113 protein-coding genes, 1 other RNA gene, 2 pseudogenes and 1 riboswitch (2 of these 117 only partly in view) are annotated in these 115,343 nt (G+C 32.1%); of the genes and pseudogenes, 16 read left to right on the top strand and 100 right to left on the bottom strand.

The features are described 5' to 3' along the window. From brnQ3 to ACM6UH_RS08005, 5 genes are all read right to left on the bottom strand, one after another. On the bottom strand, positions 1 to 1,012 hold the 5' portion of the coding sequence (brnQ3, locus tag ACM6UH_RS08025; protein WP_061050602.1) for a branched-chain amino acid-like transporter carrier protein BrnQ3. 332 nt of this gene lie to the left of the window's left edge; the window shows 1,012 of its 1,344 coding nt (coding positions 1-1,012); it begins with the start codon at positions 1,010 to 1,012; its stop codon lies beyond the left edge, outside the window. Between the two features lie 122 nt (positions 1,013 to 1,134). Further along, positions 1,135 to 3,027, bottom strand: coding sequence for a vWA domain-containing protein (locus tag ACM6UH_RS08020; RefSeq protein WP_048787358.1), 1,893 nt, complete (start codon positions 3,025 to 3,027; stop codon positions 1,135 to 1,137). A gap of 12 nt (positions 3,028 to 3,039) precedes the next feature. Further along, a complete protein-coding gene (locus tag ACM6UH_RS08015; RefSeq protein WP_002483311.1) occupies positions 3,040 to 3,831 on the bottom strand; it encodes an ATP-binding protein in 792 nt (263 codons plus the stop codon). A gap of 153 nt (positions 3,832 to 3,984) precedes the next feature. Then, the gene (locus ACM6UH_RS08010) at positions 3,985 to 4,188 is read right to left on the bottom strand and encodes a DUF6501 family protein (protein ID WP_047503768.1); all 204 of its coding nucleotides are present in this window, start codon (positions 4,186 to 4,188) and stop codon (positions 3,985 to 3,987) included. 14 nt (positions 4,189 to 4,202) lie between these two features. Further along, entirely contained in the window at positions 4,203 to 5,015 is an 813-nt protein-coding gene (locus ACM6UH_RS08005) for a lactoylglutathione lyase (RefSeq protein ID WP_048787359.1), read from the bottom strand. A 217-nt stretch (positions 5,016 to 5,232) separates the two neighbouring features. Here ACM6UH_RS08005 and ACM6UH_RS08000 point away from each other — a divergent pair, with 217 nt between their 5' ends. After that, positions 5,233 to 5,433: a hypothetical protein gene (locus tag ACM6UH_RS08000; RefSeq protein WP_047503774.1), complete on the top strand. Its 201-nt coding sequence runs from the start codon at positions 5,233 to 5,235 to the stop codon at positions 5,431 to 5,433. Positions 5,434 to 6,247: 814 nt separating this feature from the next. On the opposite strand, the gene ACM6UH_RS07995 is transcribed toward ACM6UH_RS08000, so the two are convergent. From ACM6UH_RS07995 to ACM6UH_RS07965, 7 genes and pseudogenes are all read right to left on the bottom strand, one after another. Beyond that, positions 6,248 to 7,063, bottom strand: a complete 816-nt coding sequence (locus tag ACM6UH_RS07995) for an ATP-binding cassette domain-containing protein (protein ID WP_048787360.1) — start codon at positions 7,061 to 7,063, stop codon at positions 6,248 to 6,250. An 11-nt stretch (positions 7,064 to 7,074) separates the two neighbouring features. Then, entirely contained in the window at positions 7,075 to 7,632 is a 558-nt protein-coding gene (locus ACM6UH_RS07990) for a dihydrofolate reductase family protein (RefSeq protein ID WP_047503777.1), read from the bottom strand. 176 nt (positions 7,633 to 7,808) lie between these two features. Continuing rightward, positions 7,809 to 8,816 carry a Gfo/Idh/MocA family protein gene (locus ACM6UH_RS07985; protein WP_048787361.1) on the bottom strand — a complete coding sequence of 336 codons (1,008 nt, stop codon included), beginning with the start codon at positions 8,814 to 8,816 and terminating at the stop codon, positions 7,809 to 7,811. Between the two features lie 147 nt (positions 8,817 to 8,963). Further along, positions 8,964 to 9,992 carry a Gfo/Idh/MocA family protein gene (locus ACM6UH_RS07980; protein WP_225791757.1) on the bottom strand — a complete coding sequence of 343 codons (1,029 nt, stop codon included), beginning with the start codon at positions 9,990 to 9,992 and terminating at the stop codon, positions 8,964 to 8,966. A 131-nt stretch (positions 9,993 to 10,123) separates the two neighbouring features. Next, positions 10,124 to 10,651: a sugar phosphate isomerase/epimerase family protein gene (locus tag ACM6UH_RS07975; RefSeq protein WP_231097712.1), complete on the bottom strand. Its 528-nt coding sequence runs from the start codon at positions 10,649 to 10,651 to the stop codon at positions 10,124 to 10,126. A 23-nt stretch (positions 10,652 to 10,674) separates the two neighbouring features. Beyond that, positions 10,675 to 10,881, bottom strand: coding sequence for a hypothetical protein (locus ACM6UH_RS07970; protein ID WP_225791756.1), 207 nt, complete (start codon positions 10,879 to 10,881; stop codon positions 10,675 to 10,677). A gap of 89 nt (positions 10,882 to 10,970) precedes the next feature. Next, positions 10,971 to 11,741 (bottom strand): annotated as a pseudogene (locus tag ACM6UH_RS07965) (sugar phosphate isomerase/epimerase family protein); the annotation flags it as partial. Positions 11,742 to 12,021: 280 nt separating this feature from the next. Between ACM6UH_RS07965 and ACM6UH_RS07960 the strand changes: the two are divergent. After that, on the top strand, positions 12,022 to 12,834 hold the full coding sequence (locus ACM6UH_RS07960; RefSeq protein WP_225791755.1) for an AraC family transcriptional regulator: 813 nt from the start codon (positions 12,022 to 12,024) through the stop codon (positions 12,832 to 12,834). A 159-nt stretch (positions 12,835 to 12,993) separates the two neighbouring features. On the opposite strand, the gene ACM6UH_RS07955 is transcribed toward ACM6UH_RS07960, so the two are convergent. Next, entirely contained in the window at positions 12,994 to 13,581 is a 588-nt protein-coding gene (locus ACM6UH_RS07955; RefSeq protein WP_225791754.1) for a LysE family translocator, read from the bottom strand. Positions 13,582 to 13,693: 112 nt separating this feature from the next. Between ACM6UH_RS07955 and ACM6UH_RS07950 the strand changes: the two genes are divergently transcribed. Further along, on the top strand, positions 13,694 to 14,242 hold the full coding sequence (locus tag ACM6UH_RS07950; RefSeq protein WP_011303108.1) for a helix-turn-helix domain-containing protein: 549 nt from the start codon (positions 13,694 to 13,696) through the stop codon (positions 14,240 to 14,242). Between the two features lie 149 nt (positions 14,243 to 14,391). Here ACM6UH_RS07950 and ACM6UH_RS07945 read toward each other — a convergent pair whose 3' ends face one another. The 20 genes from ACM6UH_RS07945 to ACM6UH_RS07850 form a co-directional block, all read right to left on the bottom strand. Then, entirely contained in the window at positions 14,392 to 14,583 is a 192-nt protein-coding gene (locus ACM6UH_RS07945) for a hypothetical protein (protein ID WP_047503783.1), read from the bottom strand. Positions 14,584 to 14,847: 264 nt separating this feature from the next. Next, positions 14,848 to 16,122, bottom strand: coding sequence for a dihydrolipoyllysine-residue succinyltransferase (sucB, locus tag ACM6UH_RS07940; protein WP_011303107.1), 1,275 nt, complete (start codon positions 16,120 to 16,122; stop codon positions 14,848 to 14,850). 13 nt (positions 16,123 to 16,135) lie between these two features. Continuing rightward, a complete protein-coding gene (locus tag ACM6UH_RS07935; protein WP_048787362.1) occupies positions 16,136 to 18,937 on the bottom strand; it encodes a 2-oxoglutarate dehydrogenase E1 component in 2,802 nt (933 codons plus the stop codon). Positions 18,938 to 19,137: 200 nt separating this feature from the next. After that, on the bottom strand, positions 19,138 to 20,463 hold the full coding sequence (locus ACM6UH_RS07930) for a HAMP domain-containing sensor histidine kinase (RefSeq protein ID WP_371806930.1): 1,326 nt from the start codon (positions 20,461 to 20,463) through the stop codon (positions 19,138 to 19,140). A 26-nt stretch (positions 20,464 to 20,489) separates the two neighbouring features. Then, positions 20,490 to 21,152 carry a response regulator transcription factor gene (locus ACM6UH_RS07925; RefSeq protein ID WP_002483297.1) on the bottom strand — a complete coding sequence of 221 codons (663 nt, stop codon included), beginning with the start codon at positions 21,150 to 21,152 and terminating at the stop codon, positions 20,490 to 20,492. 485 nt (positions 21,153 to 21,637) lie between these two features. Then, entirely contained in the window at positions 21,638 to 22,252 is a 615-nt protein-coding gene (locus tag ACM6UH_RS07920; RefSeq protein WP_048787364.1) for a phosphatase PAP2 family protein, read from the bottom strand. A 12-nt stretch (positions 22,253 to 22,264) separates the two neighbouring features. Next, complete coding sequence (locus tag ACM6UH_RS07915; RefSeq protein ID WP_011303102.1) at positions 22,265 to 23,341, bottom strand: undecaprenyldiphospho-muramoylpentapeptide beta-N-acetylglucosaminyltransferase; 1,077 nt, start codon at positions 23,339 to 23,341, stop codon at positions 22,265 to 22,267. Positions 23,342 to 23,351: 10 nt separating this feature from the next. After that, on the bottom strand, positions 23,352 to 23,861 hold the full coding sequence (locus ACM6UH_RS07910; RefSeq protein ID WP_002483294.1) for a GNAT family N-acetyltransferase: 510 nt from the start codon (positions 23,859 to 23,861) through the stop codon (positions 23,352 to 23,354). Positions 23,862 to 23,882: 21 nt separating this feature from the next. Continuing rightward, positions 23,883 to 25,358 (bottom strand): S41 family peptidase, encoded by a 1,476-nt coding sequence (locus tag ACM6UH_RS07905; RefSeq protein ID WP_048787365.1) that lies wholly within the window; start codon positions 25,356 to 25,358, stop codon positions 23,883 to 23,885. 139 nt (positions 25,359 to 25,497) lie between these two features. Next, positions 25,498 to 25,719 carry a YozE family protein gene (locus ACM6UH_RS07900; protein ID WP_002483292.1) on the bottom strand — a complete coding sequence of 74 codons (222 nt, stop codon included), beginning with the start codon at positions 25,717 to 25,719 and terminating at the stop codon, positions 25,498 to 25,500. Then, entirely contained in the window at positions 25,719 to 26,219 is a 501-nt protein-coding gene (locus tag ACM6UH_RS07895) for a PTS sugar transporter subunit IIA (RefSeq protein ID WP_047503798.1), read from the bottom strand. The genes ACM6UH_RS07900 and ACM6UH_RS07895 overlap by 1 nt, the downstream gene beginning before the upstream one ends. Before the next feature lie 14 nt (positions 26,220 to 26,233). Further along, the gene (msrB, locus tag ACM6UH_RS07890; RefSeq protein ID WP_002483290.1) at positions 26,234 to 26,662 is read right to left on the bottom strand and encodes a peptide-methionine (R)-S-oxide reductase MsrB; all 429 of its coding nucleotides are present in this window, start codon (positions 26,660 to 26,662) and stop codon (positions 26,234 to 26,236) included. Beyond that, the gene (msrA, locus tag ACM6UH_RS07885; protein ID WP_002483289.1) at positions 26,655 to 27,182 is read right to left on the bottom strand and encodes a peptide-methionine (S)-S-oxide reductase MsrA; all 528 of its coding nucleotides are present in this window, start codon (positions 27,180 to 27,182) and stop codon (positions 26,655 to 26,657) included. The genes msrB and msrA overlap by 8 nt, the downstream gene beginning before the upstream one ends. A 130-nt stretch (positions 27,183 to 27,312) precedes the next feature. Next, the gene (locus ACM6UH_RS07880) at positions 27,313 to 28,152 is read right to left on the bottom strand and encodes a DegV family protein (protein WP_048787366.1); all 840 of its coding nucleotides are present in this window, start codon (positions 28,150 to 28,152) and stop codon (positions 27,313 to 27,315) included. A 10-nt stretch (positions 28,153 to 28,162) separates the two neighbouring features. Then, on the bottom strand, positions 28,163 to 28,648 hold the full coding sequence (locus tag ACM6UH_RS07875; RefSeq protein ID WP_011303097.1) for a dihydrofolate reductase: 486 nt from the start codon (positions 28,646 to 28,648) through the stop codon (positions 28,163 to 28,165). Between the two features lie 94 nt (positions 28,649 to 28,742). Further along, complete coding sequence (locus ACM6UH_RS07870; RefSeq protein ID WP_011303096.1) at positions 28,743 to 29,699, bottom strand: thymidylate synthase; 957 nt, start codon at positions 29,697 to 29,699, stop codon at positions 28,743 to 28,745. A 291-nt stretch (positions 29,700 to 29,990) separates the two neighbouring features. Continuing rightward, on the bottom strand, positions 29,991 to 30,425 hold the full coding sequence (brxA, locus tag ACM6UH_RS07865) for a bacilliredoxin BrxA (protein WP_002483285.1): 435 nt from the start codon (positions 30,423 to 30,425) through the stop codon (positions 29,991 to 29,993). Between the two features lie 37 nt (positions 30,426 to 30,462). After that, positions 30,463 to 31,581 (bottom strand): conserved virulence factor C family protein, encoded by a 1,119-nt coding sequence (locus tag ACM6UH_RS07860; protein WP_047503804.1) that lies wholly within the window; start codon positions 31,579 to 31,581, stop codon positions 30,463 to 30,465. Between the two features lie 15 nt (positions 31,582 to 31,596). Further along, entirely contained in the window at positions 31,597 to 31,854 is a 258-nt protein-coding gene (locus ACM6UH_RS07855) for a NifU N-terminal domain-containing protein (protein ID WP_047503807.1), read from the bottom strand. A gap of 17 nt (positions 31,855 to 31,871) precedes the next feature. After that, a complete protein-coding gene (locus ACM6UH_RS07850; RefSeq protein ID WP_011303093.1) occupies positions 31,872 to 32,066 on the bottom strand; it encodes a zinc-finger domain-containing protein in 195 nt (64 codons plus the stop codon). 251 nt (positions 32,067 to 32,317) lie between these two features. Here ACM6UH_RS07850 and ACM6UH_RS07845 point away from each other — a divergent pair, with 251 nt between their 5' ends. Then, positions 32,318 to 33,022, top strand: coding sequence for a queuosine precursor transporter (locus ACM6UH_RS07845; protein WP_002483282.1), 705 nt, complete (start codon positions 32,318 to 32,320; stop codon positions 33,020 to 33,022). 16 nt (positions 33,023 to 33,038) lie between these two features. On the opposite strand, the gene ACM6UH_RS07840 is transcribed toward ACM6UH_RS07845, so the two are convergent. Beyond that, positions 33,039 to 33,620 (bottom strand): RBBP9/YdeN family alpha/beta hydrolase, encoded by a 582-nt coding sequence (locus tag ACM6UH_RS07840; RefSeq protein WP_433911949.1) that lies wholly within the window; start codon positions 33,618 to 33,620, stop codon positions 33,039 to 33,041. 162 nt (positions 33,621 to 33,782) lie between these two features. Between ACM6UH_RS07840 and ACM6UH_RS07835 the strand changes: the two genes are divergently transcribed. Beyond that, positions 33,783 to 34,190, top strand: a complete 408-nt coding sequence (locus ACM6UH_RS07835; RefSeq protein ID WP_002483280.1) for a ribonuclease HI family protein — start codon at positions 33,783 to 33,785, stop codon at positions 34,188 to 34,190. A 275-nt stretch (positions 34,191 to 34,465) separates the two neighbouring features. Here the strand turns inward: ACM6UH_RS07835 and ACM6UH_RS07830 are convergent, their stop codons facing one another. The 10 genes from ACM6UH_RS07830 to ACM6UH_RS07785 form a co-directional block, all read right to left on the bottom strand. Next, positions 34,466 to 35,347, bottom strand: a complete 882-nt coding sequence (locus ACM6UH_RS07830) for a 5'-3' exonuclease (protein WP_048787369.1) — start codon at positions 35,345 to 35,347, stop codon at positions 34,466 to 34,468. Positions 35,348 to 35,367: 20 nt separating this feature from the next. After that, on the bottom strand, positions 35,368 to 38,808 hold the full coding sequence (locus ACM6UH_RS07825; protein WP_048787370.1) for a dynamin family protein: 3,441 nt from the start codon (positions 38,806 to 38,808) through the stop codon (positions 35,368 to 35,370). A gap of 448 nt (positions 38,809 to 39,256) precedes the next feature. Then, complete coding sequence (locus ACM6UH_RS07820; protein WP_048787371.1) at positions 39,257 to 40,024, bottom strand: autolysin; 768 nt, start codon at positions 40,022 to 40,024, stop codon at positions 39,257 to 39,259. Positions 40,025 to 40,415: 391 nt separating this feature from the next. Beyond that, a complete protein-coding gene (locus tag ACM6UH_RS07815; RefSeq protein ID WP_011303088.1) occupies positions 40,416 to 41,051 on the bottom strand; it encodes an SDR family oxidoreductase in 636 nt (211 codons plus the stop codon). Positions 41,052 to 41,316: 265 nt separating this feature from the next. After that, positions 41,317 to 42,222 (bottom strand): EamA family transporter RarD, encoded by a 906-nt coding sequence (rarD, locus tag ACM6UH_RS07810; protein WP_048787387.1) that lies wholly within the window; start codon positions 42,220 to 42,222, stop codon positions 41,317 to 41,319. A gap of 39 nt (positions 42,223 to 42,261) precedes the next feature. Then, positions 42,262 to 43,395 carry a THUMP domain-containing class I SAM-dependent RNA methyltransferase gene (locus ACM6UH_RS07805; RefSeq protein WP_048787372.1) on the bottom strand — a complete coding sequence of 378 codons (1,134 nt, stop codon included), beginning with the start codon at positions 43,393 to 43,395 and terminating at the stop codon, positions 42,262 to 42,264. A 162-nt stretch (positions 43,396 to 43,557) separates the two neighbouring features. Then, positions 43,558 to 43,932: RNase P RNA component class B (gene rnpB, locus ACM6UH_RS07800), an RNA gene on the bottom strand. A gap of 141 nt (positions 43,933 to 44,073) precedes the next feature. Further along, positions 44,074 to 44,427: a cell division regulator GpsB gene (gene gpsB, locus ACM6UH_RS07795; protein ID WP_002483273.1), complete on the bottom strand. Its 354-nt coding sequence runs from the start codon at positions 44,425 to 44,427 to the stop codon at positions 44,074 to 44,076. Between the two features lie 11 nt (positions 44,428 to 44,438). After that, positions 44,439 to 45,005: a DUF1273 domain-containing protein gene (locus ACM6UH_RS07790; RefSeq protein WP_048787373.1), complete on the bottom strand. Its 567-nt coding sequence runs from the start codon at positions 45,003 to 45,005 to the stop codon at positions 44,439 to 44,441. Beyond that, positions 45,002 to 45,340, bottom strand: a complete 339-nt coding sequence (locus tag ACM6UH_RS07785; RefSeq protein ID WP_047503830.1) for a DUF1798 family protein — start codon at positions 45,338 to 45,340, stop codon at positions 45,002 to 45,004. Before ACM6UH_RS07785 ends, ACM6UH_RS07790 begins: the two co-directional genes overlap by 4 nt. A 248-nt stretch (positions 45,341 to 45,588) precedes the next feature. On the opposite strand from ACM6UH_RS07785, the gene recU reads away from it, so the two are divergent. Continuing rightward, positions 45,589 to 46,215: a Holliday junction resolvase RecU gene (gene recU, locus ACM6UH_RS07780; protein WP_011303083.1), complete on the top strand. Its 627-nt coding sequence runs from the start codon at positions 45,589 to 45,591 to the stop codon at positions 46,213 to 46,215. After that, complete coding sequence (locus tag ACM6UH_RS07775) at positions 46,212 to 48,386, top strand: transglycosylase domain-containing protein (protein WP_011303082.1); 2,175 nt, start codon at positions 46,212 to 46,214, stop codon at positions 48,384 to 48,386. The genes recU and ACM6UH_RS07775 overlap by 4 nt, the downstream gene beginning before the upstream one ends. A gap of 446 nt (positions 48,387 to 48,832) precedes the next feature. Here the strand turns inward: ACM6UH_RS07775 and ACM6UH_RS07770 are convergent, their stop codons facing one another. The 25 genes from ACM6UH_RS07770 to cmk form a co-directional block, all read right to left on the bottom strand. Beyond that, complete coding sequence (locus tag ACM6UH_RS07770; RefSeq protein ID WP_002483268.1) at positions 48,833 to 49,165, bottom strand: YpoC family protein; 333 nt, start codon at positions 49,163 to 49,165, stop codon at positions 48,833 to 48,835. A gap of 4 nt (positions 49,166 to 49,169) precedes the next feature. Beyond that, positions 49,170 to 49,829, bottom strand: a complete 660-nt coding sequence (gene nth / locus ACM6UH_RS07765) for an endonuclease III (RefSeq protein WP_011303081.1) — start codon at positions 49,827 to 49,829, stop codon at positions 49,170 to 49,172. Then, positions 49,819 to 50,505 (bottom strand): DnaD domain-containing protein, encoded by a 687-nt coding sequence (locus ACM6UH_RS07760; protein ID WP_002483266.1) that lies wholly within the window; start codon positions 50,503 to 50,505, stop codon positions 49,819 to 49,821. Before ACM6UH_RS07760 ends, nth begins: the two co-directional genes overlap by 11 nt. Before the next feature lie 92 nt (positions 50,506 to 50,597). Continuing rightward, positions 50,598 to 51,890, bottom strand: coding sequence for an asparagine--tRNA ligase (gene asnS, locus ACM6UH_RS07755; RefSeq protein ID WP_011303080.1), 1,293 nt, complete (start codon positions 51,888 to 51,890; stop codon positions 50,598 to 50,600). A 91-nt stretch (positions 51,891 to 51,981) separates the two neighbouring features. Next, positions 51,982 to 54,684 carry a helicase C-terminal domain-containing protein gene (locus ACM6UH_RS07750; protein ID WP_061050601.1) on the bottom strand — a complete coding sequence of 901 codons (2,703 nt, stop codon included), beginning with the start codon at positions 54,682 to 54,684 and terminating at the stop codon, positions 51,982 to 51,984. Positions 54,685 to 54,710: 26 nt separating this feature from the next. Beyond that, complete coding sequence (locus ACM6UH_RS07745; protein ID WP_011303078.1) at positions 54,711 to 55,682, bottom strand: biotin--[acetyl-CoA-carboxylase] ligase; 972 nt, start codon at positions 55,680 to 55,682, stop codon at positions 54,711 to 54,713. Next, positions 55,675 to 56,874, bottom strand: a complete 1,200-nt coding sequence (locus ACM6UH_RS07740) for a CCA tRNA nucleotidyltransferase (protein ID WP_048787375.1) — start codon at positions 56,872 to 56,874, stop codon at positions 55,675 to 55,677. Before ACM6UH_RS07740 ends, ACM6UH_RS07745 begins: the two co-directional genes overlap by 8 nt. After that, positions 56,867 to 58,015, bottom strand: a complete 1,149-nt coding sequence (gene bshA / locus ACM6UH_RS07735) for an N-acetyl-alpha-D-glucosaminyl L-malate synthase BshA (protein ID WP_011303076.1) — start codon at positions 58,013 to 58,015, stop codon at positions 56,867 to 56,869. The genes ACM6UH_RS07740 and bshA overlap by 8 nt, the downstream gene beginning before the upstream one ends. Before the next feature lie 32 nt (positions 58,016 to 58,047). Then, complete coding sequence (locus ACM6UH_RS07730; RefSeq protein ID WP_037538413.1) at positions 58,048 to 58,365, bottom strand: nucleotide pyrophosphohydrolase; 318 nt, start codon at positions 58,363 to 58,365, stop codon at positions 58,048 to 58,050. 273 nt (positions 58,366 to 58,638) lie between these two features. Continuing rightward, positions 58,639 to 59,334 (bottom strand): zinc metallopeptidase, encoded by a 696-nt coding sequence (locus ACM6UH_RS07725; RefSeq protein WP_011303074.1) that lies wholly within the window; start codon positions 59,332 to 59,334, stop codon positions 58,639 to 58,641. A gap of 39 nt (positions 59,335 to 59,373) precedes the next feature. After that, positions 59,374 to 59,973, bottom strand: coding sequence for a DUF1405 domain-containing protein (locus ACM6UH_RS07720; protein ID WP_011303073.1), 600 nt, complete (start codon positions 59,971 to 59,973; stop codon positions 59,374 to 59,376). Positions 59,974 to 59,977: 4 nt separating this feature from the next. Next, the gene (locus tag ACM6UH_RS07715) at positions 59,978 to 60,538 is read right to left on the bottom strand and encodes a YpiB family protein (protein WP_011303072.1); all 561 of its coding nucleotides are present in this window, start codon (positions 60,536 to 60,538) and stop codon (positions 59,978 to 59,980) included. Between the two features lie 20 nt (positions 60,539 to 60,558). After that, positions 60,559 to 61,806: a tetratricopeptide repeat protein gene (locus tag ACM6UH_RS07710; protein WP_011303071.1), complete on the bottom strand. Its 1,248-nt coding sequence runs from the start codon at positions 61,804 to 61,806 to the stop codon at positions 60,559 to 60,561. A 4-nt stretch (positions 61,807 to 61,810) separates the two neighbouring features. Continuing rightward, positions 61,811 to 63,109, bottom strand: coding sequence for a 3-phosphoshikimate 1-carboxyvinyltransferase (aroA, locus tag ACM6UH_RS07705; RefSeq protein ID WP_047503848.1), 1,299 nt, complete (start codon positions 63,107 to 63,109; stop codon positions 61,811 to 61,813). A gap of 11 nt (positions 63,110 to 63,120) precedes the next feature. Further along, on the bottom strand, positions 63,121 to 64,188 hold the full coding sequence (aroB, locus tag ACM6UH_RS07700; protein ID WP_002483254.1) for a 3-dehydroquinate synthase: 1,068 nt from the start codon (positions 64,186 to 64,188) through the stop codon (positions 63,121 to 63,123). A 39-nt stretch (positions 64,189 to 64,227) separates the two neighbouring features. Beyond that, positions 64,228 to 65,394, bottom strand: a complete 1,167-nt coding sequence (gene aroC, locus ACM6UH_RS07695; protein WP_047503850.1) for a chorismate synthase — start codon at positions 65,392 to 65,394, stop codon at positions 64,228 to 64,230. A 292-nt stretch (positions 65,395 to 65,686) separates the two neighbouring features. Next, positions 65,687 to 66,136: a nucleoside-diphosphate kinase gene (ndk, locus tag ACM6UH_RS07690; RefSeq protein WP_002483252.1), complete on the bottom strand. Its 450-nt coding sequence runs from the start codon at positions 66,134 to 66,136 to the stop codon at positions 65,687 to 65,689. A gap of 146 nt (positions 66,137 to 66,282) precedes the next feature. Further along, positions 66,283 to 67,236, bottom strand: coding sequence for a polyprenyl synthetase family protein (locus ACM6UH_RS07685; RefSeq protein ID WP_172439365.1), 954 nt, complete (start codon positions 67,234 to 67,236; stop codon positions 66,283 to 66,285). 26 nt (positions 67,237 to 67,262) lie between these two features. Beyond that, positions 67,263 to 67,964, bottom strand: a complete 702-nt coding sequence (locus ACM6UH_RS07680) for a demethylmenaquinone methyltransferase (protein WP_011303067.1) — start codon at positions 67,962 to 67,964, stop codon at positions 67,263 to 67,265. 1 nt (position 67,965) lies between these two features. Further along, complete coding sequence (locus ACM6UH_RS07675; protein WP_047503856.1) at positions 67,966 to 68,538, bottom strand: heptaprenyl pyrophosphate synthase subunit A; 573 nt, start codon at positions 68,536 to 68,538, stop codon at positions 67,966 to 67,968. Between the two features lie 453 nt (positions 68,539 to 68,991). Next, complete coding sequence (locus tag ACM6UH_RS07670) at positions 68,992 to 69,264, bottom strand: HU family DNA-binding protein (RefSeq protein ID WP_002483248.1); 273 nt, start codon at positions 69,262 to 69,264, stop codon at positions 68,992 to 68,994. Positions 69,265 to 69,432: 168 nt separating this feature from the next. Then, positions 69,433 to 70,431: an NAD(P)H-dependent glycerol-3-phosphate dehydrogenase gene (locus tag ACM6UH_RS07665; RefSeq protein WP_011303066.1), complete on the bottom strand. Its 999-nt coding sequence runs from the start codon at positions 70,429 to 70,431 to the stop codon at positions 69,433 to 69,435. A gap of 17 nt (positions 70,432 to 70,448) precedes the next feature. Beyond that, on the bottom strand, positions 70,449 to 71,759 hold the full coding sequence (gene der / locus ACM6UH_RS07660) for a ribosome biogenesis GTPase Der (RefSeq protein WP_002483246.1): 1,311 nt from the start codon (positions 71,757 to 71,759) through the stop codon (positions 70,449 to 70,451). Between the two features lie 177 nt (positions 71,760 to 71,936). After that, positions 71,937 to 73,118, bottom strand: coding sequence for a 30S ribosomal protein S1 (gene rpsA, locus ACM6UH_RS07655; RefSeq protein WP_433911948.1), 1,182 nt, complete (start codon positions 73,116 to 73,118; stop codon positions 71,937 to 71,939). A 295-nt stretch (positions 73,119 to 73,413) separates the two neighbouring features. Continuing rightward, the gene (gene cmk / locus ACM6UH_RS07650; protein WP_002483244.1) at positions 73,414 to 74,073 is read right to left on the bottom strand and encodes a (d)CMP kinase; all 660 of its coding nucleotides are present in this window, start codon (positions 74,071 to 74,073) and stop codon (positions 73,414 to 73,416) included. Between the two features lie 78 nt (positions 74,074 to 74,151). Here cmk and ACM6UH_RS07645 point away from each other — a divergent pair, with 78 nt between their 5' ends. Further along, the gene (locus ACM6UH_RS07645; RefSeq protein ID WP_048787380.1) at positions 74,152 to 75,126 is read left to right on the top strand and encodes an asparaginase; all 975 of its coding nucleotides are present in this window, start codon (positions 74,152 to 74,154) and stop codon (positions 75,124 to 75,126) included. 77 nt (positions 75,127 to 75,203) lie between these two features. On the opposite strand, the gene ypdA is transcribed toward ACM6UH_RS07645, so the two are convergent. From ypdA to ACM6UH_RS07625, 4 genes are all read right to left on the bottom strand, one after another. Continuing rightward, positions 75,204 to 76,190 (bottom strand): bacillithiol disulfide reductase YpdA, encoded by a 987-nt coding sequence (gene ypdA / locus ACM6UH_RS07640; RefSeq protein ID WP_047503866.1) that lies wholly within the window; start codon positions 76,188 to 76,190, stop codon positions 75,204 to 75,206. Positions 76,191 to 76,443: 253 nt separating this feature from the next. Next, positions 76,444 to 78,078: an elastin-binding protein EbpS gene (gene ebpS, locus ACM6UH_RS07635; protein WP_063488967.1), complete on the bottom strand. Its 1,635-nt coding sequence runs from the start codon at positions 78,076 to 78,078 to the stop codon at positions 76,444 to 76,446. Between the two features lie 143 nt (positions 78,079 to 78,221). Next, positions 78,222 to 79,601 (bottom strand): RecQ family ATP-dependent DNA helicase, encoded by a 1,380-nt coding sequence (locus tag ACM6UH_RS07630; protein WP_069803808.1) that lies wholly within the window; start codon positions 79,599 to 79,601, stop codon positions 78,222 to 78,224. Next, on the bottom strand, positions 79,594 to 80,553 hold the full coding sequence (locus ACM6UH_RS07625) for a helix-turn-helix domain-containing protein (protein WP_047503872.1): 960 nt from the start codon (positions 80,551 to 80,553) through the stop codon (positions 79,594 to 79,596). Before ACM6UH_RS07625 ends, ACM6UH_RS07630 begins: the two co-directional genes overlap by 8 nt. 109 nt (positions 80,554 to 80,662) lie before the next feature. On the opposite strand from ACM6UH_RS07625, the gene ACM6UH_RS07620 reads away from it, so the two are divergent. Beyond that, the gene (locus tag ACM6UH_RS07620) at positions 80,663 to 80,911 is read left to right on the top strand and encodes a ferredoxin (RefSeq protein ID WP_002483238.1); all 249 of its coding nucleotides are present in this window, start codon (positions 80,663 to 80,665) and stop codon (positions 80,909 to 80,911) included. Positions 80,912 to 81,066: 155 nt separating this feature from the next. On the opposite strand, the gene ACM6UH_RS07615 is transcribed toward ACM6UH_RS07620, so the two are convergent. From ACM6UH_RS07615 to ACM6UH_RS07590, 6 genes are all read right to left on the bottom strand, one after another. Further along, on the bottom strand, positions 81,067 to 81,612 hold the full coding sequence (locus ACM6UH_RS07615; RefSeq protein WP_037538408.1) for an ECF transporter S component: 546 nt from the start codon (positions 81,610 to 81,612) through the stop codon (positions 81,067 to 81,069). 67 nt (positions 81,613 to 81,679) lie between these two features. Further along, positions 81,680 to 81,815, bottom strand: a riboswitch (FMN riboswitch). Between the two features lie 224 nt (positions 81,816 to 82,039). Continuing rightward, positions 82,040 to 83,803, bottom strand: a complete 1,764-nt coding sequence (locus tag ACM6UH_RS07610) for an ATP-binding protein (RefSeq protein ID WP_047504293.1) — start codon at positions 83,801 to 83,803, stop codon at positions 82,040 to 82,042. Continuing rightward, positions 83,787 to 84,512, bottom strand: a complete 726-nt coding sequence (locus tag ACM6UH_RS07605; protein ID WP_011303060.1) for a response regulator — start codon at positions 84,510 to 84,512, stop codon at positions 83,787 to 83,789. Before ACM6UH_RS07605 ends, ACM6UH_RS07610 begins: the two co-directional genes overlap by 17 nt. A gap of 126 nt (positions 84,513 to 84,638) precedes the next feature. After that, complete coding sequence (locus tag ACM6UH_RS07600; RefSeq protein WP_002483234.1) at positions 84,639 to 85,376, bottom strand: pseudouridine synthase; 738 nt, start codon at positions 85,374 to 85,376, stop codon at positions 84,639 to 84,641. Next, positions 85,369 to 85,917 carry an SMC-Scp complex subunit ScpB gene (gene scpB / locus ACM6UH_RS07595; RefSeq protein ID WP_047503875.1) on the bottom strand — a complete coding sequence of 183 codons (549 nt, stop codon included), beginning with the start codon at positions 85,915 to 85,917 and terminating at the stop codon, positions 85,369 to 85,371. Before scpB ends, ACM6UH_RS07600 begins: the two co-directional genes overlap by 8 nt. Continuing rightward, on the bottom strand, positions 85,901 to 86,635 hold the full coding sequence (locus tag ACM6UH_RS07590; RefSeq protein ID WP_011303059.1) for a segregation and condensation protein A: 735 nt from the start codon (positions 86,633 to 86,635) through the stop codon (positions 85,901 to 85,903). Before ACM6UH_RS07590 ends, scpB begins: the two co-directional genes overlap by 17 nt. Before the next feature lie 91 nt (positions 86,636 to 86,726). Between ACM6UH_RS07590 and ACM6UH_RS07585 the strand changes: the two genes are divergently transcribed. Then, on the top strand, positions 86,727 to 87,233 hold the full coding sequence (locus ACM6UH_RS07585; RefSeq protein WP_011303058.1) for a DUF309 domain-containing protein: 507 nt from the start codon (positions 86,727 to 86,729) through the stop codon (positions 87,231 to 87,233). A gap of 67 nt (positions 87,234 to 87,300) precedes the next feature. On the opposite strand, the gene xerD is transcribed toward ACM6UH_RS07585, so the two are convergent. The 3 genes from xerD to ACM6UH_RS07570 form a co-directional block, all read right to left on the bottom strand. Further along, entirely contained in the window at positions 87,301 to 88,188 is an 888-nt protein-coding gene (gene xerD, locus ACM6UH_RS07580; protein WP_002483230.1) for a site-specific tyrosine recombinase XerD, read from the bottom strand. A gap of 39 nt (positions 88,189 to 88,227) precedes the next feature. Continuing rightward, a complete protein-coding gene (locus tag ACM6UH_RS07575; RefSeq protein WP_002483229.1) occupies positions 88,228 to 88,674 on the bottom strand; it encodes a Fur family transcriptional regulator in 447 nt (148 codons plus the stop codon). A 103-nt stretch (positions 88,675 to 88,777) separates the two neighbouring features. Then, complete coding sequence (locus tag ACM6UH_RS07570; RefSeq protein WP_011303057.1) at positions 88,778 to 89,320, bottom strand: NUDIX hydrolase; 543 nt, start codon at positions 89,318 to 89,320, stop codon at positions 88,778 to 88,780. A gap of 159 nt (positions 89,321 to 89,479) precedes the next feature. Between ACM6UH_RS07570 and ACM6UH_RS07565 the strand changes: the two genes are divergently transcribed. Further along, entirely contained in the window at positions 89,480 to 90,394 is a 915-nt protein-coding gene (locus tag ACM6UH_RS07565) for an aldo/keto reductase (protein ID WP_011303056.1), read from the top strand. A 108-nt stretch (positions 90,395 to 90,502) separates the two neighbouring features. Here the strand turns inward: ACM6UH_RS07565 and ACM6UH_RS07560 are convergent, their stop codons facing one another. Continuing rightward, entirely contained in the window at positions 90,503 to 91,261 is a 759-nt protein-coding gene (locus ACM6UH_RS07560; protein WP_011303055.1) for an SDR family NAD(P)-dependent oxidoreductase, read from the bottom strand. A 151-nt stretch (positions 91,262 to 91,412) separates the two neighbouring features. Here ACM6UH_RS07560 and proC point away from each other — a divergent pair, with 151 nt between their 5' ends. Beyond that, complete coding sequence (proC, locus tag ACM6UH_RS07555; RefSeq protein ID WP_011303054.1) at positions 91,413 to 92,228, top strand: pyrroline-5-carboxylate reductase; 816 nt, start codon at positions 91,413 to 91,415, stop codon at positions 92,226 to 92,228. A 152-nt stretch (positions 92,229 to 92,380) separates the two neighbouring features. Here proC and rnz read toward each other — a convergent pair whose 3' ends face one another. Next, positions 92,381 to 93,301 (bottom strand): ribonuclease Z, encoded by a 921-nt coding sequence (gene rnz, locus ACM6UH_RS07550; protein ID WP_002483224.1) that lies wholly within the window; start codon positions 93,299 to 93,301, stop codon positions 92,381 to 92,383. Positions 93,302 to 93,451: 150 nt separating this feature from the next. Between rnz and zwf the strand changes: the two genes are divergently transcribed. Together zwf and ACM6UH_RS07540 are read left to right on the top strand one after the other, a co-directional pair. After that, complete coding sequence (gene zwf / locus ACM6UH_RS07545; RefSeq protein ID WP_037538404.1) at positions 93,452 to 94,936, top strand: glucose-6-phosphate dehydrogenase; 1,485 nt, start codon at positions 93,452 to 93,454, stop codon at positions 94,934 to 94,936. A 410-nt stretch (positions 94,937 to 95,346) separates the two neighbouring features. After that, entirely contained in the window at positions 95,347 to 96,228 is an 882-nt protein-coding gene (locus tag ACM6UH_RS07540) for an AraC family transcriptional regulator (protein WP_048787382.1), read from the top strand. Positions 96,229 to 96,313: 85 nt separating this feature from the next. On the opposite strand, the gene ACM6UH_RS07535 is transcribed toward ACM6UH_RS07540, so the two are convergent. The 4 genes from ACM6UH_RS07535 to ACM6UH_RS07520 all read right to left on the bottom strand — a co-directional run bounded on the left by ACM6UH_RS07535 (position 96,314) and on the right by ACM6UH_RS07520 (position 101,837). Next, positions 96,314 to 97,978: a glycoside hydrolase family 13 protein gene (locus ACM6UH_RS07535; RefSeq protein WP_048787383.1), complete on the bottom strand. Its 1,665-nt coding sequence runs from the start codon at positions 97,976 to 97,978 to the stop codon at positions 96,314 to 96,316. A gap of 11 nt (positions 97,979 to 97,989) precedes the next feature. Beyond that, positions 97,990 to 98,994 carry a LacI family DNA-binding transcriptional regulator gene (locus tag ACM6UH_RS07530; RefSeq protein ID WP_047503879.1) on the bottom strand — a complete coding sequence of 335 codons (1,005 nt, stop codon included), beginning with the start codon at positions 98,992 to 98,994 and terminating at the stop codon, positions 97,990 to 97,992. Between the two features lie 228 nt (positions 98,995 to 99,222). Continuing rightward, positions 99,223 to 100,632, bottom strand: a complete 1,410-nt coding sequence (gene gndA, locus ACM6UH_RS07525) for an NADP-dependent phosphogluconate dehydrogenase (RefSeq protein ID WP_011303049.1) — start codon at positions 100,630 to 100,632, stop codon at positions 99,223 to 99,225. A gap of 68 nt (positions 100,633 to 100,700) precedes the next feature. Next, positions 100,701 to 101,837, bottom strand: a complete 1,137-nt coding sequence (locus ACM6UH_RS07520; protein ID WP_011303048.1) for a M20/M25/M40 family metallo-hydrolase — start codon at positions 101,835 to 101,837, stop codon at positions 100,701 to 100,703. A 187-nt stretch (positions 101,838 to 102,024) separates the two neighbouring features. On the opposite strand from ACM6UH_RS07520, the gene prli42 reads away from it, so the two are divergent. Continuing rightward, entirely contained in the window at positions 102,025 to 102,123 is a 99-nt protein-coding gene (gene prli42, locus ACM6UH_RS07515; protein WP_150873476.1) for a stressosome-associated protein Prli42, read from the top strand. A 227-nt stretch (positions 102,124 to 102,350) separates the two neighbouring features. Here prli42 and ACM6UH_RS07510 read toward each other — a convergent pair whose 3' ends face one another. The 9 genes from ACM6UH_RS07510 to ahrC form a co-directional block, all read right to left on the bottom strand. Beyond that, the gene (locus ACM6UH_RS07510) at positions 102,351 to 103,340 is read right to left on the bottom strand and encodes an aromatic acid exporter family protein (RefSeq protein WP_011303047.1); all 990 of its coding nucleotides are present in this window, start codon (positions 103,338 to 103,340) and stop codon (positions 102,351 to 102,353) included. 11 nt (positions 103,341 to 103,351) lie between these two features. After that, positions 103,352 to 103,789, bottom strand: a complete 438-nt coding sequence (gene brxB, locus ACM6UH_RS07505; protein WP_002483216.1) for a bacilliredoxin BrxB — start codon at positions 103,787 to 103,789, stop codon at positions 103,352 to 103,354. A 234-nt stretch (positions 103,790 to 104,023) separates the two neighbouring features. Beyond that, positions 104,024 to 105,307, bottom strand: coding sequence for a dihydrolipoamide acetyltransferase family protein (locus tag ACM6UH_RS07500; RefSeq protein ID WP_011303045.1), 1,284 nt, complete (start codon positions 105,305 to 105,307; stop codon positions 104,024 to 104,026). Positions 105,308 to 105,319: 12 nt separating this feature from the next. Next, positions 105,320 to 106,303, bottom strand: coding sequence for an alpha-ketoacid dehydrogenase subunit beta (locus tag ACM6UH_RS07495; protein ID WP_433911947.1), 984 nt, complete (start codon positions 106,301 to 106,303; stop codon positions 105,320 to 105,322). After that, on the bottom strand, positions 106,296 to 107,294 hold the full coding sequence (locus ACM6UH_RS07490; protein ID WP_011303044.1) for a thiamine pyrophosphate-dependent dehydrogenase E1 component subunit alpha: 999 nt from the start codon (positions 107,292 to 107,294) through the stop codon (positions 106,296 to 106,298). Before ACM6UH_RS07490 ends, ACM6UH_RS07495 begins: the two co-directional genes overlap by 8 nt. A 16-nt stretch (positions 107,295 to 107,310) precedes the next feature. Further along, positions 107,311 to 108,732 (bottom strand): dihydrolipoyl dehydrogenase, encoded by a 1,422-nt coding sequence (gene lpdA / locus ACM6UH_RS07485; protein ID WP_069793605.1) that lies wholly within the window; start codon positions 108,730 to 108,732, stop codon positions 107,311 to 107,313. A 1,041-nt stretch (positions 108,733 to 109,773) separates the two neighbouring features. Continuing rightward, on the bottom strand, positions 109,774 to 110,592 hold the full coding sequence (locus ACM6UH_RS07480) for a phosphate acyltransferase (RefSeq protein WP_129319394.1): 819 nt from the start codon (positions 110,590 to 110,592) through the stop codon (positions 109,774 to 109,776). A gap of 140 nt (positions 110,593 to 110,732) precedes the next feature. Next, positions 110,733 to 112,415 (bottom strand): DNA repair protein RecN, encoded by a 1,683-nt coding sequence (gene recN, locus ACM6UH_RS07475; protein ID WP_011303041.1) that lies wholly within the window; start codon positions 112,413 to 112,415, stop codon positions 110,733 to 110,735. 21 nt (positions 112,416 to 112,436) lie between these two features. Beyond that, entirely contained in the window at positions 112,437 to 112,889 is a 453-nt protein-coding gene (gene ahrC / locus ACM6UH_RS07470; protein WP_011303040.1) for a transcriptional regulator AhrC/ArgR, read from the bottom strand. Positions 112,890 to 113,114: 225 nt separating this feature from the next. On the opposite strand from ahrC, the pseudogene ACM6UH_RS07465 reads away from it, so the two are divergent. Then, a pseudogene (locus tag ACM6UH_RS07465) lies at positions 113,115 to 113,345 on the top strand (IS110 family transposase); the annotation flags it as partial. 162 nt (positions 113,346 to 113,507) lie between these two features. Here the strand turns inward: ACM6UH_RS07465 and ACM6UH_RS07460 are convergent. The 3 genes in view from ACM6UH_RS07460 to xseA are tightly spaced (each overlapping or abutting the next) and all read right to left on the bottom strand, a layout consistent with a single transcriptional unit that may run on beyond the window. Continuing rightward, positions 113,508 to 114,395: a polyprenyl synthetase family protein gene (locus tag ACM6UH_RS07460; protein WP_011303039.1), complete on the bottom strand. Its 888-nt coding sequence runs from the start codon at positions 114,393 to 114,395 to the stop codon at positions 113,508 to 113,510. Beyond that, positions 114,385 to 114,630: an exodeoxyribonuclease VII small subunit gene (locus ACM6UH_RS07455; protein WP_002483207.1), complete on the bottom strand. Its 246-nt coding sequence runs from the start codon at positions 114,628 to 114,630 to the stop codon at positions 114,385 to 114,387. Before ACM6UH_RS07455 ends, ACM6UH_RS07460 begins: the two co-directional genes overlap by 11 nt. Beyond that, a protein-coding gene (gene xseA / locus ACM6UH_RS07450; RefSeq protein ID WP_047503891.1) for an exodeoxyribonuclease VII large subunit crosses the window boundary here: on the bottom strand, positions 114,623 to 115,343 show its 3' portion. Its footprint extends 617 nt past the window's final position; 721 of the gene's 1,338 nt are visible here — the last part of the coding sequence; the start codon falls outside the window, past its right edge; the stop codon is at positions 114,623 to 114,625. The genes ACM6UH_RS07455 and xseA overlap by 8 nt, the downstream gene beginning before the upstream one ends.

The following is a 115,343-nucleotide window of genomic DNA, read 5'->3' as shown; positions in this document are numbered from 1 at the left end:
TAGCTAAGATAAAACTAATTAATGTGAAAATAATTACGTAAATTTTGTATGAAATTCTTGGGAAAATTCTATGGAAATACTCTGATACTGCTACGACTAAACCACAAGCTGTAGTTAAACAAGCAAGAGCAACAATAATGCCTAACAAATATTTACCAAAAGTTCCAAATCCAACACTTGCCATTGTAGTTAATAAATAGGTACCGATATTTTGATCATTTGCAGTCAAACTCGCGATTTTTTCTTGAGAAACTGCCATATGATTGCCGATGTAGCCTAATGATATGTAAATAAACATAAGTGCTACGGCAGCAATAATACCAGCCATCAATGTTTGTTTGAATATTTTATTTGCATGTGTGACGCCCGTTGCTTTTACTGCATTTACAACAATCATTGAAAAAGCAATCGCAGCAATCGCATCCATTGTTAAATATCCGTTCGTAAATCCTTGTGAAAAACCACTGAAGTTTGATGTGAAAGCATCAGTTGCTTGGCTATGTGAATTACTACCGTAATCAACGAATCCTTTAACAATCATTGCTAAGATAGTGATCAATAGTAAGGGTGTTAATAATGATCCAATTCGATCAACCATTCTGCTAGGATTAATACATAAATATAAAACAATTAAGAAATAAATAACTGTGAAAATAAATAGTGCTAAATTACTATTCGTATTTGCTATTGGCGTAACTGTCATTTCGAATGAAGTAGATGCAGTACGTGGAATTGCAAATAGTGGTCCGATTGTAAGATATATAATAATTAAGAATATGATTGAAAATTTAGGTGAAATTTTATTTAATGAACCAATGTAACCTTGTTTATCCAATGCACCTACAATAACACCTAACAGAGGTAATCCAATACCTGTTAATGCAAATGCGAGTATGGATGGCCAGAAATATTGCCCACTTTCGAAGCCTAAGTTTGGTGGAAAAATGAGGTTCCCTGCACCAAAGAACATTGCAAATAGTGTGAAACCTATAATCCATGTATTTTTATTCATATGTCGTTCTCCTTCTAACCAATAAAATAATATTATCCATTCTATCATGTTTGTTTAGATAACGTCTATATAAATTTCAGAATATTTAAAAATATAAAAGCCATTTATAACTATTTGTTTTATTAAAAAGACTTTAACAACAGTTTTTTTAATAATGGTGACAATTGTGCAGGTAAATTTTCAACACCTTCAACAAATAAAGCATATTGACCATAGATATTATGGATTGTTTGTTCAATGTCTTCTGTAATAGGTTCTTGACTAAGGAAGACATTAAACACTTCGATACCCATTTTACGAGACATCTCAACAGCTTCATAAGTATCTAAGATACCATCTTGACTATAATTATAGGCAGACGGTTCACCATCTGAAAATACAATTAAAAATCTTTGATTATGTGAGCGACGCATTAGACGCTCACTTCCAACTCTAATAGCGACACCGTCCCTATTATCATCTTGGGGTTCAAGCGCCATAATTCTTGGGCCATCTTTTTCTAATGTTGAATGATCATAAGAAATGATTTCATCAATAATATTTGGTTGGTTAGCATCGTCAGCATCAAAGGCATCTTCATTAAAGGCTAGAATCTCGTGTTTGACATTTAAAGATTTTAAGGTTTCATGAAAAAGGACAACCCCTTTGATTGTTTCTTCCATTTTATCTTGCATACTTGCTGAAGCATCAATAAGTAGCGTGAAAGTAGCATCGAAAGATTGACTTAAGTCTTGTTTTTTATAGAATAATTTGTATTGGTCATCAATGAACCAATTTAATAAATTCTTTTGCAGTCTGCCTTTAGTTAAATTATGTCGCTCATCAACATGTTCTCTGTCTATGGTCTTCTGGATGATTTGTATTAAACCTTTTATTTCAAATTGAACATCTGATTCAACGTTTTTGTATGCTTGTACATATTGTGGTTCAATATCTGGTATATTCCATTTAATTTCAACTCGCTCATTGATGCCTTTTAATGCAAAAGCTTGATTATGTCCGACTGAACCGCCCTCATCGTCATCGATTTGATTATTGGTTAGGCCGTTCCCTTTTTTGGTTTGCATGTCAGTCATGTCATCGCTTGCATCACCTTCACGTGCGTTATCATTGTCCCCCATGACTTCACTATTTTCACCTTCATGTAATTCCATTTCTAAATAGGCACCACCTTGAGAAGCACTATCTTGATGGTTAGATTCCATGTCTTCACTAACTGTATTGTCATCACTTTGCTCTTCTGATTTGCCATCTGAATTACTGGCATCAGTTCTTGTTAAGTCTTCGAATTTGAGTGCCTCAATCGCTTCGTATACTTTTTTAGGTAAGTGATAATACTCATTTAACATATCTTCTTTTAATATGTCATCAATTTGATACATGATTCTTTCTGCTAAATACATATTGTCTTCAGACGATTGATTATAGAAAAAATTATGCAAATACATATACATATTGTTTAAAATATCGTCAATATGTGGATGGATTTGAGGAATATCATAAAAATTTTCAGTTATAAAAGATGCTTCTAAATGTAAAAATAGTAAGTCAGTGAAAGTGGTTTTAGTTTTATATACTTTAATTTGTGTTTTCGTATAATTTAACCGTACCTCTTTACGCATTTGAATAGCGGGTTGAATCGATGGACGTTGTCTTGCAATGGCATTTAAAATACGTTGATCTTCAAGTAATTTGAATAGTTGCTGGAAAAATTTTGGATGTTGAAATGTTGTATTATGAATCACTTCATTAACGATTTGTTCATCCATCATTTGATAACCATAAGCAGCAAGCATGACATCGGTCTTCAATCCTGTAGTTTCTATTGCTATATCTCTATGTGACCAAAATGAACTTGTAATTAGGGTATTGTTTATTGGATCATAATATGGAAATTTTTGTATTTTTACTTGTGTTTGATCATTTTTTAATAAAAGTCGGGCTAAATCTTGAAGCATCATGACTTGCTTAGCGTCTAATTGTTCATCATTAAATTTTATAAAACGATCACTCATGATTATCCCTCACTAAAAATTTAATTCTACTGCATTTAAAATAGCTTGTTGCTCACGTTCATCTTCTAGTTTGTCTATAATTGTACGTTGTATTGCACGTTCGATAGGCATAATCGTAGCTAAATCACTTAGATCTATTAATGCTCTTATACTTGCCGCTTCTTCAGAAATTTGACCTTGTTTTGTCATTGTACGCAAATCTTCATTGAATTTAATGATTTTTTGAATCATTATGTCATCACTGAGTTGGCTTTGTTGTTTGATTACATCACTCAAAATATCTCCATCAATATAATCTACTTGAATAACAACGAAACGGTTTTTTAATGCTTCATTCATTGGTAATGTACCAATATAACCTACGTTGATAGCTGCGATTACATTAAATCCAGGTGCTGCATTAACGACTTCACCTGTAAATGGATTAGTTAATTTTCTACGATAATCTAATACACCATTTAATATAGGTAACGTTTCGGGTTTGGCCATATTAATTTCATCTATATAAAGAATATGACCTTCCTTCATAGCTTTTATGACGGGCCCATCAATAAATACTATTTCTTGTGACCCATTTTCGTTTGTTTGTATTGTTTTAAACCCGAGAAGACTTTCTGCATCTAAATCAACGGAACAATTAATTTGGTGCATAGGTCTATTCATTGTCTCACTTAATGTTTCAGCTAATTTTGTTTTTCCTGATCCAGTCGGTCCTTTTAGTAATATATTTTTATTAAGTTGCATTAATGATTGCGCATCATTGAATACAGTTTCATCTCTATTAATATAATTGGTATTTGCCATCACTTTATAATCTCCTTTTAAAATGGATAAAATAATTAGTTTTTCAATCACTAAAAATAGACTGGGGCATGAATCGTTAATCGTTCGTTTGCCCCAGTCTTATTAGAAAAATATTATAAATACGCAAACAGTGTTCTGCATACAGTGCTCAGTTTAAACTTCTTTAAAATAATCTTTATAATAACCACCGACAAGTCCAGAGTTATCTACAATTTGATAATATTCTTCAGTTTCATTGATAACATCATACTGCTTATCAATTGTTAACATATCAGAAACAGTAAATTTTTGTGCATCTGTATGTACGACTTCTACTTTCTTTATAGGTGTATTATTTTTCCATGTTTCATGTAACATAATATATACCTCGCTTATTCTTTGATTTCTAATGTTAATATGAAAGTGATACCACTTTTTTCACTAATTCTAAGAGATTTTTCGCCATCTTGATCTAATGATTGATAAGGAATGCCTATAGATTCTAGTTGTTGTAATGCATTCTGGAACTGTGCCTTAGACTCTGTAGCGAATTCAATTTGTTCAAGGATACCATGTTCAGGCATTTTAATCTCTTCGGAGGAAGCATATAAATGCAATTCTCCACCTAAACCACCTTTTCCTATACGAAATACTTGTACTTTATAATCCGCATCTGGATGTGGTGCATATTCAGCAAAGTGTGTTAAACCGAATACTTTATCTAAAATAGATTGAGTTAATAATAATTCATTGACCTTAAGTAAAACAGGACCTAACCCTTGAATTTGATGTAGTGGGTTGACAGTGCTATCAAATGTAGGCATACCTAAAGGCGCACCTATATTATGTTCATTTGAATAAATATTAAAAGACTGATTATTTTGATCTTGAAATTCAAAATACTTATGTCCATTCAAATCTGTTACTTCACTATGCTCAATATGATGCTGATCTAATATAGTTTTATACTCATCTAGACCTTCATCACTTGGAATTCTCAAACCAATATTTTCAATATGATTATCATCATTTTGATATTTTGGAATTTCTACAAAATGAATACGTGTCCCAGAATTGAGTTCAGCGTCTCCAAAACGTAAAGCATTGCCTTTATCAGCAACATTTAATCCAAGTATGTCTTTAAATAAAGTTTTAGTTTTTTCTAAATTATCTGTCCCGGTTGTTACACTTCTTAGACCATTCATTATATTAACCCCTTTATTTATCACTTTTCAATTTATTATAACGTATTTTTAATGTGATTAATATGATGATGTTTGTTAGTAAAGAACGTTTTATGAATTTTTAAGATTATACATTGGACGTTTTTAAAATATGTATTAATATAGATATATAACGTATTTAAAATTTTTAATGAAAGATTAAAAAATAGATGGAATATGATATATAGGAGGTAGAAATATGACTAGTGTATGGATTGTTTTTGCAATAACGGTACTTATTGCTGTTTATTCTGGCATCACTTTCTTTTCTAATTTAAATAGTAAAGCGAAACAAAAAAATGCCAATGCTAAAAGTGTTAAGAAGAATAATATATATGGCATAGTATTCTTGATCTTTTTAATTATTGCCATTATAGAATTATTTGTTTATATAGCGTAAATACTTTAATTTCATATTGTTAAATTAAGGTTTAACTTTATGAAAATGATTAAGCATGAAAATAGCCCATCGATTACTTGTTTAAGTGAGCGATGGGCTATTTTCATTCTAGTATTTCTTTTTATATAAATATATTAAGGGGCAAAAAGCAATAAATTGGTAAGCAAATGAAATTAACACTAGTACAAGAAAGTTAAGGTCATATATTTGTATTGAATCCTCTGTTAAATAAGATAATAAATTATTGATCGGTGGTAGTATCCATAATATCCATTTTGTAAAAGGAAGGTTATTAACTATTATTATTTTGATTAATGACACAATAATGAAAAATACAGTAATCAGCCACCAGTAAGGTTTAAAAATAATATTTGTATTTGTTATGTAAGTACCTAACAAAATACCAAAACCTCCCATAAGTATGTGGATGATTAATCCTATGAAAAATAAATTGAGTGTCATTGATTTATCAAAATTACCAAGTAATATTGGATAAAATAGAGATATGATGTTTAGCGTAAATACTATAAGAAATATGTAAGTCATTTTAAAAATTAAATACTTGAGTTTTGAAGATAATTGAATATAAAATACATACCGTTCATTAATAGAATCAGTTTTGAAATTAGTTATAGTCAGCCAAGTTGAAATGATATATAGGCCTACTGAAGTCGATCCATAACTAGATAAAATAGGAATGTCCGTGTATATATAAATACCAACGACCCAGATTAAATATAAAAATATAGGTGCAATGAATTGAAATGATTTAATAAATTTAATATTTTCATATTTTAAAAATGTTAGTAACATACTACTCGTCCTTCACTTCTAGTATTTTATAATTATGCTTGATTAAGTTATTCAAAATAATATTTGTATCATTTCTATCTATGTATATTTTTATTGAATTATTATTAATATTAATTTGATTATGTATTTTCTGAGCTAATACTTGAGGAAAACTGATAGATGCATTTTTAGAAGTCAAAAATGTAATAGCTTTAAATTTAGGGTTTGTATTTATTGTCTTAAATTTGCCGTTATGCAAATTTAATTCATGTGTTGCAAATGATTGAACGATATTGCTTTCATGAGAAGTCAAAATAATTGTTTTTGTTTTTGACAGTTTTTTTAATAAAGAAATAAAGTTACTCTCTGTTTTTTTATCCAAGCCATTAAATGGTTCATCAAAAATAAGTATTTCTCCATTTGATAACAATGCTTGTATGATATTTATTTTTTGCAATGTCCCTTTTGAAATTTGGTTTAATTTATCTTTTTCAAATGAAGATAAATTAAATGATTTACTATAATATTTCCAATTATGGTCATAGTTATTATTTAAGTTTTGTATCGTTTCTAAAAATGTATGGACTTTTATTTTTAAATTATTTGGAAATTTATCAGGCGCATAGGCAATACGACCGTTAGTCTGAATCTTACCTTTTGTTGGTCGTATTAATTGTGCTATTAATTTTAATGTAACACTTTTTCCTATACCATTGTCGCCCTTGATTAACGTAATGGAACCTTTTGGTATTTCAAAAGAAATATTAGAAACAATATATTTATTATTAAGCTTTAAGGAAACATTTTTCGCATTGACTGCTACATTCAAACTTATCATTCCTTTTTATATTAATCTTTACTATATATCAATTGAACAACACCACTTTTAAATGTGTTTGTTTGTACGTGGGATAGATTAAGTTGTTTATGGATATTTTCAAATAGTGGTTTACCTGTCCCTAGTACAACGGGATGGATGGATAGCCGATATTCATCTATGAGGTCGTGTTTAATAAATGACGTAATGAGCTCCGAACCACCATACAACCATATATCTTTTTGTTGTTGTGATTTGATGTCATTCACTGTTGTATACATGTCCTTAGGTTTAATAAATTGTGTTTGGTCATGGTTGGAACGTGTTTGGTTGGTAAATACATATTTATTTTTGCTATGAATTAATTGCCACATCAATTGGTCATCGTTTTCTTGTTCATCATCAGGCGTATACAATCCCCATAAGTCATAGCTTTTACGACCATAAATGATAGCGTCAATTTGATTTAAAAATGCAGTGAAATTCATCTCAGGCTCCATGATACACCAATCAATTTCTCCATTTGGTCCTTCAATAAAACCATCTAAAGTAACAGCTAAATCTAATATGATTTTGGAGTTGTTATTCATGTAAATAGCCTCATTTCGATAAGATTATATCAAGTGTAATGGAAGTGCTGTTCAAATATCAATTAAAGTGTGTACATTTAATTGCAACGTTTTAAATATATTAAACCAACATCGATGAATAAAAAATGGTAGCATCGTCACGTAAGGACGATACTACCATAGAAAATTTTGAGGTATTAAATACTGTCGAATTGTACTGTTTTAAGTGATTCTGATGATTTCTGTATGGCATCAATCATAGCGATAGAAGTTAATGCATCCTTTGGATGAACGTAGTTATTACTATCATTATTGATGCAGTCATAAAAGGCATTAATTAATTTTCCGTGACTTGGCTCGTAATACGTTTTGTTACCGGTCATTTTTTCATCTTCACCAATTTTTATCTTTTCGCCCGCTTCATTAAAACGAGTAAGTATATTATCTTTGATTGTAAATTTTTCATTTTCAAAGATAATCTGTAATTCAACACTTGAATTTCCGAAATTCGCATTTGTAGCAAAGAACATACCATTTGCTTTGTTTTCAAGCTTGATATATGCAGAGGCAGTATCTTCCACTTCAATATCGTAGTCCAGTAACTGAGAAACAGTGCCTTTGATTGATGCAATTTTTCCACATAAAAGTTGCATTAAATCTAATGTATGAATGGATTGGTTAATAAGCACACCACCACCTGCAGTAGCCATTTGACCACGCCATGGTTTGTCTGTGTAGTATGATTCAGGTCTAAACCACGTAACTAATCCCTTTACACCAATCACCTCTCCATACGTTTTACTTTCAACAATTTCTTGTAATGCTTGGAAAGTAGCATTATATCTATTTTGGAAACATATACCAATTTTAATATTCGGATACTTTCGTTGAAGTTTTACGAGCTCGAGTCCTTCTTTAGCATTTACCGCTAATGGTTTCTCCTGTAGCACATTAATTCCATTTTCTACGCATGTTGTTGTAGCCGAAACATGCAAATAATGTGGTAAACAAATATGAACACAGTCCAACGTTTCAGAATCTATCATGGTTTGTAAATCATTATAATAATTTACATGTGGTACTTGTTGACTCAATTTTTCATTTTCATCACAAACAGCGACTAATTGTGCTTTAGTACTATTTTGTATCGCGTGGATATGGACATGAGAAATATCTCCAAGACCAACAACAGCTACTTTAAGCATCTGACCATCTCCATTGATTATAAGTTATGACAAATTATTTCTCTGAATTGATTTTTTCTTGTAATGCATTTTCAAACTCATTTGGATCCACTGGTAGTGAAACTTCCTTGCCTAACCATCTAGACAAGTACATGGCGTTTACAAAGTTTACACATTGATACCATCACTACCTGGTGCGATTAAAGGTGTCCCGTCTAAGATGTTTGCTGTAAAGTTTTCTAAAACACTTATATGCTGTTGGCCCCACACACTTTCAAATTCAAATGTTTCTTCTTTATAAATATCGCCCATACCATTGCCTTTGAAAAGCTCTGCCACTTCTTCCCAAGTCATGTCTTGGTTCATTTGTGTTTCTGATTGATTCAAGCTCTTCAATGTGATTTTTTTGCTATCTTCTACTAAAATTTTACCTTTATCACCAGTGATTTCTAAACGGTCAGTACCGATAATGTCATGCGTACATGTGATGAATACACCCGTTGCCCCATTACCGTAATCTAATACGGTTGTTACATCATCATCTACATTTAAATCTCTTTGATAGCCGTATTTTACATTAGCGTAAACTTTTTTAGGTAAACCACATAGCCATTGTAATAAATAAATCTGGTGCGGTGCTTGGTTTACTAGTACACCGCCACCTTCACTTGACCATGTTGCTCTCCATGAACTTTGGTCATAATAAGCTTGTGGACGCCACCATGTCGTAATAATCCAATTGGTACGACGAATTTCACCAATTTCCCCGTTATCAATTAAAGATTTTACTTTTTGATAAAGTGGATTTGTTCTTTGGTTGAAAAAGATTCCAAATGTTAAATTTGGCTTTGAAGCGGCTAAATCACTTATTTCTTTTACTTTTTCTGCATAGATATCACCAGGTTTTTCTAGTAATGCATGAATATCTCGAGATAATGCCTCTTTTCCAATTTCTGTATGCAAGTAATGAGGCACTGTTGTTACAATTGCATCCACATCCCCACTTTCTAACATATCAATATAATTGTCGTAGAAAGGTACGTTGGGATATTTTTCTGCAGCGACTGTTCTTTTCTCTGGATCAATATCACATATTGCGCCGAGTTCTAAATTGGCTATTTTATTATCATTGATAAAACCTGCATATGTTCCACCTTGTGCACCTAATCCTATAATACCTAAACGAACTTTATTCATTATGCATTCTCCTTATATTCAATATTTTTTAAAATATCTAAAAGTGCTTCGTATTGCATTTGATAACCTTCCGCACCATCTTTTGCTGCAGTATTTTGAATAGTCTCTGTAGAATGTTCTAATGCTAAATCTTAAATCGCATCAAAAACGACAAGATGCGGTTCTAAAGTTAAGAATCCTTGATAACCACCGTCGATGGCTTGTTTTAGAATAGATGCTATTTGACCATCACCAGTACCACATACCACATTGATACTATCTTCATAAACAGCGTCTTTTATGTGTATGTACTCGATATGATTTGATAAGAAATCATAACATGCTTGTGTATCTTCGCCACATTGTACAAAATTAGCAAAATCAAAAATAGCTTTAAAATGAGCTGAACCTACTTTACCAAGGATGACTTTACAACGACGTGCAATATCACCAAAGATGTCTTTTTCATTTTCGTGCAATAAAATAATGTTGTACTGTTCAGCTATTGTTGCAAATTGTTTTAATTTAGAAATGACATCTGATTCGTAATCATCAAAATTGTCCTCTTTTGGAATATAAAAGCTGAAAATTGGTATATATTTACATTCAAGTTCATTTGCAATTTCACACATTGTTTTTAATATGGATAGTTGTTCTTGAAAAGCTGTATCATCTTGAATATAAATTTTACCTATAGGCGAACCTATAGATGATACACCAATATTCCATTTTTTAATTTGGGTAAAACCGTTGTTCGAATTTTATCAACTGTAAATTTACCGATATTTTCGCCATCAATACCACGTAATGAAATATAGTTCATGCCTAATTCATTAACTTTTTGTAATTGTGTTTCGAAGTCAGACGATATTTCATCAGAAAATCCGGATATTGCGATATTTTTTAACATAAGAATGAATCCCCCTTTAATCAAAAGCTTGTAATCGCTTTCAAAATAATGTATAAATTGATTCTATTTTTATTAATATATAGCCCTGATTAGAACCAGTTTTTATATCCCAATTCTAATAAATGATCTCGACTGGTAATTAGGCAATCGTATGGATCAGCACCATATAACTCGTCTTGTTCAACGAAGAAATACTCACTGCCACTTTCACGACCTACTTCGATAATTTCTTTCAAAGGTAAAGTACCTTCGCCAAGCTCAGCAAACTGTGTAATCATATGTAGCATATAATAAAGTTTTTCTTGACCCTCACCTGGATATTGAGCCATATCAATTTCACCAACGCGATAGTCTTTTAAATGAATTGCACGAATTCTATTTGCGTAATTTGGTATAACTTCAATTGGGTTTAGACCTGCACGCCAAATCCAATGCACATCTAATTCAAAACCTAAGTATTGTGTATGATCACGCATTAAATCAAGCATAAATTGTCCATCGTAACGTACAAATTCTATATTATGTGCATGATAATATAAATCAATGCCTTCTTCTTTTAAACGTGTTGCATATTCATCACAGATTTTAGCAAAATTTAAAGTACTTTCTTTTGATCCCATATAGTTCATGGGTAACATGCCAATTCTTAATATTGTACAATCCACAGCTTTACAGGCAGCAACAATTTTATCGAAATCATTCTGCAAAGTGTCACCCGGATATTTTTGATCTTCTGATATATCTTCGACTCCACAAGACATGGAAGCAATATTGATGTCATAATCTTTAATTGCGCGTTGCATTTCAGAAATATTATGCGCTGTCATTTCAATTTGTGATACTTCAACTGCATTGTAGCCAAGCTCACTTAATTTTTATAAGACTGTATAAATGCCTTCTTCTTCAACCTTTTGCTTAAGCATCATCATTTGTACACCAATTTGAGGTTTAGTCAATTTAGTTCATCCTTTCATAATTAAATACCTTTAAGTGTTATAATGTTATTATAAATTATGTGAAAATTAGCAACATTGTAAAAACGTGAAAAAAGATTGTTTTTTGAGAGGAGGACTTAAATGATTGGAGATAAGGCAATAAAATTTCAATTTGATTCAATCTCATTGCCATACGAAGGTGAATATGCAGCATGACATAAAATCAGCGATGGCCATTTTGGGAATGAACTGCATTATCATGATCATTATGAAATATTTTTTTTTATTATCTGGGAACTTGCTTTACACAATTGAAGGTAGAAAATACAAATTAGACGTTGGCTCAATGCTTATCATTACACCTTATGAATTTCATCAATTAAACGAACAAATGGATGGGCATGCGGAACGTATTGGTTTGCGTTTTGATTCCCAATTATTAGAAAGACTGTCTAATGAATCTGTGGATTTAACTCAATGTTTTGATACACAATCATCTCAATTTAAAAATTTACTACAATTAAATGAGTCACAAAAAAGAGAGTTATATTATTTATTACAGGGATTAATTAATGAACAAGATAATCAAAAATTTGGAAAATCACTGGCAGAAGAAGCAATATTAACGCAATTTTTTATACTATTAAATAGAATTTTCATAGAGAACGAATCATCAACGCATAATGATGATCCAGAAGCACAACTTGTTCGACAAGTATTAGACTATATAGAATTACACTATGCAGATCAGATTTCGTTAGAAGATATTGAAAAGAAATTTTTAGTTAGTCGTTATAAAATACCCCAACATTTTACGCGTTTAGTTGGCTACCCACCTTATCGCTATTTATTAAATAAACGACTTCAAAATGCACAACGTATGTTAAAAAATGGTTATAGTCCACAACAAGTTGCAATACAGTGTGGTTTCAGTGATTATTCTAATTTCTACAGAAGATTTAAAACATCTTATGGTTGTAGTCCAAGAAAATATTATCAGCAACATTTAACGTCATGATGCATAAAAGCATATGAGGTTATCAGTCGCCTGTAATTAGATTGGTATTTATTGTGGTGATTATTGAACAAAATTAAGCAGTAGCTATGATGATAAAAGACCAACAATTTAAGGAGATGTGATGAAAGTAAATGCATTACACTACTCAGCTTCCGTAAATTAATGTAGAACAATGCTAAAAGCTACATAAATTAACAGGCATGACATAATAATATTAAATAGTAATTCATGTTTGGTAATCCATTCTTTTAAGAGCGTACCTATAGCAGCCCAACTCAAAGTACCTAGAAAGCCAATAAAAGCCAATAAAATTACTAAATTCAATTGCACTATCCAATTGGAATAATTAAGTGTCACAAAAGTTGAGATAACTGTTAATGCATAAATTACACCTTTTGGATTAATAAATTGAAGTATCATTGCATATTTTATATTACTATATTTTTCATCAAAGGATTTTTTTGGGCCACCGATTGAACTTATTAATACTTTATAAGCTAAATATAAAAGATAAATAAAAGCAAAAATTTTCATGTATATTTCAATTTTAGGAAAAACTGTATTGAGTGATTCATTAAAAATGTTGGATAAACATAGTAAAGCTAAAAAACTCAATCCAACACCTAATGAAAAACGAAATGCTTTTTTAAAGGTTAAATTTTGCGAGAAAAACAAGGCCATAATATTGTTTGGACCTGGTGTAAAGCTTGCTACAACAGCATAAACCAGCATGTTGAGTAGTAACAACGCACTCCCCCCCTATCGTGAAAAACGTTATAAAGTTTTTAAATGCGTTATAACGTTTGTACTTTAAAGTATACTTTATGTGCGTTATATTGTAAATAGAGGTGTTTAAAGAATGAAAGAAATTAATGATATTATTGCTGAAAATTTAAAACTCTATAGAAAACAAAATGGATATTCACTGGAACATTTATCGTATCTTACTGAAGTAAGTAAAACGATGCTAGGACAAATTGAACGTAAAGAATCTATACCATCTATTACGACACTTTGGAAAATAGCTAATGGTCTAAAAGTTTCATTTACTGAGCTTACTCAAGAAAATGATGAAATCATTAGAAAGATCACTTTGAATGATATTCAACCTTTAGCATCAGAAGATAATAAATATCAAATTTATCCGTATTTTAAATTTGATATTGAGAAAAAATTCGAAAGCTATATGGTGCTTATTGAGCCTGGAGGGACTATGAGCGGTGAACCACATGGATCTGGCACTATGGAATACATAACCGTATTTGATGGCACATTGACGCTTATATTAGCAGATGAGCAATTTATCATTAAAGAAAATGAATCAATAAAGTTTAATGCGAATATGTTTCACAATTATGCTAATAACCATGATACAACGATTCGTATAAATATGGTTATACATTATTAACAATAAAGGCATCGACACCACTAAAATGTGGAATCGATGCCTTTGTTTTATAGTATATAGAAACAGTCTATTAGGATTAACGATTATCATATTGACTTGTTTATAATGCCGCTATTTAATTTATTAAACGATTAAAAATCATTTCTTTTTTATTGATAACCCCAATTAGTACCTTGAAACACGTAATTACCAGCGGCAATTTTTACAGATTTTATATTTATATAAACACCTTTACTTATGTCTAGGGATGAACTAGCCATAGCACGTAGGAGACTACCAATAGAAACACTTAAAGGATCGCTTGTAGCCAAAGTTGCGAATAATAATTTTTTCAAAATCATTCCATCTTCTCTACTTAATTATTTATATCAAATATATTATATCATTTTATAATGTAAGCGATTTATTTTTTGCTGAGTGTTTGATTTTATTTCATAACTGTTGTAATATGCCTGTTTTTTGTCACAAAATACAAGCTAGTAAATCAAAGGACTCATAATTTAGGAAAGATTCCGTGTGTATTTCAAAAATGCATAAATACATAAAAAATACAACGACGTTAAACGCCGTTGTATTAGGGTTAGTAAACTATTTTGTGTTGTGGATTAAGATTCTAATAGTAAATCTTCTGGGTTTTCAATTAATTCTTTGATTGTTTTTAAGAATCCTACTGCTTCTTTACCATCGATAATTCTATGATCATAGCTTAATGCAATATACATCATTGGGCGATTTTCAATTGTATCTGCATCGATAGCAATTGGACGCGTAATAATTGAGTGCATACCTAGAATTGCAGCTTGGCTACCATTGATAATTGGTGTAGACATCATTGAACCAAAGATACCGCCGTTGGTAATCGTGAATGATCCATTAACCATGTCGTCTAAACCAAGTTTTTTGTCGCGTGCTTTCTTCGCTAAGTTGCCAATTTCATCTTCGATTTCAGCAAAGTTTTTCTTATCGCAATCTCTGACGAAAGGTACAAGTAAACCATCTTCTGTAGATACGGCAACTCCAATATCATAATATTGTTTAGTAATCATATCGTCTCCATCAATTTCAGCATTGACTTCAGGATATTTCTTCAATGCAGCAACTGCAGCTTTTGTGAAGAATGACATGAAACCAAGTTTAGTACCGTCGTGATCTTTAATAAATTGTTCTTTTTTACGTTTACGTAAATCCATAACATTTGTCATGTCAATTTCATTAAATGTAGTTAACATAGCTGTGTTATTAGAAACTTCTAATAATTTTTTCGCTGCTGTTTTCTTACGACGAGACATTTTTTCTCTGATTACAGGTTTTGATGGATTTTGTTGTGTTAGTTTTTTCGTTTCTTCTTTAGCAGCCGGTTGTGCTTGTTGTTGGGTGCTTGTTTGAGTTTGGCTTTGATCAACATGTTCTTTTCTAACTACATCATTTGAAGCTGCAGCTATTTCAGATAAATCAATACCTTTTTCGCGTGCGTATTTACGTGCAGATGGTGTTGCATTAACGCGTTGGTTATTATCTTGTGATTTATCATCTGTATCATTGCTAGTTGCTTCAGCTGGTTGCGCTGATTTGTCGTCTGTAGATGTTTCAGTTTCTTGTTTAGGTGCTTCTTGTTTCGCAGGTGCTTCTGAAGTGTTATTACCACTGCCTTCACCTACAACTGCAATAGCTTGGCCTACTTCAACCGTATCGCCTTCATTTGCTAATAATTCTTGAAGTACACCAGCTTCTTCTGAAACGACTTCAACGTTAACTTTGTCCGTTTCTAATTCAACGATAGCTTCGCCTTTATCAACGCTATCACCGACTTGTTTTAACCATTCTGCAATGGTACCTTCTGTTATGGATTCTGCTAATTCTGGAACTTTTACCTCTGGCATGCTTAACTTCCCCCTAGTTAATGTTTGTACTTTGTTCTATTATCATATTTTGTACGAGTTTGTGAATTTCACCGTCACCTTCAGCTGGCGCTGAACGTTGTATACGACCATGATAACTCAAATCGTATTTGTCTGTTGTTAACTCTTTTAGATAAGGATATACGAATGACCAAGCCCCTTGATTTTTAGGTTCTTCTTGTACCCAAGCTACATGTTCTAAATTAGGTAACTCGCTTAACAATGCATCGATTTCATCTGCAGGGAAAGGATACAATCTCTCTACTGCTACAAGTAAAATTGACTTATTTGGATTTTTTGTCAGATACTCTTTTAAATCAATAAACATTTTTCCTGAAGCTAAAATAACTTTTTTAACAGATGCTTTATTATGTGCTTCTGGTAAAATAGGTTCGAATTTACCTGAAGTGAATTTGCTGATAGGATCTGCAACTGTTTTATTACGTAATAAACTCTTAGGCGACATCACAACTAAAGGTCTCATAGATTGTGTACCTAAGTTAGCAGCTTGTGCACGTAATAAATGGAAATAGTTACTAGAGCTAGATAAATTAACAATTGTTGAATTATTTTCACCGGCAAGTTGTAAAAATCTCTCTAAACGTGCTGATGAGTGTTCAGGACCTTGTCCTTCAAATGAATGTGGTAAGAATAGTGTTAGCCCAGAACGTTCGCCCCATTTGGCACGAGAACTAAATAAGAAATTATCAAAAATCATTTGAGCCATATTTGAAAAGTCACCATATTGGGCTTCCCAAATTGTCATACATGATTTATTTTGAATATTATAACCATATTCAAAGCCCACTACTGCGGCTTCAGACAATGGTGAATTACGCACTTCAAACGTTGCTTTTTGGTCAGGCACATTGTGTAATGGAACATATTGTGCGCCTGTGTCAGGGTCATGTAATACAGCATGACGATGACTAAATGTACCACGTTCACTGTCTTGGCCAGTTAAGCGTATAGGTCTACCATTTTGAGTTATTGTAGCAAATGCTAATTGTTCTGCTTGAGCCCAATCAACTAATCCGTCTTCACTTTCAAATGGTTCTCTACGTTTTTCTAATACTTTGTTAAGTTTTTTCAGTACATTGAAATCTGATGGGTACGATAGCATTGCATCGTTGATTTCTTTGAGTTGTTCATAGCTTACTTCTTCATCTTTAGTTTGGATTGGTTCTGCCAGACTATCTGGTTTTTGCATATCTGGATTATCCATTTTATCGTTTTTATCGATTTTGTCATGAGCTGCACGTAATGTATTTTGAACATCATCAAAAATTTGATTCATTTGATTTTCAGAGATAATGTTTTCATTTACGAGTTGTTTACCGTATAGGATATCAACAGACTCATGCTTACGTATTTCATGATATTGTAGTGGGTTTGTGATGGATGGTTCGTCCATTTCATTATGACCGTAACGACGATAGCCGACTAAGTCAATCACGACGTCTTTGTTAAATTCTTTTCTAAATGCCATTGCAATTTCTATTGCTTCGATTGTAGCTTCAACGTTATCTGCATTGACATGCATGATTGGCACATCATAACCTTTAGCAACATCTGAAGAATATGTTGTTGAACGGCCATCTTCAGGTTCAGTCGTAAAACCAATGCGGTTATTAGTAATGATGTGAAGTGAACCACCTGTTGAATAACCTTCTAGATTACCTAAATTCATTGCTTCAAAGTTAATACCTTGACCTGGGTAGGCAGCATCACCATGTATTAAAATCGGCATTGATTTTTTAAATTCAGTAGTAACTGCACCTGGTTTATCTGTTGTATCTTGATTTGCACGAGTCTTACCTAATACTACTGGTGCGACGATTTCCAAATGACTTGGGTTATTTGCTAATGAAATGCGTTGTTCACTACCGTAAGATTGCGTAGTTTTAACACCACCAAGATGATATTTAACGTCTCCAGTCCATCCTGAAGTTAATTGTAGGCTACCGTCTTCAGGTAAGAATTTCATAGAATCTATGTGCATAAATTCAGAAATCATCATTTCATAAGGCTTTTCTAATACGTGGGTTAATACATTTAATCTACCACGGTGTGCCATACCTATTTGAATATTTTGTATGCCTTCATCGCTCGCAATTCTTAATGTCTGTTGAAGCATTGGTACTAAAGTATCTACACCTTCAATAGAAAAACGTTTTGCGCCTACGAAGTTTTTATGAAGATACTTTTCAAAACCTTCAACATGAGCTAAATTTTTAAATAATTCAATTTTTTGATTGTCATTCAATGTTGCTTTGTATGGAGTTTCAATTCTGCGTTTTAACCATACACGTTCACGATTATTATTGATGTGAGTATATTCAAAGGCGATAGGACCTTTGTAGCGTTTTTCCATACGCACAATCGCTTCATAAGCATTATCATATATGTCTTTAAAATGTTCAGACACAATACCTGCTGAAATAGATTCTAATGTTTCTTGATCTAAGTTGAAGTCTTCCATGTTTAATTTCGGTACGTTTTCTCTTTGAGGTCGGTTTACAGGATAAATATCTGCCAATAAATGCCCATATTGACGAATGTTATCGATTAGGCGCATAACACGTTTGATTGTGCTATCTCCTTTAGTCACATTTGATTGACCTTCTGTGTTTGTTGCGATGTTTGCTTCACCGTTTTTAATTGTACTAAATAGGACTTGTAAATCTTCTGGAACTGCACTAGGATCGTCTAGATATATGTCATATAAGTCTAAAACATATCCAAGATTTGCTCCGAAATTTACAGGTGCCTCGGAAACCTGACTTTCGTTGCTCATATTACACCCTCCACAAAATAGTTGAAACGCTTACAAATCAATAATAGCACTTATTATATACAAATTAAAGTACCAATAGCGCACTTATTACTAAAAAAGCAGAACCTTTTTTTACTTTGGTTCTGCTCATAAGTTTTATATATAATAGGGTAACATATATGTTGTTAGAAAAAACATTTTGCACCAATTAGTTTTGAATGTTAAAAAGTAATCTTAAACGTTGTATATTTATCAACTTCACTATCGACATGTATAGTACCATTATTTAGTTCTATGATTTTTTTAGCGATAGATAATCCCAATCCATTACCACCTAATTTGCGAGAACGTGATTTATCAACTCTATAAAATCTATCAAAAATAAATTCTATATCTTCTTTAGGTATACCCACACCGTGATCAGTAATTTCAATAGAAATTTGTTTGTTTCTCAACTTTGTTTGTATCTGAATGTATTTATTTATCTGATCATATTTCATAGCATTATCAATAAAGATGATCAACATTTGTTCAAATTGATAACGATCAATTTTTATGTTTAATGGTTTAGGAAACGCATCGAATTCAAATGTATAATCACTGTGCAATTGTGATAAAGATTTAATTCGAGATGCAATCTCTTGATTTATCTCAACATTTTCAATTTCACCGTCTCTACTGTTATTATTGTCTTTTGTAAGTAATAATAGTTCTTCTACAAGTTTTGTAATTCTTGTCATTTCTTCTAATGAAATATCTAAAGACTCTTCTAATATAGCAGCATCTTTTTTACCCCAGCGATTGATGAGATTAAGATGGCCTTGAATGATCTGTAAGGGAGTACGTAATTCATGTGACGCATCTTCGACAAATTGTCGCTGTTGATTAAAAGATTCTTCCAATTGGAGCATCATCTCATTAAATGTCACAATTAAGTTGTCTGTTTCTTCGTAATTTGTACTTAATTCTACTTTTTCTTGGAAACCATCTCTTCGAATTTGTTGCATCTTATTCGACATCAATATTAATGGTTTTGTAATTTGCGAAGAAAAGAAATAACTAATAATTGCAGTTATAAACGTTGCTATCACACCAAATATTAGAGCGATAAAATATAAAGAGTTTACAAGTGCTTTATAGTCTTCTAAAGAATGCACTATCACACTGTAACCATTAAATTTTGGTGACTCAATATGATCTGTGATGATGAGATAATCTTTTTTGTGATCACTTTTAACTGCTATACGATTTACATTTGTCGGTACGATATTCGGAGAAAACGTAATGGAGTTATCATTTGATGTTTCCATTAATTTGTGACCATCTTCATTAAATAATATGACTTTTTGAAAATTACCTAAGGATGCATTTAAATCAAGTGGTGTGACGTGTTCAATTTGTTTAGATTCAAATAATTTAACTATATCTTCCGAACTACGTTCAGCCTCATCTACTTCATTATGTCTTAATGAAGTACTGAGGAAGAAAATGATTATGATGCTAAAAAGAAAAATGGTTAAAAACGTAATCGTCGTAGTAATCAACATCCATTTAGTTTTAAGTTTACGTTGTTTCATTGTCTTACCACGTACCCTACACCGCGTACTGTTTCGATACACTTATCTTTACCAAAGGGTTTTAATTTGTTTCTTAAATATCGAATGTAAACATCTACTACATTTGTTTCTACTTCTGTATCGTATCCCCATACGTCCGTAATGATTTGTTCCCTTTGCAGAACGTGGTTTCTGTTTTCAGCTAGTAAAAATAACAAATCATATTCTGTTTTTGTTAAATCAAGTGGTTGTCCATCCACAGTGACTTTAAAAGCATCTTTATCTATAATGATGCCTTTGATATCGATTAGATTCTTTTGTGGTTGTCTTCGTAACATAGCTCTGATTCTTGCTAATAATTCTTCTATATCAAACGGTTTAACGATATAATCATCCGCACCGTAATCCAAACCAGCCACCTTATCGTAAGTATCACTTTTAGCAGTGATGATAATGATAGGTGTAGTTTGATTTTGACGAATCTGACGACAAATTTCTAAACCATTTATATTTGGAAGCATTAAGTCTAAAAGAATTAAATCATAAGTATTTGATAATGCTTTTTCTAAACCAGGCTTCCCATCGTATTCAATATCTACGTCATAATTTTCATGTTCAAGTTCAAGCTCTATAAAACGCGCAAGGTTTTGCTCGTCTTCTACTATTAAGATTTTTGTCATATGTAGCACCTCAAATTATATATTATAATAAATGCTTGTTTGTAGAAAGTTATTGCATAAAAATTTCAAAATGTTTTTAAAATACTTCATGATTTTAATCACTTTTATTGTAATATATAGGTATTTCATAAAATTTGAAAAAATTATTCGAATTTAATTGACAATCATTCTCATTGTTGTATAATGTAATTGAAAATGATTATCAATACCGAAAATAAGACATTCCCCCCACACATATTTCGTTCTTATTTGGATTGATCATTTTCAAAAACATCCCCTTTTATATGCCCGTAAAAGACTAACGTTGCGAGACAACGTGAATATAAAAACCGGTTTTACATTGTGAAATCGGTTTTTATAATAAATTTTGACACATAAAAGCAGTTAGATGAATTTATTCACCTAACTGCTTTTTTACTGTGTTTTTAAATGAATTATAAGTTACATCAGACACTATGGATGCACATAAGTTGAATTGAATGGAATTATACTTGCAATTTATGGCGTAATATTAATGTTGATAATACGACACAGAATGCGCCACCAATAATACCTGCTATAATATCTGTAGGATAGTGTACACCAAGATAAACTCTTGATGACGATATCATAATGATAAATAAAGCTGAGAGACCAATCATAAAGGCTTTAGATTTACCCTTCATAACTCGATTGGCGATATATATCGTACTTCCAAAGAATGCTGTAGAACCCATCGCATGACCACTCGGGAAACTAAATCCTGAGATATCAATAAGTCGAAGTAGCGTTGGACGTTCTCTATCAAAGATATTTTTAAGTAATGGGTTTAATGTACTCGATAAACTCATTGCAATTGCGAAAAATAAAGCCTCAATATTTAAACGTTTTAACATTAAATAAGCAACGAGCAACAGAGATAAACAAACCATTGCCCAAACTTCTCCAACTTTGGTTACACCGAGAAATATCGTTGTGGTGATGAAACTTTTAGAAGAATAAATGAACTCATATACTTCATTATCAATCCACTTTCCCAGTCTTGATTCGTGGAAGAATGCAATGATGCCAAATATTAACGTAAAAATAATGAGTAATGATATTCTTTTCCAACGACTCATTGCATGTACCTCCTATTCGCTTAAAGCATCGTTTATTATCTTTTGGAATAAATCCTGACGCGTAAAGCTTTCTTTATATGTTTGCATTTGTTTAATGATATCATCGCGATTGGTTTCAATTTCTCTCAATTGTGTTTTTAATTCATTTTCAGTTAATGTATCTTCGAGAATTGTTTTACCAAATCCTTTTGATTCAAAATGTTTAGCATTGTCAATTTGGTCGCCACGTGATTGATCTAAACCTAAAGGAATTAATAACATTGGAATGCGTAGCGCTAAAAATTCATAGATAGCGTTAGAACCAGCACGACTAATCACTGTATCTGTAATAGCAAGTAAATCCGTTAAATCATCTTTAACAAATTCAAATTGAATGTAATCTTTAGTGCCAACATATGAATTGTCTAATAGCCCTTTTCCAGTTAAATGAATGACTTGGTAAGTCTCTTGAAGTGTCTCGAGATTTTGTCTTATAATGTCATTCAATTTTTTACTGCCTAGACTGCCACCCATGACTAATAATACTTTTTTATCATTATTAAATTCTGTCAGTTGATAACCTCTATGTTTATCTCCAGTTTTTAAGTCTTCTCTCACTGTTGCACCAACAAAATCTGCTTTATCTTTAGGTAAATAATTTAATGTATCTTCAAAGGTAGTATATATTTTTTTAGCGAATTTTAATGAGATTTTATTTGCTAAACCAGGTGTTAAATCAGATTCATGTATAATCGTAGGGATTTTTAAAGATTTTGCAGCAATAACGACTGGTACTGAAACAAATCCCCCTTTAGAAAATAGTAAATCAGGCTTTTCTTTTTTTAGCACACTTCTAGCATCTAATACACCTTTTAACACCTTAAATATATCTTTAATATTATCCCAAGAAATATACCTTCTTAATTTACCACTAGATATAGAGTGGTATTTAATTGAAGGTAATTGAGATTCAATCATTTCACGTTCAATCCCATTTTTTGATCCGATATAAAAGGTATCGTATCCTTCTTCTATTGCAGTTGGAATCAAACTTAGGTTTACGGAAACATGTCCAACTGTACCTCCACCGGTAAATGCGATTTTCGTCATAATATAACCTCTATTCTTCTAAATTTTTATAATAGGCATAAAATGGTTCACCTTTATTAAAAGGATGATAATCAATTTTTGCTTCGCCTACTTTGCTAAAGCCAAATTTAGTAAACAGTCCTTGTGCGCGCTTATTTAAAGCAAATGTATCGGTTAATAACACATGAATATTATGATCCAGTGCTAAATTAACTGCAAAATCAAATAGTTGCGTTGCAGTACCTTTATATTCAGATGATCCTGCCAATCTATGAATAACATAGGCACCTTTTCTGTCAATTGGCCATTCTAATTCATCATACCATTCTGATTGCTGTTGGTCGACAACTATAAAAGCATAAATAATAGAATTTTCTTCTAGAACAAAAAGTGTGTCTTTTTCAATATCTTCTTCAAAATGTTCTTCTAAAGGATAATGTTCATCCCATTGATTGTTGTTGTCTTGCTTCATAATAGTTTTAGCTTCTTCTACAATGTTTAAAATACTAGATAAATCATTTTTATTTGCTTTTCTAATCATAAACCGATGACTCCTCTTAAATTAATTTAGTTTTTTTAAAAGCTCATTTAATACCGTGTCTTCTTTGTTTGCTTTTTCAACAAGTTGCTGTGTGAATTTTTCATTCGTTGACTTGTTAAATGTGCCATTTACATCTAAATTATTTTTCTTTTGGAAGGATTTGAGTGCATCCTCTAGTTCGCTATCAAATTCAGTAGACTGATTATTAATATGATAGCCTAATGCATTCAATCCCACCTTCATTGTTTTAACATTTTTATCATCGTCACCCAACTGATATGTTTTATTGCTTGGGATAACATTTAATGATTGATATGCAGGTTCTTCTATTTTCTTATCAGGAGTAATGCCTTTTCCATGAATATAATGAGATTTTGGCGTTAACCATTTCATATTAGTGAATTTTAATAATGAACCATCTTCAAATTCTCGTGTAGTCTGCACAATGCCTTTACCAAATGTTTTTGAACCATAAACTTTGGCTTTATTATAATCTTTCATAGCACCTGTGAAAACTTCTGAAGCACTAGCTGAGCCTTTATTTACTAAAATAGAAACATCCATATCTTTGGCTTCTTTTGAGGCATCATTTGAAGCCTTAATTGCTTCTTTATGTTTGCCTTTTTCTAATTGAACAACTGTTTCATTTTTATCAATGAAAATGTTTGCCATTTTAACAGCTTCATCTAATAAGCCTCCAGGATTATTACGTAAATCCAATACAATTTTACGGATGCCATCTTTGTGTGCTTTAATGATGGAAGATTTTAATTCGCCTGATGTACTATTTTGGAATTTATTGATAGTAAAGACACCGACATCGCCATGTTTTTGGTATTCAACACTTTTGACATGAATTTTATCTCGTTTTATTGTGATGTCGTGAGCTTGCCCACCGCGTTCAATGGTTAGTGTTACTTTTGTACCTTGTTTTCCTCTAACTTTTTTAACAATTGCTTCTAAAGGCTGTCCTTTAATCGATTTACCATTCACTTTAGTAACCACATCTTTAGGCTGAATTCCGGCCTTTTCAGCAGGTGATTGTTTCATAGGGCTTGTAATTTGAATTTGATTCCCTTTCTTTTGCATTTCAGCCCCAATACCTACAAAATCACCTGATACATCTTCATTAAATGATTTAGTTTCTTTTTTGGTCATATAGTCTGAATAAGGGTCATCCAATTTTTTTACCATACCATCAATCGCTGCTGTCCCCAGCTCTTCTGAACTAGTATCTTTATAGTATTCATCATCTAGTGTTTGATAAACTTGCTCTACTTTTTTCATCTCATCACGTTGATCACTATTTAAACCACTTGTCCAATGACTGATGCCAATCGTTGCAAATACTGCAATCATAGCAGTTACAAGTATTGTAACTATTAATATAATAATAAAGTGACTACGTTTGAAATTTATTTGTTTCTTTGTTGATTGCGATGATGCTTTTTCATTTACTTCTTGATTCACTTCAGTTGTGTCTTTACTTTCTGACATTTAATCACTTCCAATACATATGTAAAAAATCATTACAAATAAAATGAGCTGGGATTGAATCATTTAGATTAATCCCAGCAACAAATGATACCTTATTATTTTAATATATTTTAATCGTGCTACTCAAATGTTAAAGTAATTAAAATTTTAACCATTCGGTATATTCCTCGTATAAATCATCAAAAACGGATAATGAAATAGTATAATGCCCTTGTGTTTCTATATAATCTGACAGTATATGAAAGTCTTTTTCATGTTTTGGAAAAGATAAATCATCAAATATTTCTTCTGCTAATTCACCTTTTTCATCTTTACGCCCACGTGCTGTAAGGGCAAAATGATAAAATGAATGGTCTTTCATTAGTTCATTGTCACATCAACAATTTTAGTTTCACCTTTAGTCAAAGTTGTTACATCAGCCACTGAAATAGATGCTGTGTTGTCAGAATTTGTGATAATAATTGGTGAAACAACTGATTTTGCATTTTCTTTTATATAGTCTAAATCAAATTTTAATAATGGGTCTCCAACGTTAACAACGTCGCCACTTTCAACTAGAATGTCAAAGCCTTCACCATCTAATTGCACGGTATCAAGACCAATATGAACAAGTAATTCTAGGCCATTTTCAGCTTTTAATCCAATAGCATGTTTCGTTGGGAAAACATTATCTACCTTACCATCGATTGGTGAAACAACTTCACCTTCTGTTGGATTTATACCAAAGCCTTCACCCATCATTTTTTGAGCAAATACTGGATCTGGTATATCTTCGATTTTTACATATTCCCCAGTGATTGGTGCATAAATCGCGCTTTCTTTATTGACCTCTTTGCCTTTACCAAATAATTTTTTAAACATAATATGTTCGCTCCTTATTTTTCAAAATGTGGTATTAAATCTCCATATCCTAGTTCTTCTAATTTTTCATATGGTATAAATTGTACAGCTGCTGAATTAATGCAATATCTCAGACCGCCGCTTTCTTTTGGTCCGTCATTGAATACGTGACCTAAATGGCTATTTGCATCTTCAGAACGTACTTCAGTGCGCACCATGCCAAATGTTTTGTCGACTAATTCAACGATTTCTTCATCGGCTAATGCCTTAGAAAAACTTGGCCAACCACAATCTGATTCGAATTTTTCTTCAGAAGTGAATAATGGTTTACCTGAAATTTTATCAACGTAAATACCTTTTTCAAAGTGGTTCCAGTATTCGTTTTGAAATGGCGGTTCTGTACCATTTTCTTGTGTAACTAAATACTCCATTTCATTTAAATCATTTTTATTCTTTTTAATCATTTTGTTTCCCCCAATGCTTTTCTATAAAATTTTTCCGACCTGATCCACGTTGATACTGTTCATAATGCAATGGATTCTTTTTATAGTAATCCTGATGATAGGTTTCAGCTGGATAAAAGTTTTTATATGGTTTAATGGGTGTAATGACAGGTTTGTTAAAGATACCTTGTTCATTTAATTGTTGAATTTTAGCTTCGGCTGCTTTTTTCTGATTTTCATCATGATAAAAAATAGCAGGCTCATAATGTTCTCCACGATCAAAAAATTGACCACCGTTATCAGTAGGATCAAACGTTTTGAAATAAACGTCTAATATATTTTCGAAGGAAGTAATTTCTGAGTTATAAGTAATTTGGACTGCCTCGACATGCCCAGTTTGATTTGTACTTACACTTTCATAAGTTGGGTTATCTGTATGTCCACCACTATAACCAGAAACAACGTTTTCGATACCAGGATATGAAGTGAATGGTTTAACTAAACACCAAAAACATCCTCCTGCTAATGTCGCATAAGCCATAATATACCTCCTATATCTATTTTGTCATAAAGTTACCATTATTTTAAGCGATTTGCTATGAAACTGTTTATATATTAAATAAGACCAATTTCATTTTGAGTATAGTCATAGCGCGCTTTGAAGTAGTACTTTATGATCGTAATACGACTAAACCGATAGCACCTTGTCCTGTATGTGTTGAAATGATAGGTGTTGTAACGTTCGTGTCGAATTTTGTAAAGTTGAACTCTTCTGAAAAATGTTTTTTTACTTTGTCTACGAATTCAATAATATTTGCATGTGCAATACCGATAGATTTTACATTTTTATCACCGATAAACGCGCTCACTTCTTTTTTGAGGAACTGAACACTTGCATTTTGTGTTCGAGAATTATGAATTAATTCAATCTTTCCGTCTTCGAGTGTTCCGATTGGTTTGATTTTCATCATATTACCAATTAAACCTTTCGTTTTGCTAATACGTCCGCCTTTAATTAATTGGTTTAATTGTCCTATAACAACATAAAGTTTAATGTTTTTTTGTAGTTCAACAATGTTTTCAACGATTTCATTTGTTGATAGTCCAGTATTATTCCAATCAACAATGTGTTGCACTTGGTAACCTAAACCAAAAGAAATAGACTTAGAATCAATGACAGTAACTTTACTATCAGTCATTTCGCTAGCTTGCAGTGCAGTATGATAAGTTCCGCTTAAACCTGATGTCATATGAATGCTTATGATTTCAGAACCATCTTCGCCTAGTTTATCGTATAATTCAATGAATTTACCGATAGCAGGTTGACTTGTTTTAGTATCAGCATTTTCTTCCAGTTTTTGAATATATTCTTCCGACGATATATCTATTTGGTCAATGTAGGATTCACCATCAATTGTTAAATTAAGAGGTATCACATGAATATTATTTTCATTTAAATATTCATGTGATAAATCAGATGTTGAATCAGTAACAATTTTCTTTTTTATCATAAATTTCCTCCTATGAAGTTCCCTTACGGATTAAATGTAAAAAGGTATGAGGAATCGTATTTTTTTCATCCAATACACCTTTATTTGATGATGCGACTTCCCAGTCTTTAAAAGTATATGGTGGGAAAAAAGTATCACCGTTATATTTATCTTCAATAACAGTAATATACATATCATCAACCTTATCTATCATTTCTTCAAATAAGGACTGGCCACCAAATATAAAAACATGGCCAGGTAAGTCGTAGATTTCTTCGAAAGAATGGATAACATCCACACCCTCTGGTTTAAATGATTTATTTCTAGTTAACACAACATTTCTTCTATTAGGAAGAGGTTTCCCGATAGATTCAAATGTTGCACGACCCATGACAAGCGTATTTCCAGTAGTTAACGACTTAACGTGCTTTAAATCACTAGGTAAATGCCAAGGCAATTGGTTATTTACGCCAATAACCCGTTGTTGATCATGGGCTACAAGTATTGAAAGTGTCATAATGTTCCTCCTAATATTGAAATGAAAACAGTTTAATATGAAACACAAAGTGCATTATATAATAAATTATTGATGTTTTTAAGTCATTTCCCATTTAAACTGCGATGGGTGCTTTAATCGCTGGATGTGATTCATAATCAACAATTTCTAAATCCTCGTAATCAATATCAAAAATAGATGCATCTGAATTGATATTAAGTGTTGGTGGATTATAGCTTTCTCGTGCTAATTGTGTCTCAATAGCTTCGATATGATTAGAGTATATATGTGCATCACCAAAGGTGTGTACAAATTCTCCAACTTCAAGGCCACATTCTTTCGCGATGAGGTGAGTTAATAAACTATAACTTGCGATGTTAAAAGGAACCCCTAAAAAGATGTCTGCACTTCTTTGGTATAATTGACAACTTAATTTGCCATCTTGAACATAAAACTGAAACATTGTATGACAAGGTGGTAACGCCATTGTATCAATTTCTGTTGGATTCCATGCAGATACGATATGACGTCTTGAATTAGGATTCGTTTTAATTTGATTGATCACCGTTTTTAATTGATCATAATGATTACCATATTTATCTTCCCAATCACGCCATTGTTTACCATAAACATTACCTAAATCACCATATTTTTTAGCAAAATCATCATCATTTAAAATACGTTTTTTAAATTGGTTCATTTCGTCTTTATAGATTAGGTTAAAGGACTCGTCTTTTTGTGCCCTATGGCCAAAATCAGTCATGTCAGGTCCGTTATAGTCTTTGGATTGAACAAATTTTTCGAATGCCCACTCATTCCAAATGTTGTTATTATATTGAAGTAAATACTTAATATTTGTATCTCCTTTGATAAACCATAAGAGCTCTGTAGCAATTAATTTAAATGATACTTTTTTAGTTGTTAGTAATGGGAAGCCTTTTGATAAATCAAACCTCAGTTGGTGACCAAATTTTGAGATGGTTCCAGTATTTGTGCGATCATTCTTTTGTTTACCGATTTCTAAAATTTCTTCACATAATTGATGATACGCTTGATCAAAAGCATTTAACATTTAATCCACTCCTTCCAAAATTAATTTTATTTGTATCTTATTGGATAATTGTTATAAGTTAAAGGATTTAACATTAATTATGTAAAAATAATGTACTTTGAGTAAATTATACATCATTTTTTGTAAACGTTATACGCGTTAGTACTTATTTTTATGGAATAAATGCCAACTTACTATATCTTATTGGCTTGTTTAGACACAGTAAGTTGGCATAATGACCATTTAATGAATTTTTACGCTATGTTATTCAATACGATTTAACAGCGATATTTATATAACCATACGAACCATTTAGCAGTAATCGTCAAATGCGTCTTTAATGTCCATACAAATATCTTGAATATCTCTACCTTCAATGTGTTCACGAGGTATAAAATGTTTCAATTCTTGTCCTTTGAAAAGCGCATAGGATGGACTAGATGGAACCTGTTGGATATAATCACGCATTGTTGCAGTAGCTTCTTTATCTTGACCTGCGAATACTGTTACTTTATTTGTAGGTTTTTTATCATTTTGTTCTACAACTGTAACAGCCGCTGGTCTTGCTAAACCAGCGGCACAACCACATGTTGAATTAATAACAACAAATGTTGTATCGTCACTACCCACATTTGTCATAAAGTTAGATACTTCATCTGCGGTTTCTAAACTTTTGAAATCACGTCCAGTTAATTCACTACGCATTTGAGTTGCAAGTTCATTCATGTATGCTTCATATGCATTCATTTAAAACACTCCTTTATAAATTCATATCATCAAATTATTACGATTTATTTCTATTAGCAATTTGTTTCCACACAGAACCTAATGCTTCATCACCATTTTCAATTCTTGCTATTGCCATTTCTATTTGAAGTTTAACTTCATATGCAGGGTCATTTTCATGTGTGCGAAGTGCATCAAGTTGTTCAGGACCGCCTTCATCAAATATAAACATAGCAGCTCGCCATCTTACTATTTTATGGGGATCATCTAATGCTTTTTCCATTTCAGGCAAAGCTTGTTTAAATCCTAAATCGCTTAAACAATCACCAGCTGTTCTTCTGACTGCTGGACTTTTATCATGTAATCCTTTAAATAAATAAGGTAATACTGCTTTATCTTCTATCATACCAAGCAACACGATCGCTTCACGTCTTAATGGTGTTTTCTCTTCTTCACTAACAGCATCACCTAATAATGGGAAATCTCTCTCTGTTGGTGTTGGGAAAGCTTTTAACATTCTTAAGCGTTCTTTCCAATCATCAGTTGCTTGATAAGTCTCAAGCGTCACATGTTGGTATTTTTTTTCAGGAATAACGACATCTGTATTTAAAGCATTTTCTACAAGATGGTTTAAATCTTTTTCAGGATAAAGTGCTAGGATTTCTTCAGTGACTTCAGACATAATATCATCTAATTCACCATAACGTATACCTAAGTCTTCCCATTTACGTTGGAAAACAATATTGTCATCATCTTTTTGAGCTGCAAGCATACTATCAATATACACTTCAGGTAATTGCTTACGTTTTTCTTCGGAACTAGAAGTAAGTTTAACCTGATATGGAATCCCTTTGAACTGAAGTACTTCAGCTTTAACTTCGCCAAAGTGTTCATCTGGTGCTGGTGTATCAATAGATTCAGATTCGTCGCTTAATGTTGCTGTTACTTTAGGTAATAAAACTTCCCAATCATATTTGGGCTTTTTATCTACAGCTAAAAAATCCATAACGTAAAATATAGATTTCACACCATCAACTGCTAATACATCATTGATAAACTTGGGCTGATTATCAAGAATAGTTGTATACGTATTTGACTTATTATCTTTTCTTTTCTCATTCAAAACAATTTTCATTGTGTTGGGACTGGGCGTTGGTTCGACACGTACAATTTCCATTCAGAAAACTCCTTTTTATATTTCTTCTAAGGTTTTAGTTACTTCAGGTAATAGTGTTTCCCACTCATAGTCCGCCTTTTTATCTACGGAGATAAAATTCATTGCTTGGAAAATAGATTTTATTCCTTCGATTTGTAAAATATCGTTAATAAACTCAGGTTGATTATCTTTTACTGCAGTAAAGGTATTCGGTTTGTAATCTTCACCTGATAATTGTAAAACGATTTTCATTGTATTTGGGTTTGGTGTTTGTGATACTTCTAAAATCTCCATAATAAAATGCCTCCTAATTATTGTAACTCATTTCCTAATTGTTTAATTTCTTTGCCGATTGAACATTCATTTATACAAAAATGATGTGCTTGTGTTTTACCTTCTGACTTTCTTATATGATGTTTGAGCAAACATGATTTGCAATAAGTGTTCATTAAATCATCTATTGAAGCCATAGCTTCTTTTTCAGAATAAGTAAGAATGTTTGTCACGCTCCTATATTACTTAAAATATCATATTTCTATCGATTGATTCATTTTATAATGTTTTGACACTTGAAGACATTATATCATTTGTAACTAGGATTGTTTAATCTTTAAATTTATGAAAATAGATATTCAACTTTTTATGTACGATATGAATAAACACACTTGTATTTTTAATTTTTTCTGATAAAATTACTTAGTTGTTTATTTTGCGGTTTCTAAACTCCCGCATTATCAAAATTTAGGAGGAATTTAAATTGTTTAACGAAATATTTGGTGTACTGACATTTTTAGTTACCTTTTTATTATTAGTAGCTATGTATCGCTTGTTTGGGAAACAGGGATTAATCGCATGGATTGCAATTGGAACTGTACTTGCTAATATCCAAGTTCTTAAAACAATCGACATATTTACTATTTCAGCAACATTAGGTAATGTAATGTTTGCTTCTATATATCTTGCCACAGATATTTTAAATGATATTTATGGTAGAAAAGTTGCAAAGCGTGCAGTCTGGATTGGCTTTAGTTCAACACTTGTTATGATTATCGTAATGCAAATGTCGCTGCATTTTACACCATCATCTATTGATACTTCGCAAGGTGCGTTGGAATCAATATTTAATCTTGTGCCAAGAATTGCATTGGGATCAGTGGTTGCCTATATAATCGGACAACATTTAGATGTACTACTCTTCTCGTTAATAAAAAAAGTGTTTAGCTCAGATAAAACATTTATCATTAGAGCATATGGTAGTACGATCATAAGTAACATAATCGACACTGCTTTATTTGTAACCATTGCATTTTATGGTTCAATGCCAAATGCAGCAGTATTTGAAATTTTTATTACTACGTATCTATTGAAAGTAATCTCAACGATATTTAATGTACCATTTGGTTACTGGGCGAAATCCATGTATCGTAAAGGAAAAATTAGTAAATTAGATGAAGGTTATTAAAAAACTCTGAAATTGGTTAAATGCCAATTTCAGAGTTTTTATTATTTAAAATAGCAGTGATTTGATTTTTAAGAAAATCAAAAGTAAGATAACCATCGCAATCTTGGAAGTGTCCATTATGATGCAGTTCGACTGTTTCTGTATTTAATTGTTGAGATAATCGGTTTGTTGCATTTATGTCGACAACTGGGTCATTATCTCCAGCTATGGTTATGATATGTTGCGCATTAATATTTTCAAATTGTACTTGTGTTTGATTGATAAATTGATTCAATTCAGGGAGATTGTGTAAAGGTTCATTGAAACATGAAATTAAAAACAGCCCTTTTATATTACTAAATACCTTTTCTTTTGATAAATAATTTAAGACAGTAACCACACCCAGGCTATGAGCAACAATGATAGAATCCTTATCGAGTTTATGATTTAAACTATGTTGAATTGCGCTGTCCCAAGCATCTAAATCGGGGTTATTAGTATTTGGTAAATATACGATTTCAGTATGATAATCATAGGATTTCATCTGTGTTGCTAACCATTCAAACCAATGATTTTCGGTGCTAGCTTGGTAACCATGTATGATGAACATATTTTTCAATATAACAGCCTCCTTTAATTCCGACCTTTATAGTATGTTATTTATTATACATCACCTTACGTCAAAATGTCTAAATATCCGATTAGTATCGTTTCACTTATATAGAACAAGTACCATTTGTTTGGTAGTATAAATGTAAATATAGTTATAAGGATGATATGAATGGCGAAAATTTATTTTGATGCTGCAACAGCTGGCAACCCTGGTGAAAGTGCCAGTGCAGTTGTCATTATCACAGAAGAAGAACGATTTCATTACACGAAATCATTGGGTCAAATGGATAACCATAGTGCTGAATGGGCATCGTTTCAGTTCGCGTTGGAATGTGCTATAGCACATAATATAACAACTGGCCTTGTATATACGGATTCTAAACTTATCGAAGATAGTTTTAATAGAGGGAATGTAAAAAATGAAAAATTCAAATCTTACTATAATGAAATTATAAAATTAGAACAAAAATTTGAATTACTCTTTGTTCGTTGGGTACCGAGAAACCAAAATAAAGAAGCGAATCATCATGCAAAACAAAGTTTATATCAAATAACCAAACATAACAAAAAATCATAACGCTATCTAAAGCTACTACAAAGAAGCGGTTATGAATCGAAAAACGAGACTGAGACATTAATAGTTGCCTCAGTCTCGTTTTTAAATAAAGAAATAACTGTATAATCCTGCACTTTATCATCTTATTTGTCGATTCAAAAAAATGAGTTAGGTTTGTAAATTTTTAAATTAGCCACCTTTAATCATTTGGTGCAAAAAAACATTTTCTATCAAAATCTTTTCCTGTGTCTTGCCTACTACATTATTCACATTGTTATGATAGTTAAATTATGAATTTAACTGAAATGTGTGGATAGATATTTACCAGAAACATACAACTCATGTTCTTTACATATATTAAGAATTTTAGTAAGTTCTGTTCCAAATTGCATCTTATCCAGCAAATCGACTGTATTTAAAGGCACTTTGGTATGAATTTCTGCTAATGTTTTTGACAATTTAAGGTTATCGATATTAGCTTCGATTTTAGTTCTTTGACCTGGTGTTAATTGGTCTAATGCATTTAAAACAGATTCTACAGACCCGTGATTTTGAATGAGTTTAATTGCTGTTTTTTCACCAATCCCTTTCACACCTGGATAACCATCAGCTGTGTCTCCCATAAATGCTTTGACATCGATTAACTGTAAAGGATTCAACCCGTATTCACTTTGAAAACGATCTAAAGTATAGCGGTTATAAATATTAAAGCCTTTTTTAGTTAGCCATATTTCTACATTAGGATTAATACATTGCAAAATATCTTTATCACCTGTTACGACATAAACTTGATTTTGATCAGAATATTGTTGTGCAAGTGTACCGATAACATCATCAGCTTCATAATTTTGAACGCCAATATTTACAAATCCAAATTGATTAGAAACTTCTTTGACATAGTCAAATTGTGGAATCAGTTCTTCTGGTGGTGCAGGTCTATTTTGTTTATATCCATCAAACATATCATTTCTAAATGTTGATTTACCCATATCCCAGCACACTGCGACATGAGAAGGCTGTATTTCATTGATAGCGGTAAACACATGGCGAACAAATCCTTGAACACCATTTGTAGGTATACCTGATGAATTTCTCATAAATTGTTTATGCGAACTTGTTGCAAAGAAGTGGCGAAATAATAAAGCCATGCCGTCTATTAGTAATATTTTTTTGGTCATATTGTGTCCTCTTTCTATTTTTACAATAATGCTTTTAATTTTTCGTTTGTTTCTTGTAATTGTTTAATAAGAGCGTCGTCCATTTCAAATGCTAATAGTTCTTGAATTTGATGATGCGCTTCTTTTTCTAATGTTTTGAATTTAGTTTCAGCATTGTAATCCATTGTAGAGACAATGTCGCTCATTGCTTGTCTTAAATTTGCAATACAAGGTGCTAAAAGTGCTATGGTTTCGTGTGTGATTTGTTCTTGAATCGCACTTTGAGATTTAGGTTGCAAAATCGTTTTCTTAGTTAAACCTTTTGGTAAAGCATTGAGCATGGTTTCTAAATCAATTTTTAAATAAGGGTCATCAAGTTCAATCATTTCTTGACTAAACTCAGGTTGTATAAATACATGTACTTGTTCAAGCTTTTGTTTTAATGGTGCAATCTCTGCATGTACTTGTTCATGAAAATACTTCTTGATACGTTCTACTAAAAGGGACTGTTCTAAATATAGACGTTGGTGAATCTGATCTAAGTAAATTTTGGTTGATTGACGTTTTTCATCATTAAAATTACTATTTTTTGTCATTTGTCCATTGTAAATAGATTTAACCTCGTCTTGTAATTGTAGTTTTAATCGTTCATTTAAATGGTATAGTTGATCTTCTACTTCATTTGATGTGCGTTGTTCAGCAATTTGTAATATATTATTGTTGAAAATTGAAGAATTTTTATATTCTTGTAGCTTTTGTTTTCTTTGTTCAATTTGTTTTTTATTATTGTTAAATTCTTCAATCATTTGCTCATAAGCTTCAGAAATATTTTTTAATTGATTTAACATTTGTTGCTGTAAGATATCTTTGGATTCGATTTGAGTAAAGTGCTGAATACTGTCTTGAAGGCGTTTGATACCCTCATTGCCTGATTTCAGTGCTTCTCTACTTGATACTGCAAAAATATCTGAATCCATATTGACTTGACTTAAAGCATCACCGACATACTCAATAACAGCATTTAAATCCTCTTCCGTTTCTGCTAAATCAGTAGCATTGACAATCATTTTAAAGGCCTGATTTTCGTTCAATTGATTCATTTCTTTCATATGTTCAATAAAACGTTTATCATTTTCCGTAAATGAATGATTAAAATAACTAACATAAAGTATTAAATCGGAAGAAGTTAGTACTTTTTCTGTCTCATTCGTATGACGCTGATTATTTGAATGTAAACCTAATGAATCTACTATAATTTTATCTTTCAACCATTCTAAAGGTAAATTTAGATGAACTGTATTAACAAACGTTGCATATTCATCCTCTGCACTCCACTTTTTAATTTCATCTTGTGCAATCGTATGTATTTGCCCATCTTTGAGCATGTCTTGGTACATATCGTAATGCTTTTCAACAGCGTTCACAAAAGCTAACTTATTTTTCTCTAATGTTGCTTTCAATTTATTCGTGTTTTTAGATAGAAAATCTTCAATTGTTTTAAATGTTTTATTTTCTACTTGAAACACATGATTTAATTCTTCTAATAATTGTTTAGAGGATTTTAATGTGATTTGGCTTTCATGACCATAAGTTAATTGGGTCATTGCAGCTGTCGTTGGGTTGGGCGAACTCACTAAGTATGCATCTCCTAAGAGTGCATTGATTAAACTACTTTTACCTGCACTAAATGTGCCAAAAACACCAATTTTTATTATTTTCTTATCTAATCTCTTAAGCGTTTCTTCTATATCTGATTTTGTTTGTTCGAATAATGGCACATCTTTTATGGTATTCAAGGCATTTTTAATATTTTGAGTATTATTGGAATGCTTCTGCTGTTTACTTACATCAGATTTTGTTTGTTTCTTTAGATTAGTTTTGTTGTTTTTCGGTGTGAAAGTAATTTCTTTTCTATCTATCAATTTATCAAGAGAATCGTCCATGTGAATATAGTAATGCATATAGTTTTGTGTTTCTAATGACTCTCTTAAGCTACGCATTTCTATAAACTTCTCATAATCATTGTAATCATCTGCTTGTTCTGTACCAATATCATTAGCTTGCGCATGGCTTATAGCTTTTTTAAATAATGGATCTGATGCTTTAGCAATATGTTGTTTAAGTGCTTTCATCAAATCGTCGCAGAAAGTTAATACATATTGATTACTAATCGTTATTTGCATTTGATATAAATCGTTAATCAATGATGAAGGGATAGTGTAATGTTGATTTAAAATCTCATCATTTATATCAGATGAATTGATGAATCTCGTTAAAAATGACATATCTTCTCTTAATGGTTGTCGTATTTCTTGATTAACTTTATCTTGTAAGTGTTCTAAGACTGTAGTTAATCGTCGTTGTTGTTCTTCTTCTGTCTTTTTCTTTTTATTAAATAATCCGCCAACACTAAAATCTTTTGTGCGACTTTCTAAGTATATTCTGATTTTTTCTCTTGTGTCATGCGTCATGATATAAGCATTATCGATGATTGCTTTTCTCTTTTGCTTTAAAAAATCATATAATTCTTCAGGATTGTTTAGCAGTTTGGCTTCTTCACTAACTACCTGATGTTGTTTGAAATTAAGATAAGCTTGATCAAAATCCGCTTCATTAATATCTAACTTATCTAGTAAATCCTGAATTTCATATTGTACATAAGATAATTGTTCGTTAGTAATAAATTTAACAATGTGTTCTACATAAGCAGCTATAGATTCACGATGCGTATCTTTCTCTATTAAATAATTAGAAAGTGACGTGATTTCATTATGCTCATGTTCATATTTTGAAACGTAAAATGTTTGATCTAGGTCGATTTCCCACTCATTGATGGATTTATCTACACGACGCTTAAATGTTTCGAAACTAATTTCTTCTTCATTATGCTTATCTATCTGATTTATCACAAATACGACTGGTACACCTGCTTGATTAAGTTGTTTCATAAACTGAAAGTTTAATGCTGATTGTACGTGATTATAATCTACAGTATAAAATAATATATTACTTGTATACATAAATTCTTCAGTGCTAGATTGGTGCGTTGCAACATTTGAATCTACCCCAGGTGTATCTTGTAATGTGAAGCCTTTATTAAACTTAGTTGATGGAAATTTAATTTCAACAGATTCTACATCGAAATTCTCGCGATTCATTTGTTTCACTTCATCGTAGTTATTTAAGATTGTGTATTGTTGATGGCTTAAATTAGCAATGATACCAGGTTGTTCAGCAACAGATACAATTGCGGTATTACTAGTAGTTGGTACAGGTGAGCTTGGTAAAATACTTTCTTCTAATAACAAATTGATTAATGTGGATTTACCAGCCGAGAAGTGACCAACAAATGTCGCTGTATATTGTTCTAAAAACACCTTTTTAATAACCTGATTGATAATGTGAACCAGTCTATCGTTTTTAGATTTTTCTACTTCTTTTTTTAATTTATATAAAATATCGAGTTGCTCAGTATTAGACATCTTTCGTATCCCCTTTATTACTTATATGTAATTAATCCTTATTGTATAACAAATGATTGCATGTCTAAAGTAAGTATTTGAAATTAAATTGTTTCATTGCAAATTTTATCAAACAACTTAGAACTTTTTTGAAGTTAATTAGCATTAGTCATTGAATAAATAATTACTTAAAGTGACAGTCTATATTTTTATGCACCATATTCAATTTATGACATTACAAAATTATTTATTGTCATGCTAACTACACCATATTTTAAATATATTCACTTTACATCTCAAAACAACAGGGGGCATTTGTTTATGCACCCCACTTTTAACATTGGATATTATAGCTATATAAGAAAAGGCTATTTTGTTGAACTATAAATAACACTTTTTTTAAGTATCTTAATTATCCACTGTATTTTATTATGAAATAATTTAGTGCAAATGAATGACTAGGCATAACTTACATATGATTATAATGATAGGTCACTAGTTCGAAAAATTGTTGCATATCATATCCCCATTTTCCATAATAAGCGATAGTATCAACATGTGTCGTACCTCCCCAATACTGTCTTACTGCATTATGACTAATGATTGTACCTATCCCCTTATTCTTATCTGCAAAGCTAGGGGTCAAACCATTTTGTTTTAACATATATGTAGCAAGCCACGCTTGATTATTTACTGATCTTGCAAAGTCGTCAAATGTATAAGCACGCACAACCTCTATCTGATAAAAATATGGATTAGTCGCTTTGCCTGCACCCCAAACGTAGTATTCAGATGGTGCGGTAAGATGAATTTCTTTGTTATCTACAAATGCATGTACAAAGGCAGTGTTATATGTGTCATACATCCGATCAACCCACTGTTGTAGCGTTCGATTATCTTCGCCTACTTCATGAATGACAACACCTTTATAAGTACCATATTTATATGGCAATTTAGGAAGTGTATTCATTCTACTGTCCTTTATCACGTTTGAGTGATTTATATTATTTTGAATTATATATTGATTGACATCGGGGTAATTAATAAGTGTTGAAGTATCTTTATTTTGGGAAGGCTGATTCGCATTTAGTAATATATCATTTATTTTAGTAGTTTGTGTCATCACAGCAGAATGAGACTCATTAAAATTTATTAACGGATTTGTGGCATAAGTAGTAGGAGCGAAAATAACTGACGTTAAAATTAGGGAGACAAACAGCAAAAATATTTTTAACATAGAATAAAACTCCTTTCGATTTTTTAAATAAAAAATATTGTACAATACAATAATTATAATACTCCAAAAAACCATGACTACAAGTGTATTATTCCACCTTGAAAACGCTATATATAAAATTATGTGTATTCATGCGCTCTGTCGTTGCAATAATCTGGACTTGCATGGAATTCGACAAATTAGTGAATTTAAAGATGTTGAAGTAGCAGTGAAAATGCTACGACTTCAATAAGTTAATATTTAAAATTATAATCATGCGCTAAGGATGGTTTAAACATAAAAAAACTGAAACATTAATTTATGTCTCAGTCTTTTTTATCAATTTATTAAGTTATTAGTAATTATGCATGTGCTTTAGCTTGAATCATAATTATTTTAAAATTGACTTATTCTACTTCCATCTAGGTTTGTCAAAATCAGTATTGGGTTTATTAATCCCTATATTATCTCTTGAATAAAGGGCTGGATCTTTAGCAATTTGTACTGCAATGGCTGCCACACTCTTTCTAGAAACTTCTGTCCCTTTAAAAGGTTCATCTTTTTTGGTGATTTCATAATCGATTTCGTTCGTATGTGTTAACCAGGCAGGTCTAAAAATAGTGTAATCTAAATCAGTTTGTTCAATGATATCGGCTGCTTTTCTATAAATTACTAAATAATCACTAATTTGATCTTGTACCCATAATCCGAAATTCCCTGGTACTTCATTATATATACCAATGGAAGTAACGAAAATAAGTCTTTTGACATTATTCGCATTCATTGCATCTACAATGGTCTGTGCTTCTTTATCTAATTCACCAGATAACGAAGCTAAAACGATATCAACGTCTTCCATAGCACGATTTACATCTTCAAAATTTGTTGCGTCACCTTCTCTAACGCGTATACGATCAGAAGCGTAATCAGGTAATCGATTTGCATCTCTTAAAAATAAGCGCAAAGTATAGGAAGTGTTTTCTAAAAATGAATTGATCGCCGCTTTAGAAACAGCACCATTAGCTCCCAATATTAATACTTTAGTCATTTAATCACTCCATTTCTTTTATTGTAATACGAGATATGTTGTCCATATCGTTTATAAGATATTTTTAGGTTCGTTTATATTATAATTATAAATGCTTGAAAGTTCACATTTTCTGTTTAATGACACTTCATAGTACTCACAATATTATAGTTATCCTATTTCTAACTACTTAAACGTAATCAATGAATTCGATTGTATACGCTTAGATTTTAAGGTATTAAAAAAGCCTCTTATTCGCAACGACGAACAGAGACTTTTAGTAAGGCTAATGAATAATCGGATTTTTATCTTTCTTAATTTTAAAATATTGAGAAATACTATATATAATAATACCAATCCATATAAATACAAATGTGATTAATTGATCAATATCAAATGGTTCTTTGAATAAAAATATTCCTAGTATAAACATTAAAGTTGGTCCTATGTACTGAATAAAACCAGTTAAAGATAAAGGAATACGTCTTGCACCTGCCGAGAACAAAATAAGTGGTACAGCTGTAACCGCACCTGAAAAGATTAACCAAAATGAAGAACTATTCATCCCAAAAGATAAACCACCATTTTGCCAAATATACCATAAATAAATGAATCCAGCGGGAGCAGTAACAATACATTCAATTGTAATGCTACTTATTGCATCGATAGGGACTATTTTTTTAATTAATCCATAGACACCAAAAGAACCTGCAAGTAACAATGAAATGCCTGGGAAGACGCCCATTTTCAACGTCATATAGAGTACTCCGATAACCGCTAGGCCTATGGCTATCCATTCAAGCTTATTAAAACGTTCTTTTAAAAATATAAGCGCCAACAAAATACTGACCAGTGGATTGATATAATAACCTAAACTTGACTGAAGTACATGTCCATTTGTAACGGCCCATATAAAAGTACCCCAATTTATTGTAATAACATAACCCGCTGCAATGATAGCAATAAGTTGGATAGGATTTGTAAAAAGTTGTTTAATATCCCGTTTAAATGGAGCCGTATTTTTCGTTATGATTAAGATGAATAACATAAACACCATCGATAATACAATTCTAAATGCTAATATTTCAAATGCACCAATATCACTAATTAATTCCCAATATATAGGGAGTATACCCCAAAGAATATATGCTCCGAACGCAAAGAAAAAGCCTTTTTTAAATTCTGTATTCAATTGAGTCACCGCTTTCCAAAATACTAATTGCACTAAAAACTAAGAACGAGGCTTTTTGTCTCCCCAATATTGGTAATATGTACATTCAATATAACCATTAAATAGTTTTCTACGTTTAGTCGCTTTTTTATTTACTAAAAATTCGAATTCTGTACTACTTGTAAGAATATATGTAGATAGTTGCGAATGTTGTTGCATAAGTTCTCCGATGTAGCGGTACATTTCTTCTACTTTATCTCTATCCCCGATACGTTCACCATAAGGTGGATTGCCTATTAAAGCCATAGGTTTATCTTCATCAATGGTAAGTGTATTAACATCTTTAACACTAAACTGAATGATGTCGGCTAATCCAACTTCTTCTGCATTTCTTCGTGCTATTTCTATCATTTCAGAATCGATATCAGATGCATAAATTTCTAATTTACGGTCATAATTCGCTTGTTGATCAGCTTCATCTCTCATTTCATCATATAAACGATCTGGCATAATATCCCAATTCTCAGAAACGAAATCACGGTTAAATCCAGGCGCAATATTTTGAGCGATTAAACATGCTTCAATTGCTATCGTACCAGAACCACAAAATGGATCCACTAAAGGTGTGTCACCTGTCCAGTTCGCTAAACGGATAAGGCTAGCAGCAAGTGTTTCTTTGATAGGAGCTTCACCTTGCGCTAAACGATAACCACGTTTATTTAAACCTGAACCAGAAGTATCTATAGTTAAAAGTGCATTATCTTTTAAAATGGCTACTTCAATTGGATATTTAGCGCCCGTTTCATTTAACCAGCCACTTGCTTGATATGCACGTCTCAAACGCTCAACGATTGCTTTTTTCACGATGGCTTGGCAATCAGGTACACTAAATAATGTAGATTTAACACTTCGACCTTGTACTGGGAAATTACCATCTTGTTCAATGAGCGTTTCCCAAGGTAGTGCCTTTGTTTTTTCAAATAATTCATCAAAGGTTGTGGCTTTAAATTGGCCAACAACAATTTTGATTCTATCTGCTGTGCGTAACCATAAATTACATTTAACAATGGCAGTTTCGTCGCCTTCAAAAAAGATTCTACCATTTTCAACAGTTGTGTCGTAACCTAATTCCTGAATTTCCTTAGCTACAACTGCTTCTAATCCCATTGGGCATACTGCTAGTAATTGATACATTGTTTTGCTCCTTCTTTATAATGATTTGCTTTTATTTTATCAAAAGTTATTTTAAATAGATATGGCATTGCCTAAAGATGTGTATGGAACGTAGGTTTTTAATAGATTATAGCAATGAAAAAAGCTCTCCGATTTGGGAGAGCTTGGGTCTAGTGATGATATTTCTGTAAGCCATGTTTTGTACCATTGTACTGCTAACGTGTACTAGAAACACTCGTACGCAGGTGGTAACCATCTGTCTACATACTTTTAAAAGTATGTCTTATATATACGTTGAATTCCGTTAAATAAGTGCTCCTACCTAATTTGGATTGCTCACTCGAGGGGTTTACCGCGTTCCACCTTTTGCATTTCTGCAAAAGCTCCGTCACTGTGGCACTTTCAAACTAATCTAACCTTATCTAAGGACTTAGGTTATTTCGTTGCCGTCAACTTAATGCCTTGACTTATTGTTTCATCAAGCACGAACACTACAATCATCTCAGATTGTGTGAGCATGGACTTTCCTCTATATCGCTATAGCGATTACCCGAAACACCATCTTTAGAAGTATATCATTATTTTATAGCCTAAACAAATAAAAAATAAGATAAGTTTTGAACGAATTCAAAACTTATCTTTATGTAGATGTTGCTATATCTACGGTCATCATCATATTCTCTATGTGATAATAGTTGATTATTTACCGAAAACAGCTTTTTCTAGGTTGGATATTCTTTTTAATATATCAACATTGTTGTTACTACTATTATTCTTAGTTGTAGCATTGTTGTTTGAAGAGAAGTTTTTATTTTCTTGTGGTCTCGATGTTGCTACACGTAATCTTAACTCTTCAAGTTCTTTTTTTAATTTGTTGTTTTCTTCTGAAAGTTTAACTACTTCATTATCTAAATCTGCCATTTTTTGATAATCAGCTATGATGTCGTCTAAGAAAGCATCTACTTCTTCCCTTCTATAACCACGCGTCATAGTTTTTTCAAAATCTTTTTCATAAATATCTTTTGCTGATAATTTTAATGAAACTTCTGACATTTTTCTCCACCTCATTCGAAACTTTGCTCTTGAGACCACTGCAAGTCGTTGATGAATTCAGTTAACTCATCGAACGTCACAATATCACAAGTATAATTTGTTTTTTCCATAAAATCAACTAACATCTGCTTAAAGAACTTTGGACTAGCTTCTTGTTCCTCATCATAAATCAAAAGCGTTGTATCAGAATGTGCTAACATAAATTGATTGGTTTGTTTAAATTGATGAGGCCCTTCATATGAAGAATGGAATACGCTATCAACAAAATCAGCATGATGCGCAATATGATTATATTTTGCTTGATTTTGTTCGTTCCATCTATCAATATGATCATAAAACGGTGTGATAATTCCTAATTTTAAATCTGGATAGGTTGCTTTCAACGCTAACACGACCTCTGCTGTCCATAGCTCTATACCCATCTGTCCTTGTATCAATACCCATTCTAATCCTTCTTCAATCAACTGTTTTAATTTATGTTCAATAAATTTTTTTAAATAGGAAACTTCAGGTGCATCATCTTTAAAAATATTAAGTTCAAACGACTTATATCCAGTAACATATACAGTTTTAATCATAAAAATTGCTCATTTCTTTGTATGTAGCTTAAATCATATTGAACAGCCTTTACTTTTTCATTAAATAATTTTCTGCTCGTACGTTTAAAGTGACATTCAACAGATAAAGATTCAATATTTGAAATAAGTAAATCGAATTTTTGTTTATTCATATATTGTAATTGAATTACTTGTTGCTCATATGTAACTAGCTTTTTAAGTTGTTGATCAATATCATTTGTGAATGGTACAACCTCAACATAAAAATCGTAATCTTCGCCAGTTGATTTGACAGTCTCGTATTTTTCTACCATTTTCAAAACATCATTTAATAATTGCATTAATAGTTGTTGCATGAGGATTCCCCCTACTTCACAAATTTACCATAAATGGCCTACTTCGTCATTTTTAAAGTGTCGTTTATCATTTATATGATTAACTATTTTATTTTGTTTCAAATATTGTTTAATTGAGCAAAGCACGTTAAAATGTATGTGATGTATTTATAAATACATTGGTTCATATTTCATAGTTTGGAAAAATTTGCTAAAGTCATGTATAATGAAACAGGTTTTGGATGACCAAACTAAAGTGGTGAAAATAAATGAATTATCCAAATGGAAAGCCATTTAATAGAAATAAGTCTCAGGTCGGACGAACTCATAAGGGACAAACGAGTAAAATTGATTATGGTGGCAGAGGTATGTCACTTGAAAAAGATATCGAACTATCGAATGATTATTATTTAAATCGAGGTATTGCTGTAATACATAAGAAGCCTACCCCGATACAGATAGTGAATGTTCATTATCCTATGAGAAGTAAGGCAGTAATAAATGAGGCTTATTTTAGAACGCCGTCGACAACTGACTATAATGGTATTTATCATGGTCGTTATTTAGATTTTGAAGCAAAAGAAACAAAAAATAAAACATCATTCCCTTTAAATAATATGCATGAACATCAAGTTCGACATATGGAAGCATGTTATCAACAACAAGGGGTTGTATTTTTATTAATTCGCTTTAAATCGCTCGATGAAGTGTATTTGCTCCCATATGCAAATTTCAAAAAGTTTTGGGAGAGACACATTCAAGAGATTAAAAAGTCGGTAACGGTTGAAGAAATAAGAAAAAATGGTTACTATATTCCTTATCAGTATCAACCACGATTGAATTATCTCAAAACAGTTGATAAGTTGATATTAGATGAAAGCGAGGACCGCGTATGACGGAGAAAAAGAGGACTTCTCAATCTAATAATAAGAATGGAAAGTCCGAGCAAAAAAAGAATAGGAATATAAAACGAACGATTATTAAGATATTTGGGTTTCTAATTATAGCCTTTATCGTTCTAGCTTTAATAGGAATCTTGTTGTTTGCATATTATGCTTGGAAATCTCCTGCATTTAATGAAGCAAAATTAAAAGATCCCGTGCCAGCTAAGATTTATGATAAAGATGGCGATTTAGTTAAAACAATCGATAATGGGCAACGACGAGAGCATGTCGATTTAGACGAAGTACCTAAGACAATGAAAGAAGCTGTTTTAGCTACTGAGGATAATCGATTCTATGATCATGGAGCACTTGATTACAAACGTCTCTTTGGTGCTGTAGCTAAGAACGTCACTGGTGGCTTTGGTTCACAAGGTGCATCAACATTAACACAACAAGTAGTTAAACGTTCATTCTTAACAGATCAAAAATCAATTGCACGTAAAGCTCAAGAAGCTTACTTGTCCTACAGATTAGAACAAGAGTATAGTAAAGATGAAATTTTTGAGATGTACTTAAATAAAATTTACTACTCTGATGGTGTATACGGCGTGAAAGCTGCTGCTAAATATTATTTCAATAAAGATTTGAAAGACTTGAATTTAGCGGAATCTGCTTATCTTGCTGGTTTACCACAAGTACCAAATACTTATAACATTTATGATCATCCTAAAGAAGCTGAGTCTCGTAAAGATACAGTACTTTATTTAATGGAATATCATAATAGAATTACTAAGAAACAAAAAGAAGAAGCACAAAATACTTCTTTACAAGACAATCTGGTCCAACGTTCATCTGAAGATCGCGAAGTAAGTGAAGATAATTCAAACGAGGCATACGATTCATATGTAAACTTTGTAAAATCTGAACTTATGAATAATAAAGAATTTAAAGATGAAGATTTAGGTTCTGTATTAAATAGCGGCGTTAAGATTTATACGAATATGGACAAAGATGTTCAACAAACATTACAAGATCGAGTGAATAATGGTAGCTATTATAAAAATGAAGACCAACAAGTTGGTTCTTCTATTGTAGATAGTGAAAATGGTGGCCTTGTCGCAATATCTGGTGGTAGAAATTATAAAGATATTGTAGATAGAAACTTAGCAACTGATGCCCACCCTACTGGTTCTTCACTGAAACCATTCTTAGCGTATGGTCCTGCAATTGAAAATATGTCATGGGCAACGAACCATGCGATTCAAGATGAAGAATCTTATCAAGTAGATGGTGTAACATTTAGAAACTATGATACTAAGAGCCACGGTACGGTAAAACTTTATGATGCATTACGTGAAAGTTTTAATATTCCAGCACTTAAAGCATGGCAATCAACTAAAGAAAACGCCGGAAACGATGCACCAAAAGATTTTGCTAAAAAAGTTGGGTTAGATTATGAAGGAGACATTGGTCCATCTGAAGTATTAGGTGGTTCAGCATCTGAATTCTCTCCTACTCAATTAGCTTCTGCATTTGCTGCAATTGCTAATGGTGGTGAATATAACAATGCCCACTCTATTAAAAAAGTTGTCAAACAAGATGGCGAAACGGTTGAATACGATCATACTAGTAAAAAAGCTATGAAAGACTCAACATCATATATGTTAGCAGAAGTACTTAAAGGTACATTTGAAGCATATGGTTCTGCATACGGTCATGGTGTATCTGGCGTTAATCTAGCAGCCAAAACTGGTACAGGTACTTATGGTGAACAAACTTACCAACAATATAATCTGCCAGACGATGCAGCGAAAGATGTTTGGATTAATGGTTTCACACCTAAATACAGTATGTCAGTATGGATGGGATTCAATGAAGTTAAACAAGGCGGTACAAACTCATTTGTGGGCCATGAAGAACAAGAATACCCACAATACTTATTAGAAGATGTCATGGAAAGTATTTCACCAAAAGATGGCAAAGATTTCTCTAAACCAGATTCAGTTTCTGGAGACTCAAAAGATGATTTATCTGTTAAAGGTAAACCAGATGATAATACCACTAGTAATAAACCTCAGGGTCAAGGTGGTAGCAGTAACAGTTCATCATCTTCTAATTCAAGTAATAATAATTCAACTAGTAATACAAACAACTCAAGTAACCAACAAAGTGCAGCACGTTAATTCATTTAGCTACACTCATACCCGGTATGCCATTTCATTTGGCTACCGGGTATTTTTTTGAAAATAAGGATATCTTTAAATAACACTAAGTATTCATTTTTTGATAGCAATCACTTAATTAAATAACTGCATTTGCAATAAGTACTTATATTACAAATAGCAATTATAATAAAGCGTACGCATCCATCATATATGGATGCGTACGCTTTATATTTAGAAGTTTATGATCTCGGCTGCGCATAGCAGAATTGTGGTATGTCTCGAAGTCTAGAGAATCTTATTTATACTATTTTTCTAGCTGTATGCATTCGTTACAAAATTAGTGAAAAATGTGTGTTCATATTCAAAAATAAGACACCTCATTTTAAAATGACTATAACATAGTTTTAAAATAGAGTGCCTTATGCCTTAAATTATCTACAAATCGAGCAATACGAACAAAGTAACTATAATTTTCGGTTTTTGCTTCTAATTTGATAAGAAGCATTCATTTTTATAAGTTCAGATTTTAAAGTTTTCATTTGACTGTAGCCCATAAAATGATATTTTCTAGCAATCATATAATGATAACGTTCTTCAAAATTCATTGGCACTACAGGGTATGCATCTAAATCTGAAAAATTTATAGTTTGGATATGATTAATCTGTTTAAAATATTGTTCGATTAAAGCAAAATAGTCATCTAATTTTAATTTAGCTTCTGATGATTTCAATTGCTTTGATTTCGCATATTGATCAATTTGAGCTTCTAATTCAGTAAAGTCTTCTTTTGTAATCATAAAATTACGCCTCTTTCAAATTGGCTTTATAGCGTTTTTGACCTTCTCTACAATCATTAAATAACGGACAAACATCACACTTTGGACTTCTAGCAAGACAGTGATAACGACCAAAGAATATAAGTTGGTGGTGTGTTTTATTCCAGCGCTCTCTTGGTACAACGTGGCATAACTTATCTTCAACTTGTCTCACGTTATCTTTCCATCTACAAATGCCTAAACGTTTAGATATTCTTTCAACGTGTGTATCAACTGCTAAAGATGGTTCGCCAAAAGCAACACTCATAACTACATTAGCGGTTTTTCTACCTACGCCAGCCAAACTTTCTAATTCAGCATGCGTATGTGGAATTTCACCATCAAATTGATCCAACAAAGAACGACATAATTTTTGAATATTTTTCGCTTTGTTTCTATATAGACCAATGGTACGCAAATCATTTTCTAATTCAGAAATATCTACATTTAAGTAATCTTCAGGTGTTTTGTATTTTTGAAATAAATCTTTTGTTAATTTATTAACAGAAACATCCGTCGTTTGAGCTGATAATAACACAGCAATCGTTAATTCGAAAGGATTGTCATGTTTGAGCTCACATTCAGCATTTGGAAACATATTTGCTATGACATCAACCATTTCTAATGCTTTTTTATTACTTATCATTTGGATTCTCCCCATTCAGCCAATCGAATTTAGGCACTTTTTTAATTGTATGCTTCATTTTAGGTTGATTGAATTGGCGACTAATTTTTTTAGAATCTTCAATTGTTTTTACATTATTTTTTTTCCAATTTAATAAAATACGATCGATATATTTAAAACTTAACTTATTCTGGCTCGTCGCTTCATCTAGAGCAGCTTGAATGACACTTAATTCATGTTTATCAATATCTAACCATTGGTTTAACGTTTCGATTTCAAACGGAGATAACGGCCTACCAAAGGCTTGTTCAATTTGTTGAAATAAAACATTAAATTCAACTTCCGTATTTTCTTCTTCTACTTTAATATTTACTTGTTCCATTATCTCACTTAATTTCACATAGAATTGGTTGAGGTTCATATATTCAGTAAATTTACCTTCTTCATCTTTCTCAACCTTTAATTCAAGTAAATCATGTTGTATTAAACTTTGGATGATAGTTGTGACTTCTCTAGAGCCGAATGTCGTCCCTTGCTGCAAGGATTCAATAGAAGGTTGTTTGTTTGAAGATTCAGAGGCATGTAATAGTTTAATTAATATAACCAATTCAGCTTCATTTATCCCGAGTTGGTTATAATGATCTAACAGTTCACGTCTAATAATGACGGGCCGTATTTTAAGTTGTTCACTATTCAAAGATAGATACCTCCTGTTCTATATTCATGTTATAAAAACGTCCAGCCATTGATAACTAGACTGGACGTTTTTGACACATATTCTAAAATAAATTATGGGTATAAACGGTTTAATAAGCGTGGGAATGGTGCTGTTTCACGAACGTGTTCAACGCCTGATAACCAAGCTACAGTTCTTTCTAAACCTAAGCCAAAGCCACTATGTGGCACACTACCATAACGACGTAAATCTAAATAATAACTATAACTTTCAGCATCTAATTCGAATTGACTTAGTCGTTCTTCAAGTAATTCAAGATCATTAATACGTTCAGAACCACCTATAATTTCACCATAACCTTCTGGTGCAATTAAGTCTGCACATAAAACAGTGTCCTCATTTTCTGGATTAGGCTGCATATAGAATGGTTTGATTTTAGTTGGATAATTCGTGATGAACACCGGTAAATCATAGTGATTAGCGATTGCTGTTTCGTGTGGTGCACCGAAATCTTCACCCCACTCTATATCATCAAAACCTTGTTCTTTTAAGAAAATAACAGCATCAGCGTAAGTTATACGTGGGAATGGTGTTGTTACTTTTTCTAATTTAGATGTATCTCTGTCTAGCGCTTTTAGTTCTAATTTACAATGATTCAATACTGATTTAACAACATGAGTGACATATTGTTCTTGTACTTCTAAACTTTGTGCGTGTTCACAAAATGCCATTTCTGGTTCTATCATCCAGAATTCAATTAAGTGACGACGTGTTTTAGATTTTTCTGCACGGAATGTAGGACCAAATGAGAATACTCTTCCGTGTGCCATTGCAGCGGCTTCCATATATAGTTGGCCACTTTGAGATAAGAAAGCATCTTGGTCAAAGTATTTTGTATGGAATAATTCACTTGTACCTTCTGGTGCACTTGCTGTTAAGATAGGCGGATCAATTTTTGTAAATCCGTTATCATTAAAGAATTCGTATGTGGCACGAATAATTTCATTTCTGATTTTCATAACCGCATGTTGTTTTTTTGAACGTAACCATAGGTGACGATGATCCATTAAAAATTCTGTACCATGATTTTTAGGCGTAATTGGATAATCATGTGCTTCAGATATTACTTCTATTGATTTAACTTGCATTTCGTAACCGATATCAGAACGATTATCTTCACTAATTACACCTGTCACATATAATGATGACTCTTGTGTAATTTCTTTTGCTTTTTGGAATATCTCTTCATCTACTTCAGCTTTAGCAACAACACCTTGGATAAATCCTGTGCCATCTCTTAATTGTAAGAAAGCAATCTTACCACTTGAACGTTTATTCGTTAACCAAGCACCGATTGTAACTTCTTGGCCAATATACTGTTTTGCTTCTTTTATCGTTGTATTCATAACCAGTCTCCTATAATAGTGTATTCTACTTTTCTTATCCTTATATATTTTAACAAAATCCATATATAAGTTCTAGTTGCTTGTGCTATGTTTATGGTTTCTTAGCATTTTCTTTTTTTAATTTTTTAAGGAGTGTAGAAAATTGCTTAATATCCCCTTTTTTCTGACGATATCGTTCTAATGATTGTTCAAAAAACTGTTTGTAATTACTACGAATTAAACGGTCATCAAAAGATACGATAATGCCTTTATCATTTTCACTACGAATTAATCTACCTAGCCCTTGTCTAAAGCGTGTCACAGCATCAGGTAACACATATTCTTTGAATGTAGAAGTAAACTCAGACTCCATCAACCAATATTTAGTATTATTTTGGTTCATAAACGGTAATTTAGCAATCATGACACATTTAATGCCATTTGACTGAAAATCGAAGCCTTCAAAAAATGTACCTGTACCTAACAATATGGCTTTATTAAAACTATTAAATTGTTGGACAATCTTATAGTTTTGGTTCTGTTGTTGTGTTAATACAACATAATCTTCAAATTCAGGCAATTCATTTATTAATTCTTGAACCATATGCATCATTTTATAACTCGTAAATAGGATCAGACATTTGGATTCTACAACAGATACGTATTCAATTACATAATTAACAATGGAACTTACATAATCGTTAATATTCTTATAATTATAAGATGATACATCATTTGGTATAAAGACAGTCGTTTGATTCGGTGATGTTATGGTCGTATCAATTTCATATGTGTTAAATTCAATATCTTTATTAAACCATTGTTTAAAGTTCTCAAAGGAATGATTGAATGTTAGTGTCCCTGAAATAAATGTTAGTGATTTGAATTTATCGAGCACTTGCTTCGTGAGGATTTTTTTAACATCGTAATCTTTAACATTAAGTCTTATAGTAGATTTCTGATTTAAATTTTTGATAGATAAATAACATGTGTGTTTATTTTTAAGACTTTGTTCAATATCTTTAAAACGATCATTAATATATAGAAATTGCTTTCTCACTGATTTAATTGATTTATGGCTCATACCATTAAAGAATTCTAACGTCATGTTTAATTTGTGAATAATGTCATGTAAGTCGTTTAATATAGGTGTGACATCAAAGTGATATACGAAATGAAGTTTATGGACTTCATCATCTTGTATTTCAGAAGATTGAATAATATCATACATCGTTGTAAACAATTGTTCATTCAAATCATGTATCTCATTCACAGTCGTTTTTAAGCCAAAAACATCTATAGGTGGTATGTCTAATTTTTCGAGAATACGTTGCTGTTCAAGTAGATCTATAGATTTTAGTAACTTTTCATTTTCAGTCTTACCAATCAACCCTAACTGATATTTAATATCTGCGTAACTCAATTCATTAGTTACTTGATTTAAAGCATAATCTGGCAGCCTATGTGCTTCATCTATAATACAATCATCAAATAATTGATAAATGGAGTTATCGTGAGCTGCGTGAATTAAGTGGGCATGGTTTGTGATACCAATTTGAATGTTTTGTGCATTGCGCTTAATAAAATTAAAATAATGTATATCATTACGGACTGGAACATAGGTTTCGAGTTTTTGTTCGAAATACATTTTTTGTCCGCCTTTTAAATCTAATTCCTGAATATCACCCGTGTCTGTTTCCGTAATCCAAATCAGTAATTGCATCTTCAAAATGCAAACTTCATAATTACTAGATTCTTCTTCAAGTATTTGACTTATTAACCCTAAAGCGATGTAGTCACGTTTGCTTTTGATTAGCGTCGCATTTATTTTGAAATCTAATGCTTTTTTAATCGCAGGAATATCCTTTTCTAATAATTGGTTTTGTAATAATTTTGTATTTGTAGAAATCATGACATGTTTGCCAGTTTCGATATTATACATCAGTGAGGCAAGTAGATAAGCAAATGACTTACCGCTTCCTAAAGGGGCTTCAATCATTGCTTTTTCACTATGCATGAGTTGTTCCAATATAATTTCAGATAAATATAATTGTTGAGGGCGATATGTTAACCCCAGTTCTTTAGTCACTAAAGTGTATAGTGCTTTTAAGTTACCACCGAATTGTACGGTTGGTGCTTTAAAATCTATTTGTTTTTTATATATGATTTGTTCGAATTGATCAAATCGATCACTAAGCGTTTGTTCATCATAATTTCGCACCATTTCAAATATAATATCATGTAAATCGTATTTTAGATTTTTACTTAGGTAATAAAGTTGCTTAAGTGTATCTAATGGTAAAGATTCAAATTTTTCGAATGCAATAATCATCAGTTGTGCCGTTGTGGCAGCGTCTTCATCAGCTCTATGGGCATTGTTTAAGATAATCCCATGTGCTTCAGCTAGTTCGCTTAATTGATAGCTTTTATCCGTTGGGAAAGCAACTTTGAATAATTCTAACGTATCCATGACTTTCTTTGGACGATAATTGATATGGCATTGTTTAAATGATTTCTTGATAAAATTTAAATCAAACGCCACATTATGCGCTACAAATATACAACCATCTATTTGTTTGTATATATCTTCTGCAATTTCATGAAAATACGGTGCTTGATTTAACATATCTTCTTCAATTGAAGTTAACGCTTGAATAAAAGGAGGAATTTCTAAATCTGTTTTAATCATGGAGTGATACGTTCCAATAATTTTATTTTCACGCACAAATGTTATGCCTATTTGAATAATTTCATCATAATCTAATTGGTTGCCTGTAGTTTCTAAATCTACGACAGCATAGCAAGGTTTTGCCATTCTACTTCCTCCTTTCATTATTTGAGTTATAATTCAATATCAGCGCTCATCAATTGGTGTTGTTGTTTATTCTCATCTAAAACAATTAAAAATCCATTATCATCTATATCAATGGCTTCACCTTTAAATTGAACATTATTTTCAGTGAATCTTAACTGTTTGTGCCATATATTTGAAGTAGCTATGTATTCATCACGAATAGATGAAAATGGTTCTTTAATAAATTGTTTATATCGATACTCGATTTGTGAAATAAGCACTTCTAAAAAATCATAACGATTCACTTTATCTTTCTTGTGTATTCTAATACTGGTTGCTTTTTGAGCTAATTCACCAGTAAAATCGCTTGGTTCTTGATTCATATTAATGCCAATACCACATATAACAGCTTCAATACCGTCACTATTAGCAACCATTTCGGTTAAAAAGCCACAGACTTTTTGATTATTGATATAAATATCATTAGGCCACTTTACAGAAACATCACTTTTACTAAATTGTTGAATAGCATCTCTTATACCAAGCGCCATAAATAAATTAAACTTAGTTATCGTATCGAAAGGTACATCTGGTCGTAAAACAATTGACATCCAAAGCCCTTTTCCTTTGGCTGAAGCCCACGGTCTATTGAAACGGCCTTTTCCTTTCGTTTGTTCATCACTTAGGATTAAAAACGTATCTGTATTGCCTACTAATTTTTGTTTCGCTAATAATTGTGTGGACTCTACTTGATCGAATACGTCAACATGTTCAAATAAATGTTGAGATTGAATGGTTGGCATAACGATACCTTTGTACCATTTATCTGGTAATTGAATTAAGCGATGTCCCTTATGATTAATGGATTCTATCTGACACCCTTCTTCTTTTAATTGATCAATGACTTTCTTTACAGCTGTTCTTGATATAGAAAGTTGCTCAGCAATAAATTGGCCAGAAATGTATTCAGATTCATATTGGTATAACATATAGACAACTGCTTTACTATATTTAGACACGTGTTTTCACCCACTTTTTAAGTTCAGGTTTGAAATTGACTACTTCACCTGATATTATAGCGTATTCGACTTCACGTAAGGTTTCTTTGAGCCATGGTCCGCTTTTTTTATTCGCTATTTCTAATATATCTTTCCCATTGATATCCATTTCACTTCTTGACAGCATCGGTAATTGTTTTGCAACTTCAGTAACTGTTTGGTCGTTAACTATTAATGGTGATATAGATGTAATACGATTTCGTTTTAATTCATCTAAATAGCTTAATACTTCTAGTATATCTTTTTTTCCATAGTCATAAACAAATAATTTTAATTGTGATTTTGTTTGTACTTCATCTATTTGATCGATAAGTTGAACTAATGTTTTAATACGTTTTTCTTCATTGTTGCTCACTTTTAAATCAGCAATATTCGCATCTATTTCACGCTGTTGAGATATTAAAAACGCTACAAACGTCGTAAAAGGCATGGCATTACGTAATGTGAATTTGGTGATGTCGTAGTGTTTGAAAAATGGAATATATTTAAAAGCCATAAAATGCTTTAAATTATTAAAACTTTTCGATACAAAGTCACCATTTGTTAGTTTCTTTAATTCAACAACAATGCGTTCAATTGCCAAATATTTAATATCTGCAATGTGGTTTAACATCGCGGTAAAAGTAGCTTCTTCTAAGTGAAAGCCAAATTGTGATTGAAAACGTAAGCCTCTGATAATTCTTAATGCATCTTCATCAAAGCGTTCATCAGGATTACCAACAGTTCTAATGAGTTGATGTTTAATATCCTGCTGTCCTTCAAAGTAATCAAAGATTTGATAATTAATATCCATCGCAATTGCATTCATTGTAAAATCTCTGCGCTGTACATCATCATATAAGTTTCTAACAAAAAAGACCTCATTAGGTCTACGGTGATCATCATAATCACCCTCAGAACGAAAAGTTGTAACCTCATACTGCTCGCCTTTGTATATCACATTAATTGTGCCATGTTCTCTCCCAATAGGTATGGTCTTATCAAATATTGTTTCAATTTCATCCGGCGTTGCGCTCGTTGTAATATCGATATCATGAATGGGTCTATTCATAAGATAGTCACGCACAGAGCCACCAACAAAATAGGCTTGAAAATGATGAGCTTGTAATTTTTCTAGAATTGGTTTGGCTGTTTCAAATAAAGAATTAGTCATTGTTACCCTCTAACATTTTTTTGTAATAATACTCATATTGATCTGCAATTAAATCAGATGAAAATCTATTTGCAACATCTTCTAGCATTCGCGTTTGCATTTCGTGATATAGTTCAGGATTAGTTAGTAACTGAATCGCATACGCACTTGCAGCTTCATCGTCTCCAACATTAACGATATATCCAGTATCTTCATGTTTAATTACTTCTTTAATACCACCTGCAGTTGAACCAATTGGAACCACACCAGATTTCATAGCTTCAAGCAATGTTAATCCAAAGCTTTCTTTTTCACTCAATAATAGAACTAAGTCTGAAATTTGATAGAATTGACTCACCCAATTTTGCTTACCTAAAAACAACACTGCATCTTCTAAATTAAGTTGACGTGCTTTTTCTTTCATATCCATAAGTTCAGGGCCATCGCCAAGTAAGATTAATTTAGATGGGATAGCTTTATGCACTCTTGCAAATGTATCAATAATCGTATCGATACGTTTCACTGATCTAAAATTGGACACATGAATCAGTACTTTTTCATCAGGTTGGATACCGTAACAAGCTTTTAGTTGTTCATCCTCTGAAGTTGGTGTATTGAGTTTGGTAGGAAATTCTTTTTCTCTTACAAAATTATATATAGGGACAATCTCTTTATCAGTTTCGATGATATCATAAGTTTGTTGTGCAAGTGATTGACTTACACTCGTCACCACATCGCTGCCCTCAATACCGAATTTAATTGCATTTTTTAAAGAATGGTCATAACCGAGCACTGTAATATCAGTACCGTGTAAGGTCGTCATTATTTTTATATCTTTTTGTGACATATGTTTTGCTAATATACCACACACAGCATGAGGCACAGCATAATGCATATGTAGCACATCTAAGTCATATTCATTGATGACTTCAGCGATTTTTGTACTCAGTGTTATATCATAGGGTGGATATTGAAAAACGGCATATTGGTTTACTTCAACTTGATGGAACGTCATATTTGGTAAAGGCTTTCTTATTCTAAACGGTATATTAGATGTAATAAAGTGAATATCATGACCACGCTCAGCGAGTTTGATACCTAATTCTGTAGCTATAATGCCTGAACCACCCATAGATGGATAACAAGTGATGCCTATTTTCATAAGGCGGTACATCCTTTCTCATTCATGTAAAATTATTTTCGTTCGAAACGATTTTTGTCACGTGTATTAAATTTCTCCATCGTCTCATCAAAGCTTTCAGTTAAATCGATATCTAAAGAATTGGCAATACACATTAAGACAAATAAGTTATCTCCTAATTCTGCTTTAATTGTATTATCATCTTCTGAAGCTTTTTTCTTCTTCTCACCATATACATGATTGATTTCTCTTGAAAGTTCCCCGACTTCTTCAGTTAAGCGCGCTAGGTTCGCTAATGGAGAAAAATATCCTGTTTTAAACTGTCCAATATAGTCATCTACTTCGGTTTGCATTTCTTTCATAGATTTCATAATATATGCCTCTCATTTCTAACGGTTTCTTTTATAGTATAGACTAATTTTATGTTTCATGCATTATTCCTGCAACAGTTAAGGCTTATGCTTGATTGTGAAAAAATATATTTAGAAAGCAGTAGGATACTTGTGTATCTAGATGAGGAAAAATGTACTATACATAAGGAACTCAATAATTGTATTACAACGGTCGTATTTTGATTATGAGAAAATTTAAGAATTAGCACATAAAAAAACCCAAACATCAAAGATGTTTGGGAATCAATTATATTAATCACTTGATCTAGCAATTAGAATAAATCTTGCAAGTTCTGCTAAAGCAACTGCAGTTGATGCAACATAAGTCATTGCAGCAGCTGTAAGTACTTTTTTAGCATGACGATATTCTTTTTCATTTACGATATCTAAACTTTGAATTTGTTTCATTGCTCTACTACTAGCATTGAATTCAACTGGTAATGTGACAATTGAGAACAATACTGCAAATGACATAAATGCTATACCAATCCATAGTGCTGTAGAACCTAAAGTACTTTGTAAGCTTGTTAAAATAATACCTGCAAATACAGCTAAATAGCCGATTGAACTACCAATATTAGCAAGCGGTACTAAAGAAGTTCTGAATCTCAAGAAGAAATAGCCCTGCGCATGTTGAATTGCATGACCAACTTCGTGTGCAGCAATAGCAGTACCAGCGACTGAAGGTCTGCTAAAGTTAGCTGGAGATAGTACAAGTACTTTCTTACGTGGATCGTAATGGTCCGTTAAGAAACCTTGTCCTTCTACAACATCAACATCGTAAATGCCATTAGCATGAAGTATTTCTAAAGCTACTTCTTGACCCGTTTTTCCGCTTGTAGATCTGACTTGTGAATATTTTTCATAATTAGATTTAACTTTGTGCTGCGCCCAAAGAGGCAGTACCATTAATATAACAAAGTATATAATCATATAGATAAAAGACAAAAACCTCACTCCTTTATAAACATTTTACTGTGTCCTTCATTAGTGGTCAAATATTTTATCTTTTTTAAATCGAGTTAAATTTAAATATAGAATTAACGGAATAATACTCAACCAAAAAGCGAGATAAGCAACACCTTCAATATGACTCGCGATAAAATCATAATAGGGATACTGCATAAAAACGTAATCGATAATATCGTTATGAAATACCCAGATCATAGCAATAATAAATGCTGAAATAGATATTTTAAACCTTGGATAAAAGACGAATGCTTCAACTGCCATTACGCCATGCGATAGTATAAGCATGCAACCCGTAATCGTTACTGCATCGTATTGTATAAACATGATGATATTCATAATGACTGCCCAAACACCGTATTTAATAAGCGATACAAAGGCCAAAGCCTCAAAAATGGGTGTTTGTTTACCGAATATATAGGCCAGAATGATAATACATAGAAACAGTGATGCAGTCGGACTATCAGGTACAAAGGCCTTAAATTGTATATCAGTAACACTAAGTTGACTACCGTACCATATATAACCATATACCGTTCCTAGTAAATTACAAATAAGTAAGAAGTAAAGCACACCCTTATGATATATCATTGCATGCCATAACGTTTTTATATTCATAGCGTCAGTCCCTCGTTGATGTATTTACATTTCTTAATTTAAACGTATTAAGGATTTGTGATAATTGATAAAACAACGCTTTATCATGTAATTGTAAACTTAAATCAATATTATCTTGTAAATGAGAAATAATAGAAGTCTCACTTTGCTTCGATAAAGGAATGCTGTATATATCTTGCATATATACAGCATAATAAGGTGAATTGAGTAATTGTGTTAACAATAAATTATCTAATTTATAATCTCTTTTTTGCGTGTCGCTAAAATATACTTTTATATCAAAAGACAAAGCATCATTTGCTATAAATTCAAAGATTTCATTGCTATTGATTAATTGTTGATTGTCTAGTGTAAATCTTATTGCAGGCTCTACCGTATTTTCTGTAGCTATTTCTAGTGTGTTATGATTTGGAATACGTGCATCTACAAAGTGTATTTGTTGCAATAAATTCGGTGATGACTTGATTAAATTCAATACCCATACACTAATTCTAGATTTAAACTGATAATGAAATAGAAGGTATTCAATAAAAGCTGCTTTAGATTGTTGTAGGGTATAAGTCATTCGAACCCACCTTTCCTAATTTAGAAAGATTGTAATCTTTCAGCTTCGTCGTGCCAAGTTTCATTACTAGGCTCTAATTCTAATAATTGGTCTAAAATCATTTTGGCTTGTTTAATTTGGCCAATTTCAATCAAATAATAATAGTAATCACTTAAAAATGCTGATTGTGTTTGTAACGTCGTATACGCTAATTCGAAAAAGTGTTGCGCTTCTTTATCTCGTTCTTCTTGGCCAAGTGCATAGGCAAGATGCCACATAAAGACAGGATCCAAGTCTTCTTCGTCAACATATTGTAGTAATCCTATGAGTGATTCGTAATCTTCTTCTTGTCTATATAAATCACTTAATATTAGTAAAGGTTCTTGGTATGCATTATCTACTTCTAATGCTTGAATAAGCAATTGGACACCTTCATTTGCATCGCCATGCTCTATTTGAATTGTTCCTGTAGAGACCATTAATTCTTTATAAAATTGTGTTAAGCGCAAACCTTCTTTACCAATTTCAATTGCATCTGCATGGTTGTGTTCATTTTCATATAATTGTTGTAAATAAAAATAAGCTTGTAAGAAATCAGGATCTTTAGATAATAAAGTCTGTACTAAATTAATTGCCTCTTGCGTAAGATCATTTTTTTCATAAGCAATTGCTTTTTTAAAATAGTCTTCAGAGTCCATCTCGTCTTCACTAATTTCATCAAACATTTTGATAGCATCGCTATAATTCCCACTTTGCAAACTACAGTCAGCTAGACGTGAAAATAAATTCACGCCATTTACTTCATATTCGCCTGTTTCAAGGACAGTTTCGTATTCAGACGTAGCTCTTAAATACTGTCCGTCATAGTATAATAATTCTGCTAATGCATAATGAATAATTGGATCATTTGGTTCAATGTCAATTGCTTCATCAAGTTTACTAATTGCAACTTCAAGCATATTTAATTGTTGATATAAATCAGCTTCTAACATTAATCTTTCAGTGGACATTTCCACTTCACTTAAATACTCTAAGGCTTCATCAGTATGGTTCTCAGACATTAACCCTTCGATGAAATAGATTAATAGTTCACTTTCATCAGGATATTTGTGGTAAAGCGTACGGAACACTTCTAAGCCCTGAGGCATTAAACCATAATTATATAACGTTTCACCAAGAATAAATAATGCATCGTCTTTAGGGGAACTTAATGCATCATTTACCCGTGTATCTAGGTTATCTAATTTTTGTAAGTTGATATCGTCTATGAGTTTGTAGATATCTTCCATACTATTATCCCTCTTTTTCTAATTGTTTTAACTTTGGTAAGAAACCTGGGAAAGAAACATTGACAGCATCAAATTGCTCGATTGGTAGTGCTTCATTTGATAACAATGACGCGATGGCTAACATCATTCCAATACGATGATCAGTGAAACTGTTAACTGTCGCCGTTTGTTCAAATGCAGATGGGTGGATGATTAAACCATCATTCGTTGGTTGCAATGTAAACCCTAACAAATTAAGCATATTTGCGGTCGTATCAATGCGGTTTGTTTCTTTAACTTTAAGTTCTTCCGCTTCTTTTACAATACTTGTACCATTCGCTTGCGTACAAAGTAAGGCTACAATTGGAATCTCATCAATCGCTCTAGGTACAAGGTCACCATCAATATGAATAGGTTTCATATTAGGTGAATATTGCACGCGAATTGATGCTGTTGGTTCTGGATTATCTGTTTGATTAAACAATGTGATATTCCCTTCCATTTGTGTCACGATATCTATGATACCTGAACGTGTAGGGTTAATGCCAACATTGTGAATTGTAATATCACTGCCCGGCGTAATCAAGCCAGCAACAATAAAGTATGCTGCGGACGATATGTCACCTGGTACGTGAAAATCAGCAGGTTTAATATGTTCGATACCAAGACTTGGCATTTCAATAATGTCATTATTTACAGCAATAGGTATATTGAAATGTTCAAACATCGTTTCTGTATGATTTCGTGTTGTATCAAATTCTTTAATTTTCGTTGGTTCATTAGCAAAAAGACTTGCAAAAAGAATTGCACTTTTAACTTGTGCGCTGGCTACTTCCATTTCATAAGTAATACCGCTGATAGAAGCAGGTTTAATAATCAGTGGCGTATAATTATCATTAATTCCAGTAATATTTGCATTCATGTATCTTAATGGTTTCATAATTCTATCCATTGGGCGTTTACCAATAGATTCGTCCCCAGATAAGACTGTTTCTATGCCGAGTCCGCATAATAATCCGGCGACTAAACGCGTCGTTGTACCAGAATTCCCAGTATATAACACTTGGTGTGGTGTTTTGAAATACTTATAGCCAGGTGAATCAATTTCGATTTTATCTTCATTGACTTCAATTTGAACGCCTAGAAGTTTAAATATTTCGACTGTACGAAGACAATCTTCACCTAGAAGCGGCTTATAAATGGTTGATTTTCCAGTTGCAAGCGAACCTAACATAATCGCTCTATGTGTCATTGATTTATCGCCAGGTACTTCGATTTCCCCAACAAGTGGTCCGTTAATTTTTACTAATTTACTATTTGACAATTTTTAGGCACCTACTTTTCAAAATGTGTTGTGAATATTTCAAAAGCTTGTGAAAGTGTGGCTTTATCTACGTGTTTGACTTGAGGATCCCCAATAGCATTTAAAAGCACCATTTGCACACCTTGTTGATCATTTTTTTTATCTTTTAACATTAATCCATACAATGAATTAAATTCAAATGATTGGATGACTTCTAACGGATAGTTTAGTGATTTTAAATACTGAATATAATGTGAAATATCATAATGTGTATTTAATATGATATTAGAAACTATAAATTGATAAATTATACCTATCATGACGGCGTGACCATGTGGGATTTTAAATTGATACTCAACAGCATGTCCAAAAGTATGCCCCAAATTTAGATATTTACGTACATTAGATTCTTTTTCATCTTGAACAATAATATTTAGCTTTGTTTCTATACCTTTATATAGAAAATATTCAATATCCTTTAACGAAGCAAGTGCTTGTTCATTTGGATACTGTGCTTCAATATTATTTACAGACGTTATATCGTTTAGTAAGGCATGTTTATAAACTTCTGCATAACCACTTAATATCTCAGTGTAAGGTAATGTTTCTAAAAAATTCAGGTCATAAATAACAGCTTTAGGTCTATAAAAAGCGCCTATTAGATTTTTACCATGTTTAGAATTAATCCCTACCTTGCCACCCACACTTGAATCATGTGCCAAAATAGTTGTTGGAACTTGAATGAAATCAACACCTCTTAATAAAGTCGCAGCAAGAAAACCTGTGAAATCACCAGTAGCACCACCACCGATCGCAATGAGACATGTATCACGCGTTAATTGTTTAGCTAATAATGATTCGATGGTCTTTTCATAAAATGATAAGGTTTTTGTCGTTTCTCCTGAAGGAATGATCAATTTATGCGCATTATTTTCAGAAGTGATAAAATCTAACAATTCGTGCCAATCATGGTTTACATGTTCATCGACAACAAGTACGACATCTTCATAGTCTTTGATAAACTGATGTAAATGGTCTATTGCTTGGTGTTCTACAATGATAGGATAATTATTAGATTTATAAGTTGTTTCTAGTTTCATGTAATCACCTCAATAATCTGTTAATTTTTTAGTTACATTTTAGTATTCTATATTTAATAAACGACGTTCTTTGATTTGTGATTGAAGCTGTTCAATATGATTACATTGAAATTCTTCGAGCAATGCTTTTGCTAATTCAAATGCGACTACGTTTTCAACAACAACACTGGCTGCAGGTACAGCACAACTATCAGAACGCTCAATAGATGCTTTAAATGATTCTTTAGTATTAATATCTACTGAATTTAATGGTTTGTATAGTGTCGGAATAGGTTTCATTACACCATTAACAACGATTGGCATTCCATTAGACATGCCGCCTTCAAAGCCGCCTAAATGGTTTGAGCCTCTATAATACCCATTTGTTGTATCGTATAATATCTCATCTTGAATTTCACTTCCAGGTTTTTCAGCTGCTTTAAACCCTTCACCAAAACTAACGCCTTTAAACGCATTGATGCTTACAACACCCTGTGCAATTCGACCGTCTAGTTTACGATCATAATGTACATAGCTACCAATTCCAACCGGTACACCTTCAATGATTGTTTGTACAACGCCACCGATTGTATCACCAGCTTTTTTAGCAGCATCGATTTTATCTCGCATCGTTTGCGCGATTTCATCATTAACGACACGCACATCATTTTTATCGATATTTGATTTGATTGTATCTAAGTCATATTCTAAATCATCTTTAACTCCACCAATTTCTACTACTCTACTATAAAAGTTAATATCTAATTGTTTTAAAAGTATTTTTGAAACGGCACCTACAGCAACACGTGCTGCTGTTTCACGTGCAGATGAGCGTTCTAATACATTTCTTAAATCTCTGTGATTGTATTTCATCCCACCGATTAAATCTGCATGACCAGGACGAGGTTTAGTGATAACACGTTTCATATTATCTTGATCTTCCTCGCTAATTGGGTCTGCGCCCATTATTTTTTTCCAATGTGTGAAGTCATCATTTGTAACAATCAGTGTAATTGGGCTTCCAAGTGTATAACCATTTCTCACACCTGAAACAATCTCAACAGCATCTTTTTCAATTTGCATACGGCGACCACGCCCATATCCACCTTGTCTTTTAAACATTTCTTCATTTATATCAGCTACATTAATTTCTAAATTAGCTGGCACGCCTTCAATAATCACCGTTAGTTGAGGTCCATGTGACTCACCAGAAGTTAAATATCTCATACTTTGCCCACTCCGTTCTTTAGTACTTTAAATTAATATATGTTCTATATCTTATCATATTCAATAGTTCAAATTAATAGGAAAATTAATAATTGCTGAATATTCATAAAAATGACTTCTAATATTATTATTTTACAAGTGTAACACTTGAGTTATTTAAATTATATTAAATCCTGTACTTGATTACTATAGTCATGTAAAACGAGTGGAAAATTTGTTTTGTACATATAAAAAACTGATTAGATACAATGATCTAATCAGTTTAATTATTGGTATTTACAATTTTTAATGATTATTCGTATAACCAAGATTCTCTAGACTCTGAGTACTCACTTAACTCATCAGCCTTAAACCAAAGATTAATCTCTTTATTTGCTGACTCAACTGAATCTGAGCCATGTATAATATTTCTTCCTACTGTTAAACCAAGGTCTCCTCTAATTGTACCTGGCGTAGCTTCTGATGGGTTTGTTTTACCTATAATATGACGAGCTACATGTACTGCATCTTCACCTTCAACAACCATCGCAAATACTGGTGCAGATGTTATAAAACTAATTAAATGTTTATAGAACGGTTTGTCAGTATGTTCAGCATAATGCTCTTCAGCTAGTGATTGTGGTACAGTCATAAATTTACCACCAACTAATTTGAGACCTTTCCTTTCAATGCGAGAAATAATTTCCCCTATCAAATTTCTTTGTACTGCATCTGGTTTAATCATTAAAAATGTTCTTTCCATTGTGTGTGCTGCCCCCTGTTTGTTATGTATCAGTGTACGATTAATAAATTAATGTACACAAATATGTATTAAAAATAAAAATATGTTTTGAATCACATTCATATATTAACAGGTTATTAAAGCGCCTTCAATGTTTTTCACATAAGTTACACATTTCTTTTACCAACTTTTTTAATTAACTTTTTAAATAATGATTTTGAATCTTCGTTATCTAATTCATCAATTAAATGTAAAGCCTTATTAAGATATTTGTCGCTTACAGCTTGAGATTGCGCAATGACATTAGAGTTTCTAATTTGATCAATTAGTTTAACGAATGTTTCATGATCCGTTTCTGAATTTAATTGCTGGATTTGTTGTTTAAATGTTTCATTTTTTCTCATTTCGAAAAGCACAGGCAAAGTTAAATGACCATTCATCAAGTCACTTCCAACTGGTTTGCCTAGTTTTTTCTCAGTACTAGTAAAATCTAATATATCATCTACAATTTGGAAACTCATACCTATATAGTGGCCAATCATTTTTAGATTATGTACAGTTTTTGCGTCAGCTCCAGAGGTGATTGCACCTACTTCTGTAGACAATTGAATGAGCAATGCTGTTTTACGATTAATTCGACGTAAGTAGTTTGTTATTGTCTGATGTCCATTGAATTGATCCTGAAACTGATATAGTTCTCCCATGCATACTTCTACAATGGCGCGAGAAATAACAGCGTGTACACGATTAGCTTCAATATTGGATATATGTTCAAGTCCACGAGCGAGTAAGAAATTACCAGTGAGTATGGCTGTGTTTTGATCCCATTTTTTTGAAATCGTCAAACTGCCTCTACGTTTGTCGCTTTTATCTATAACATCATCATGGACTAAAGTAGCCATGTGAATTAATTCAAGCGTAACTGCGACACGATAAACATCTTCATTCATTTCTTTGCCGAATTGGCTACTTAAAATTACAAAAGCTGGTCTAACGCGTTTACCACCAGAAGAAAATAAATGATGTGAAGCAGCCTCGAGTACTTTATCGTGACTTTTAATTGACTGTTCTAATCGTTTTTCTATTTTTTTAATTTCACTATTTATATTTAACTTTGACACGCTAATCACCTTTGGTTGATTCATTTTTATTTATAGCCAAGGTGCATTGCTGCAACGCCACCTGTAAAGCTACGGACTTTAACATTACTAAAACCTGCTTGATTAAATAGTCTTTTCAGTTTTTCTTTATCTGGAAAATTAAATGTTGATTGTTGTAACCATTCATATTCATCTTTAGATTTTGCAAAAATTTTACCAAAAATTGGCATCACAAATTTAAAATAAAGTTTGTAACATTGTTTAAATACTGGCGTTGTAGGTTGACTTGTTTCAAGACAAACAATCATACCACCTGGTTTAAGTACACGATTTAATTCTTTCAATGTTGCTAAATAATCAGGCACATTTCTTAAACCAAAACCGATTGTTACATAATCAAATTCGTTATCTTCAAATGGCAAATTCATTGCGTCACCATGAACAAGTTGAATATTATGCATATCTTTGGTCTTGCGTTTTCCAACTTCTAACATGTTTTCACTGAAATCTACACCGATGACCTCTCCAGTGTGACCTACAGCTTTACTTAAAGAGATTGTCCAATCTGCTGTTCCACAACAAACATCTAATGCTTTAGATCCAGACTTCACATTCATTTCTTTCATTACGCGCTTTCTCCATGTTTTATGTTGCTCGAAACTTATGATGTTATTCAGTCGATCGTATTTACCAGAAATATTTTGGAAAACATCATGTACTTGTTCTTTTTTTGCTTTATTATCTGCCATATTAATTACCTCTTTTTTGATGAATTTCAGTTTTTAGTTGGTCTAAAAATGATTCTAACGTTTCTTTAGAATAATTACTTAAATATGAAGGATGATTTTCACTTAAATTTGCTATTAATTTATCGTTGATAAAAGAAGTATCAGCATTTGGAATAAATCGTTTTATTGTAATTAGTGGAAATGTATTTTCTATTTTTAATATATATGCTCCAATAGCGTTAATATCTATTGCTTCGTGGTGAATAGAAGATTTCATTTCATTTACTTCTACAATGGCTGTACTAATTTCTTTTTGATAAGTTGGATCATTTAAATTTGCTAATAATGTATAAAAATGTGCACTTAACAAGTCACCTATTAAAATAGATTTTTTAGACGATAAAGTTGTAGAAACTTCGTCTAAGTGACGCATTGCTGTATCTATTGTGAGGCAAGCTAATTTAGCTTCTTGTGGTATATCATAAGAATCAAGAATTTGTGCCAACGTTTTATTTATATAGATTGATTCATAATGATTTACACCGCGAAGTCGCTGTGTAATTTGTGTTTCTAATATGTTTAATGTCGTTTCCATGTTCACACCTCACGTTATTATCCATATACATATTAACATTATATAGAGAAAAATAAAATCAACGAAAACCATAGTTAACAATAATCGTGCATTATATATAAAAAAAGCGTAAGAACTACTTATATCATTTTGCTAAAAAAGTTTCGTCTTCTCAATTTGGAAAGAATGGCTAGTGCTTGAAATGACTGATTTAAAGCTGTTTTAATCCAATCACCAGTTGTTCACATTATAATTCAGACTAAAACGAATGTGCTTGTCTTAGTCTGAACTGTGATTTATTTCATCGTATGTATTAATTTTAGTTTCATTGTATCTTAAATCATTGTGAATATATAGTTTGTAGTTAACACAAATGATATCATAAAGTTTTTGTTTATATTGATAAGTATTTAATTAAAAGATTAATAAAAAAAGAAAAAGCCCCTTAAAAAGGGCTTCACTTTTAGTAAAGAATTATTTTACTGCGTCTTTTAAAGCTTTACCAGCTTTGAATGCTGGAACTTTGCTTGCAGGGATATCAATTTCTTTACCAGTTTGAGGGTTACGGCCTTTACGAGCAGCGCGTTCGCGTACTTCAAAGTTACCGAATCCAATTAATTGTACTTTTTCACCTTTAGAAAGTGATGATTGAATTGATTCGAATACTGCATCTACAGCTAAACCAGCTTCTTTTTTAGTTAAATCAGCTTGCTCTGCTACAGCATTGATTAAATCTGTCTTGTTCATTATGAATTCACCTCCCCTAGGGTTTATAATGATACTTAATATCATTATGGTATGACTTTAACACAACGATTACTGCTACTGCAATGATTTATGCGCAAAAAACGTTGAAATAATAGGATTTTGATAGCAAATTGTTATATATTTTATGAAAAGTGTAATTATACTCTGTTATTCTGCTTTCTTTCCTCGTCCCATCAAATCTTTAACGCTTTCATCTACGGGTCTATTTTCGAATAATACTTTGTATAGAGCGGTTGTTATTGGCATATCAACATTGACTTCTTTTGATAAATGGTAAACTGATTTTGTAGTATATACACCTTCCACAACCATATTCATTTCATTTAAAGCAGTATCAAGTGATTTTCCTTCACCTAATTTATAGCCTAATGTATAGTTTCTGGAATGTGTTGAAGTACATGTCACAATTAAATCGCCAATACCACCTAAACCAAGAAAAGTAATAGGATTTGCACCTAATTTTTCGCCTAAACGACTAATTTCAGCCAAACCTCTAGTCATCAATGCCGCTTTAGCATTATCTCCGAAGCCCATTCCTGAAATTACACCGCTTGCAACAGCGATGATATTTTTTAGAGCGCCTCCGAGTTCAACACCTACGAGATCTTCATTTGTGTAAACACGTAAATAATCATTCATAAATAAATCTTGTGTTAGTTGTCGTACAGATTCTGATTTTGAAGAAGCTGCTACTGTTGTAGGTTGTTTAATGACTACCTCTTCGGCATGACTTGGTCCTGATAGTACGCCAATTCCTGCATTATGTTTAGGTGAAATAGAATCTTCTAACATTTCAGATACGCGTTTATAAGTATCATTTTCAATACCTTTAGCAACGTGTATAAACGTTTTCTTACTAGATAATAACGAATCAATTGTTTGAGCTACTTCTCTCATCGCTTTGGTAGGTAGTGCCATTAAATAAATATCAGCAAAAGCAACAGCGGTTTCAATATCAAGTGTTGCTTCAATATCTTCATTTAACTCAGCGGTTTTTAAATATTTACTATTAATGTGTTGTTCATTAATTTCATTTATTGTGGTTTCGTTTTTCCCCCACATCAATACTTGATGTCCATTTTCGGCTAAGACATTTGCTAATGCTGTACCGAAACTTCCAGTACCAAAAACGGTAACTTTAGACATGCTATCCCCTCCGATGATTAATTTCTCTTTCTTGCTATAATATGCACTGGTGTACCTTCAAATCCAAATGCAGCCCTGATTTGATTCTCTAAATAACGTTTATAAGAAAAATGCATCAATTCTACATCGTTGACAAAAACGATAAATGTTGGTGGTTCAATTGCAACTTGTGTAGCATAAAATACGTTTAAACGACGTCCTTTGTCTGTAGGTGTCGGGTTCATTGATATAGCATCAGTAACAACTTCATTAAGTGTAGAACTTTGAACACGTTTTTTATGATTCTCACTGGCTTCTTTAATATATGGGAATAACGTTCTAAGACGTTGTTTTTCTTTAGCTGAAACAAATGCTATTTCTGCATAGTCCAAGAATTGAAACTCTTTACGTACTTCATCCTTGAATTTTTTCATTGTATTTGTTTCCTTATCTACCGTGTCCCATTTATTAACTACGATAACGATGGCTTTTCCTTCTTCATGCGCATATCCTGCAACACGTTTGTCTTGTTCTATGATACCTTGTTCAGCATCTATGACAATAAGTATGACGTTCGATCTTTCTATTGCTTTTAGTGCACGTAAAACGGAGTATTTTTCAGTATTTTCATATACTTTACCCTTTTTACGCATGCCGGCAGTATCAATTAATACATAGTCTTGATCATCATAGCTATATTCAGTATCTACAGCATCACGTGTTGTGCCTGCTACATTGGAAACAATGACGCGGTCTTCACCTAAGATAGCATTCACTAAACTTGATTTGCCCACATTTGGACGCCCTATAATTGATAATCTAATTGTATCGTCATCATATGGATCAGGTTCTTCTTCTTTAAAATGTTTAACAACTGCATCTAATAAATCACCTAGACCAAGTCCATGTGAACCGGATATTGGGTATGGATCTCCAAAGCCAAGAGAATAAAAATCATAAATTTCATTTCTCATTTCTGGATTATCGACTTTATTAACGGCTAACACGACAGGTTTTTTTGATTTATATAACATTTGTGCAACCATTTCATCACTTTGAGTTAAGCCTTCTCTTACATTAACCATGAAAATGATAACATCAGCTTCATCAATTGCAACTTCTGCTTGAGCTCTTATTTGAGTTTGAAATGGTGCATCTCCAATTTCAATACCACCCGTGTCAATGATATTAAAATCGTGCGTTAACCATTCACCTGATGAATAAATTCTATCACGAGTCACTCCTGGCGTATCTTCTACAATCGATACACGCTCGCCTACGACTCTATTAAAAATTGTCGATTTACCAACGTTTGGCCTACCAACAATTGCTACTATAGGTTTAGTCATAACTAACTTCCTCTCTTTTTTAATCTCTATAATTCTATCATACGGGTTAGATAAATAAAAAGAAATATTAAAACAATATGACTGTTATAGTTATTACATTGTAATTTTATGGCAAAAAAAGAAATCTTGCCCTAGTTATCATTAGGACAAGATTTAAAATTGGCATCATACTTTGTATTAAAACTTAAAGTCTTTTAATTTATCACCGAATACATCACCCAATGTTGGATTATCTTCGTCATCAGAACCATTATCTAAATAGGATTGTGTTGTTTCACTATCACTTTCGATAACATTTTCATTTGGTAAGGTAGCTTTTATAGATAACGAAATACGCTCATTCTCTACATCTACACCAAGCACTTTGACACTTACGACTTGGCCAGGTTCTAACGCTTCACTTGGAGAACCAATATGTGAATGACTAATTTCAGAAATATGCACTAAACCTTGTACACCAGGTTTAATTTCTACAAATGCACCAAAGTTAGCTAATCTTACGACAGTGCCTTCGATTACATCGCCTTCGTTGAATTCACCTTTAATTGATTCAAATGGGCTAGGTAACGTATCTTTAATAGATAAAGAAATGCGTTCAGAATCTTTGTCTACAGATTTAATTTTCACATTTACCGTTTCACCAATTGAAACCACATCTTCAGGAGATTTTACATGTTCATGTGATAATTCAGAAACGTGAACAAGTCCATCAACGCCACCTATATCTACGAATGCACCAAAGTTTGTAAGTCGAGCGACTTTACCTTCTATAACGTCACCTTCATTAAGTGATTCCAATAATTCATCTTTTTTCTCTGCATTTTCCAATGCCTCTACTGCTTTACGACTAAGAATGACACGATTATTTGCAGGGTCTAATTCTTCTACTTTTAATTTAAGAACTTGACCTTCAAAATCAGAGAAATCTTCAATGAAATCTGTAGAAATTAATGAAGCCGGAACAAATCCTCTTTGACCAACATCAACCACTAAACCACCTTTAACAACTTCAGTGACTTTAGCTTCAATTGTTTGGTTATTGTCTAGTTGTTCTTGTAAAAATTCATATGATTTTTCAGTTTCAAGTTGACGTTTCGAAAGGATGTAAGCACCCGTTTCATTCTCTTCGTCATATTCTACTTTAGTAACATATGCACCAATTTCATCACCAACTTTGACAGCATCACTAAGATTATCAATATGATGTGTTGAAAGTTGACTTATTGGGATAATACCGTTAAATTTTGCACCATTAACAGCAACAATTACTTGCTTTTCTTCAATTTCTTGAACTTCGCCTGTAACTTTATCCCCTTCTTTAATGTCATTAATCATTGATTCGTTAAACTCTTCAGTCATCTTGTCTGCCTCCTTATTACACTACATATTTATAACATCTTATAATCTGACAAAATTGTCAAGAAATTCCACTTTAATTAAGGAATTCAAATATTAATTGTTAAAATGCTGTAAAATAGGGTCATTTAGCTAACTAAATTTTAAATAACTTTACCTATTTTTTACAATTTCACTTTATATGCAGCTCGTATTAGTATAAAAATTCATGTAAGTTTTATACCCGATAATTGTATTATATAACCTTTTTACACAATTTGGAAAGAAAGGGCTTTATATATCTAGCTATTATTTGAGATTAACTAATTTTATGAACAAGTGCTAATATTTCTTGTGTAACAATTTCTATGCTCTTTCCTGTTGTATCAACTGTAATCGCATCATCTGCTTTTTTCAAAGGTGATATGTCACGGTTCATATCATATTGATCTCGATCAGCAATTTCTTGCTTAAGTTGTTCAACATTGGAAACAATACCGCGTTCTTCATTATCTTTTTGTCTTCGAACTGCACGTTCTTCAACTGAAGCAATCATATATACTTTCAAATCTGCATCTGGTAATACAACGGTACCAATATCTCTTCCATCCATTACGATGCCTTTTTTAGCTGCTAATTCTTGTTGTTTGTTTACAGAAAATGTTCTAACCGCTTCTTTAGATGCAACATAAGAAACATGATTGGTTACATCGTTTTCTCTTAAATAGTCAGTGACATCTTGATTATCTAAAATAACTCTTTGACCTTTGTCTTTATCATAAGTTAAAGACAATTCAGTAGTTTCTATAAGTTGATCAAAATCTTCAGGTTTGTTTTGTTGTAAGTATTTGTAAGTTATTGCGCGGTACATTGCGCCTGTATCTACATAAATCATAGATAATTTAGCTGCTAATAATTTAGCGATGGTACTTTTTCCAGCCGCAGCAGGTCCATCTAGTGCGATATTTAATAATTTCATTTTTGTAACCCTTCCTTGTTGTTTTATGAATAATATTTTATCATAAATATGTATATTATAAATAGGAGGAATGCTAGCATGAAAAATGTTCTTGTTATACATACCGGTGGAACGATAAGCATGTCACAAGATGAAGCTAACAAAGTGGTGACAAATAAAGATAATCCTATATCTAATCATCAAGATGTGATTGCGCAATATGCAAATGTGACAGAAATAACACCGTTCAATGTACCTTCACCGCATATGAATATTGAATATGTGGAAAAGTTGAAAGAAATTATTGAGGAAGCAACTAAAAATGAATCTTATGATGGATTTGTTATTACTCACGGTACAGATACGCTAGAAGAAACAGCTTATTTACTGGATTTAACAACAGATATTTCAAAACCTATTACGATTACTGGTGCTATGCGTTCTTCAAATGAAATAGGTTCAGATGGTTTATATAATTTCATATCTGCGATTCGTGTTGCAACAAGTGACGAGTCTTCAGATATGGGTGTCATGGTAGTGTTTAATGATGAAATTCATACTGCGCGTAACGTTACGAAAACACATACATCAAATACAAATACTTTTCAAAGCCCTAATCATGGCCCACTAGGTGTTGTCACTAAAAATAGCGTTCAATTTCACCATAAACCATATGAGCATCTTATCTTAAATGAAATAGACCATACTTTAAATATTCCATTAGTTAAGGCATATATGGGAATGAATAGTGATGTGTTAACGTTTCATAGTGATAATAATGTTGATGGCATCATCATTGAAGCGCTTGGACAAGGTAATTTACCACCAACAAGTTTGGAAGGACTAGACAAATGTTTAGATAAAAACATACCTATAATTTTAGTATCTAGATCATTTAACGGTATTGTAGGACCAATTTATGCTTATGAAGGTGGCGGTGCAACCTTAACAGATAAAGGTGTTATTTTCTCAAATGGTTTAAATGGTCCTAAAGCTAGGTTAAAACTTCTAGTTGGATTAAGTAATGATTTAACATTTAAACAATTAAAACGATACTTTGAATCACAACTTTAAAATGATTAAGTATACTATTTGAATTATAAAAAGCTGAGACAATTTTTAGTTGTCTCAGCTTTTTATATCTTAGGAATTTAAGATTCTAAAGGTGTTTGTTTTTTTGATAAGATACTTTGTGTAATAATACCGCCATGGTATTTGCCATTTTCAATAAAAATTGTATTTGCATCATTACCAGCAGCTATGACACCAGCTATATAGCAATTTTCAACATTAGTTTCATATGTTTCTTTATTATATACAGGTGCAATACCATATTCATTTTGATTAATTTCAATGCCGATAGATTGTAAGAATTCGTAATCTGGGTGATAACCAATCATGGCAAACACATAGTCATTGGCTATCTCAAATGTTTGGCCACCCTGTTCATAGAAAACACTATCCTCAGTAATTTTAGTGACATTTGCATTAAATGCCATATCGATTTTTTCATGGCGTACAAGCGATTCGAAATTAGGAAGTATCCATGGTTTGATCGCTTTTGGATATTCATTGCCACGATAAATAACTGTGACATTTGCGCCTGCTTTTTCAAGTTCTAAAGCAGCATCGACTGCTGAGTTTTTACCGCCTATGATGACAACATTTTGATCGAAGTAAGGATGCGCCTCTTTAAAATAATGCATTACTTTTGAAAGTTCTGCACCTTCGACTTCAAGTTGATTGTGATGTCCATAGTATCCTGTTGCTACAGTGAGAAATCTACATTGATAAACATCTTTCGTAGTTGTAATTGTGAAACGGTTATTGATTTTTTTTACAGTGAGGACTTCTTCGAAAGCATTGATTCGTAACTGATGGTGTTTAACTACAGCTCTATAATAAACCAGTGCTTGATTTCTATGCGGCTTGCTTTCTTCAACTATAAAAGGTATGTCCCCAATACTTAATTTGTCACTAGAAGAAAAGAATGTTTGGTGTGTAGGATAATTATAAATCGCGTCTACAACATTACCTTTTTCAATAACTAATGTATCTATTCCTTTTTTCTTTTGCTCAATGGCAGCACTTAATCCACAAGGACCGCCACCTATTATGATACTTTCAACTGTTTGCATACTTTATTCGTCCTCCTTTTACCACCCATATATTATACCAATAGTTTTAAAAATTCCAAATGAAAGAATTTGAAAACTTTATAACAATTGAATTCATAAGGTTTATGCTTGAAAGAAAATTATATTATTTAATATTTAACTCGATAAATAAACATAGATAAACCCTACGCAAATATGTGCGCAGGGTTTATCTATAATTTGATAGCTACTCTATTTAATAGTTATCCATAAAAATTATCAGTAGTAAAGAAAATTATTGTGGTATCACAAGACGTTGACCATTATGAATATCGTTGCCTTGAATATTATTTGCTTCTCTGATTTTTTCTACATTTTCTGGAGTACCTTCACCATAGTATTGGATCGCAATTCTATATAAATTTTGTCCATTTACAACGTGAGTGCGTTGTCCAGAATTACTATTTGAAGATTGATTATTTTGTTGGTTGCTATCGTTTGATGCATTTTGTGACTGGTCTGATGAACCATTTTGATTTCTATTAGCTTGACCATTTTGTTGTGATTGATCGCTTTGTTGATCTTGATTGTTTTGACTATTTTGTTCATCTTGTGTGCCTTGGTTTTGATCGCTGTTAGCTTGATCTTGTGAATCGTTGTTACCTTGGTCAGAATCAGAATTGGCATTATCAGAGCTATCACTACTATCAGAATCTGTTGTAGCTTGATTATTGTCATCATCTTTAGCTTTGTCTTTATCTTTATCTGATTTACTGTCTTTATCAGAATCAGCATCTTTAGCTTTATCAGAATCTTTATCTTTGTTGTCAGCTACTTTTTTGTCATCGTCGCTGCCTTTATCATCGTTGTTACCTGTTAACGCCATACCACCAAAGATACCTATAGCGGCTAAGATTAAAATAGCTGCTATAATTGGGAGGAGTTTACCAAGTAAACCACCTTTTTTCTTGTTGTTATCTTCAGAATCATGGTTATTGTCACCATTATTACCATTTCCGCCGTTGCCGCCGTTACCATTACCACCATTGCCAGTACTTGATTTAGAATGTGAAGCAGCGGCAGCGCCAGTACCAGCAGCTGCTGCACCGCCTGCTACAGCAGCACCTTTTTTCTTAGAACCATGTTTTTCTTCGTTTTTAACGTCAGATTTGGATTCATTTTGTTCTGGTTCATTATCATTTTTATCTTTTTTGCCTTTATGCTTGCCAGCTGCATAAGCACCAGCTCCAGCAGCGGCAGCGCCACCTGCTACAGCAGCACCTTTTTTCTTAGAATCATGATTGTTTGTATTTTCATCTTGCGTTTCTGTCGAATCATTCGTTTGATTGGATTGTTCCCAATCTTGATTTTGTTGATGCGCTTTATCGTTATGGTCTTTAGAACTTGAAGCTGCATCGTTATGTTTACTAGCAGCATAAGCACCAACGCCTGCAGCACCACTACTGGCGATAGCAGCACCTTTTTTATTATTGCTATCTTTGTCAGATTGATCTTTTTCATTGTTTATATCATGACGATTTTCAGATTGCTGATTGTTTGATGATTCGTGAATCAAATTGTTATTTTGTGAAGGATCATTAGATTCTTTGTCTGCATTTGAATCTCTTGAAGAATTGTCTTCGTGTTGTAAACCATTATCACGATCACCAACTTCATTATTTTCGTTGTGATGTTCTTGGTTAGACTGCTCATCTTCTCTTTGATTTGTTGCTGTGTCTCTTCGACGTTGTCTGCGTTGAGCATTTCTAGGAGGAAATTGTTCATCTGATTTATCAGACACTTCCTCTTTTATATTGTCAACTGAATCGTTAACCGAGTCTTGAGTATTTTCTTGGTGTTCTTTTGGATCAATGGATTGACGATTTTTTTCAAAATCATCTTTAAAATTGTTGTTAGACAAATTCATCATCCTTCCTTTTTTTATTTAAGTATATACTGTTTTACCCTAAAAGATTGTAAATATGTATGACTTTTTGAAGAAAAATTACTATTAAACAAGTGTATACACCGTATTATAGCTTGATTGAAAATATGAAGTAAAGTAATTGTCTATTATTTAAATAAATTTTGTATTTTTTCATTAAAATCCATTTTTCTTTTAACTTTTTTTCTATTTAATATATTTATTGCATTAATTTCAGAATCATTATCACAGCACTGATTTGGTTTTTCGCTCAATTGTTCATTAAAAAATTCTATCATATAAGCACGTCGACATTGATCAAGATGCTTATAGCCTAACATGCGCATATATCCTAAATGTTTACGTTTGTATGAAATCTCGAATATATTACGTAATTGTTGATATGTATAATAGCTATAAAGTATTTGTAGAACTTCTGATTTTTCAGGAGGCAAAAATTGACCGAGTTCGAATATTTCAACATCCTCCATCGTTATCATATCGGTAAATAATAGTGTTTCTAATAAAAAACGATCATCTGGTTGATAAAGACTAATGGCTTGACTTTGTCCCCCGTCACGACCAGCACGACCTATTTCTTGCATATAATTAGAAGGACTTGTAGATAAATGAAAATGGATAATTGTTCGGATGTCTTTTTTATTAATGCCCATACCAAATGCACTTGTAGCAACAATGATTGGGATTTCATTATTTAAAAATTGATGTTGTACCGTATGACGCTCTTGATAAGATAAGTCGCCATGATAAATACCAGTTAAAAAGCCATAGTTGTATATTTGTTGCGCTAATAATAGACACATTTTTTTAGATGATACATAGATAATTGTTGGACCAGCGTGTTCTAATGAAGGTAGTAACCATTTCAACTTCTCATCATCATCAGCAAAGTTTTTATGCGATAACGAAATATTATCTCTATTCATGGTTGTCTTTACGATATGAAAAGATTTATTTAATATTTGCTTTAAAGCAAATGTTAAATAGGATGGTGCTGTTGCTGTTAAAGCTAATACAGTAGCGTTATGAAAATGGTTGACGATTTTGCCAACTAAGGCGTAATGCGGTCGGAAATCATAACCCCATTCTGAGAGACAGTGTGCCTCATCTAATACGATGATTCCTAGATTTATATGTTTTATTAATTTAAAGTTATGAGGTTGTAGTAGAAATTCAGGACTTAAGAAAATAAAGCGACTTTTCGTCAATTGTTTAATGTTTTGAGCCCTTTCATGTTCATCCATTCCTGAGTGAATGCAAGCTACATGATGCTCACCATGTAGTTTAAGTTGCATGACTTGATCATCCATTAATGAGATTAATGGAGAGATGATTAGTGTTGGTTGTTGATTTATATATGTTGGCAATTGATAGCATAGGCTTTTGCCACTTCCAGTTGGTAAAATACCTAATGTATCTTTCTTTTCAAGTACATGCGTTATGATTTCTTTTTGTCCAGGTTTAAAAGTATCAAAACCAAAGTGTTTTTTTAACGCTTCATTAAGCATGCAAATCACCTCTTTCAATGCCAACAATGATTAATTTAATTTCAAAATAACTAAGATCTGGAAATATAGTTTTATAATTTCTTAAACGTTCACTACGGTTTGACAAGTAATGTGGAATAAATTGTTCATAAGTTTTATGTATTAAAAATGAAGGATAATCTGTTAAATAACCTTTGATAAATAATTCTAAGATATGATCTTGTATCGTATTTTGTTTAACATTTTGTTGAGCTGCTAATTTATCAAAATGCATGCCTTGTTTTATACCTTCATAAGTTAATGTTGTCTTATGTAATAAAGCAGGTAATATAATAAGTTGATTTAATAAAGGATATTGTGAATCATCTTCTATTTCATACATTAAAGTAACTAAATCTCTTATTTCCAATTCATATAAGTGTTCTTGAGATACAGATTCAATTAAACTTACTTGTTGTCTAGTGTACATGCTTTCTTCAAAACCTTGTAAATAGTAATGGAGATAAACATGATTGTTTTTTTCTGATAACGTATGAAATAAGTTTGTAAGTTCTTCGATGAATTGAGATTTTAAATCTTCATCTGTTATTTTTTTATATAGTTGTTTAACTTGTTTTTGCACAGTACGATGTTGTGTGATCGGTACAAATTCATAAATAGCATGGCCAGTATTGGAAAGTGTCTGAGTTAACAATTGAATTGCATTAAACGTGTTCACAAGACTGTCGTATGTGTGTCGAGGATGATTAATGATACTTTGATATTGCGCTGTTTCAATGTTAAAATTATTAGAATATCGCTCAAACGACGGATATTTTAAATTAGGTAAGCTATGATACAATGACAATAGTTGTTGACTACAGGCGTCAAAAAAGGTTTGATGAGACTTTTTCCCTGTGATAATATTAAATATACTTTTTTCGGTTTTGTAATTATGTGCATTTGTGTATGCAAAATGAATTATATTATACATAGACGCTCCCTCATCTTATAAATCGAAAACATTTGAAAAAACGATAAACTGTGATTACAATAATATTTGTGTAATTATTGTAGCATTTTTGTCAAAGGAGGCGAAGAAATTGGCTAAATATACAATTGTAGATATGGATACATGCATTGCATGTGGTGCTTGTGGTGCCGCTGCCCCTGATATTTATGACTATGATGACGAAGGTATTGCATATGTTATTCTAGATGATAATCAAGGTACTGCGGAAGTGCCAGAAGAACTATATGAAGATATGGAAGATGCATTAGATGGTTGTCCTACGGATTCAATTAAAATTGAAGAGGAATCATTTGATGGCGATGCATTAAAATTTGAATAATGCTATTATTGCAAAATAGTATTTATATACAACCATGTTAGTAACGTCATCACTGTGACATTTGCTAACTTTTTATTTTTTTAAAGCGATAGATAAAACGAGTCGTGATATTAATATATCATGGCTCGTTTTGTCTATCTTTCTTTTATTTAATTTTATTTAGGTAAGACATTTTTTAGTCTGTTGTATAACAAAATAAATATGATAGAGATGACAATACCTTTAATGATGTTAAAGGGAATCACACCAGATACGATGACGATTTTTACATTTTCAACAACGTCAGATAGATTCATAATCATGCCATACAGTGGGAGTAAAACGAAATAGTTCAGTATACTTAATACAATTGTCATAACTACTGTCGCAATACTTAGTCCAACAATTTGTGACTTAATTTTATCTTTATATTTCGTTACAAAATAAGCTGTTAATAAAAAGCTAGATGCTGCTAAAAAATTTGCAACTGGTCCAACTGGATCACCTATGTTAAATAAAAAGTTGAGTAAATTTTTTATGAATTCTACAATAAGACCTGCTACAGGCCCTAAAATAAATGTTGCTAATAATGCGGGAACATCACCAAAATCTAACGTTAAATAAGGTGGCAAAAATGGTATTGGAAATTTTATAAACATTAAAATGAAAGCCACCGCACTCAACATACTTATGGTAATGAGTCTTTTTGTTTGTTGATGCATATTTAATTGTCTCCTTCCATTCATCTTACATAGAATAGGAGGAATAAATTGCACAACAAATCATGTCCTCCATCTTCTCCCATCCAGACTTTACTGTCGGCTCTAGATTTTCACTAGATCAGCCATTTTATTATATATAATAAAATGGGTCGCAGGCTTTATTTACTGCCGGTTGGGAATTGCACCCTACCCCGAAGATGAATTTCTTAAATTTTATAAATTTATCATAGCTTATTAGTCAGATAAAAACAATAGAATTGCTTAAAATAACTCATTGCCGAGCCATTGTGTGTATTGCGCATGGGATAAAATGATTAAAAATTAAATTAAATTAAATTCAAGATACCAACGAAAATAATCCGCCACAAGCCATAGTAGTACCATGCTTGTGACGGATTTGTAATAGATTAGAATTATTAAAGATAAATTAGTTTGTTTTAGGTTTTGGTAGAGTGATGATAAATGTAGTCCCTTTACCAAGTGTACTTTTAACATCTATAGTACCACCATGCTCGTGTATAATCATGCGACATATGAACAACCCTAATCCTGTTCCTTGTTTACCTCTTTTACGAGCAGTGTCTACTTTATAGAATCTATCAAATACTTGTTGTAAATGTTCAGGTGCTATGCCTGATCCAGTGTCACTAATATAAAGGATGTTTTCAGTTTGCGTTTCTCCAAACTCAATCTTTATTTCGTCACCTGGTTCAGTATATCTTGAAGCATTGTCTATAAGATTGGTTAATACTTGTTCAATTCTATCAGAATCATAATACCACATCTGATTGTGAGTATTTGGACTTAAATTCATATTTAAACCTAAATCTTTAGCATGTTTTTGATACTTTTGTTGCACCTTATCAAGCAAATGATCAATGGGTTGAACAACTTTTTTTACAGTTAATCCTTCTGCGTCCATACGAGCAACATTTAATAACTCATTCACTAATCTGTTCAAGCGTTTTGTTTCATCTAACACAATTGATAGTGACTCATGAATTTCTGCAGGTTCGGTGACGATACCATCAACGATGGATTCTGTATACCCTTGCAGTAAAGATATAGGCGTGCGTAATTCATGTGATACATTTGCAATAAAGTCTTTTTTCATTTGGTCCATATTATGTTCATTAGTCATATCACGAATGATAGCTACAATACCACTGCGACCATCAGGTTGAATTTGTTCGATATAGCTTGTAATAATTACAAAATAGCGCGTGTTAATTTCATAAACTTCAAATTGCGTTTTTTTATTTTTAAATGTAAGTTCATTTTGTTCATCAAGTTTTTCTAAAGCAAAATCATCTAACATTTGCAATGTAGTATTAGCCATTTTGTTTGAAATGATAATTTCTTTTTTATCATTAAAACCTAATACGCCTTCTACCATTGAATTGATTAGACTATCGCGGATATTTTTAGATGAAGATAACGCGTCAATGTGTTGCTGTATTTCGGAACTCATTGTATTAAATGCGCGTGATAATTCCCCTATTTCATCTCGCGAATTGACTGGGACAACTTGCGCATAATCACCTTTAGATACTTTTAACGCTTGTGTTCTTAAATTTCTTAAAGGCTTTGTAATTCTAGAAGATAAGAAGAAGGCAAAGATAGTTGTTATCGCTAAAAAGATAATCGCAATAATTAAAATGATAACGGTAATGACATTGTTTGTGTCTTCAATCGTTTTTAGGTCTTGATAAATGAATACACCACTAAACTTATTTGTGTGATTATCCGCTGATGAAATGGCTTTTGTAGGATAACCGATTAATACATAAGTTCGTTGATTTCCATTCATATTTAAGGTGACATGTTCAGAAACTTGTTTACCATTATTAAATACTTGATTGTAATCATTGCTTTTTTTAATTTCTTTGACCATTTTGTTTTTCGTTTTATCTTTATCCTGTCTATCTATATGCTTATCATTCATTATGATAAGTCCAACTGGTCCTTCGATTAATTTTCTACTATGTTGAATTGCAGTTTCTCTATTATCTGCGCTTTCTAAAAGTTGACTAATTCGTTTTGCATCTTTTAATAATGAGTCTTCTGTTTCTTGCGTGAAATAAGATTGTATAAACGTTATAAGCGCTGCACTTAATAAAATTAAAACTGTAGTCACTATAAAAATAATAGTTAACCACAGTTTAATGACGACGCTATTGAGTTGATTCATTATTTGATTTGATTTCAAATTTATAACCAACACCCCATACAGTTTGTATCATATGTGCAGCGTCCTCTGATACACGATTTAATTTCTCTCTTAAACGTTTAACGTGAGTATCTACAGTTCGTAAGTCACCATAGAACTCATAATGCCATACTTCTTTTAGTAATTGTTCTCTATCAAATACTTTATTAGGTGTTTTTGCTAGGAAGATCAATAATTCATATTCTTTAGGTGTTAAATTCACTTGACTACCATCTGCCAACACTCTGTGTGCATCGTTATCAATCACTAAGTGATCAAATTCTATTAAATCACGTGCATGTGGTTCGCTTTGTTCGGCAGTTGCCACTTGTGTACGTCTTAATAATGCTTTAACACGTAGGACCACTTCTCTTGGAGAGAATGGTTTTACGATGTAGTCATCCGCACCAGATTCAAATCCTTCTACACGATTTGTTTCCTCACCTTTAGCAGTTAACATGATAATGGGTGTTTCCTTATGCTCTCTTAATTTAGACGCAACGGTAATGCCATCCATTTCAGGTAGCATCAAATCTAATAAAATGCAAGCATAGTCATGTTCCATTGCCATTCTATATGCTTCATTTCCATCATTTGCTTCATGTATTTCAAAAGATTCTCTTTCGAGATATAGTTTCAATAATCTTCTAATACGATCTTCATCGTCTACAATTAGTATTTCGTTTGACATACGTATATACCTCCCACACGACTAACTTTCTAATTCAACCATATTATATCATAGCTTTAAGGTTAAAAGTGGTTATGAAGAAAAAGTTTGTGAAAAAATTATCATAGTTGATAATTTAAATTCAGATTAATTACCGTGTTCTGCAATTTGGCGTATCATTTTAACTTCGTGTGGCGTAAGTACTCTACCTTCACCAGCATTTAAACCTTTCAAGTTTAATGGTCCAAATTCAATGCGTTGCAATTTGGTTACTTGATGTCCAAAATGTTCAAACATGCGACGCACTTGTCGATTACGTCCTTCAGTAATAGTGATTTCAACTAATGTTGTGTTTTTATCTTTATCTTGATTTTTCACTTTAATTATAGCAGGTTGAGTAACACCATCTTCTAGTTGGACACCTTGTTCAAGCGATTTCACTTCTTCACGCATGAGATAACCTTTTAATTTTACTACATATTTTTTCTTTATTTTATAACGTGGATGTGTCATAAGATTAGTGAATTCGCCGTCATTTGTCAGTAATAATAAACCAGATGTATCATAATCTAAACGGCCAACTGGATAAATTCTTGTTTTAATTTGTTTAAAGTAGTCAGTTACAACTTTACGCCCTCTGTCATCTGAAACACTGGTGATGACTTGTGCAGGTTTATAAAATAGTATATATAATTTGTCTTCTTGTTCTAATTTGATACCCTCTACTTCGATGCTATCAGAAGGTTTAACTTTAGTGCCTAATTCAGTTTCAACTGTGCCATTCACTTTTACTTTGCCTTCAGTAATTAAAGTTTCTGCTTTTCTACGTGAAGTATAGCCACTGTTGGCAATACGTTTTTGAAGTCTTTCTGTATCTTTATTCATGATTATCTCCTTTTTGATTAACTAAGTTACTAAAGAACGCTTCGATTTCTTCATCTTCTTCGTCTGTAGTAGGTAAATCGTCTAAATGTTCAATACCAAATACGTTTAAAAATAGTTCAGTGGTATAAAGTTGATGACTTCTAGAATCGGCTTGCTCTTTAGCTTCTACTAAACCGCGAGCGATTAATGTTTTAACAGCGCCGTCTGAATTAATACCTCTAATTAGTTCAATATCACTGCGTGATAAGGGCTGATTATATGCAATGATGGATAAAGATTCCATTGCAGCTTGTGATAATTTCATTTTTGATTTTTGTTCAATTAATTGTTCGATATAATCAGATGCTTCTTTCTTGGTAGTTAATACATAAGTATTACCGTAGTGTTGAATCGTTAAACCGGGTGAATCATACGCTTCAATTAATTCTGTTAATGTTGTTGGTTCAATTTCTAAAATTTCTAGTAGTTGCTGTTGATCCAAACCTTCGTCTCCGGCTGTGTATAGTAGTGCTTCTAATATGCCTTTATCTTGCAACGCCATAGTTTACTCCTCTTAAAATATTAATATCATCAAAACTTTTTGCTTGTTCAATATTTACTATACCGGATTTCGACATTTCAAGTATAGCTAAGAAATGTGTCACTACCATTTCTATCGGTTCTGTAAAATTAAATAAGCTAAAGAAGTTAAAGGACTCATGCTGCTTTAATTTATCAGTGACTTGTGAAGTTGCTTGTTGTATTGTGAATGTTTCTTTACGTATATCTACTGTTTTAGGTGTATGGAACTCAACTCTGTTTTTTACTTTTTGATAGGCAATGATTAATTCTGTTAAATCAATTGTATTATCTGGGCTCCATGTTTCATTGGATTCTAAATGGGATAAATCCGTTGGATGTTTAGAAAAATATAAAGCACGTTCGACTTTACGTTCATTTAAAAATTCAGTGTAGGCTTTATAATTTTGATATTCGATTAAACGATCCACCAATTCGTCTCGTGGATCATCATCTAAATCTTCCACTTCATTCGTTTGAGGTAGAAGCATTTTACTTTTTATCATCAATAATTCTGAAGCCATGACTAAGTATTCACTAGCAATATTAATTTCTAATTGATTCATCGTATGTATATATTGCATATACTGCTCAGTTAATGCTTTCATAGGAATATCATAAATATCAATTTCAATTTTTTGTATAAGATGCAATAATAAATCTAATGGTCCATTAAAGGCATCTAGTTTTACTTCGTACATTTTATCTACCTCATATCGCAAGTTAAGTGCGTAATTCACTAAAGTATTATAGCATGTTTAATGAAAACATTTAAATTTGGAGCGATTTTTTATGGAAAATGCATTAAAGGAATTTTATTTTCAATTTCATACGAATCAACATTACTTTTTATGTCACGACATTTTAGAGGAAGCTTGGAAGGAAAATAAATCTTTCAGTAAGGATGACGCTGTCGTCAGTTTAATTTTATTTGCAACTGGATGTTATCACTTTCGTAGAGAAAATGATAAAGGTGCTATCAAATCTTTTAGAAAAGCATTAAAAGTTATTGAACCTTACAAAGAAGAAATCAATCTAGGTATTGATATCAAAGCATACCAAAAAGTGATTGCTGAATTAGTACATGCTATTGAAAATGGTCAAAAATTTGCACCAGTACAGTTACCAATCACTTCACAAATGCAACAAAAAATTTTAACAACGTATCCAAACTATATCATGACGGAATATGTTATTAGAGATAGTTACATTGTTAATCATCATTTAGAAAGAGATAGAACAGAAGTGAATGAGGCTCGTTTAAACGCATTATATCAAAAACAACAAGAAAGAAAATAAAAGTACTAAACCAATTGTTTGCATATAAAAACACAGGCGAGTATTCAACGAATCAACTTGTCTGTGTTTATGCACGTGGATGAAATTCATTATACATTTTTCTAATTTGTGATTTGGATACATGTGTATACAATTGTGTGGTAGATATATCAGAATGTCCTAACATTTCTTGAACTGCACGTAAATCTGCCCCATTTTCTAGTAAATGCGTGGCAAATGAATGTCTCAATGTATGTGGTGTTAATGATTTTGTGATATTAGCTTTGATAGCGTTTTGTTTAATCATTTTCCATATAGCTTGTCTTGATAAAGGTTTGCCATGCATATTTAGAAATAAGGTATTCGTCACTGTTTTCTTCAACAATTGAGGACGAATGGTTTCTATGTATGTCTTTAAATATTCTATTACTGTGTCACCTAAAGGTACAATACGCTCTTTATTACCTTTTCCAAATACTTTGACAAAGCCCATAATTAAATTTACATCTTCTAACTCAATTTGGATGAGCTCAGAAACACGCATGCCTGTCGCATATAATAACTCTAGCATTGTGCGATCTCGATACCCATTTATTTTAGCCAAATTGGGCGTTTCCAATAGTGCTAACACTTCATTTATTTCTAATACATCAGGTAATTTGCGATCATATTTGGGTGTCTCGATAAGTACAGTTGGATCTTTTGCAGCATACTTTTCTCTCAACGCAAATTGATGAAAACTTCTAATTGTTGAAATAAACCGTGCTAACGATTTAGCAGAAGCGCCATTATCATGTAAATACCCCAGACATTGTTGAATGGATGCTCTATCAATAAAATCAATATGACTAATCTTTTGTAACTCTAAAAAAGTATTATATTTTTTTAAATCTCTCCGATAAGCTCCTATTGTATTCGAGCTTAATCCTTTTTCTAATTGAATGAATTTCAAATATTCTTCAATAATCGTATCCAAGATACCACCTCTATCTTTAAAATGGTGTACGTAGCTGAGTTATTTACCCAATGCCTGGCAATCAGAACATACACCATGGAATGTCAAACGATGATCAGAAATTCTAAAATTAAAATCATTTTCGACACGTTCTTCAACTTGTGGCAATAAGTCTTCTTCAATTTCTTCTACTTTGCCACATTCCATACAAACAAGGTGGTGGTGAAAATGTTTTGCGCCTTCTTTACGTAAATCAAAACGAGCGACGCCATCTCCGAAATTAATTTTATCAACAACTTTTAATTCTGATAATAGCTCTAACGTACGATATACTGTTGCTAGACCTATTTCAGGTGCTTTGTCCTTCACTTTTAAATAAACATCTTCAGCACTTAAATGATCTTTTTCATTTTCAATTAAAACACGCAACGTAGCTTCTCGTTGAGGTGTCAATTTATATGAAGATTGTTGTAATTGTTGCTTCACGCGATTTAAACGTTCTTCCACGGAAGCCTCACTCCCCTACTAATAATTATAATCATTTTAATTTACATAATGATTTATATATAAAATACCAGTAATTGATAAAATACGCAAGTCAACTTGCTTCTTATTTATAATCATTATAATTAAGGAGTAAATGTTGTAATGCAATAATCGTTTTAGCATCTTCGAAATACTTATTTTTTAACATATCTTTAATGTCGTCTACATCGTAATATACTAATTCAATAAATTCATCATCATCGAGATGCATTTCTCCAACTTTTAAACTATTAGCCATATATATGGAAATTTTCTCATTTGAAAAACCCGGAGAACCGTACATTTCTGTAATTAGTTCTAACTCTTCAGCTATATAACCTGTTTCTTCTTCTAATTCACGCTTAGCTGCAGAAAGCCGTGCTTCGCCTTTTTCTAATTTGCCTGCTGGAATTTCTAATAATGGCTTTTCAGCTGGTTTACGAAATTGTTTTACTAAGATGACTTTGTTTTCAGGTGTCACCGGACAAACTGCGACTGCCCCATTATGATAAACTAATTCACGTTTAGATGTGTTGCCATCGGGTAATTCAACATCGTGGACTTCTAAATCAATAATTGCGCCTTTATAAATGGATTCTTTATGTATTGTTTTCTCATATAAATTCATTTTAATCACGTTCCTTTAATTTGATTTAAGTTACTGTTAAGATAAATACGTTAGTATATAGGGAGCAATTAAAATAAGTATTTCAAATGACTAATAAGTCGTATTTAGTAAAATTATTTTTAATCCCTATGATTTGAGTGTATCGAAAGGAGAAACGACATGCAAAAAAATGTTTTAAAAAGTGGTATTGAACTCTCAGAATTAGGATTAGGTTGTATGAGTTTAGGCACAGATATTAACCAAGCTGAACCAATTATAGAACGTGCAATAGAACATGGTATTACTTACTTTGATACAGCAGATATATATGATAAAGGTGTAAATGAAGATATTGTAGGAAAAACACTTAAAAAATATCAAGATAGAAGTGACATCGTCATTGGTACTAAAGTAGGAAATCATTTAGCTGATGATGGTTCTACGTTTTGGGACCCTTCGAAAGCTTACATTAAAGAAGCAGTAAAAGGTTCATTAAGTCGCTTAGGACTTGACCATTTAGACTTGTATCAATTACATGGTGGAACGATAGATGATCCTCTAGATGAAACGATTGCTGCATTCGATGAATTGAAACAAGAAGGCATCGTCCGAGCATATGGTATTTCTTCAATTAGACCCAATGTTATCGATTATTATTTAAAACATAGTGATATTGAAACACTCATGTCTCAATTTAATTTAATAGATAATAGACCGGAAGCGTTATTAGATGATGTACATGCTAAAAAAGTGAAAGTTTTAGCTCGTGGTCCAGTTTTTAAAGGATTGTTAACTTCTAACAGTAATCAAGCCTTAGATCGTAAGTTTTCAGAAGGTATTTTTGATTACACATATCCTGAATTAGGCGAAACTGTTGCATCTATTAAAGAAATCGAAAGCAATCTATCCAGTTTAACATTTAATTACTTAACCTCTCATGATGCGTTAGGTTCAATCATTGTAGGGGCAAGTAGTGTGAATCAACTGGATGAAAATGTTGAAAATTATAAACTGTCTAAAGATATCAGCTTAGAAAAATTGAAAGCAGCACGTGATCGCGTTAAAAATTTAGAATACACGCAACATTTAAAATAAGTTAACCAATTAAAGCGTATGAGTTATTTTAGATAGGAAAGTGAACTAAACTGTATCCTATTTAATCTTACTCATACGCTTTTAATATTATATAACCACTCATATTGATTAAGATTTGTTATTAAATAAAAAAGTGAAGTGCTTTTCAATAAATCGAGGTGCTAACTGATAGATACGTAAGAGATGATGCAACCAACTTGGTGCATTAATTTCTTCTTTTTGAGTGATTATCGCATTAACAATACGTTGTGCTAATTTATCGGAGTTTAGCATGATTTTTTTATATTTTTTTGAATATGTTAATGAAGGATCTGCTTTTTCATGGAATGGTGTTGCTATTGGTCCTGTATTAACTGTTAGTACATGGTAATTGGGTTTTTCAATACGGAGTGCATTTAGTACTTGATTAAATGCAGCTTTACTAGCACCGTAATGGGCAGCAGAAGCTTGTGTCAAAAATGCAGACTGACTTCCAATGCCTACGATTGTAGGCATGCGACTGAAATGTGGTTGTAATGTAGTTAATAATGAATTAAAGCTAATTACATTTAACATATATGTTTCTTGCATTTCTTCTATTGTGTGTTGATTAATTGATTTGAAATAACCTAACCCAGAACTATAGATGATACCATCGATGGATTGTCCTTTAAAATGGTTGCTAAGTTGGACGATTTGCGATGTGGACTGTAAATCACATTGGATAATCTTTAAATGTGAGGAGCCATATTTTAATTGAAGCGGCTTTAGCTTATTAACGTCACGTACCAGTGCAGTCACATAGACCTGTTTTTGTAATAGAATGTGTAAGATAGATTTACCTAATCCACTTGATGCGCCTGTTAAGACATAATGTCTACCTATCATATGTATCCCTACCCTTTGTTAATATATGGATAGTATATATGAAGTCATTACGTTATGCCATTTATTATGGAAATATTAGGCATATTGTGAAACTATGTTACTATAGATACATAAATGAAACATAAAAACTCAGAGGAAGTGAAATGTTCACATGAAACTAGTATTTTATGGTGCTGGTAATATGGCACATGCAATTTTTACAGGTATCGTTAATTCTAAAGTTATAGATTCCAATGATATTTATTTAACAAATCGTTCTAATGAAGTTGCACTTAAAGAATATGCTGAAAAGTTAGGTGTCAATTATAGTTATGATGATGAAGCGTTATTAAAAGCGGCAGATTATGTATTTTTAGGAACTAAACCTTATGATTTCGAATCATTAGCAGAAAGAATTAAACCATTTATAACAGACAAAAATAAATTTATCTCTATCATGGCTGGTTTACCCATTAGTTATATAAGAGAAAAATTGGAAGCGGACAATCCAATTGCACGTATTATGCCAAATACCAATGCACATGTAGGTCATTCAGTTACTGGAATTAGTTTTTCAAGTAATTTTGGTCCAAATTCTAAAGACGAAGTCGATGAATTAATTAATGCCTTTGGTTCAGCAATAGAGGTTCCAGAGGATAATTTACATCAAGTGACAGCCATTACAGGAAGTGGTCCAGCATTTTTATACCATGTATTCGAGCAATATGTTACAGCTGGTACACGCTTAGGTTTGGAAAAAGCACAAGTCGAAGAATCGATTCGAAACTTAATTATTGGAACAAGTAAAATGATTGAACGTTCTGAATTAAGCATGGAACAACTTAGAAAAAACATCACATCTAAAGGTGGCACTACTCAAGCAGGATTAAATGCCCTTTCACAACATGACTTAGAAAGTGTTTTTGAGGATTGTTTGAGAGCTGCAGTGGATCGTAGCGTTGAACTTTCAAGCCAGGATGAAGATTAAGGACTGACATTTTACAACAATAATAAATAGAAACATGTTTTTTCATAAAATTATAAACACCCTTTAAAGTAGAAGTTCTAAAAATTTCACTTTAAAGGGTATTTTATATATGGGATTTTAATTTCCACTATATTCATTATTATAAGCAAGTTTTAAAAAGACCACGAATCAAAATCTTTCACAAATTTAAATGGAGGTGTAGTGGGAAGTGATTTGAGTGATTTACTAATCGTTTCAACTTCTTCAATTGTGTAACGATTACTCATGTGTGTAATCAAGCTATAATCTACGTGGGCATTTTCTATTAGTGTAAATACATCCTCAATATGGCTATGATGATAATTGTTTGCTAATGATTTATCACCTTCTATATAAGTACTTTCATGAACCATAACATTAGCATGATCGGCGATGATTTCTTCATTTTGACACGGCATTGTATCACCAAATATAGCGATAACAGGTCCTTTCACAGCATCCCCTTTAAAATCTTTGGAATTATAAATAATGCCATTATATTCAAATGTTTCATTATTTTTTACATCTTGATATTTAGGCCCAGGCTCTAACCCAATTTCTTTAAGCGCCGATACATCTATTTTTCCAGATGTATAAGGTGCTTCGATACGATATCCGAAAGAAGGTATACCGTGATTTAACATATGCGCTTCTACATTAAAACCATTATTTTGATAGGATAAGTGGTTTTCGATTTCTATATATGTAATTGGATAATTTAATTTAGATTCAGATAAACGTAAAGTCGTTTCTATATATGCTTTAATTCCTTTAGGTCCAATGAGTGTTAGTGGCTTACCTTCACCACCTTGAAACGACCTACTCGTTAATAATCCTGGTAACCCAAAAATATGGTCTCCATGCATATGCGTTATAAAAATGTGATCTACCTTTCCTAATTTAATAGAATGATGCAATATTTGGTGTTGTGTACCTTCACCGACATCAAATAGCCAGATATTATTAGAATATGGTTCCAAGTTTAATGCAATTGCTTGTGTATTTCGTTCTTTTGTTGGTAGACCAGCACTCGTACCAAAAAATGTGATTTCCATGCATATGCCTCCTCTTCTTGTTCACATTTTATCATAGAAAAGAATAAAAAATATATTAAAATTTTCTTCTCTCAAGCAAAAAGGTATGAACTAAACAGATTATTGTTCTATAATATAAAGAGATTTATAAAAAGAATTGAGGTTTTGATCTTGAATACTAAAAATAAAGACATTCCATGCTTAATAACAATATTCGGAGCAACGGGTGATTTAAGTCACAGAAAATTATTCCCATCATTGTTCCATCTATATCAACAAGAAAATTTAAATGAACAAGTTGCTATAATTGGTATAGGTCGAAGAGAGTTAACAAATGATGATTTTCGTAGTCAAGTGAAATCATCTATTCAAGAACATGTTAAAGACACGAAGCATCTTGATAAATTTATGGAACATGTATTTTATCATAAACACGATGTAAGTGACGAAGCAAGCTATCAATCATTACTAGAAGTTAGTAATAAACTAGACACTGAATTTAATTTAAATGGTAATAGATTGTTCTATTTAGCTATGGCGCCAAAATTCTTTGGTGTAATTTCTGATTATTTAAAATCATCTGGATTAACAGAAACGACTGGTTTCAAACGTTTAGTCATCGAAAAACCATTTGGCTCTGATTTAGCCTCTGCTGAAGATTTAAATGAACAATTACGTCGTTCATTTAAAGAAGAAGAAATTTATCGTATTGATCATTACTTAGGTAAAGATATGGTACAAAATATCGAAGTGCTACGTTTTGCTAACGCAATGTTCGAACCACTATGGAATAACAAATATATTTCCAATATCCAAGTAACATCTTCTGAAGTATTAGGTGTAGAAGATAGAGGTGGTTATTATGAATCAAGTGGTGCATTAAAAGATATGGTACAAAACCATATGCTACAAATGGTTGCCCTACTTGCTATGGAAGCGCCTATCAGTTTACACAGTGAAGATATTAGAGCAGAAAAAGTAAAAGCGCTTAAATCATTACGAAAATTAGAACCAGAAGAAGTGAGACAGAACTTTGTCCGTGGTCAATATGATGAAGGTGTAATCCAAGGTCAAAAAGTACCAAAATATAGAGATGAAGATCGTGTTGCTGAAAATTCTACTACCCCTACTTTCGTAGCAGGTAAATTAACGATCGATAACTTTAGATGGGCAGGCGTACCTTTTTATATTAGAACTGGTAAACGTATGAAGAGTAAAACAATACAAGTTGTTGTTGAATTTAAAGAAGTGCCAATGAACTTGTATTATGAAACTGATAAAAAATTAGACTCAAACTTACTTGTAATCAATATTCAGCCTAATGAAGGTGTGTCATTACACTTAAATGCTAAGAAAAATGTACAAGGCATAGAGACAGAACCTGTTCAATTATCATATGCAATGAGTGCACAAGATAAAATGAACACAGTCGATGCATATGAAAACTTATTGTTTGATTGCTTAAATGGTGATGCTACAAACTTTACACATTGGGAAGAATTAAAATCGACATGGAAGTTTGTAGATGCAATTCAAGAAGAATGGAATCAAAATGAACCAGAGTTTCCTAATTATGAGTCAGGTTCTAATGGTCCGCTTGATAGTGATTTATTATTAAGTAGAGATGGTTTCAAATGGTGGGACGATATTCATTAAATAATATATTGCTAATCATACGAGCATCAACATTTGTAACTTTACAATGTTGATGCTTTTTTGTTAACTATTTTTTATGTTATGATTTAAGCTATTGAGTAAAAAAAGTGAATGCCAAATAACTTATTTACATTTTACCCTATTTAATATTTTTAAGATGTAAGCGGAATGAAAATGATGTAGAATATACTTAATCAGTTAAAAACATATTATATTATGTAGTCATTTTTTAAGAGTAGTAAAACACGGGATCATATGTTTTTTGTGTTATTCAGTTGATACATCGGCTGATAAATATAGAGGGTTACTTCGTGAGAAAAGTGATTCGTTGTGAATTTGATTCGTGCTCTATCAGTAGATAGTTTATGGTTTTTTATTTGAATGGAAAATCTAGTTTAGGAGTGAAAGTTTTGGACGTTATCAAGCAAATACAACAGGCAATTGTTTATATAGAAGATCATTTATTAGTGCCTTTTCATTTGCAAGCACTCAGTGATTACGTTGGTCTTTCACCATATCACCTCGATCAATCGTTTAAAATGATTGTTGGTCAATCTCCGACAGAATATGCTAGGTCTCGTAGAATGACATTAGCAGCGAATGAAATTATAAGTGGATCTAGTCGATTAATGGATATTGCTAAAAAATATCATTACAGTGACACAAATGCTTTTGCAAATGATTTTAGTGACTTTCACGGGGTTTCACCTATTCAAGTCAACACAAAACGTGAAGAGCTAAAGATGCAACCACGTTTATATATTAAATTAACAACAACAGAAAAACCGCCCAATGCATATCGTTTAGAGGATGCAGCGGGCATAGCTTTAGTTGGTTATGCACAATTTATCGATTCAGAACATTTAGAGAATCCTTTTAAGGTACCAGATTTTCTTGAGGACTTAATGGAAGATGGAAAAATCAAGGAGCTACAACGTTACAATGATATTAGCCCACATGAATTGTTTGTAGTAAATTGTCCGCTAGATGAAGGTATGGAAATATTTGTTGGTGTGCCTAGTGAAAGGTATCCGTCTCATTTAGAAAGTAGATATCTTCCAGAAAGGCAATATGCAAAATTTAATCTACAAGGTGAGTTAGACTATGTTGTGAATGAGGCATGGTATTATATAGAAACAAGCTTACAAATGACTTTACCTTATGAACACAATAGTCTTTACGTTGAAGTATATCCATTTGATATCTCATTTGATGATCCATTTTGTAAAATTCAATTATGGATGCCTGTAGATCAAGAACAATACTTAGATTATGATGAAACAGACCGATAAAATATAAATAGATAGACCCACCACTCATTATTGTGGTGGGTCTATCTATTGGCTAAGCTGAGACGTTTGTAGGCTCGGTTTATTTTTATTTGTTTGTTAAATCAAGGACAAATGCTTCAAAAGGTCGTAATGCATTCATGTTAATAGCGCGGTCTTTATAGTTATGAAGTAAAATATGATTGCTATGATTGGACATATAATCAGGCATATTTAAAGATGTTATTTGATCAGTAAGATTACCGACAATTAAGATATGCTTATCATCTAATGTTCTTGTATATGCGAATACTTGTTCATTAGTTGTATCAACAAGATCAAATTTACCATATGTGTAGACATCATCAGATTTTTTCAATTGAATCATTGCTTTATAAAAATTGAGTATTGAATTTGGATTATCTTGTTGTTCAGCAACATTGATTTGTTGATAATTAGGATTTACTGGGAACCACGGTTGATGATCTGAAAATCCAGCATTTTTATTTTGGTTCCATTGCATAGGCGTTCTTGAATTATCTCTATTTTCCATTTTATGTTTTTCTAATAATGCAGACGTATCACCATTTTGCGCTTTTACAATATTGTATTCATTAACTACGGCGACATCATTAAAAGTCTCGATGCTTTCAAATGGATAATTTGTCATACCTATTTCCTGTCCTTGATAAATAAATGGGGTGCCTTGTTGTAAGAAATAAACAATTGCATGGCTTGTTGCAGATTCATACCAATACGTTTTGTCATCTCCCCATGTAGATACACGTCTAGGTTGATCATGATTTTCTATAAATAACGCATTCCAACCTACATTTTCTAGTTTCTTTTGCCATCTATTTAATATAGTTTTGTATGATTTTACATCAAATTTTACGTCACCGGTGTTCCATAAACCTAAATGTTCGAATTGGAATATCATGTTAAATTTGCCTTTATCTTCCCCTACCCAATCCTCTGCATTATCTGGATTAACACCATTGGCTTCGCCTACAGTCATAATATTATACTGACTTAGTGATTTATCTTTCATTTCCTGTAACCATGTTTGAATGCCAGGTTGATTCATATCAACATCAAATGCCGGTGCATATGTTTTACCTTCAGGTACGGATAAATCTCCAGCCTCGAATGATTTTTTTATATGTGTAATTGCATCTACTCTAAAACCATCAATTCCTTTTTCAAACCACCAATTCATCATATCAAATATTTCATTACGAACTGCTGGATTATCCCAGTTTAAATCAGGTTGTTTTTTACTAAACAAATGGAAATAATATTCTTGAGTTTGCTCATCAAATTCCCAAGTTGAACCATTAAATATGCTTTCCCAATTATTTGGTTCAGAACCATCTGATTTTGGCTTTTTCCAGATGTACCAATCTCGCTTGGGGTTGTCTTTGCTTGATTTTGATTCAATGAACCAAGGATGTTCATCTGAAGTATGATTAACAACAAGATCAAGGATTAATTTCATGCCACGTTTATGTGCACCTTCTAGTAATTGATTAAAATCATGCATCGTACCAAATTCATCCATAATATCTTTATAATCACTAATATCATATCCGTTATCATCATTTGGTGATTTATACATTGGGCTTAACCAAATAACATCGATACCTAAGTCCTTTAAATAATCCAACTTTTCTATAACACCCGGTAAGTCACCGATACCATCGTTGTTTGAGTCATTAAAGCTTCTTGGATAAACTTGATATGCGACAGCTTCTTTCCACCATTGTTTATTCATAATGTTTCCTCCTAAAATTTTTTGGTTGAGCAACGATTAATGATATGCGTTGGTATGATTTTATTCATATATTCAATGTGGCTATCTTTTACTAATTTAATAATACTTTCACCTGCAGCTTTACCTAGTAATTGAGGTTGAATATCTACAGCAGTTTGTGGTGGTGCTGCGTATGCTGATATATATGAGTCATTAAAAGTTGCAGTTTGTATGTCTTCAGGAATAGTAATATTCAATTCATATAGTGCACTTAAAACGAGTTGATTAAGCATAGTGTCGGAGGTAATAATGATAGTTGGTAAAGCGTTTTCAGTAACAAGCGCCTTTAAGTGATTTATAATTTGTTGGCGACTCAAATCTGTAAACATTATACTCGGTTTTAAATTAGCAACCTTCAATGTTTGTTTATAACCTTTAATGCGATCTTTCACTACCTCATAATCACCCATCTCCGCTAAAAATAGAAACGTTTTATGTCCTAAATCTATTAAATAGCGCGTTAATAATTGTGATGCCAAAATATTATCATTATCTATATGTACCACATTTTCATTGTTGATTGGTTTACCTATAACAACATAGGGTATGGCATGTTGTTTTAATAAATTAGCAATCTCGTCGTTTTCTTTTGAATAAAGCAATATAAATCCTTCAACTGCATGAGACTGAATCATATGTTTTACTTCAGCTATGATTTCACTAGTTTGCTCACCTGTTGTAGATATGGTTGCATAATCATGGTATTTACATTCAATATAAACACCAGACAATACTTCTATAATAAATGGATTTTGTCTTGTTGCTTTGTCACCTTGCTTTTGAATAATACCAATTGTTTTTGATTTTTTTGTTATGAGCGTTCTTGCAGCATGGTTTGGCTGGTAATTAAAATCAGCCATTATTTTTTTCACTTTTTCCTGTGTGGCTACACTTATGCGACTATTACCACTAATCACACGGGAAACAGTAGAAGGAGACACGTTTGCTGCATTTGCAATATCCTTTATAGTTACCAATATAACGACATCCTTTAATTAACTAATAAAGCGCTTTCTCTTTCTAAAATAAATAATAAAGAAAATATAAACCAAAGTCAAAAGATTTGTGCAAACGTTTGCGCGAAAATATTTTTTCTTTCTCTAAAATCCACTAGCATATAAAAAAAGAGCCAAGACATTATTATTTAAACAATAATGTCTTGGACTCCTCTATGATACAAATACAATTAGAATTTTAAAATCGTATTATTCTTCAATCCATTGTGTATGGAAGACACCTTCACGGTCTTTACGTTCATAAGTATGTGCTCCAAAATAATCACGTTGTGCTTGAATTAAGTTAGCTGGTAAGTTTTCTGAACGATAACTGTCATAATAGTTAATACTTGCAGAGAAACCAGGTGTTGGAACACCATTTTGTACACCAGTTGCAACAACATCACGTAATGCGTCTTGATAATTAGTTACAATATCTTTGAAATATGGATCTAATAATAAGTTTTGTAACTCAGTATCATTATCATAAGCTTCTTTAATTTTTTGTAAGAATTGCGCACGAATAATACAACCTTCACGCCAAATCATGGCTAATTCGCCTAATTTGAGGTTCCATTCGTTATCTTCACTTGCTTTTCTCATTTGAGCAAAGCCTTGTGCATATGAACAAATTTTACTCATATATAGTGCTTTACGAATTTTTTCTAAGAATTCATCTTTATTACCTTCGAATTTAGCGTTAGGTCCATTTAATTGTTTTGAAGCATTTACACGTTCTTCTTTAATTGATGAAATGAAACGCGCAAATACTGATTCAGTAATAATTGTTAATGGAATACCTAATTCTAAAGCGTTAATTGAAGTCCATTTACCAGTACCTTTTTGACCAGCTGTATCTAGTATTTTTTCAACTAAAGCATCATCAGCGTTATCATCTAATTTTGTAAAGATATCACCAGTGATTTCAATTAGATAACTTGATAATTCGCCAGCGTTCCAATCTTTAAATGTTTGAGAAATTTCTTCATGAGACATACCAAGTAAATCTTTCATCATTGCATAACTTTCAGCAATTAATTGCATGTCTGCATATTCAATACCATTGTGGACCATTTTGACGTAGTGTCCAGCGCCATTTGGTCCAATGTAAGCTACACAAGCTGCACCATCATCAGCTTTAGCAGAGATAGATTCTAATATGTCACTTACTTTATCAAAAGCAGCCTCTTGACCACCAGGCATTAATGAAGGACCAGTTAACGCGCCAACTTCTCCGCCTGATACACCCATGCCGATAAAGTTAACGCCACTTTCAGCAAGTGCTTTATTTCGTCTGATTGTATCTTGATAGTTTGTATTACCACCATCAATTAATATATCATCATTGTCTAATAATGGTAATAAGCTATCAATTGTTGCATCTGTTGCTGGACCAGCTTTAACCATTAATAAAATTTTACGTGGTTTTTCTAGAGAATTAACAAATTCTTCTATAGAGTATGTTGGATGTATGTTTTTTCCTTCAGATTCCTTAACCATTTCATCAGTTTTTTCTGAAGAACGATTAAATACTGAAACACTATATCCACGAGATTCAATATTCCAAGCAAGGTTTTTACCCATTACGGCTAAACCTACTACACCAATTTGTTGTGTCATTTAACTAACCTCTCTTATTTAAGTTTTCTAGTATATTGTATCACAAAGCGATAATAATAATCACTTAATCAGTTCGTAGATTGTTGAGTAATTATTTCTACAATTTTAAGTAATTGTTTTGTTAATAAATTTAAAGAATTTATTGGCATGCGTTCTTCAGTTGTGTGAATGTTTTCATAACCTACGCCTAAAATAACAGTAGGAATTCCCAATTGATTAATGATATTACCATCTGACCCTCCACCTGCCAGCACAGTGTTAGGTTTTAAGCCTAATGCAGTTGCACTTGCCTTTGCTACTTGAGTTACTGTAGCTTCGTCATGAATTTTAAAACCAGGATAGCTCTTAATGATTTCAACTTCAGAAGTACATCCATATTTTTCTGCCGTTTCTTCAAACACTGTTTTCATATGCTGTACTTGAGATTCAATACTTTTATCTGAATGAGAGCGTGCTTCAGCTTTAAGTGTAACTTTATCTGCAACAATATTTGTAGCAGAGCCACCTTCAAATCGTCCAATATTTGCAGTAGTATAGTCGTCTATTTGTCCTAATTTCATTTCACTTACTGCTTTAGCTGCTATATTAATCGCGCTTACGCCTTTACTTGGGGTACTCGCATGTGCGCTCTTTCCATAGATTGTAGCATTTACTTTCATTTGAGTGGGCGCATGTGTCACAGTTGTACCTACGCCAACACTGGCATCAATAGCATATCCATAATTGGCATCTAATAAGGTTTGATCTAATGTTTTTGCACCCTCAAGTCCTGATTCTTCACTAACAGTAATAACGAATTGGATTTGACCATGAGGTATGTTTTGTTCTTTTAAAACGTTTATACATTCTAAAATAGCAGCTAACCCTGCTTTATCATCAGCACCTAAAATTGTAGTTCCATCAGAATATATGTATCCATCATCTTTAATTTGAGGTTTTACATTTAAACCGGGGACAACAGTATCCATATGACTAGTAAAATAAATTTTATCTATATGATCTAAATTTGATGTAGCAGGTAAAGTGCAAATCAAATTGTTAGCACCTAAATTTTCATTTTTACTAGCATTATCTTCTTGAACTAATAATCCTAATGATTCAAATTGTGATTTGAGATGTGATTGAATCATTTGTTCATTACCACTCTCAGAATTTATTTGGACTAATTCTAAGAATGTGTCTAAAAGTCGTTGTTCGTTAATCATCTATAATTCCCCATTCTAATATTTATATGTCTTATAGTTCAGTTTAACGAATTATATAGAGCAGTAAAACTAATATGATTCAACGTATGTAGATGCTATGTGATATAATATGTATATAAATATATATTGATGCGTATTTAATTATGTGCATGATATTGATGAAATTAGATAAGTTGGAGGAATAATTTTGAATAATAATAAAGTATTAAGAGTTATTATCGTAGTTATGTTAATAGCTGTCGTTCTTGCATTAATCTTGACGAGCGTCGTGCCATTAGTAAATTAATCGTTAATGTATTAATAAATGTGTGTAAGTAATATAATTTAATAATCGCATTTAAAATGACTGAAACATGAGTATGATCTTTACTCAAATCTCATTTGAATTATATGAGCGTAGTAATTTGCTATTAGAAAAGCATATTAAAAATATCATCAATTTAGTTACTTATACCTCAAATCAATGAAACAGGCCGAGACAAATTGTTGTCCCGGTCTGTTTCATTGATTTGTTTAAATGGTAACTTTTTGATCGCTATGTAACCTTAATGAACCGAATTGTGATTTAACAGCCAAATAGGCTTCTAATTCATTTAATAATTGTAATAAACTTGCTCTCGTTCTAAATGATTCGTGTGTTGTGGGTAACTCTGCCTCATTCAGTTCTAATCTTATTTCATATAAAGAATGTAAACGTAATGCAGTATAGTCATTGCTATTTACATTCGTAGCTACTTCGGCAAATAAATTAGAAATCTTAGTTAACATACAGTCCTTTGTTTCAATATTTTCTATAATTAAAGCCATACGATGCAATAATTCTAATTGTTCTTCTCTCATATCAAAATAATGATAATAAGAGTTTTCGTTTCTAACAAAATGGTTTTTAACATCTCTAAACGCAATAGATTTTGCTTTACGAATCGTGAATTTTAATTGTTTGAAAGAAATATCAATCGATATATTAGTTTTTTGACATGTTTCGCTAAATGTTTCAAAAATTGCTGTGAACTGTTGTTCAATTTGTTGTTTATAATGCTTTAAATTGCTATCTAAACTAGGCATAATACTATTCATTAAAAAAGCTATTCCTAATCCGACAACGAGCAATAAAATTTCATTTATAAATAAATGTAAATCGATTGTTTGAGCATTGAACACATGTAATAAAATAACACAACTTGTTACCACGCCTTCTTGAACTTTAAATACCACAGTTAGTGGTATAAAAAACAATACGATGATGCCTAATACGATTGCATGTTGCCCTAAAAGGCTGAAAGCAATAGAGCCAAATATTAAAATCATAAAGCAAGATACAAAGCGTGATACAATGGCTTGTAGTGAATGTACTTTCGTATGCTTAATGCATAAAACAACTAAAATAGCGCTTGAAGCAAAATTATCAAGGCCAATTAATTTGGCAATAATGATACCAAGCGCCATTCCAACAGCAGTTTTAATTGTTCTAAATCCAATTCTATAGGGATTTAAACTAATCATTTTTCACGCCTCTATTTTTCGACACAATAATTATCGAATAAATTTTGTAATTGTGTGATGACGTTCATTACGTCATGACCTTCTATTTGATGTCTTTCTATCATTTCAGTTACTTTACCATCTTTAATCAATGCGAATGAAGGACTTGATGGTGCATAACCTTCAAAGTAATCTCTAGCACGTTGAGTTGCTTCCTTATCTTGACCCGCAAATACTGTTACTAAACGATCAGGTAATTTATCATAATGTAAAGCATGTGTTGCTGCTGGTCTAGCAATACCGCCTGCGCAACCACATACAGAATTGACCATTACTAAAGAAGTGCCTTCTTGTTTTAATACATTATCCACTTCATCTGCACTAGTTAATTGTTCATAACCAGCTTCTTCAATTTCATTTCTAGCTTGATTAACAACGTCTGTCATATATAAATCAAAATTTAAGTCCATAATCAACTTCACCCTTCATTTCTAGATTAATACTTTTATTCTACTAATATATATAGAATACTTCAACAGGTGTGCGTTATATTGTATCATTTCCTAATATTTAAATAATCATTTTAAATCAAACCTGTTCATTTAATTAATGATATAAAAAAAGCACAATCACATGATATATAACATTAAGTTTGATATCACATGATTATACTCTTATCTAACATTGGTCAATTATTTTATATATTAATAAATGCTCGTATGTTCTATTGAATATTGTTCAATACGTGTTTTAACGAAATTCATAAATCTACCAGCCTGTAAGCCATCTAAGATACGGTGATCAATTGAAATACATAAATTGACCATATTACGAATAGCTATCATATCATCAATAACAACTGGTTTTTTAATAACTGATTCAATTTGTAGTATCGCCGCTTGAGGGTGATTGATGATACCCATTGATGAAACTGAACCAAATGTTCCAGTATTATTTACAGTGAATGTTCCACCTTGCATATCTTCTGAGCGTAATTTTTTATTTCTAGCTTTTTGTGCTAACTCATTTATTTCTCTAGCAATACCTTTAATTGATTTTTCATCAGCATTTTTAATCACTGGCACATATAATTTATCTTCATCTGCCACAGCAATCGAGATATTCACATCTTTATGCATAACGATTTCTGAATCTTGCCAACTACTATTAAGTAATGGATATGCTTTTAATCCTTCAGCCACAGCTTTAACGAAGAATGCGAAAAATGTTAAGTTGTAACCTTCACTTTCTTTAAAACTTTGCTTATGATAATTTCGCGTTTTTACTAAGTTAGTGGCATCTGCTTCTACCATCATCCATGCATGTGGTATTTCATTTACACTATTGACCATATTTTGCGCGATTTGTTTACGAACGCCATTTACAGGTATAGATGAACCAGGTGATGGTTCATTATATACTGCTTGTTTAGAAACTTTAGGCGAATCTTTAGGTGAAATGATATTAGAAGACGTTTTACTTGTACCTTCTTTGATTGCTTTTTCAATATCTTTTTTAGTTACACGACCTTCGAAACCAGTACCAACAACTTGCGATAAATCGATATCATTTTCAGAAGCTAATTTAAATACAACTGGAGAATAACGACCATTATTTTTAGCTTCACTACTTTGAGCATTAGCAGATTGATTTGTTAATTCACTATCCTGATGATCTTTTTCAATATCTTCATTTGATGTATTATCTTGTGTTTCTGATTCTGTCTCATTTTCAGTGGCAGTTTCAAGTGTTTGGTCGTCTGCATCTAATATGCAAATGACTTCGTCAACAGCAACAGTAGTACCTTCATTTACGATTATTTCACGAATTGTGCCGGCGTATGATGAAGGTACTTCTGCAGTTACTTTATCAGTAATAACTTCGCATAGTGGATCATATTCTTCAACTTTATCGCCTACTGAAACTAACCACTGTTCTATTGTGCCTTCATGCACACTTTCACCGAGTTTAGGCATTTTTATTTCCATTATAGTGCCTCCTTAGAATTCTGCGAGTTCACGCATTTTAATTTTTATCTTATCTGGATTAATCATAAACTCATCTTCAAGTGGTGGTGCGAATGGCATAGAAGGAACATCAGGTCCAGCAAGTCTCATAATTGGTGCGTCTAAATCGAATAAACAATTTTCTGCAATAATGGCAGCAACTTCAGAAATGACACTACCTTCAAGATTATCTTCAGTAACTAACAACACTTTACCAGTTAATTTGGCTCTTTCAATAATCGTTTCTTTATCTAATGGATACACTGTACGTAAATCAACTACTTCAACATTGATATCATCTTCAGCAAGCATATCAGCTGCTTGAATACAATAATTCACACAAAGTCCATAAGTGAATACTGTAATATCATCACCTTCACGTTTAACATCAGCTTTACCAATTGGCACCATATAATAAGATTCAGGGACTTCCTCTTTTAATAACCGATAAGCTTTTTTGTGTTCGAAATATAACACTGGGTCATTAGACTCTATTGATGACAGTAAAAGCCCTTTTGCATCGTAAGGTGTAGAAGGAATTACGATTGTTAGACCAGGTGTGTTAGCAAAAATAGATTCGACACTTTGTGAATGATAAAGCGCACCGTGTATGCCACCACCAAATGGAGAGCGAATCGTAATCGGACAATGCCAATCATTATTTGAACGGTATCTCATTTTTGCAGCTTCACTCATAATTTGATTTGTGGCTGGTAAAATATATTCAGCGAATTGAATCTCTGCAACTGGTCGTTTACCTAACATCGCCGCGCCAATACTAGTACCAACAATATTAGATTCTGCAAGTGGTGTATCTAAAACACGTGCTTCACCATATTTTTGTTGTAAACCTAAAGTAACACCAAATACACCGCCTTTTTTACCAACATCTTCACCTAAGACGAATACGTCATCATCCTTAGCCATGGCTTGATCTAATCCTTGTTGAATTGCTTCTAAATAGCTTAATTTAGGCATTGATTGAGCTCCCTTCTTCGTAAACGTGAGTGTAAGTTTCTTCTGGAGATGGATAAGGTGCTTTTTCAGCCTCTTTTGTTGCTTGGTTTACGATTTCTTTATGTTCCGTTTCGATTTTTTCTAACCATGCTTCATCGATAATACCTTCTTCAAGCAGAAATGTTTTAAATTTGAGGTTACAGTCTAAAGATTTTAAACCATCTCGTTCTTCTTGAGTACGATACTTGTCATCATCATCTGATGAGTGCGCAGTCATTCTAGTACACATAGCTTCAATAAGTGTTGAACCTTCACCATTCAATGCACGTTCACGCGCTTCTTTCATCACTTTGTACATTGCAATGGGATCATTACCGTCAACATGTTCCCCGTGCATACCATAACCAATGGCACGGTCAGATAATTTTTCAGCACCATATTGCAAAGAATCAGGAACAGATATGGCATATTTATTATTTTCTATTACACAAATAAAAGGAAGATTGTGGACACCAGCAAAGTTAAGGCCTTCATGAAAATCACCTTGGTTCGAACTACCTTCACCAACCGTTGCCATTGCAATATTTGGTTTTTTATCCATTTTTAAAGCTAACGCTGCACCTACAGCATGTACAATTTGTGTCCCAACAGGTGAACTCTGTGATAATATACCTTTTTCTCTTTTCCCAAAATGAGAAGGCATTTGTTTACCACCAGAGTTTATATCATCACGTTTACCAAATGCAGCCAACATTGAGTCTAATGCTGTCATACCCATATAAGTTACAAATGCTAAGTCTCTGTAATAAGGTGAAGATATATCACCTTCACGCATAGCATATGCCATCCCAATTTGAGTAGCTTCTTGTCCTTGACAACTAATGACAAATGGAATCTTCCCTGCGCGATTTAATAACCACATGCGCTCATCTATTTTACGACCTAAGTCCATCCATTTATACATCGTTTGTAAGTCGGACGCTTCAAGTCCAACCGATTTATAATCAAACATCTTATTTCCTCCTTAATTAAACGTGAATCGATCTGTTTTCAACTTTTAAGCCTAGTTCCATTAACACTTCTGAAAGTGATGGATGGGCATGTGTTGTTAATCCAAGTTCTAAAGTTGATCCATTCATAAATTGCAACAATGACACTTCGTTAATTAATTCTGTTACTTGAGGCCCAATCATATTTAAGCCAAGTACAGTATCATTATCTTGATCGATTACGATTTCACAAAAGCCATTTTGATTTGTAACATTTTCAATAACTGCCTTACCAATCGCTTTAAACGGCACTTTAATAGCTTTTGCATTTAAGTTATTCGCTTTTGCTTGTTCTAGATTTTGTCCCATACTCGCTACTTCAGGTTGTGTGTACACACATTTTGGCATCTTATTATAATCCAATGATAAAGGTGATTTATCAAACATATGTTCAATTGCTGTAGTACCTTCTTTAGAACCTACATGAGCAAGTTGTAACTTTCCAATGCAATCACCTGCTGCATATATATGTTTGTCCTCTGTTTGTTGGAATTCATTGACGATAATATGATTGCTATTAGACAATTTTATTTTTGTGTTATTTAAGCCAATATCTTCAGTATTTGGTTTGCGACCAATTGCCACTAAAGCTTTTTCAAAATGAGTGACTTCTTCATTTAATTTAATATCAATACTTGTTGCTTCAATTGTAATTTGCGATTCAGTAAGTTGTGTATTTTCATAAAACGAAACACCGCGTTGTGTTAATTCTTTCTTTAATGTATTGGCAATTGATTTACTTTCAGTAGGTAAAATACGTTCTCCTGCTTCGATGACTGTTATGTCTACTCCCAAATCAGTCATTAAAGACGCAAATTCTAAACCTATAACACCCCCGCCAATAATGGCTAGTGATTTAGGTAACGCTTCTAATTTTAAGATGTCATCACTAGATAAGACAATTTTATGATCAAACGGCAAAAATGGTAAGTCCATTGGTTGTGATCCAGTAGCGATAAGTACATTGTTATTAGGTATTAATTCTGATTCACCATTTTCAAATTCTACAGATACTGTACCACTTTGAGGTGAAAATATAGAAGGGCCTAATATACGGCCAACGCCATTAAACACATCAATTTTATTATGTTCCATCAAATGTGTTACACCATTAAACATCTGATTGACGATATCATTTTTTCTTGATTGCATCTGAGAAAAGTTAACTCTAAAGTTATCCACATCCACACCATAATCAGTAGCATTGGATATTGTCCTCATAACTTCTGCGGATTTTAATAATGCTTTTGTCGGTATGCATCCTTTATGTAAACAAGTTCCACCTAAAAGCGATTGCTCTACAAGTGCCACTTTTTTTCCTAGCTGTGATGCTCTAATTGCAGATACATAACCTGCAGTGCCTCCACCTAGTATCACTAAATCATATTTTTCTTCTGACATTTTTTTGCTCCTAACTATAAACCTCAGCAATTTCAGCTATTGTTAATACTATTCATGTACCTATTGCCATAGTTGCCTTTGCGCTGTAACCTGGATAAATAGGTTCTATTGTAATCCAAGAAACTAAGATTTTAAATTTTTCTAAACCCTGTTCTTTAAATTTTAATGCTTCATGTAAACCATTCGACTCATTTCAGCTTAATACGCCTATGTAACTCCATGTAATGATTTTCACCTTTTGACTCACTCATATATCGAAAATATATTAATTATATGGCTTAGATACTTATTCAGTTGATTAGTAGTATTCAATCAATTGTTTAGAACACACTAATGAAACCACCTTTTTACTTAAAAAGTGATTCATTTCTTTAAGTGTAAAATTGTAATTGTATCATCTGGTTTTTGAACATTCCCGCTACATACATTTAAAAGTCATGTACTAGATAATTAATCATCGTTATCGAATATATTTTCAATTTTTTATGAACCAACTGTAATACAATTTCAAAAAAGTATGTCAATAATAGTGATATCAAGATTAAATCTTTAAATAAACATTACCTTTTAATCAAGCAAACACTTTTGAAATTAATACGTGAAAATGTCGGCATTCTTTTCCCTAAGATGTCTTCCTATCGTTATAATCATTAATGCCTCAATTACTATAAGCGCATCGGTAAAAAACATCATTAATGAACATCTAAAACCATAAATAATAATACCACTCAGTTTCGCTACATGTACACCATATTTAAAAATTTTAGGCGAATGATCAACTTGCGTTAAATAGAATGTCAGGACGTCCCCATATCATAAACACAACTGTAATTTAATTTTTAATGTTATACGGAATACCTTGGTTCATTTAAAGTGAAAATATTGATTAATGCTACATGAATTCAAGTTTTAAGTTTTCAAAACTACGGTAATATTAACCAATTTATGATATCCATTTATATTTTACATCAATTAAAGGCATTATAAAATTAATAACCTATCCCGAAAAATATAATATGACACTTCAATAGAAAAATTACGTTAGTTTAACACTTTTAGCGCTAAAAGTAAGGAGTCTAATTTATTTTGCTTTGTATCTGAACGAGATGTTAATACGATTGGAAATTTTGCCCCTAATATTAAACTTGCAACGCGTGCTTCTCCGAAATAAGTAAATGATTTATACAATGCATTACCAACATCAATATGTGAAACGAGTAATGCGTCGGTGTCTCCTGCAACCGACGATTTAATATTTTTCTTAATCACGTTTTGCATACTAATTGCATTTTCAAATACAAAAGGACCATCAACGAATAAAAATTCCGATTGTTTCCGACTGAAAATTTGCTTTAATTTCACAGCATCCAAAGAAGATTGTATTTTTTTAATTGGTTTTTCTACAGACGAAAGCAAGGCAATTTTAAATTTTTCATAACCTAGTGACATTGCAAATTTTGATAAATTATTAATTATTTGTTTCTTCTCTTCAATTGTAGGACTAATATTAAAAGCTGAATCGCTCAGCATAAGCGTTTTGTGATAATTAGGGATGTGAAAACATGCTACGTGATTTAAAAAACCATGATAATCAACAAAATTTTTATTGCCTAATACAAATGTTAATAAAGTTGAAGACACAATATTTCCCTTCATTAATAAAGACGCTTTACCAGTAGCTAAATCATGTGCACACTGTTGAAATAATTTGTTCTCATCCTCAAATGTTAGGATATGAATTCTATTTAATCTTTGTACTTCGACGTCAAATGATCGGATAATTTCGGTAGGGTCTTGCGTATCATAGAGATAAACATCAATATCTGTTAGCGATAATGCATCTATAACTACAGATAACATTTTTTCATCGTTGGCAAATAAAATGGCAACATCACCTTTAACACTTTTTTAGGCTCAATTAAATGTTGATATTGCATGAAAATCAACACCTTTCTTATTTTATAAAAATAATTTTTATAAAATAAGAAATTACATTTTGCTTATTCACGTAAACGTTGGTTTTGCTCAATCATTTCTTTCGCATTTTGACGTGTGAGTTCTGTAACGCTTGCGCCAGATATCATCCTTGCTATTTCCGTTACACGTTCATCGCCAGATAATTGTTGTACATGTGTAGTTGTACGGTCATCTGTAGTGTCTTTGCTTATAAATAGATGGTGGTCACTCATCGTTGCTACTTGTGGTAAATGTGAAATACATATAACTTGAATATAAGTAGCTAAGTCTTTCATTTTTTCTGCCATTTTTTGTGCAGCTTTACCAGAAACGCCAGAATCAACCTCATCAAATAATATTGCTGTTTGACCTCTTGCTTTGACAAAAATGGTTTTAAGCGCCAACATAATTCTAGATAATTCGCCTCCAGATGCGATTTTGTTTAAACTTTTAAGTGGCTCACCTTTATTAGGACTAATTAAAAATTCAACAAATTCAATACCTTCACGGTTTGGAACATCTAGTGGTTTGAATGAAATTTCTAGGTTAGCATCTTTCATTTGTAAGTTTTGAATTTCTTCTACAATATGATTTCTTAATGTTTGTGCAACACTACGTCGCTCTTTAGATAATTGTTCACCTAATTTAATTACTTTATCGTATAAAGTATCAATTTCTTGTCTTAATTGAGAGGTACTTTCTTCATAATTCTCAATTTTATCAATTTCATTAGCCAGTTTACTTTGGTAAGTAATAAGTTCACTAATATCCTTGCCATATTTTCTTTTCAAATCATTGAGTACATTCATTCTAGACTCTAGTTCATTTAAATATTGTTCATCAAACTCTGTATTCGTTAATTCATCATATAACTGATGTTTAGCGTCTTCTAAGGTGTAATAAAATTGATCCACCTCTTCTTTCAATGAATCATATTTTTCAGGTAATATATGACTAATTGATTGTAATTGATTACTTAATTCATATAATCGATCTGTTATTGCATGTTCATCAGTTAATGTGAGGTGTGCATTATTTAATGCTAAGTTTAGGTTTTCAGAATTTTGTATACGTTTAATATCAGTTTCGAGTTGCTTAACTTCACCTTCAACCAAATTTGCTTCTTGTAATTCTTCATGTTGAAATTTCAACAAATCTAAACGTTGTAATAAAGCCTGGTCCGCAGACTCTAAATCTTCTAGTTCTTTCTTTTTGGCTTTGTACTGGTCAAAAGTAGCCACATACGAATTTAGTAATTTCTTATATTTGTCTTCAGCATAATTATCAAGAAGTTGCAGATGATATTTTTGTTTTAATAGTGTCTGTGTTTCGTGCTGACCGTGAATATCTAGTAATTCTTGCATAATCTTACGTAAATCTTGTAGAGTTACGATTTGATTATTAACTCTGCACATACTCTTGCCAGTACTGAAAATTTCTCTTTTTACTAGAAGAAAATCTTCGTCGATATCAATATCTAGAGCTTCTAATATAGAAATTGCTTCCTTGCTCTCATCAATATCAAAAATACCTTCAATAATAGCTTTTTTTTCACCATGTCGTACATAGTTAGATGAAGCACGCATGCCAATTAATTGACCAATTGCATCAATTATAATTGATTTACCAGCACCTGTTTCACCACTTAGGACAGTTAATCCATCACCAAAATGAACTTCGAGTTCATCAATAATTGCAAATTGTTTTATAGATAGCGTTTGGAGCATCCTTTTAACACTTCCTTATACTTATAATAAATTAAAGATGCGTGTTTTAATCTTCTCGCTTGCAGCATCATCTCGACATATAATTAAACAAGTATCGTCACCACAAATTGTACCTAATACATCTTCCCAATCGATTTGGTCTAATATTGCACCAATAGATTGCGCATTACCTGGTAGTGTTTTTAATACTAATAAATTACCGGTTCCATCAATATTTACAAATGAGTCAATTAAATAACGACCCAATTTTTCTAAAGGATGATATTTTCTATCATTTGGTAAACTATAAACATATTGCCCCGCTGGCGTGGGAACTTTTATAAGTTGTAGTTCTTTAATGTCTCTAGAAACGGTCGCTTGGGTAACATTTAATTCATATTCATTTAATCGCTTTACTAATTCATCTTGTGTTTCAATTTTTTCATTTGAAATTATTTCTCTTATTTTTATATGTCTTACCGATTTTTTAGCCATATATAGCACCTCTATAAACGAATATTTATACATTGATTTTACCACAAGCCATAGCATTCGACTACTAAAGACGGTTTGTAATTTTACTTACTTAAATGGATATTCCGTTGTAATTATAGTCTTGACAATACTTTTTCAGTGATTCTAAATATGAAGCATTTCAATCATGACTTATATCATATTATGCGTATGCTGAATATTTATTGAATAGTACAAAACTAAATAAAACAAGGAAATAAAAAAACGGAGACCGTTATTTTTCGTTGTGATGAATATAATTCGGAGTCAGCGACATTACGATAATCACATTATTGATTATTACTATAAATTAAAAAGCAGCCTCATGAGAAAACTCATAAGACTGCCATGGTAGCTTGTATGAATCGCTTGTTAAAAACAATTCATTATTTAGTTACCAATAATAAGCAATATGACTATCAAATGTCCCCACATTAAAATAATCATAATTACAAATATAGATTAACACCTTATTTAAAAATATTAAATCATAAGGTTTATTTAGTATACTTAATTTACTATATAACCAGTTGACTAATCGTAGGAAAGAGTCTGAAACATCCATTTTTGTCCCAGACTCTTAAATAAATACATTTGATTTTATGATTCACGATTATTAAAAAGTTCTATAATATAAACTAAATTGTCAGTATTATATTGTTTTGGTAATTGATTTAAACATTTGTAAGCTTTGTCTGTATGATGTTTCAATTTGTCTTCAGCCCCTTGTTGGCCTAAAAGTGAAACATAGGTACTTTTATCATTTTCAATATCACTACCGACAGCTTTACCAAGTTTTGCTTCATCACCATAAATATCTAATAAATCATCTTTGATTTGGAACATTAATCCCAAATGTTCACTATATGATTCTAAAGCATTGGAAACTTCATTTTCTGGTTCAGCAATATCGACTGCTGCCATGACTGCAAATTTTAATAGTGCACCTGTTTTTGCATTATGAATTTTCTCTAAAGTGTCTAGATCAATATTTGTTTCTGCACCTTCGCTTTGCATATCAAGCGTTTGACCACCTACCATACCCAGATGGCCACTAGCAAAGGATAAACGTTTAATTAATTTAACTTTAGCAACATCATTAAGTGAATCATCGTTTACAATCATATCAAATGCTTTAGTTAGTAATGCATCACCTGCTAGTATTGCTTTCCACTCTCCAAATACTTTATGGTTTGTTAATTTACCTCTACGATAATCATCATTATCCATTGGTGGTAAATCATCATGTATTAATGAATATGTGTGTATCATTTCTAGTGCAAGTGCTGATGAAAATCCTTTTTTATACTGATCTGTTAACATTTCTAAAGTTAACAGTAATAATACAGGTCTTATGCGTTTACCACCTGCTTCTAGTGAATAACGCATACTTTCTTCTAGATTAGTATTTAGTTTTGAATTTGGAATTGTTTCAGATAACAATTGATTAACTTCTTCAGTTAAATGTTCCATTTTTTTATTCATCATCACTATCTACCTTCTCAGTATCGTCATTATTGTCAGTATTTTCATCAGACATCAATTCATTTACTTTTTTCTCAGCATCTTTTAATGTTTCATCACAAGTAGCCGATAATTTCATACCACGTTGATATAGGTTTAAAGATTCTTCTAAAGAAACATTTTCATTGTCTAATTTTTGAACGATTGTTTCTAGTTCTTTCATCATTTCTTCAAAACTTTGTGTATTACTATTACTCATCATTACACCTTACTTTCTTTACTTGTGCATCAACAAAGCCATCTTTCATTGTTAACACAATATTATCATTTTCAGCCAAGTCTTTCGTACTGGTAATAACTTTATCATCCTTATTTACGATTGTATAACCACGCAACATAGTATTAGTAGGACTTAAATTATTAAGATTTTCTAGTTTTCTAGCAAGATTGTTTTTTTGATTATCAAGTAAATTATGCATGACTTTACTTAATTCAACACGTTTTTGATTATTTGTTAATTGGTCTCTTTTAATACGTTGTTTAAACGTTTTTAAATTGAAATTGTTAAAGAGTAACTGTAATTGTTGTTGCTGATTTTTAATTTTCAAATTCAAAGACAACTTAAGTTGTTTCTCAAGATCATCACGTTTTTGTATTTGTTGATCATAAAGTAGTGAAGGCGTTTGGAATTTATAATAAGATGCAACATGTTCCAAATGTTTTCGTTTTTGCTGCATATATTGTTTGATAAATCGAGTCAATGATAAATTAGCTTGCTGTAAATATTGACGTAATTCATATTGGTCCGGCGTAGCCAATACTGCTGCTTGAGTTGGTGTTGCTGCTCTTACATCTGCCACAAAATCACTTAATGTAAAATCAGTTTCATGTCCTACTGCGGAAATAATCGGTGTTTGACAATTATAGATGGCTTTAACGACATCTTCTTCATTGAAATTCCATAAATCCTCG

It is taken from the genome of Staphylococcus sp. LKG4-2 (genome assembly GCF_050955665.1).
GTDB classification, from domain to species: Bacteria; Bacillota; Bacilli; order Staphylococcales; family Staphylococcaceae; genus Staphylococcus; species Staphylococcus saprophyticus.
The sequence above is the reverse complement of the archived record's forward strand: the minus strand, read 5'-3'. Positions and strand labels throughout refer to the sequence as shown.

Coding starts and splice junctions, on each gene's coding strand:
- ACM6UH_RS07930 (WP_371806930.1), bottom strand. CDS start 20,463: ATGTTGATTACTACGACGATTACGTTTTTAACCATTTTTCTTTTTAGC.
- ACM6UH_RS07980 (WP_225791757.1), bottom strand. CDS start 9,992: ATGAATAAAGTTCGTTTAGGTATTATAGGATTAGGTGCACAAGGTGGA.
- ebpS (WP_063488967.1), bottom strand. CDS start 78,078: ATGATGAATTTGTCTAACAACAATTTTAAAGATGATTTTGAAAAAAAT.
- ACM6UH_RS07950 (WP_011303108.1), top strand. CDS start 13,694: ATGAAAGAAATTAATGATATTATTGCTGAAAATTTAAAACTCTATAGA.
- ACM6UH_RS07645 (WP_048787380.1), top strand. CDS start 74,152: ATGAAAAATGTTCTTGTTATACATACCGGTGGAACGATAAGCATGTCA.
- ACM6UH_RS07855 (WP_047503807.1), bottom strand. CDS start 31,854: ATGGAGATTTTAGAAGTATCACAAACACCAAACCCAAATACAATGAAA.
- ACM6UH_RS07945 (WP_047503783.1), bottom strand. CDS start 14,583: ATGATTTTGAAAAAATTATTATTCGCAACTTTGGCTACAAGCGATCCT.
- ACM6UH_RS07875 (WP_011303097.1), bottom strand. CDS start 28,648: ATGACACTTTCAATACTTGTAGCCCATGATCAACAACGGGTTATTGGC.
- aroB (WP_002483254.1), bottom strand. CDS start 64,188: ATGAAACTAGAAACAACTTATAAATCTAATAATTATCCTATCATTGTA.
- ACM6UH_RS07605 (WP_011303060.1), bottom strand. CDS start 84,512: ATGTCAAACGAAATACTAATTGTAGACGATGAAGATCGTATTAGAAGA.
- proC (WP_011303054.1), top strand. CDS start 91,413: ATGAAACTAGTATTTTATGGTGCTGGTAATATGGCACATGCAATTTTT.
- nth (WP_011303081.1), bottom strand. CDS start 49,829: ATGATAAGTAATAAAAAAGCATTAGAAATGGTTGATGTCATAGCAAAT.
- ndk (WP_002483252.1), bottom strand. CDS start 66,136: ATGGAAAGAACATTTTTAATGATTAAACCAGATGCAGTACAAAGAAAT.
- ACM6UH_RS07615 (WP_037538408.1), bottom strand. CDS start 81,612: ATGCATCAACAAACAAAAAGACTCATTACCATAAGTATGTTGAGTGCG.
- ACM6UH_RS07535 (WP_048787383.1), bottom strand. CDS start 97,978: ATGAATAAACAATGGTGGAAAGAAGCTGTCGCATATCAAGTTTATCCA.
- brxB (WP_002483216.1), bottom strand. CDS start 103,789: ATGGACTTAAATTTTGATTTATATATGACAGACGTTGTTAATCAAGCT.
- lpdA (WP_069793605.1), bottom strand. CDS start 108,732: ATGTCAGAAGAAAAATATGATTTAGTGATACTAGGTGGAGGCACTGCA.
- bshA (WP_011303076.1), bottom strand. CDS start 58,015: ATGAAAATAGGCATCACTTGTTATCCATCTATGGGTGGTTCAGGCATT.
- asnS (WP_011303080.1), bottom strand. CDS start 51,890: ATGAATACAACGATAAAAGAAGCAAAACAGTATATTGGCCAAGAAGTT.
- msrA (WP_002483289.1), bottom strand. CDS start 27,182: ATGGCTTATGCGACATTAGCAGGAGGATGTTTTTGGTGTTTAGTTAAA.
- ACM6UH_RS08015 (WP_002483311.1), bottom strand. CDS start 3,831: ATGGCAAATACCAATTATATTAATAGAGATGAAACTGTATTCAATGAT.
- ACM6UH_RS07805 (WP_048787372.1), bottom strand. CDS start 43,395: ATGTATCAATTACTAGCAGTATGCCCAATGGGATTAGAAGCAGTTGTA.
- ACM6UH_RS07920 (WP_048787364.1), bottom strand. CDS start 22,252: ATGAGTCGTTGGAAAAGAATATCATTACTCATTATTTTTACGTTAATA.
- ACM6UH_RS07510 (WP_011303047.1), bottom strand. CDS start 103,340: ATGATTAGTTTAAATCCCTATAGAATTGGATTTAGAACAATTAAAACT.
- ACM6UH_RS07775 (WP_011303082.1), top strand. CDS start 46,212: ATGACGGAGAAAAAGAGGACTTCTCAATCTAATAATAAGAATGGAAAG.
- ACM6UH_RS07565 (WP_011303056.1), top strand. CDS start 89,480: ATGCAAAAAAATGTTTTAAAAAGTGGTATTGAACTCTCAGAATTAGGA.
- recU (WP_011303083.1), top strand. CDS start 45,589: ATGAATTATCCAAATGGAAAGCCATTTAATAGAAATAAGTCTCAGGTC.
- ACM6UH_RS07870 (WP_011303096.1), bottom strand. CDS start 29,699: ATGTTAAATGCTTTTGATCAAGCGTATCATCAATTATGTGAAGAAATT.
- ACM6UH_RS07785 (WP_047503830.1), bottom strand. CDS start 45,340: ATGCAACAACTATTAATGCAATTATTAAATGATGTTTTGAAAATGGTA.
- ACM6UH_RS07670 (WP_002483248.1), bottom strand. CDS start 69,264: ATGAACAAGACAGATTTAATCAATGCTGTAGCAGAGCAAGCTGATTTA.
- ACM6UH_RS07460 (WP_011303039.1), bottom strand. CDS start 114,395: ATGATGAATAAAAAAATGGAACATTTAACTGAAGAAGTTAATCAATTG.
- ACM6UH_RS08010 (WP_047503768.1), bottom strand. CDS start 4,188: ATGTTACATGAAACATGGAAAAATAATACACCTATAAAGAAAGTAGAA.
- ACM6UH_RS07995 (WP_048787360.1), bottom strand. CDS start 7,063: ATGATAAGTTTGAATGTAGCAGTCAATGCGAAAAATGTTTCCTTAAAG.
- ACM6UH_RS07625 (WP_047503872.1), bottom strand. CDS start 80,553: ATGTATAATATAATTCATTTTGCATACACAAATGCACATAATTACAAA.
- ACM6UH_RS07570 (WP_011303057.1), bottom strand. CDS start 89,320: ATGAATTTATATGAGAAAACAATACATAAAGAATCCATTTATAAAGGC.
- brxA (WP_002483285.1), bottom strand. CDS start 30,425: ATGAATGCATATGAAGCATACATGAATGAACTTGCAACTCAAATGCGT.
- ACM6UH_RS07680 (WP_011303067.1), bottom strand. CDS start 67,964: ATGGCAGATAATAAAGCAAAAAAAGAACAAGTACATGATGTTTTCCAA.
- ACM6UH_RS07830 (WP_048787369.1), bottom strand. CDS start 35,347: ATGACCAAAAAAATATTACTAATAGACGGCATGGCTTTATTATTTCGC.
- ACM6UH_RS07825 (WP_048787370.1), bottom strand. CDS start 38,808: ATGTCTAATACTGAGCAACTCGATATTTTATATAAATTAAAAAAAGAA.
- sucB (WP_011303107.1), bottom strand. CDS start 16,122: ATGCCAGAGGTAAAAGTTCCAGAATTAGCAGAATCCATAACAGAAGGT.
- ACM6UH_RS07880 (WP_048787366.1), bottom strand. CDS start 28,152: ATGATAAAAAAGAAAATTGTTACTGATTCAACATCTGATTTATCACAT.
- der (WP_002483246.1), bottom strand. CDS start 71,759: ATGACTAAACCTATAGTAGCAATTGTTGGTAGGCCAAACGTTGGTAAA.
- msrB (WP_002483290.1), bottom strand. CDS start 26,662: ATGATTAAAAAGAATAAAAATGATTTAAATGAAATGGAGTATTTAGTT.
- ahrC (WP_011303040.1), bottom strand. CDS start 112,889: ATGGCTAAAAAATCGGTAAGACATATAAAAATAAGAGAAATAATTTCA.
- ACM6UH_RS07730 (WP_037538413.1), bottom strand. CDS start 58,365: ATGAAATCTATGAAAGAAATGCAAACCGAAGTAGATGACTATATTGGA.
- rnz (WP_002483224.1), bottom strand. CDS start 93,301: ATGGAAATCACATTTTTTGGTACGAGTGCTGGTCTACCAACAAAAGAA.
- ACM6UH_RS07720 (WP_011303073.1), bottom strand. CDS start 59,973: ATGAATATAAAAACGTTATGGCATGCAATGATATATCATAAGGGTGTG.
- ACM6UH_RS07910 (WP_002483294.1), bottom strand. CDS start 23,861: ATGATTAGAAAAGCAAATAAAAATGATTTATCTAGTATTTTAAACATT.
- gndA (WP_011303049.1), bottom strand. CDS start 100,632: ATGACACAACAAATTGGTGTAGTAGGTTTAGCCGTAATGGGTAAAAAC.
- ACM6UH_RS07740 (WP_048787375.1), bottom strand. CDS start 56,874: ATGACTAATTCTTTATTTGAAACAGCCAAACCAATTCTAGAAAAATTA.
- ACM6UH_RS07520 (WP_011303048.1), bottom strand. CDS start 101,837: ATGATTAACGAACAACGACTTTTAGACACATTCTTAGAATTAGTCCAA.
- ACM6UH_RS07925 (WP_002483297.1), bottom strand. CDS start 21,152: ATGACAAAAATCTTAATAGTAGAAGACGAGCAAAACCTTGCGCGTTTT.
- ACM6UH_RS07630 (WP_069803808.1), bottom strand. CDS start 79,601: ATGCTTAATGAAGCGTTAAAAAAACACTTTGGTTTTGATACTTTTAAA.
- ACM6UH_RS07970 (WP_225791756.1), bottom strand. CDS start 10,881: ATGTTAAAAAATATCGCAATATCCGGATTTTCTGATGAAATATCGTCT.
- ACM6UH_RS07455 (WP_002483207.1), bottom strand. CDS start 114,630: ATGAGTAATAGTAATACACAAAGTTTTGAAGAAATGATGAAAGAACTA.
- ACM6UH_RS07495 (WP_433911947.1), bottom strand. CDS start 106,303: ATGCCTAAATTAAGCTATTTAGAAGCAATTCAACAAGGATTAGATCAA.
- ACM6UH_RS07480 (WP_129319394.1), bottom strand. CDS start 110,592: ATGTTATCTGTAGTTATAGATGCATTATCGCTAACAGATATTGATGTT.
- rpsA (WP_433911948.1), bottom strand. CDS start 73,118: ATGACTGAAGAGTTTAACGAATCAATGATTAATGACATTAAAGAAGGG.
- ACM6UH_RS07675 (WP_047503856.1), bottom strand. CDS start 68,538: ATGGAAACGACATTAAACATATTAGAAACACAAATTACACAGCGACTT.
- ACM6UH_RS07560 (WP_011303055.1), bottom strand. CDS start 91,261: ATGATAGGTAGACATTATGTCTTAACAGGCGCATCAAGTGGATTAGGT.
- recN (WP_011303041.1), bottom strand. CDS start 112,415: ATGCTCCAAACGCTATCTATAAAACAATTTGCAATTATTGATGAACTC.
- ACM6UH_RS07990 (WP_047503777.1), bottom strand. CDS start 7,632: ATGAATAACAACTCCAAAATCATATTAGATTTAGCTGTTACTTTAGAT.
- ACM6UH_RS07815 (WP_011303088.1), bottom strand. CDS start 41,051: ATGACTAAAGTATTAATATTGGGAGCTAATGGTGCTGTTTCTAAAGCG.
- ACM6UH_RS07710 (WP_011303071.1), bottom strand. CDS start 61,806: ATGGAAGATATCTACAAACTCATAGACGATATCAACTTACAAAAATTA.
- ACM6UH_RS07600 (WP_002483234.1), bottom strand. CDS start 85,376: ATGAATAAAGATACAGAAAGACTTCAAAAACGTATTGCCAACAGTGGC.
- ACM6UH_RS07835 (WP_002483280.1), top strand. CDS start 33,783: ATGGCGAAAATTTATTTTGATGCTGCAACAGCTGGCAACCCTGGTGAA.
- gpsB (WP_002483273.1), bottom strand. CDS start 44,427: ATGTCAGAAGTTTCATTAAAATTATCAGCAAAAGATATTTATGAAAAA.
- ACM6UH_RS07935 (WP_048787362.1), bottom strand. CDS start 18,937: ATGAGCAACGAAAGTCAGGTTTCCGAGGCACCTGTAAATTTCGGAGCA.
- ypdA (WP_047503866.1), bottom strand. CDS start 76,190: ATGCAAACAGTTGAAAGTATCATAATAGGTGGCGGTCCTTGTGGATTA.
- ACM6UH_RS07860 (WP_047503804.1), bottom strand. CDS start 31,581: ATGGAAATTGTACGTGTCGAACCAACGCCCAGTCCCAACACAATGAAA.
- ACM6UH_RS08020 (WP_048787358.1), bottom strand. CDS start 3,027: ATGAGTGATCGTTTTATAAAATTTAATGATGAACAATTAGACGCTAAG.
- ACM6UH_RS07500 (WP_011303045.1), bottom strand. CDS start 105,307: ATGGAAATAAAAATGCCTAAACTCGGTGAAAGTGTGCATGAAGGCACA.
- ACM6UH_RS08005 (WP_048787359.1), bottom strand. CDS start 5,015: ATGAATGGTCTAAGAAGTGTAACAACCGGGACAGATAATTTAGAAAAA.
- ACM6UH_RS07770 (WP_002483268.1), bottom strand. CDS start 49,165: ATGATTACAAAAGAAGACTTTACTGAATTAGAAGCTCAAATTGATCAA.
- ACM6UH_RS07750 (WP_061050601.1), bottom strand. CDS start 54,684: ATGGCAAAACCTTGCTATGCTGTCGTAGATTTAGAAACTACAGGCAAC.
- scpB (WP_047503875.1), bottom strand. CDS start 85,917: ATGGCGTTGCAAGATAAAGGCATATTAGAAGCACTACTATACACAGCC.
- ACM6UH_RS07960 (WP_225791755.1), top strand. CDS start 12,022: ATGCAGCATGACATAAAATCAGCGATGGCCATTTTGGGAATGAACTGC.
- ACM6UH_RS07665 (WP_011303066.1), bottom strand. CDS start 70,431: ATGTCTAAAGTTACCGTTTTTGGTACTGGAAGTTTCGGTACAGCATTA.
- ACM6UH_RS07715 (WP_011303072.1), bottom strand. CDS start 60,538: ATGACTTATACCCTACAACAATCTAAAGCAGCTTTTATTGAATACCTT.
- ACM6UH_RS07985 (WP_048787361.1), bottom strand. CDS start 8,816: ATGCTTAAAGTAGCTGTTGTTGGTCTTGGAGATATTTCTCATGTCCAT.
- aroC (WP_047503850.1), bottom strand. CDS start 65,394: ATGAGATATTTAACTTCTGGTGAGTCACATGGACCTCAACTAACGGTG.
- ACM6UH_RS07915 (WP_011303102.1), bottom strand. CDS start 23,341: ATGACGAAAATCGCATTTACCGGTGGAGGTACAGTTGGACATGTTTCC.
- ACM6UH_RS07490 (WP_011303044.1), bottom strand. CDS start 107,294: ATGTTTGATTATAAATCGGTTGGACTTGAAGCGTCCGACTTACAAACG.
- ACM6UH_RS08000 (WP_047503774.1), top strand. CDS start 5,233: ATGACTAGTGTATGGATTGTTTTTGCAATAACGGTACTTATTGCTGTT.
- ACM6UH_RS07895 (WP_047503798.1), bottom strand. CDS start 26,219: ATGTTTAAAAAATTATTTGGTAAAGGCAAAGAGGTCAATAAAGAAAGC.
- ACM6UH_RS07905 (WP_048787365.1), bottom strand. CDS start 25,358: ATGTCAGAAAGTAAAGACACAACTGAAGTGAATCAAGAAGTAAATGAA.
- cmk (WP_002483244.1), bottom strand. CDS start 74,073: ATGAAATTATTAAATATCGCACTAGATGGACCTGCTGCGGCTGGAAAA.
- ACM6UH_RS07790 (WP_048787373.1), bottom strand. CDS start 45,005: ATGATTAAAACTGTATATGTTACTGGATATAAGTCGTTTGAACTTAAT.
- ACM6UH_RS07820 (WP_048787371.1), bottom strand. CDS start 40,024: ATGTTAAAAATATTTTTGCTGTTTGTCTCCCTAATTTTAACGTCAGTT.
- ACM6UH_RS07590 (WP_011303059.1), bottom strand. CDS start 86,635: ATGTACGAAGTAAAACTAGATGCCTTTAATGGACCATTAGATTTATTA.
- ACM6UH_RS07900 (WP_002483292.1), bottom strand. CDS start 25,719: ATGAAAGACCATTCATTTTATCATTTTGCCCTTACAGCACGTGGGCGT.
- ACM6UH_RS07585 (WP_011303058.1), top strand. CDS start 86,727: ATGGAAAATGCATTAAAGGAATTTTATTTTCAATTTCATACGAATCAA.
- ACM6UH_RS07610 (WP_047504293.1), bottom strand. CDS start 83,803: ATGAATCAACTCAATAGCGTCGTCATTAAACTGTGGTTAACTATTATT.